The organism is Bradyrhizobium nivariense, from assembly GCF_029846695.2.
Taxonomy (GTDB): domain Bacteria; phylum Pseudomonadota; class Alphaproteobacteria; order Rhizobiales; family Xanthobacteraceae; genus Bradyrhizobium.
This window is the reverse complement of the sequence record NZ_JARWCR020000021.1, coordinates 1-111808: the sequence shown is the minus strand read 5'-3', so window position 1 is coordinate 111808 and position 111808 is coordinate 1. Positions and strand designations below refer to the sequence as shown.

General features: G+C 64.4%; 108 protein-coding genes and 1 pseudogene (1 of these 109 cut by a window edge). 64 read left to right on the top strand and 45 right to left on the bottom strand.

Annotated elements, in window-relative coordinates; translation table 11 throughout:
* Positions 1-848 carry the 5' portion of a 2-hydroxyacid dehydrogenase gene (locus QCM77_RS19395; RefSeq protein WP_279684328.1) on the bottom strand. Its footprint begins 118 nt before the window's first position, so 848 of the gene's 966 nt are visible here — the first part of the coding sequence; the start codon lies at positions 846-848; its stop codon lies beyond the left edge, outside the window.
* Between the two features lie 144 nt (positions 849-992).
* Between QCM77_RS19395 and QCM77_RS19390 the strand changes: the two genes are divergently transcribed.
* From QCM77_RS19390 to QCM77_RS19375, 4 genes are all read left to right on the top strand, one after another.
* Complete coding sequence (locus QCM77_RS19390; RefSeq protein WP_211394665.1) at positions 993-1361, top strand: YciI family protein; 369 nt, start codon at positions 993-995, stop codon at positions 1359-1361.
* On the top strand, positions 1358-2659 hold the full coding sequence (locus QCM77_RS19385; protein ID WP_279666589.1) for an RNA polymerase sigma factor: 1302 nt from the start codon (positions 1358-1360) through the stop codon (positions 2657-2659). Before QCM77_RS19390 ends, QCM77_RS19385 begins: the two co-directional genes overlap by 4 nt.
* Positions 2660-2754: 95 nt before the next feature.
* Positions 2755-3291, top strand: coding sequence for an SRPBCC family protein (locus tag QCM77_RS19380; protein ID WP_279684327.1), 537 nt, complete (start codon positions 2755-2757; stop codon positions 3289-3291).
* Between the two features lie 48 nt (positions 3292-3339).
* Positions 3340-3753 (top strand): VOC family protein, encoded by a 414-nt coding sequence (locus QCM77_RS19375; RefSeq protein WP_279684326.1) that lies wholly within the window; start codon positions 3340-3342, stop codon positions 3751-3753.
* A 109-nt stretch (positions 3754-3862) separates the two neighbouring features.
* Here QCM77_RS19375 and QCM77_RS19370 read toward each other — a convergent pair whose 3' ends face one another.
* The 4 genes from QCM77_RS19370 to QCM77_RS19355 form a co-directional block, all read right to left on the bottom strand.
* Complete coding sequence (locus QCM77_RS19370) at positions 3863-4216, bottom strand: hypothetical protein (protein ID WP_279666584.1); 354 nt, start codon at positions 4214-4216, stop codon at positions 3863-3865.
* A gap of 427 nt (positions 4217-4643) precedes the next feature.
* Entirely contained in the window at positions 4644-4979 is a 336-nt protein-coding gene (locus tag QCM77_RS19365) for a hypothetical protein (RefSeq protein WP_279684325.1), read from the bottom strand.
* Between the two features lie 269 nt (positions 4980-5248).
* A complete protein-coding gene (locus tag QCM77_RS19360) occupies positions 5249-5686 on the bottom strand; it encodes a hypothetical protein (protein ID WP_279666581.1) in 438 nt (145 codons plus the stop codon).
* A gap of 128 nt (positions 5687-5814) precedes the next feature.
* Positions 5815-6603: an SDR family NAD(P)-dependent oxidoreductase gene (locus QCM77_RS19355; RefSeq protein WP_279684324.1), complete on the bottom strand. Its 789-nt coding sequence runs from the start codon at positions 6601-6603 to the stop codon at positions 5815-5817.
* Positions 6604-6876: 273 nt separating this feature from the next.
* On the opposite strand from QCM77_RS19355, the gene QCM77_RS19350 reads away from it, so the two are divergent.
* The 5 genes from QCM77_RS19350 to QCM77_RS19330 all read left to right on the top strand — a co-directional run bounded on the left by QCM77_RS19350 (position 6877) and on the right by QCM77_RS19330 (position 9676).
* Entirely contained in the window at positions 6877-7239 is a 363-nt protein-coding gene (locus QCM77_RS19350) for a nuclear transport factor 2 family protein (RefSeq protein WP_279666579.1), read from the top strand.
* A gap of 163 nt (positions 7240-7402) precedes the next feature.
* A complete protein-coding gene (locus tag QCM77_RS19345) occupies positions 7403-7807 on the top strand; it encodes a YciI family protein (RefSeq protein ID WP_279666578.1) in 405 nt (134 codons plus the stop codon).
* A 58-nt stretch (positions 7808-7865) separates the two neighbouring features.
* The gene (locus QCM77_RS19340; protein ID WP_279666577.1) at positions 7866-8228 is read left to right on the top strand and encodes a hypothetical protein; all 363 of its coding nucleotides are present in this window, start codon (positions 7866-7868) and stop codon (positions 8226-8228) included.
* Positions 8229-8323: 95 nt separating this feature from the next.
* Positions 8324-9064, top strand: a complete 741-nt coding sequence (locus QCM77_RS19335) for a TetR/AcrR family transcriptional regulator (protein WP_279666576.1) — start codon at positions 8324-8326, stop codon at positions 9062-9064.
* A 120-nt stretch (positions 9065-9184) separates the two neighbouring features.
* Positions 9185-9676 carry a DUF2852 domain-containing protein gene (locus tag QCM77_RS19330; RefSeq protein WP_279666575.1) on the top strand — a complete coding sequence of 164 codons (492 nt, stop codon included), beginning with the start codon at positions 9185-9187 and terminating at the stop codon, positions 9674-9676.
* Between the two features lie 196 nt (positions 9677-9872).
* Here the strand turns inward: QCM77_RS19330 and QCM77_RS19325 are convergent, their stop codons facing one another.
* Positions 9873-11036 carry an acyl-CoA desaturase gene (locus tag QCM77_RS19325; protein ID WP_279684323.1) on the bottom strand — a complete coding sequence of 388 codons (1164 nt, stop codon included), beginning with the start codon at positions 11034-11036 and terminating at the stop codon, positions 9873-9875.
* Between the two features lie 324 nt (positions 11037-11360).
* Between QCM77_RS19325 and QCM77_RS19320 the strand changes: the two genes are divergently transcribed.
* Positions 11361-12128: a serine acetyltransferase domain-containing protein gene (locus tag QCM77_RS19320; protein ID WP_279684341.1), complete on the top strand. Its 768-nt coding sequence runs from the start codon at positions 11361-11363 to the stop codon at positions 12126-12128.
* Between the two features lie 121 nt (positions 12129-12249).
* On the opposite strand, the gene QCM77_RS19315 is transcribed toward QCM77_RS19320, so the two are convergent.
* Positions 12250-12768 carry a DUF2231 domain-containing protein gene (locus QCM77_RS19315; RefSeq protein ID WP_279684322.1) on the bottom strand — a complete coding sequence of 173 codons (519 nt, stop codon included), beginning with the start codon at positions 12766-12768 and terminating at the stop codon, positions 12250-12252.
* A 527-nt stretch (positions 12769-13295) separates the two neighbouring features.
* On the opposite strand from QCM77_RS19315, the gene tolQ reads away from it, so the two are divergent.
* From tolQ to QCM77_RS19260, 11 genes are all read left to right on the top strand, one after another.
* Positions 13296-14012, top strand: coding sequence for a protein TolQ (tolQ, locus tag QCM77_RS19310; protein ID WP_279684321.1), 717 nt, complete (start codon positions 13296-13298; stop codon positions 14010-14012).
* Between the two features lie 43 nt (positions 14013-14055).
* The gene (gene tolR / locus QCM77_RS19305) at positions 14056-14505 is read left to right on the top strand and encodes a protein TolR (protein ID WP_028173005.1); all 450 of its coding nucleotides are present in this window, start codon (positions 14056-14058) and stop codon (positions 14503-14505) included.
* A 3-nt stretch (positions 14506-14508) separates the two neighbouring features.
* Positions 14509-15468, top strand: a complete 960-nt coding sequence (gene tolA / locus QCM77_RS19300) for a cell envelope integrity protein TolA (RefSeq protein ID WP_279684320.1) — start codon at positions 14509-14511, stop codon at positions 15466-15468.
* Positions 15469-15509: 41 nt separating this feature from the next.
* On the top strand, positions 15510-16853 hold the full coding sequence (gene tolB / locus QCM77_RS19295; RefSeq protein WP_279684340.1) for a Tol-Pal system beta propeller repeat protein TolB: 1344 nt from the start codon (positions 15510-15512) through the stop codon (positions 16851-16853).
* Positions 16854-17097: 244 nt separating this feature from the next.
* The gene (locus QCM77_RS19290) at positions 17098-19428 is read left to right on the top strand and encodes a putative bifunctional diguanylate cyclase/phosphodiesterase (RefSeq protein WP_279684319.1); all 2331 of its coding nucleotides are present in this window, start codon (positions 17098-17100) and stop codon (positions 19426-19428) included.
* Positions 19429-19589: 161 nt separating this feature from the next.
* Entirely contained in the window at positions 19590-20354 is a 765-nt protein-coding gene (locus QCM77_RS19285; protein WP_279666567.1) for an N-acyl amino acid synthase FeeM domain-containing protein, read from the top strand.
* A 244-nt stretch (positions 20355-20598) separates the two neighbouring features.
* Positions 20599-21087 carry a peptidoglycan-associated lipoprotein Pal gene (pal, locus tag QCM77_RS19280; protein WP_026232595.1) on the top strand — a complete coding sequence of 163 codons (489 nt, stop codon included), beginning with the start codon at positions 20599-20601 and terminating at the stop codon, positions 21085-21087.
* Between the two features lie 201 nt (positions 21088-21288).
* Positions 21289-22335, top strand: coding sequence for a tol-pal system protein YbgF (gene ybgF / locus QCM77_RS19275; RefSeq protein ID WP_279684318.1), 1047 nt, complete (start codon positions 21289-21291; stop codon positions 22333-22335).
* 177 nt (positions 22336-22512) lie between these two features.
* Positions 22513-23583 carry a tRNA lysidine(34) synthetase TilS gene (gene tilS, locus QCM77_RS19270; RefSeq protein ID WP_279684317.1) on the top strand — a complete coding sequence of 357 codons (1071 nt, stop codon included), beginning with the start codon at positions 22513-22515 and terminating at the stop codon, positions 23581-23583.
* A gap of 267 nt (positions 23584-23850) precedes the next feature.
* Complete coding sequence (gene ftsH, locus QCM77_RS19265) at positions 23851-25773, top strand: ATP-dependent zinc metalloprotease FtsH (RefSeq protein ID WP_279659186.1); 1923 nt, start codon at positions 23851-23853, stop codon at positions 25771-25773.
* Positions 25774-25785: 12 nt separating this feature from the next.
* On the top strand, positions 25786-26202 hold the full coding sequence (locus tag QCM77_RS19260) for a DUF3052 domain-containing protein (RefSeq protein ID WP_279684316.1): 417 nt from the start codon (positions 25786-25788) through the stop codon (positions 26200-26202).
* Positions 26203-26482: 280 nt separating this feature from the next.
* Here the strand turns inward: QCM77_RS19260 and QCM77_RS19255 are convergent, their stop codons facing one another.
* From QCM77_RS19255 to QCM77_RS19245, 3 genes are all read right to left on the bottom strand, one after another.
* Positions 26483-27640, bottom strand: coding sequence for an acyltransferase family protein (locus tag QCM77_RS19255; protein ID WP_279684315.1), 1158 nt, complete (start codon positions 27638-27640; stop codon positions 26483-26485).
* A 74-nt stretch (positions 27641-27714) separates the two neighbouring features.
* Positions 27715-28965 (bottom strand): glycosyltransferase 87 family protein, encoded by a 1251-nt coding sequence (locus QCM77_RS19250; RefSeq protein WP_279659189.1) that lies wholly within the window; start codon positions 28963-28965, stop codon positions 27715-27717.
* Positions 28962-30476: a hypothetical protein gene (locus tag QCM77_RS19245; RefSeq protein WP_279684314.1), complete on the bottom strand. Its 1515-nt coding sequence runs from the start codon at positions 30474-30476 to the stop codon at positions 28962-28964. Before QCM77_RS19245 ends, QCM77_RS19250 begins: the two co-directional genes overlap by 4 nt.
* A 298-nt stretch (positions 30477-30774) precedes the next feature.
* Here QCM77_RS19245 and QCM77_RS19240 point away from each other — a divergent pair, with 298 nt between their 5' ends.
* A complete protein-coding gene (locus QCM77_RS19240; RefSeq protein WP_279659191.1) occupies positions 30775-30939 on the top strand; it encodes a Flp family type IVb pilin in 165 nt (54 codons plus the stop codon).
* Between the two features lie 237 nt (positions 30940-31176).
* Here QCM77_RS19240 and QCM77_RS19235 read toward each other — a convergent pair whose 3' ends face one another.
* Positions 31177-32160 carry a phosphatase PAP2 family protein gene (locus QCM77_RS19235; protein ID WP_279684313.1) on the bottom strand — a complete coding sequence of 328 codons (984 nt, stop codon included), beginning with the start codon at positions 32158-32160 and terminating at the stop codon, positions 31177-31179.
* Positions 32161-32428: 268 nt separating this feature from the next.
* On the opposite strand from QCM77_RS19235, the gene QCM77_RS19230 reads away from it, so the two are divergent.
* Positions 32429-33109, top strand: coding sequence for a TetR family transcriptional regulator (locus tag QCM77_RS19230; RefSeq protein WP_279659193.1), 681 nt, complete (start codon positions 32429-32431; stop codon positions 33107-33109).
* A gap of 150 nt (positions 33110-33259) precedes the next feature.
* Here the strand turns inward: QCM77_RS19230 and pyk are convergent, their stop codons facing one another.
* Positions 33260-34696 (bottom strand): pyruvate kinase, encoded by a 1437-nt coding sequence (gene pyk / locus QCM77_RS19225; protein ID WP_279659194.1) that lies wholly within the window; start codon positions 34694-34696, stop codon positions 33260-33262.
* Positions 34693-35286, bottom strand: a complete 594-nt coding sequence (locus tag QCM77_RS19220) for a DUF1036 domain-containing protein (RefSeq protein WP_279659195.1) — start codon at positions 35284-35286, stop codon at positions 34693-34695. Before QCM77_RS19220 ends, pyk begins: the two co-directional genes overlap by 4 nt.
* Before the next feature lie 178 nt (positions 35287-35464).
* On the opposite strand from QCM77_RS19220, the gene QCM77_RS19215 reads away from it, so the two are divergent.
* From QCM77_RS19215 to QCM77_RS19205, 3 genes are all read left to right on the top strand, one after another.
* The gene (locus tag QCM77_RS19215) at positions 35465-35767 is read left to right on the top strand and encodes a DUF1244 domain-containing protein (protein WP_279659196.1); all 303 of its coding nucleotides are present in this window, start codon (positions 35465-35467) and stop codon (positions 35765-35767) included.
* A gap of 208 nt (positions 35768-35975) precedes the next feature.
* On the top strand, positions 35976-36248 hold the full coding sequence (locus tag QCM77_RS19210; RefSeq protein ID WP_007596286.1) for a DUF2312 domain-containing protein: 273 nt from the start codon (positions 35976-35978) through the stop codon (positions 36246-36248).
* Positions 36249-36315: 67 nt separating this feature from the next.
* Positions 36316-36729, top strand: a complete 414-nt coding sequence (locus QCM77_RS19205; protein WP_279684312.1) for a DUF1801 domain-containing protein — start codon at positions 36316-36318, stop codon at positions 36727-36729.
* Between the two features lie 60 nt (positions 36730-36789).
* Here the strand turns inward: QCM77_RS19205 and QCM77_RS19200 are convergent, their stop codons facing one another.
* From QCM77_RS19200 to QCM77_RS19190, 3 genes are all read right to left on the bottom strand, one after another.
* Positions 36790-38403: a peptidoglycan L,D-endopeptidase MepK gene (locus QCM77_RS19200; RefSeq protein ID WP_279684311.1), complete on the bottom strand. Its 1614-nt coding sequence runs from the start codon at positions 38401-38403 to the stop codon at positions 36790-36792.
* Between the two features lie 283 nt (positions 38404-38686).
* On the bottom strand, positions 38687-40912 hold the full coding sequence (locus tag QCM77_RS19195; RefSeq protein ID WP_279684310.1) for a L,D-transpeptidase family protein: 2226 nt from the start codon (positions 40910-40912) through the stop codon (positions 38687-38689).
* Positions 40913-41259: 347 nt separating this feature from the next.
* Positions 41260-42756, bottom strand: a complete 1497-nt coding sequence (locus QCM77_RS19190) for a sigma-54-dependent transcriptional regulator (protein WP_279659200.1) — start codon at positions 42754-42756, stop codon at positions 41260-41262.
* 127 nt (positions 42757-42883) lie between these two features.
* On the opposite strand from QCM77_RS19190, the gene QCM77_RS19185 reads away from it, so the two are divergent.
* The 11 genes from QCM77_RS19185 (at position 42884) to QCM77_RS19135 (ending at position 56325) form a co-directional block, all read left to right on the top strand.
* On the top strand, positions 42884-44821 hold the full coding sequence (locus QCM77_RS19185; RefSeq protein WP_279659201.1) for a M3 family oligoendopeptidase: 1938 nt from the start codon (positions 42884-42886) through the stop codon (positions 44819-44821).
* Positions 44822-45050: 229 nt separating this feature from the next.
* A complete protein-coding gene (locus QCM77_RS19180; protein ID WP_279684309.1) occupies positions 45051-48017 on the top strand; it encodes a patatin-like phospholipase domain-containing protein in 2967 nt (988 codons plus the stop codon).
* A gap of 126 nt (positions 48018-48143) precedes the next feature.
* The gene (locus QCM77_RS19175) at positions 48144-48296 is read left to right on the top strand and encodes an aa3-type cytochrome c oxidase subunit IV (protein WP_279659204.1); all 153 of its coding nucleotides are present in this window, start codon (positions 48144-48146) and stop codon (positions 48294-48296) included.
* A gap of 139 nt (positions 48297-48435) precedes the next feature.
* A complete protein-coding gene (locus tag QCM77_RS19170; protein WP_279659205.1) occupies positions 48436-49563 on the top strand; it encodes a Re/Si-specific NAD(P)(+) transhydrogenase subunit alpha in 1128 nt (375 codons plus the stop codon).
* Positions 49564-49574: 11 nt separating this feature from the next.
* Positions 49575-49892: a proton-translocating transhydrogenase family protein gene (locus QCM77_RS19165; protein WP_018453812.1), complete on the top strand. Its 318-nt coding sequence runs from the start codon at positions 49575-49577 to the stop codon at positions 49890-49892.
* 42 nt (positions 49893-49934) lie between these two features.
* The gene (locus QCM77_RS19160; protein WP_279683433.1) at positions 49935-51332 is read left to right on the top strand and encodes an NAD(P)(+) transhydrogenase (Re/Si-specific) subunit beta; all 1398 of its coding nucleotides are present in this window, start codon (positions 49935-49937) and stop codon (positions 51330-51332) included.
* Between the two features lie 211 nt (positions 51333-51543).
* Positions 51544-52341: an alpha/beta hydrolase gene (locus QCM77_RS19155; protein ID WP_279684308.1), complete on the top strand. Its 798-nt coding sequence runs from the start codon at positions 51544-51546 to the stop codon at positions 52339-52341.
* The gene (locus QCM77_RS19150; protein WP_279684307.1) at positions 52295-53776 is read left to right on the top strand and encodes a sodium:proton antiporter; all 1482 of its coding nucleotides are present in this window, start codon (positions 52295-52297) and stop codon (positions 53774-53776) included. Before QCM77_RS19155 ends, QCM77_RS19150 begins: the two co-directional genes overlap by 47 nt.
* A 50-nt stretch (positions 53777-53826) precedes the next feature.
* Positions 53827-54924 (top strand): calcium:cation antiporter, encoded by a 1098-nt coding sequence (locus tag QCM77_RS19145; protein ID WP_279659209.1) that lies wholly within the window; start codon positions 53827-53829, stop codon positions 54922-54924.
* A gap of 34 nt (positions 54925-54958) precedes the next feature.
* A complete protein-coding gene (locus QCM77_RS19140; RefSeq protein WP_247447506.1) occupies positions 54959-55243 on the top strand; it encodes a cupin domain-containing protein in 285 nt (94 codons plus the stop codon).
* Between the two features lie 92 nt (positions 55244-55335).
* The gene (locus tag QCM77_RS19135; RefSeq protein WP_279684306.1) at positions 55336-56325 is read left to right on the top strand and encodes a hypothetical protein; all 990 of its coding nucleotides are present in this window, start codon (positions 55336-55338) and stop codon (positions 56323-56325) included.
* A gap of 27 nt (positions 56326-56352) precedes the next feature.
* Here QCM77_RS19135 and QCM77_RS19130 read toward each other — a convergent pair whose 3' ends face one another.
* A complete protein-coding gene (locus QCM77_RS19130) occupies positions 56353-57000 on the bottom strand; it encodes a tetratricopeptide repeat protein (protein ID WP_279659211.1) in 648 nt (215 codons plus the stop codon).
* A gap of 127 nt (positions 57001-57127) precedes the next feature.
* Positions 57128-57442, bottom strand: coding sequence for a 30S ribosomal protein S21 (rpsU, locus tag QCM77_RS19125; protein WP_092034617.1), 315 nt, complete (start codon positions 57440-57442; stop codon positions 57128-57130).
* A 261-nt stretch (positions 57443-57703) separates the two neighbouring features.
* On the opposite strand from rpsU, the gene aqpZ reads away from it, so the two are divergent.
* Positions 57704-58426 carry an aquaporin Z gene (aqpZ, locus tag QCM77_RS19120; RefSeq protein WP_279659212.1) on the top strand — a complete coding sequence of 241 codons (723 nt, stop codon included), beginning with the start codon at positions 57704-57706 and terminating at the stop codon, positions 58424-58426.
* Positions 58427-58568: 142 nt separating this feature from the next.
* Here aqpZ and QCM77_RS19115 read toward each other — a convergent pair whose 3' ends face one another.
* Both QCM77_RS19115 and purE read right to left on the bottom strand, forming a co-directional pair.
* Positions 58569-59675 (bottom strand): 5-(carboxyamino)imidazole ribonucleotide synthase, encoded by a 1107-nt coding sequence (locus QCM77_RS19115; RefSeq protein WP_279659213.1) that lies wholly within the window; start codon positions 59673-59675, stop codon positions 58569-58571.
* Positions 59672-60160, bottom strand: coding sequence for a 5-(carboxyamino)imidazole ribonucleotide mutase (gene purE / locus QCM77_RS19110; RefSeq protein WP_106941995.1), 489 nt, complete (start codon positions 60158-60160; stop codon positions 59672-59674). The genes QCM77_RS19115 and purE overlap by 4 nt, the downstream gene beginning before the upstream one ends.
* A gap of 141 nt (positions 60161-60301) precedes the next feature.
* Here purE and QCM77_RS19105 point away from each other — a divergent pair, with 141 nt between their 5' ends.
* Positions 60302-61033, top strand: a complete 732-nt coding sequence (locus QCM77_RS19105; protein ID WP_279659214.1) for a GGDEF domain-containing protein — start codon at positions 60302-60304, stop codon at positions 61031-61033.
* Between the two features lie 2 nt (positions 61034-61035).
* Here QCM77_RS19105 and QCM77_RS19100 read toward each other — a convergent pair whose 3' ends face one another.
* The 3 genes from QCM77_RS19100 to QCM77_RS19090 form a co-directional block, all read right to left on the bottom strand.
* Positions 61036-61287, bottom strand: a complete 252-nt coding sequence (locus QCM77_RS19100) for a hypothetical protein (RefSeq protein WP_279659215.1) — start codon at positions 61285-61287, stop codon at positions 61036-61038.
* Positions 61288-61310: 23 nt separating this feature from the next.
* Positions 61311-61529, bottom strand: coding sequence for a hypothetical protein (locus QCM77_RS19095; RefSeq protein WP_007596256.1), 219 nt, complete (start codon positions 61527-61529; stop codon positions 61311-61313).
* Positions 61530-61647: 118 nt separating this feature from the next.
* Positions 61648-61854 carry a YdcH family protein gene (locus tag QCM77_RS19090; RefSeq protein WP_247319678.1) on the bottom strand — a complete coding sequence of 69 codons (207 nt, stop codon included), beginning with the start codon at positions 61852-61854 and terminating at the stop codon, positions 61648-61650.
* Positions 61855-62183: 329 nt separating this feature from the next.
* Here QCM77_RS19090 and QCM77_RS19085 point away from each other — a divergent pair, with 329 nt between their 5' ends.
* Positions 62184-62363 (top strand): YdcH family protein, encoded by a 180-nt coding sequence (locus tag QCM77_RS19085; RefSeq protein WP_094976903.1) that lies wholly within the window; start codon positions 62184-62186, stop codon positions 62361-62363.
* Between the two features lie 61 nt (positions 62364-62424).
* On the opposite strand, the gene QCM77_RS19080 is transcribed toward QCM77_RS19085, so the two are convergent.
* Positions 62425-63576, bottom strand: a complete 1152-nt coding sequence (locus tag QCM77_RS19080; protein ID WP_279659216.1) for an NAD(P)/FAD-dependent oxidoreductase — start codon at positions 63574-63576, stop codon at positions 62425-62427.
* A gap of 202 nt (positions 63577-63778) precedes the next feature.
* On the opposite strand from QCM77_RS19080, the gene QCM77_RS19075 reads away from it, so the two are divergent.
* The 5 genes from QCM77_RS19075 (at position 63779) to QCM77_RS19055 (ending at position 71038) form a co-directional block, all read left to right on the top strand.
* Positions 63779-66466, top strand: a complete 2688-nt coding sequence (locus tag QCM77_RS19075) for a sensor domain-containing protein (protein ID WP_279684305.1) — start codon at positions 63779-63781, stop codon at positions 66464-66466.
* A gap of 138 nt (positions 66467-66604) precedes the next feature.
* Positions 66605-68065 (top strand): glycerol-3-phosphate dehydrogenase, encoded by a 1461-nt coding sequence (locus tag QCM77_RS19070; RefSeq protein ID WP_279659586.1) that lies wholly within the window; start codon positions 66605-66607, stop codon positions 68063-68065.
* Between the two features lie 75 nt (positions 68066-68140).
* On the top strand, positions 68141-69310 hold the full coding sequence (locus QCM77_RS19065) for an ABC transporter ATP-binding protein (protein ID WP_279684304.1): 1170 nt from the start codon (positions 68141-68143) through the stop codon (positions 69308-69310).
* Positions 69307-70221, top strand: a complete 915-nt coding sequence (locus QCM77_RS19060) for an ABC transporter permease (RefSeq protein WP_279684303.1) — start codon at positions 69307-69309, stop codon at positions 70219-70221. The genes QCM77_RS19065 and QCM77_RS19060 overlap by 4 nt, the downstream gene beginning before the upstream one ends.
* 4 nt (positions 70222-70225) lie before the next feature.
* Positions 70226-71038, top strand: coding sequence for an ABC transporter permease (locus tag QCM77_RS19055; protein WP_279684302.1), 813 nt, complete (start codon positions 70226-70228; stop codon positions 71036-71038).
* Here QCM77_RS19055 and QCM77_RS19050 read toward each other — a convergent pair.
* The 5 genes from QCM77_RS19050 to QCM77_RS19030 all read right to left on the bottom strand — a co-directional run bounded on the left by QCM77_RS19050 (position 70971) and on the right by QCM77_RS19030 (position 76655).
* On the bottom strand, positions 70971-71963 hold the full coding sequence (locus QCM77_RS19050; protein WP_279684301.1) for a hypothetical protein: 993 nt from the start codon (positions 71961-71963) through the stop codon (positions 70971-70973). The genes QCM77_RS19055 and QCM77_RS19050 overlap by 68 nt on opposite strands.
* Before the next feature lie 113 nt (positions 71964-72076).
* Complete coding sequence (locus QCM77_RS19045) at positions 72077-72928, bottom strand: carbohydrate ABC transporter permease (RefSeq protein WP_279659222.1); 852 nt, start codon at positions 72926-72928, stop codon at positions 72077-72079.
* Complete coding sequence (locus QCM77_RS19040; RefSeq protein ID WP_279684300.1) at positions 72925-73797, bottom strand: carbohydrate ABC transporter permease; 873 nt, start codon at positions 73795-73797, stop codon at positions 72925-72927. The genes QCM77_RS19045 and QCM77_RS19040 overlap by 4 nt, the downstream gene beginning before the upstream one ends.
* A 95-nt stretch (positions 73798-73892) precedes the next feature.
* The gene (locus tag QCM77_RS19035) at positions 73893-75278 is read right to left on the bottom strand and encodes an ABC transporter substrate-binding protein (protein ID WP_279684299.1); all 1386 of its coding nucleotides are present in this window, start codon (positions 75276-75278) and stop codon (positions 73893-73895) included.
* A gap of 396 nt (positions 75279-75674) precedes the next feature.
* Complete coding sequence (locus tag QCM77_RS19030) at positions 75675-76655, bottom strand: LysR family transcriptional regulator (RefSeq protein WP_279684298.1); 981 nt, start codon at positions 76653-76655, stop codon at positions 75675-75677.
* A gap of 117 nt (positions 76656-76772) precedes the next feature.
* Here QCM77_RS19030 and QCM77_RS19025 point away from each other — a divergent pair, with 117 nt between their 5' ends.
* Together QCM77_RS19025 and dctA are read left to right on the top strand one after the other, a co-directional pair.
* Positions 76773-77846, top strand: a complete 1074-nt coding sequence (locus QCM77_RS19025) for a 4-oxalomesaconate tautomerase (protein ID WP_279659226.1) — start codon at positions 76773-76775, stop codon at positions 77844-77846.
* Between the two features lie 54 nt (positions 77847-77900).
* Positions 77901-79286 carry a C4-dicarboxylate transporter DctA gene (gene dctA, locus QCM77_RS19020; protein ID WP_279659227.1) on the top strand — a complete coding sequence of 462 codons (1386 nt, stop codon included), beginning with the start codon at positions 77901-77903 and terminating at the stop codon, positions 79284-79286.
* A 100-nt stretch (positions 79287-79386) separates the two neighbouring features.
* On the opposite strand, the gene QCM77_RS19015 is transcribed toward dctA, so the two are convergent.
* On the bottom strand, positions 79387-81315 hold the full coding sequence (locus tag QCM77_RS19015; RefSeq protein ID WP_279659587.1) for an AsmA family protein: 1929 nt from the start codon (positions 81313-81315) through the stop codon (positions 79387-79389).
* A gap of 289 nt (positions 81316-81604) precedes the next feature.
* Here QCM77_RS19015 and QCM77_RS19010 point away from each other — a divergent pair, with 289 nt between their 5' ends.
* The 3 genes from QCM77_RS19010 to QCM77_RS19000 all read left to right on the top strand — a co-directional run bounded on the left by QCM77_RS19010 (position 81605) and on the right by QCM77_RS19000 (position 83695).
* Positions 81605-82312, top strand: a complete 708-nt coding sequence (locus tag QCM77_RS19010) for a CoA transferase subunit A (RefSeq protein ID WP_279659228.1) — start codon at positions 81605-81607, stop codon at positions 82310-82312.
* Positions 82313-82385: 73 nt separating this feature from the next.
* A complete protein-coding gene (locus QCM77_RS19005; RefSeq protein ID WP_279659229.1) occupies positions 82386-83036 on the top strand; it encodes a CoA transferase subunit B in 651 nt (216 codons plus the stop codon).
* A gap of 23 nt (positions 83037-83059) precedes the next feature.
* Entirely contained in the window at positions 83060-83695 is a 636-nt protein-coding gene (locus QCM77_RS19000; RefSeq protein ID WP_279684297.1) for a GNAT family N-acetyltransferase, read from the top strand.
* Between the two features lie 13 nt (positions 83696-83708).
* Here QCM77_RS19000 and QCM77_RS18995 read toward each other — a convergent pair whose 3' ends face one another.
* The gene (locus tag QCM77_RS18995) at positions 83709-84725 is read right to left on the bottom strand and encodes an AraC family transcriptional regulator (protein ID WP_279684296.1); all 1017 of its coding nucleotides are present in this window, start codon (positions 84723-84725) and stop codon (positions 83709-83711) included.
* Between the two features lie 204 nt (positions 84726-84929).
* Between QCM77_RS18995 and QCM77_RS18990 the strand changes: the two genes are divergently transcribed.
* Positions 84930-85550, top strand: coding sequence for a response regulator transcription factor (locus QCM77_RS18990; protein WP_279684295.1), 621 nt, complete (start codon positions 84930-84932; stop codon positions 85548-85550).
* Positions 85551-85733: 183 nt separating this feature from the next.
* On the top strand, positions 85734-87416 hold the full coding sequence (locus tag QCM77_RS18985) for a mucoidy inhibitor MuiA family protein (RefSeq protein WP_279684294.1): 1683 nt from the start codon (positions 85734-85736) through the stop codon (positions 87414-87416).
* Here the strand turns inward: QCM77_RS18985 and QCM77_RS18980 are convergent.
* From QCM77_RS18980 to QCM77_RS18965, 4 genes are read right to left on the bottom strand one after another with little or no spacing between them, the layout of a single operon-like run.
* Positions 87413-88222: a heme ABC transporter ATP-binding protein gene (locus QCM77_RS18980; protein WP_279659234.1), complete on the bottom strand. Its 810-nt coding sequence runs from the start codon at positions 88220-88222 to the stop codon at positions 87413-87415. The genes QCM77_RS18985 and QCM77_RS18980 overlap by 4 nt on opposite strands.
* Positions 88219-89316 (bottom strand): FecCD family ABC transporter permease, encoded by a 1098-nt coding sequence (locus tag QCM77_RS18975; protein ID WP_279684293.1) that lies wholly within the window; start codon positions 89314-89316, stop codon positions 88219-88221. Before QCM77_RS18975 ends, QCM77_RS18980 begins: the two co-directional genes overlap by 4 nt.
* On the bottom strand, positions 89313-90266 hold the full coding sequence (locus QCM77_RS18970) for a heme/hemin ABC transporter substrate-binding protein (RefSeq protein ID WP_279684292.1): 954 nt from the start codon (positions 90264-90266) through the stop codon (positions 89313-89315). Before QCM77_RS18970 ends, QCM77_RS18975 begins: the two co-directional genes overlap by 4 nt.
* A 6-nt stretch (positions 90267-90272) precedes the next feature.
* A complete protein-coding gene (locus tag QCM77_RS18965; RefSeq protein ID WP_462804329.1) occupies positions 90273-90479 on the bottom strand; it encodes a hemin uptake protein HemP in 207 nt (68 codons plus the stop codon).
* A gap of 258 nt (positions 90480-90737) precedes the next feature.
* On the opposite strand from QCM77_RS18965, the gene QCM77_RS18960 reads away from it, so the two are divergent.
* The 6 genes from QCM77_RS18960 to QCM77_RS18935 all read left to right on the top strand — a co-directional run bounded on the left by QCM77_RS18960 (position 90738) and on the right by QCM77_RS18935 (position 96146).
* On the top strand, positions 90738-93083 hold the full coding sequence (locus QCM77_RS18960; protein ID WP_279684291.1) for a TonB-dependent receptor, heme/hemoglobin family: 2346 nt from the start codon (positions 90738-90740) through the stop codon (positions 93081-93083).
* Positions 93084-93183: 100 nt separating this feature from the next.
* Entirely contained in the window at positions 93184-93516 is a 333-nt protein-coding gene (hmuQ, locus tag QCM77_RS18955; protein WP_045002782.1) for a heme-degrading protein HmuQ, read from the top strand.
* 27 nt (positions 93517-93543) lie between these two features.
* Positions 93544-94059: a heme utilization cystosolic carrier protein HutX gene (gene hutX, locus QCM77_RS18950; protein ID WP_279659240.1), complete on the top strand. Its 516-nt coding sequence runs from the start codon at positions 93544-93546 to the stop codon at positions 94057-94059.
* 27 nt (positions 94060-94086) lie between these two features.
* Positions 94087-94866 carry a tonB-system energizer ExbB gene (gene exbB, locus QCM77_RS18945; RefSeq protein ID WP_279659241.1) on the top strand — a complete coding sequence of 260 codons (780 nt, stop codon included), beginning with the start codon at positions 94087-94089 and terminating at the stop codon, positions 94864-94866.
* A gap of 3 nt (positions 94867-94869) precedes the next feature.
* Complete coding sequence (gene exbD / locus QCM77_RS18940) at positions 94870-95316, top strand: TonB system transport protein ExbD (protein ID WP_279659242.1); 447 nt, start codon at positions 94870-94872, stop codon at positions 95314-95316.
* Positions 95316-96146, top strand: a complete 831-nt coding sequence (locus tag QCM77_RS18935; protein ID WP_279659243.1) for a TonB family protein — start codon at positions 95316-95318, stop codon at positions 96144-96146. Before exbD ends, QCM77_RS18935 begins: the two co-directional genes overlap by 1 nt.
* Positions 96147-96275: 129 nt before the next feature.
* Here the strand turns inward: QCM77_RS18935 and QCM77_RS18930 are convergent, their stop codons facing one another.
* The 6 genes from QCM77_RS18930 to QCM77_RS18905 all read right to left on the bottom strand — a co-directional run bounded on the left by QCM77_RS18930 (position 96276) and on the right by QCM77_RS18905 (position 102471).
* Positions 96276-97631, bottom strand: a complete 1356-nt coding sequence (locus tag QCM77_RS18930; protein WP_279684290.1) for an esterase-like activity of phytase family protein — start codon at positions 97629-97631, stop codon at positions 96276-96278.
* A gap of 125 nt (positions 97632-97756) precedes the next feature.
* Positions 97757-97939 carry a hypothetical protein gene (locus QCM77_RS18925; RefSeq protein WP_279659245.1) on the bottom strand — a complete coding sequence of 61 codons (183 nt, stop codon included), beginning with the start codon at positions 97937-97939 and terminating at the stop codon, positions 97757-97759.
* 78 nt (positions 97940-98017) lie between these two features.
* On the bottom strand, positions 98018-98911 hold the full coding sequence (locus QCM77_RS18920; RefSeq protein ID WP_462676289.1) for a carbohydrate ABC transporter permease: 894 nt from the start codon (positions 98909-98911) through the stop codon (positions 98018-98020).
* Positions 98904-99860, bottom strand: coding sequence for a carbohydrate ABC transporter permease (locus QCM77_RS18915; protein ID WP_279659246.1), 957 nt, complete (start codon positions 99858-99860; stop codon positions 98904-98906). The genes QCM77_RS18920 and QCM77_RS18915 overlap by 8 nt, the downstream gene beginning before the upstream one ends.
* 137 nt (positions 99861-99997) lie before the next feature.
* Positions 99998-101341 carry an ABC transporter substrate-binding protein gene (locus QCM77_RS18910; protein ID WP_279659247.1) on the bottom strand — a complete coding sequence of 448 codons (1344 nt, stop codon included), beginning with the start codon at positions 101339-101341 and terminating at the stop codon, positions 99998-100000.
* A gap of 86 nt (positions 101342-101427) precedes the next feature.
* Positions 101428-102471 (bottom strand): C-terminal binding protein, encoded by a 1044-nt coding sequence (locus tag QCM77_RS18905; protein WP_279684289.1) that lies wholly within the window; start codon positions 102469-102471, stop codon positions 101428-101430.
* Positions 102472-102732: 261 nt separating this feature from the next.
* Here QCM77_RS18905 and QCM77_RS18900 point away from each other — a divergent pair, with 261 nt between their 5' ends.
* Positions 102733-104418 carry a methyl-accepting chemotaxis protein gene (locus QCM77_RS18900; RefSeq protein WP_279684288.1) on the top strand — a complete coding sequence of 562 codons (1686 nt, stop codon included), beginning with the start codon at positions 102733-102735 and terminating at the stop codon, positions 104416-104418.
* Positions 104419-104550: 132 nt separating this feature from the next.
* Here QCM77_RS18900 and QCM77_RS18895 read toward each other — a convergent pair whose 3' ends face one another.
* Together QCM77_RS18895 and QCM77_RS18890 are read right to left on the bottom strand one after the other, a co-directional pair.
* Positions 104551-105528, bottom strand: a complete 978-nt coding sequence (locus QCM77_RS18895) for a Bug family tripartite tricarboxylate transporter substrate binding protein (protein WP_279684287.1) — start codon at positions 105526-105528, stop codon at positions 104551-104553.
* Between the two features lie 97 nt (positions 105529-105625).
* Complete coding sequence (locus tag QCM77_RS18890) at positions 105626-106561, bottom strand: DMT family transporter (RefSeq protein ID WP_279659251.1); 936 nt, start codon at positions 106559-106561, stop codon at positions 105626-105628.
* Positions 106562-106666: 105 nt separating this feature from the next.
* Between QCM77_RS18890 and QCM77_RS18885 the strand changes: the two genes are divergently transcribed.
* Positions 106667-107056 (top strand): DUF1330 domain-containing protein, encoded by a 390-nt coding sequence (locus tag QCM77_RS18885; protein ID WP_462804328.1) that lies wholly within the window; start codon positions 106667-106669, stop codon positions 107054-107056.
* A 70-nt stretch (positions 107057-107126) separates the two neighbouring features.
* Here the strand turns inward: QCM77_RS18885 and QCM77_RS18880 are convergent, their stop codons facing one another.
* Positions 107127-107750: a TetR/AcrR family transcriptional regulator gene (locus QCM77_RS18880; RefSeq protein WP_279684285.1), complete on the bottom strand. Its 624-nt coding sequence runs from the start codon at positions 107748-107750 to the stop codon at positions 107127-107129.
* Between the two features lie 73 nt (positions 107751-107823).
* Here QCM77_RS18880 and QCM77_RS18875 point away from each other — a divergent pair, with 73 nt between their 5' ends.
* Both QCM77_RS18875 and QCM77_RS18870 read left to right on the top strand, forming a co-directional pair.
* Complete coding sequence (locus QCM77_RS18875) at positions 107824-108228, top strand: hypothetical protein (RefSeq protein ID WP_279684284.1); 405 nt, start codon at positions 107824-107826, stop codon at positions 108226-108228.
* 86 nt (positions 108229-108314) lie between these two features.
* A complete protein-coding gene (locus QCM77_RS18870; RefSeq protein ID WP_279659255.1) occupies positions 108315-108719 on the top strand; it encodes a VOC family protein in 405 nt (134 codons plus the stop codon).
* A gap of 74 nt (positions 108720-108793) precedes the next feature.
* Here QCM77_RS18870 and QCM77_RS18865 read toward each other — a convergent pair whose 3' ends face one another.
* Positions 108794-109726: a DMT family transporter gene (locus QCM77_RS18865; protein ID WP_279684283.1), complete on the bottom strand. Its 933-nt coding sequence runs from the start codon at positions 109724-109726 to the stop codon at positions 108794-108796.
* 426 nt (positions 109727-110152) lie between these two features.
* On the opposite strand from QCM77_RS18865, the gene QCM77_RS18860 reads away from it, so the two are divergent.
* Together QCM77_RS18860 and QCM77_RS18855 are read left to right on the top strand one after the other, a co-directional pair.
* Complete coding sequence (locus tag QCM77_RS18860; RefSeq protein ID WP_279684282.1) at positions 110153-111445, top strand: adenylosuccinate synthase; 1293 nt, start codon at positions 110153-110155, stop codon at positions 111443-111445.
* 37 nt (positions 111446-111482) lie between these two features.
* Positions 111483-111808, top strand: a pseudogene (locus tag QCM77_RS18855) (hypothetical protein); the annotation flags it as partial.

Sequence of the window (111808 nt, the reverse complement as noted above, 5' to 3'; positions counted from 1 at the left end):
GGGGTCAGCAGCACCTTGGGGTGGGTCCAGAACCGGCTGTCCTTTGGCTGTGGCTCCTGCACGAAGACGTCGAGCGAGACGGCGCCCAGCGTGCCGTCGTCGAGGCAGGCCAGGATATCGGCCTCGTTCTGGAGGCCGCCGCGGCCGGCGTTGATCAGCACGGGCGCGCCGAATGGGCCCTTGCGGTTGAGCTTTGTGAAGACGTCGCGGTTGAGGATGCCATGCGTGTCCGGCGTCAGCGGCAACAGGCTGACAAGGATGTCGGTTGTGCGCAGGAACGCGTCGATCTGCGCCGTGCCATGGAAGCATTCGACGCCGTCGATCGTGCGCGGGCTGCGGCTCCAGCCGATGACACGGAAGCCGAGGCGACGCAGCACATCGGCCGCATCCGCGCCGAGCGTGCCAAGCCCCATCATGCCTACCGTGACCGCGCTCGCCGGCCACTGATATGTCGGCTCCCAGCGCTTCTCGCGCTGCGACTGCCGCAGATAGAGTTCCTGGCGGTGGTGCATCAAAACGTGCAGAACGACATATTCGGTCATGCGGTTGGTGAGGTCAGGCACGGCGACGCGCACCAGCGGCACGCCGGGCAGGCTCTTGTCTGCCATCAGGGCGTCGACGCCGGCGCCAAGATTGAAGATCGCGCGCAGGTTCGGGAACGCCTTGAGATCGCCCGGCACCGGCTTCCACACCGCCGCATAGTGCACCTCGGCCGGATCGAGCCCGGCATCGGGCAGCAGCACCACGCGGCGGCCGCCGCAGACCGCCTCGAACCGGGCCTTCCAGCGCTCTGGCAGCCAGTTCTGCTGCGTGCTGTTGATCAGGACGGCCAGTGTGCCTTTGGTCATACGAAGTGCCTCGTCGGGTTCCGCTCAAGAAGGCCCTCCTTGGCACGATCTGCCGGATTTTTCTTGCAATTTTTTTCCGCGGCCATGTCGGGGCGTTGCATAGTGGATCGTCTTCAAAACAAGCGTTCAGAGAAGGTACTGCCCATGCTTTATGCGATCCTCTGCTATCACGACGAGGACTTCGTCGGCTCCTGGAGCAAGGACCAGGACGAGGCCGTGATGAAGAAGCTCGCCGTGGTGCAGGAAGATCTCGCGAAGCAGGGCAGGCTCGGCCCCGTGGCGCGGCTGCTGCCGACCACTGCGGCAGCGACGCTGCGCAAGGAAGACCCGCCTTTGGTGCTCGACGGCCCCTATGCCGAGACCAAGGAGCAGTTGCTCGGCTTCTACATCGTCGATTGCAAGAACCTCGACGAGGCGCTCGACGTTGCGCGCGACCTCGGATCGGCCAATCCCGGCGGCGCCTATGAGGTGCGTCCGGTCGGCGTGTTCAGGCCCGGAGGGAATCTGACGTGAGCGAGGCCGATACCGCCTGGATCGAGACCGCGCTGACCTCGGCGCGCCCCCAGGCGGTCGGCGCGCTCCTGCGCTATTTCCGCGATCTCGACACCGCCGAGGAGGCCTTCCAGAACGCCTGCCTGCGCGCGCTGAAGACCTGGCCGCAGAACGGGCCGCCGCGCGATCCCGCGGCCTGGCTGATCATGGTCGGGCGTAACGTCGCGATCGACGAAGTGCGCCGCACCCGCAAGCAGCAGCCGCTGCCGGAGGACGACCACGCGATCTCCGATCTCGACGACGCCGAGGGCGCGCTCGCCGAGCGGCTCGACGGCTCGCACTACCGCGACGATATTCTGCGGCTGATGTTCATCTGCTGCCATCCAGGGCTGCCGGCGACGCAGCAGATCGCGCTCGCGCTCCGCATCGTCTCCGGTCTCACCGTGAAGCAGATCGCGCGCGCCTTCCTGGTTTCGGATGCGGCGATGGAGCAGCGCATCACGCGCGCCAAGGCCAAGGTCGCCGAGGCCGGGACGCCGTTCGAAACGCCGGGCCCGGTCGAGCGCTCGGAGCGGCTCGCCGGTGTTGCCGCGATGATTTATCTGATCTTCAACGAGGGTTATTCGGCGAGCGGCGACGCCGCCGAAATCAGAAAGCCGCTGTGCGAGGAGGCAATCCGGCTCGCACGGCTGCTGTTGCGGTTGTTCCAGAGCGAGCCGGAGATCATGGGGCTCACGGCGCTCATCTTGTTGCAGCATGCGCGCACTGCCTCGCGCTTTGCCGCGGATGGCTCGCTGATCCTGCTGGACGACCAGGACCGTTCGCTGTGGAACGGCACCATGATCGCGGAAGGCCTCGCGCTGATCGACAAGGCGATGCGCCATCGCCGCAGCGGGCCCTACCAGATTCAGGCCGCGATCGCCGCGCTGCATGCCCGCGCGTCAGCGCCCGAGGAGACCGACTGGGCCCAGATCGACCTGCTCTATGGTGCGCTGGAGGTGGTGCAGCCCTCGCCGGTGGTGACGCTCAACCGCGCTGTCGCGGTTTCCAAGGTGCGCGGACCGCAAGCCGCGCTCGACCTGATCGAACCTCTGGCGCCGAAGCTTTCCAACTACTTCCATTTCTACGGCGTGCGCGGCGCCTTCCTCATGCAACTCGGCCGCAATGACGAAGCCCGCGTCGCCTTCGACCGCGCCATCGCCCTCGCCAACACGTCCGCAGAAGCCGCCCACATCCGCATGCATCTCGATCGCCTGATCCGGGACAGCCGGCCGAAGGGCGCCAATGGCGGCGCCAGGCAGGGCGCCAAGGTGAAGTAGGGAGGGCCTGCCTCGGGCGTACCAAAAATTTCTGCTTCGCCTTGTCGGCTCCGATCCCCTCCCTTCGTCCTAAGGCCGTATCCAGGGAGCCATTCATGCTGAAAGCCATTGCCGCCATCGCCATCCTGCTCGCGGTCGGAATCGTGGGCGTCCTCGTCTTCGCCCTGACGAAGCCCGACACATTCCGCGTCGAACGCAGCCTCGCCGTGAAGGCGCCGGCCAATGCAATCTATCCCTTGGTCGCCGATTTCCATCGCTGGACTGTCTGGTCACCCTACGAGGGCCGCGATCCGGCCATGAAGCGCAGCTTCGGCGGAACTGCGGTAGGAAGGGGCGCGACCTATGCCTGGGACGGCAACAACGATGTCGGCGCCGGCCATATGGAGATTCTCGAGGCAAATGCGTCGTCAAAACTCCGCATCAAGCTCGATTTCGAGCGTCCCTTCGAAGGCCACAACACTGCCGAGTTCACCTTTGTGCCGCAAGGCGATGCCACACTGGTCACATGGGCGATGTCCGGGCCGGCCCCGTTCCTGTCCAAGGTCATGCAGGTGTTCATCAACATGGACAGCATGATCGGCAAGGATTTCGAGGCCGGCCTCGCCAGCCTGAAGAAGCTCACGGAGAAATAACGGCGCCCTCGCCCAGGGAACGGTCAAGTCAACGAAGAGGAGTGAAACATGCTCAATGCCTATCTGTTCTATCAGGACACCTGCGAAGCGGCGTTCAACTATTACGCCAAGGTTCTCGGCGGCAAGATCGACACCATGATGCGTTCATCGGACGCACCGGCGGACATGGCCGCCGCGCCCGGCCGGGAGAAGACGATCATGCATGCGCGGATGTCGCTGCCCGACGGCAGCGTGTTGATGGCCTCCGACGCACCGGGCGAGCATTTTCACAAGCCGCAGGGCTTTTCGATTTCGTTCACGGTCGCGGACCCCGCGGAGGGCGAGCGCAAGTTCAACGCGCTCGCCGACGGCGGCAGCGTTACCATGCCCTTCGGCAAGACGTTCTGGGCCAAGGGCTTTGGCATGTGCGTCGACAAGTTCGGCATTCCCTGGATGGTGAACTGCCCGGCCGAGGGAATGTGACAGGCGCGATCGCCTGACGCGCCAGCCGGCGATCCCCTCTCCCCGCCGATGCGGGAGAGGGGACACGCATAAGGGCGTCACGTCATAGGCCGATCGGCTGCCTGCCCTCTCAGCGGATCGATCCGGTCACGTCGCTGCTCGGTGGTTGGGACGACGGAACGCAGCGCGGGCAGATCACCAGCCTCGTGCCGAGCTGCCGGTCATTCTCCGCTTCGATTTCGTCATGGACGGCCCACCATGCTGCGGAGTACGGGCGCAACGTGCCGAGCACTCTTTCCCGCTCCTGGTTCGGATCACTCGCCGCGGGAGCTTGGTTCGCCACACGACGCTTCATGATAGAGGGACGGTTCGGATCCTGACCGAGGCCGTCCCATGCGATCGGACGGCGTTCCTGCGCAGGCGCGACTGCGCATCCCATGAGCGTTGCGCAAAAAGTGAGCAAGACAAAGCCGTGGCGCATCATGCCGAACCCTCGGTGTCGTACGCGACGCGCAGGCTCCGCCTGCGGAAGCCTGCATCACGCCGCTCAAATGGAACCTAAGGGAAACACGTGGCCGGCATCGCCGAATATGGATTCTTGCTCTCGCATCACATTGCGAGAGCAGTGAGGCCGCTTCGTGAAATGATGCGGACCGCATCGCACAACAACTGGCGCAATATTAGGCTGTGAACTCCGTGACAGAATCGCTAACTATTCCTTCATAAATTCTACAAACTGGGACGGGGCGGACTTGGAAGGGGAGCGACCGATGGCGGCGGCGCTACAGATCAACTTTGCACTTTGGGGTATGCTCATCTGCGCGAGCATGGAATTGACCCAGATGATCCAGAGGTTTTTTTAGGCCTCGCGAAGCGCGTGACCGGCGCAATTTTGCCCGCGCGCCTGTTTGCTAGTTCACGAGCAACGCGATGAGCGTGAAGCTGACGCTCGCGATCACGATCATCGAGACGATGTAGTTGCGCGGCCCTGCGGTGCGTGCCGGCGGTCTTCGCCGTCGCGGCGGCTCGTTTACCTGCCGGCTGGGCTCCGTCGGCGCACCCGCAGCCTCCGCGCCCGCGTACTTCACATAAAGCTCGAGCAGCCGCAGCTCGGACGGCAGGTCCATCAGGCCCTCGCACTCGCGCCGCGACAGCAGCTCGAATTCGACGGTCTCTTCGGAGCTCAGTGGGCCAAGGACGATGCGTCCCCGGTCCGACAAGCGGTAGCGAAAATCGATGGGCTGCACAGCCTGCCACCCGTTTGAAAATGAGTAATCCTGAAAAAGCGGAACCATCCTAGTCTGTGACCACCGCTGAGAATATGACGGCGCCGCGGCCTCAGTCTGGCCGGCACCATCATAGACGGTCGGGAGAAGCCGGAAACCGCGTAAATTGGGCAGGCATTGCGAAGCGCTTGAGCGGATTTCGTGTCCGGCCAGTCGGAATTTTGCAAAATTGCCTAATCGCCGGACAGCGACGGATCAACTTGCTCACAACGCTGTCGATCGCCAAAGCCTCACCGGCAGCGTGGGTAGATCGCCGCGAGATCGCGCCCCTTCAGCAACAGCAGCCGCGACGTGAGGCCACCGTGGCGGCTAATCCAGTCGTGCACCGGGCCGGGATAGGCTTGGAGCACCGCTTCAGATGCTTCCGGCTCGGCTGAGAAGCGCCCGCGCCGGTCGACCGAGCGCGCCCCATGGAAGCCGAGCACGGCACGTCTGGTGACGCAGATGCGCTCGCCCGGCACGATGCTCAGCACCAGCGTGCAGGCGGACAGGCAGGGACCGTCGATCACCACGCGCTCGCCGCTCTCGCGCACCTTCTCGAACAAATCGAGGAATGGTCCGACCTGTCCGCCCGGCGACTGGATGATGCGGATTTCGGCCGCGGCGGGTGCGGACGCGAGCAGGCTTGCGGCGAGCATCAAGGTTTGGACGAAAGCAAGGCGTTGCATGGTGCTTTCTCCGTACGGTTGACATCGTAAGGCGGGTCAAGCGTAGCCTGCCCGCCATGGCGCGCCGCGAGTCGGGGACGATGGTGGGCACGGCGCTTGCGCCTTTGCCCGCCCTACAAATTTCGTTCCTACCCGTTCCGCCGTTCGCCGCGCAGCGTCGGCAGGCCGATGCCCGCCGCATCGAAGCCGCCATCGACGGCCAAAATTTGGCCGGTGATGTAGCTCGATCGTTCCGAGCACAGGAAGTAGACCGCCTCGGCGAGTTCCTCTTCCAGGCCGTAGCGGTTGAGCGGGATGGCGTCGTGATAGTCGGCGCGGATCTCCCTGGTATGCACCAGCTTCGCCATCGCGGTGTCGACCGGCCCCGGCGCGACGGCGTTGACACGAATGTCGAGCGAGGCGAGCTCGACCGCGAGTTGCTTGGTGAGATGCGCGAGGCCCGCCTTGCTGGTGCCGTAGGCCGAGCGCAGCGTCGAGGCGCGCACCGCCGAGATCGAGGTGATGTTGACGATGGCGCCGCCATTGCCGTCGCGCATCAGCGGCACCGCCGCCTTGGTGCAGAGGAACGGGCCGGTGAGGTTGACCTCGAGCACGCGCCGCCAATCGGCCTCCGACGTCTCCATCAGCGGCGCGAACACGGCAATGCCGGCATTGTTGACGAGCGCGTCGAGCCGGCCGAACCGCCGCTCGACCGTCGTCATCGCGGCGGCAACCGCGGCCGCGTCCGAGACATCGCAGGTCAGCGCCAGCGTCGCCTCGTCCCGGCCGATCTCGGCGACCGCGCGGCCGAGCAGCTCGCCCTCGATGTCGAGCAGCGCCACGCGCCAGCCCTCGGCAAGAAATTTCTTCGCCGTCGCAAGGCCGATGCCGCGCGCGGCTCCAGTGACCAGGGCGACTTTTTGCGGGGCTTGCGGCATTGGCGGCAGCGTCCTTCTGTCGAAAACGTGAGCCGCACGGGCGGCCAACGTCTTCTACTTCGCTTTCGTTCCGACAAGAAGAGCGACCGACAGTCCATTTCCGTCCCCCTGAGGCGCTCGATCTGCGGCGCAAAGCGACACGGCGCGCGAATGGGCCGTATTTGTACGCGTCCCCCAGCGCATTTATTTTTTCGCGTGGTTGCTGTCGCGCGCGATGTCGGCGCGGCCGCGCGTCAATCGTCTTCAAGACGATGCTGACTATGGAACCGTTCGATGACTGACCGCGAGCACCTGATTCGAGACCTTTTCGCAGCCTATCTCGGCAACGATCGGCAATTGGTCGCCGACGCATTGGCCGACGACTTCCGCTTCACCAGCCCGTTCGACGACGACCTCGACAAGGCGGCCTATTTCGAACGCTGCTGGAAGGACACCGGCTGGATCGCGCGGCACGACATCGAGCGGATTTTCGTCCGGGGCGACGAGGCCTTCGTCACCTATCTCTGCGTGGCGACAGATGGCAGGAGCTTTCGCAACACGGAGTTCTTCACCTTCGCCGGCGGCAAGGTTCGCCGCATCGAGGTCTATTTCGGCGCAACCTGGCAGGACGGGCGTTTCCTGCCGCAGCCACGCTAGAGGCCAGCGCAATCACCTCCAGAATAATTGTCGACGTCCTGTCGGTTCCGTCAGGGTTCGTTCGTCTTGAAGGTGAGGGGGGCGGACCGGGCCGTCGCTCCCCGTCCTTCCGGAGTGGCGTCTCGCCGCGCGACCCGGATGACAAAGCAAGCAAGGAATGCTCATGCGATTCATGATGCTGATGATCCCGCTCGGCTACGAGACCGCGCCGCCCGACGTTCAACTCGATCCCGAGCGGGTCGCGGCGATGATGCGCTACAACGAGGCGCTGAAGGATGCGGGCGTGCTGATCACGCTCGACGGCCTGCATCCGCCGTCGATCGGCGCGCGCGTCTCGTTTGCGACCGGCGAGCCCGTCGTGACCGATGGTCCCTTCGCCGAGGCCAAGGAGGTCCTGGGCGGTTACTGGATGATCGAGGTCGCCTCGCGAGCCGAGGCGATCGCCTGGGCCAAGCGGTGTCCGGCCTCGCCGAACGAAATTATCGAGATCCGTCAGGTGCAGGAGATGAGCGACTTTCCGCCTGACGTGCAGGAGGCGGCCGCCGGTTTCGGCGATCTGAAGAAGTAACCGCAGCGGTCGCGACAAAATCGCGGCGTCGTCAACCGATCAACAAGGGAGAGAACCGATGAGCACTGACACCTATCTCGCCGTTTTCCTCGGCAGCAAGACCAGCTCCAAATGGGCCGCATGGAATGCGATGTCCGAGGCCGAGCGCAAGGCGAAGGAACAGGAGGGCATGGCGGGCTGGAAGGGCTGGGTCGAAAAGCACCAAAGCGCGATCCAGGCCATGGGCGGCCCGCTCGGCAAGACCAAGAAAGTCGACGGCAAGGGCATCGGCGACATCGCCAACGAGATGGGCGCCTTCACCGTGGTGCGCGCAGCGTCCCATGAAGCCGCGGCGAAGATGTTCGAGAACCACCCGCACTTCACGATCTTCCCCGGCGAACGCGTCGAGATCATGCCGGTGCTGCCGATCCCGGGCGGCTAGGACTTCGGCCGCCGCCCTGGACCGGGAAGAATACGGTCGATCAACCCGGCCGCCGCTAGTGACCTTCACGCCCAGCTCATGTAAAGCTCGTTCACATGAGCTGGCGCAAGGAGACGCGCCGCGCCGAGCGCGGCTATCACCACGGCAATCTGAAGGAAGCCCTGTTGCAGGCCGCCCTCGGGTTGATCGCCGAGAAGGGCGCCGCCGGCTTCACCTTCGCCGATGCAGCGCGCATGGCCGGCGTCAGTGCGGCGGCACCGTACCGGCATTTTCGCGACCGTGACGAACTGCTGTCCTCGATCGCGCAGCGCGGCTTCGAGCAGTTCGAGGCCCGCCTGACCGCGGCCTGGGACGACGGACGGCCCGATACCGTCACGGCGTTCGAGCGTGTCGGCAAGGCCTATCTCGCCTTCGCCCGCGAGGAGCCCGCGTTCTACAACGCGATGTTCGAATCGGGCGTGCCGGTGGATGCCAATCCGGCGCTCCAGGCCGCCAGCGAGCGCGCTTTCAACATCATTCGCGCCGCGGCCGAGCGGCTTGCCGCGCTCGCGCCGCCTGGCACGCCGCGGCCGCCGGCGATGATGATGGCGCTGCACATCTGGTCGATGGCGCATGGCGTGGCCTCGCTGTTCTCCCGCGGCGACGCCGCGCGTCGAAAGCTGCCGATGTCACCGGACGAGCTGCTCGAAGCCGAGGTGCTGATCTATCTGCGCGGTCTCGGCTTCCCGACCGATCGCCGCCCTCCGGCGAAAAGCGCCGAGCCGCCGCCGGTGCCGCCGGAGGCATCCTCCGGTTCCGGCCTGCCGCCCGGTGGTCCCTGGGGCAAGCCGAAATAAAATTGCGCAAATAATTCGCCCGCCCTGTTGGGTGGCTAGCTTGACAAAATCCCGGGATGGTCTAGCTATGTAAATGTTATTTACATTCACAACGGCACTGATGCCGTCATGGAGAGGGAAATGGCCTACACCGCTGATGTCAATCGATGGCGCGGCCCTTCGGACCAACAGCAACAGTACGAGCGTCCCCGCATGCTCGAGACGCCCTGGCATCCCGGCTGGATCGCCGTGACCATTCTCGGCTTCATCATCTGGTGGCCGATCGGACTTGCCCTTCTCTTTTTCACACTCGGGAGCAGAAGAATGTCGTGCTGGAGCAACCAGGATCGCTGGCAGAACAAGATGGAGCGGATGCAGTACAAGATGGACCGTATGCGCGGCCGTATGGAGCGCCGCGGTTTCGGTTTCGGCTTCGGCCCGCCCACGAGCGGCAACCGCGCCTTCGACGAGTACCGCACCGAGACGCTGCAGCGGCTTGAGGAGGAGCAGGTCGAGTTCAAGAACTTCCTCGACCGTCTGCGTCACGCCAAGGACAAGGAAGAGTTCGACCAGTTCATGGCGCAGCACAAGACGCGCCCGACCCCGCCGCCGACCGACCAGCAGCAAGGCTGATCTCGGGCAAGGTTGATCTTGACCCGACGCCTCTCAAAGCCTTCAGGCGCATGCCCCCAAAGTCCTGATGGCCCCGAGCCGCCCGCCTGCGCAACCCGCAGGCGGGCGGTTTGGTTTTTGGAAATGCGTGGCTGGCAGCAGCGACGTCTGGATTGCCGAGACTTGGTCCGGAGAGTCTTGGTCTGGAAAGTCTTGGTCAGCGCGCCGTGGCGAGTTGCGCGCGAACCGACTCCAGGAAGTGTTCGTAGGCGTAGTCCACGATCTCGTTGAGCGATCGCGTTCGCGCGAACATTGCCCTGGCCTCGGCGAGAAACTCGTCGCGGGTCGGAATCTTCGGCAAATGCAGATGCGTCAGCGCATCGACGCCTTCATGCGCGCGATTCAGGATGTCGTGCAGCGTTGGCAGTTGCAGCTGGGCCAAATCGGATCGGCGTAGCGCCGACGAGATCGCATGCGCCAGGGTCTGTGCGTCGAACCGTCCGGCAAGCTCGCGGGCCGCCCGATGGATGACCCGCGCGCCGAGCTGCTGTTCGTTGCGCAGCACCTGTTCGGGCGGCGTCTTCATGTTCCAGACCACGCTGAACCACGACAGCGTCTTCAGGATGTAATAAGTCACGTCGATTTCCCACCAGCGAAAGCCTTGTCGCACGCTGCTTTGGTAGGCGTGGTGATTGTTGTGCCAGCCCTCACCGAGGGTGAACAGCGCCAGCAGCCAGTTGTTGCGGGAATCATCGCCGGTCACGTAGCGCTTGCGTCCATGCACATGGGCGAGGGAGTTGATGCAGAAGGTCGCGTGATAGACCAGCACGGTGCTCCACAGGAAGCCGACGATGAGGCCGGACCATCCGGCAACCAGGAAGCAGAGCGCAGCCAGCGTAACGGCCGGCAGGAGTTCCAGCCGATGCAGCCACATCAGCTCAGGATAGGCGGCGAAATCGCCGACTTTCACGAGGTCGGTCCCATCGTGCTGCCGGTCAAAAATCCAGCCGAGATGACTGTAGAGGAAGCCTCGGTGACGCGGTGAATGCACATCGTTTTCGGTATCGGAATGCAGATGATGGTGTCGATGCTTGGCCGCCCACCACAAAACGCTTTTCTGCGCGGTGCTTTGCGCGAGGCAGGCCAGGATGAACTGAAACACCCGGCCGGTCGCAAAAGCCCGGTGGGAGAAATAGCGGTGATAGCCTGCCCCGATTGCAAACATGCGCACGCCATACAGTGAGGCGCAGATCGCGAGGGCCTGCCAGGTAACGCCTGACCAGATGGCCGCAAAGCAGCCGAGATGGACCAGCAGGAACGGCAGGGCGGACGGATACATGATGTCGTCGTGTCGATCGTCGGCGGGGGCGTTGGGCGACATGTATTGGCGTGACCTTGGATGACGGGGATTCGGGATTCGCTTCGGCAGCACTGCGGGCCGCTGTGTACGAAAAACCCGCGGATGGCTGACCACCGCGGGGGCCTTGAACGAGATGCTTTGCCTGGACAACCCTGGCCCAAGGCGGCAGTACGCGGCGAGGCCAACTGAGGCCATAGCTTCGGCCGGGAACTCGACTGGCTATATATGATCGCGGCTTGCCTGCCATGCAAGCTCGTAGCCTCACGGGGGAGCGTGGCGCGAGGACTGCCGATGGCCTATATCCGACAGTGAGAAGGAAGCGTCAAAACACCGCAGGCGGCAATGATGGCGGAAGTTGCGATCATGGCGAGCGAGAGCCTCTGGCAGGGGATCCGCCGCGAGGCGCAGCGCGCAGCGGCGGCCGATCCCCTATTCGGCAAGGCTCTTGTCGGCCCCATCCTCGCCCACGACGATTTTACCGCCGCCTTGGCCGACCTGATCGGGCGCCGGCTTGGCGGCCGCGCGGCCGAACGCGAGCGCTTCACGACATTTTCCCGCGACGCCTTTCGCGGTCAGCCGGATCTGGTCGAGGCGGCCGGCCGCGACTTGCAGGCCATCGTGCGCAGCGATCCCGCCATCGCCGGCTTGCTGCCGCCGCTGCTGCATTTCAAGGGCTACGTCGCGCTGCAAGCCTGGCGCGTCTCGAACTGGCTGTGGCATCATGACCATCGCGACGCGGCGCTGCTGTTTCAGAACGAGGCGTCGAACGTCCTGCAGGTCAGCATTCATCCGGCGGCGAGCGTCGGATCCTCGGTATATCTCGACCACGCCACCGGCATCGTGATCGGTGCCAATGCGGTGATCGGCGACGAGGCCACCATCCTTCAGAACGTCAGCATCGGCCGCAGCAGCGAACTGCCGACACGTTCGCCTCGCATCGGTCGCGGCGTGTTCATCGGCTCCGATGCGACAATTCTCGGCGACGTCAGGATCGGCGATTTTGCAAAGATCGGAGCCGGCACGGTCGTGACCAGTGACGTGCCCGGCGGCTGCACCGCAATCGGCAATCCGGCGCGGCTGACCAATTGCCCTGAACCTGCCTCCGCAGCCTGAAGGCGGTCGGCGTGGCCCATGCGGCGGGCGGCTGGCTCTACACGCTCAGCCTGCGCCAGCGGGTTCGAACCGTAGAGCACGCATCCTCGGCGAGGTCGATCTCCGGCGACGCGTCGTTCGCTCAGGCGGCGCGGCGGTGGCTCTCGCCGCCATGATGCGGGGTGACCGGCTCCGAGCTGGTCTGGCCCGGCGCGTCCAGCACCGCGACGTGATGCCGGTAGACCATCTCCCAGCCCTTCCATCCCGTGAACAGGAGGATGCCGACCACGATCAGAGAAAGCGCCACGCCCCACGGCTTGACCGCGGCCTCCGCGCCTTGCGCGTAGCGGAGGCAGAAATTGATCACGGCCAGCACGACCACCGCGAGATTGCCGATCATGTGATACCAGGCATCGTTGAGGCGGCGGATACGAGGCTCGCTGAAGAAATCCGTAACGCCGGCCGCCGCAGCAACGAGTGCCATGACGATCCCGGCGCCGAGCAGCCAGATCGCGGCCCTGGCCCAGAAGCCGTCGCCGGTTCCGATGAAGGCGAGATCGGCGATGGGCGCGGCGACCAGGAAGGCAACGGGGAACGGGATGATCATGGGGTGGAGCGGATGGTCGCCGATGGCGGCGGTCGTCTTTGGGTTGATGCTCATGGCCAAACCTCGCGAGAAGGTGATTTTCGGGACAATTTTCTGGATGGGGGGCGGTTCCTCGGCCGGCACATCGGTAGCGCGGAACTCTGGTGCCCCCGACGCAGCGCAGCGTCCCTTCGACGATGCGCTGCAGAGCCGTGGCCATTTCACCGCTGGGACGTTGCGGTGCGTCCGGGACACGGATCCGCCCGCCGCGCCACCCATCCCCCTGCGCTACCTCTCTTTCCAGCAGCCAAATTCGCCTGCGGTAACCCAGCATTAACCATCGCCGGGCTCTGGTAATTGCGGACAATCGCGCCCAAAGCCCGACGTCAAGGCCGTGGTCAGGACCTTGGGCCGAGGCCCATAGTTTTGACATCTTGGCAGGGAATGCAGGCGGCCGGCTTTGGATGAGCCCTGCACCCCAGAAAGACAATGGCTTTGAGCGGTCTTGCCGGCCGCGCCGGTTCTAGCGCGGCTATTGGGGAACCGGCGGCCATTTGCTGGCCGGGACATGAGGTAACGATCGCCTTGAGAGGATACTGCTTATGAATCCGGCCGACGTGGCTCAGTCAGCCCTTCCGGTTGCCGCTTCCGCCGACGTGTCGCTGATCGCGCTGTTCTGGCAGGCTCACTGGATCGTGAAAGGGGTCATGCTGGGACTTCTGTCCTGCTCGGTCTGGGTCTGGGCAATCGCCATCGACAAGATATTCCTGTTTGCCCGCACGCGGCGCTCGATGGACCGTTTCGAGCAGGCCTTCTGGTCCGGCGAGTCGATCGAGGACCTCTATCGCACGCTCTCCGCCAAGCCGACGCATTCCATGGCGGCCTGTTTCGTCGCGGCGATGCGCGAGTGGAAGCGTTCATTCGAGAGCCAGGCGCGCTCGGTCGCGGGCCTTCAGATACGCATCGACAAGGTCATGAACGTCTCGATCTCGCGCGAGATCGAGCGGTTGGAGCGCCGGCTGCTGGTGCTCGCGACCGTCGGCTCCGCCGGCCCCTTCGTCGGCCTGTTCGGCACGGTCTGGGGCATCATGTCGAGCTTCCAGTCGATCGCGGCGTCGAAAAATACCTCCCTGGCGGTGGTGGCTCCTGGTATCGCGGAGGCGCTGTTTGCGACCGCTGTCGGCCTTATCGCCGCCATTCCTGCCACTATTTTCTACAATAAGTTCACTTCCGAGGTGAACCGGCAGGCCCAGCGGCTCGAGGGCTTCGCCGATGAATTTTCAGCCATCCTGTCGCGCCAGATCGACGAGCGGGGCTGATAGACGGCATGTATAGTGTGAAGGGCAATTTGGGCACCAGACCATGGGCATGAACGTCGCGAGTTCGTCCGGAGGCGGCGGCCGTCGCAGCCGGCGCAAGCCGGTCATGGCCGAGATCAACGTCACGCCGATGGTCGACGTGATGCTGGTGCTGCTCATCATCTTCATGGTGTCGGCGCCGCTGCTCACCGTCGGCGTGCCGCTCGACCTGCCGCAGACCCAGGCCAAGAGCCTCGAGCAGAACGACCAGAAGCCGATCCAGATGTCGGTCGACATCAAGGGCAAGGTGTTCATCAACGACGCGGAGATCGCGATCAACGAGCTGGTGCCGAAGCTGAAGGCGATCACGGACGCGCGCGGCGGGCTGGAGGAGCGCATCTATCTGCGCGCCGACAAGAAAGCTGATTACGGCACGGTGGCCAGGGTCATGGGCCTGTTGTCCGGTGCAGGCTTCAAGAAGCTGGCCCTCGTCACGGAAGCGGATCAGGGGTAGGCCGTGAAGGTGAAGGTCGACAAGACACTCGTTGCGTCGATTGCCCTCCATGTCCTCGTGCTTGGATGGGGGCTGGTCACCTTTAGCAGCAGGGCCTTCGTCGCGCCGGAGGAGTCGCTTCCGATCGACATCATCTCCACCGACCAGCTCGCGCAGATGACCAACGGGCAGAAGACCGGCGACAAGAAAGAGCCGAAGCCCAAGGTCGAGAAGATCGCCGAGGCCAAGCCCGAGGAAGACGCCGTCGGCAAGGTCACCGAGAAGAAAGAGCTGATCAAGACCAGCTCGACGCCCGAGCCGCCGCCGAAACCCGTTGAGAAGCCGGTCGAGAAGAAGCCCGAGCCGCCCAAGCCCGTGGCCGAGGCCAAGCCCAAGGAAGAACCGAAGCCGCAGGAAAAGAAGCCTGATCCGGCCAAGGAAGATCCGATCGCCGAGCTCCAGAAAAAGCTGGAGACCAAGAAGCCGCCGCCCAAGCCCGTGGAGCAGAAGGTCGCGGCGGTGCAGCCGCAGCAGCAGCCGAAGCCCAAGGAGCGCTCGTTCGATCCCGCGCAGATCCAGCGCGACCTCGACAAGCGCGCCGCGACCCGGCACGAACTCGCCGGCTCGACGCTGAATGCTTCGGCCTCGCTGGGATCGACGACCGGGACTGCCGCCAACAACGTTGCGACCTGGCGAGGTGCGTTCCAGGGCGCGGTGAAGCGCTGCTTCACGCCGACCTATAACGGGCAGGATGCAGATCAGTACGAAGCCGACATCGACATTCCCATGAAGATCGATGGATCGCTCGCATCCGAGCCCATCGTCGTCGCGGTAAGGGGACCGTCGCGGTCAATCGCCCAGGCGGTGGCCGAGAGCGCCAAGCGCGCCATCGTGCAGTGTCAGGTCTATTCGTTCATGCCGAAGCCACAGTACGAGAGCTGGAAGCTCATTCCGATGACTTTCGGCCTGAAAGATATGTTGTGACATCCGAACAAAAGAATTTTGCGATGAATGACGTCCGATCGATGAACCGCCGCCGCTTCATGACCCTGACCGGATCGACGCTTGCGATGCTCGGCGGCGGACACGCCTTCGCCCAGGGCCAGCCGCGGCTTCGCATCGATCCCAACGAATTCCAGCCGGTTCCGATCGCGATCACCAATTTCCTGCCGGGCTCGCCGGCCGACGGCGACGTCGGCAACGGCGTCACGCAGGTCATCACCAACAATCTGAAGCGCTCGGGCCTGTTCGCGCCGATCGACCAGGCCGCCTTCATCGAGCGCATCAGCAACATCGACGTCGCGCCGCAATTCCAGAACTGGAAGACCATCAACGCGCAGGCGCTGGTCACCGGCCGCATGACGCGGCAGCCGGACGGAAGGCTCAAGGCAGAATTCCGCCTCTGGGACGTGGTCTCCGGCCAGCAGCTCGCCGGCCAGCAATATTTCACCTCGCCGGAATATTGGCGCCGCATCGCCCACATCATCTCCGACCAGATCTACGAGCGGATGACCGGCGAGAAAGGCTATTTCGACAGCCGCGTGGTGTTCGTGGACGAGACCGGGCCGAAGGAGCGCCGCGTCAAGCGGCTCGCGATGATGGACCAGGACGGCGCCAATGTGCGCTATTTGACGCGCGGCTCCGACCTCGTGCTGACGCCGCGCTTCTCGCCGAACTCGCAAGAGATCACCTACATGGAGTTCGGCCAGGGCGATCCGAAGGTCTATTTGTTCAACATCGAGACCGGCCAGCGCGAGATCGTCGGCAACTTCCCGGGCATGACCTTTGCGCCGCGATTCTCGCCGGATGGCCAGCGCGTCATCATGAGCTTGCAGCAGGGCGGCAATTCCAACCTGTTCGTGATGGATCTGCGCTCGCGCTCGACCACGCGCCTCACCGACACACCGGCGATCGACACGTCTCCTTCTTATTCGCCGGATGGCGCCCGCATCTGCTTCGAGTCCGATCGCGGCGGCAGGTCGCAGATCTATGTCATGGCCGCAGGCGGGGGAGCTGCGCAGCGCATCTCCTTCTCCAAGGACGATACCAACGCCACCTATTCGACGCCGGTGTGGTCGCCGCGCGGCGACTACATCGCCTTCACCAGGCAGGGCGGCGGACAGTTCTCGATCGGCGTCATGAAGCCGGACGGCTCCGGCGAACGGCTGCTCACCTCCGGCTATCACAACGAAGGCCCGACCTTCTCGCCGAACGGCCGCGTGCTGATGTTCTTCCGCGATCCCGGCGGCAGCGGCGGACCGTCGCTGTTCTCCGTCGACATCTCGGGCCGCAACGAGCTGAAGGTGCCGACGCCGGGCTTTGCCTCCGACCCGGCGTGGTCGCCGCTATTGTCCTCGACTTCGGGTTAGCAGCCCGTCCTCGGTGCGCGATGATTTTGACCGCGCGCCTTTTTCGAAAACTTTGCGAGATGTTTCTCCGCGACAATTGTTCTTTAAGGTTGTGCTCGGCAAATTTTTCCCATCGTTTTGTTTCTATTGATGTATTTCGAGTATCTGTCGCTCAAAACAACTCGACTTTAACGATGTTCCCTCAGAAAGACTTCATACCGGATCGGTAAAACTGCGCCCCAGACAGGACGCGCGTACAGATCAGATGCAGTTTGCAAGTCAGAGCGGAGAGCCGGAACAGCGGCCGCCGAAATCTTCGGCGGCGCAAATCGATTCGCTGTTCGAAGCGCCTGGTCCGCTGCTGGCAGGACTCATTTTCGTGTCGATTGGTGCGGCCCTGACCGCGATGAGGACGGGCGAGCCGCTGATCTGGGCGTGCGTCGCGCTTCTTGTCCTGGCAGGTACCGCGCGGGCGATCGACCTGCGCCTCTATCAGGCACGTCAGGCGGTCATGACCGCCGAGGCGGCCGCACGCTGGCAGAGGCGCTATCAGATCGGAGCGAAGATCCAGGCGGCTGCGATCGGCATCTGGTGCTCCACCGCCCTGTTGGCCACAGACGACGCCGTGGCCCACATGATAGCCTTGTCGGTCACCACCGGAATCGCGGCGGGCGGCGCCGGCAGGGCCTATGGCCGGCCGGCGATCTTCCATCTGCAGGCCGTGCTGATTTTCGGCCCGGCCGTGCTTGCCTTGGCGCTGCGTGGAACGCCCTACTACATCGCGATGGCGGTGGTCAGCGCCGCGTTCCTGATGGCGATCATGCAGCTCTCGGTGAATCTGCACCGAATCTTCATGGGAGCGGTCGTGGCACGGGAGCGTGAAGCCGCGCTCGCCGGGCAGTTCGATACGGCGCTGAACAACATGCCGCACGGCCTCTGCATGTTCCGCGTCGACGGACAGCTGGCGGTCATGAACCACCGCTTCGGCGCAATGATGAACCTGCCGGAAGGTCTCGCGCAGCGCGGCACCAACGCGCGTGACATTGTCGCGGCGTGCGTCGGCGCCGGATCCATCTCGGTTGGGAGCGGCGAGCGGATCGTCGCGGACATCGAGAGTTCGCAGGCCAAAGAGATCATCACCACCGATCCCGACACGCAGCGAAACCGGTCGCTGTCCTGGACTGTCCAGCCGATGGCTGATGGTGGCGCTGTGGTGCTGCTCGAGGACATTACCGAGCGGCGCAGCGCCGAGGCCAAGATTACGCATCTGGCGCGCTACGACGACCTCACCGCGCTCCCCAACCGCGTTCATTTCCGCGACGAGATCGAAAGGCTGCTGGCGATCTCGCACGACGCCGAGCGCCTCTCCGCGCTGCTGTTCGTCGACCTCGACCAGTTCAAGCAGGTCAACGACACACTCGGCCATCCCTGCGGCGACCAGCTCCTGTGCGCAGTCGCCAACCGCCTTCGCGAGATGCTGCGCCCCGAAGATTTCGTCGCCCGCTTCGGCGGTGACGAATTCGTCGTGTTCCAGCAGAACATCAGTGCGGCCGAGGACGCCGCGAGCCTCGCCCGCCGCATCGTCGAGCGGCTGAGCGAGCGTTACCGCATCGACAATCATCTGGTCGAGATCGGCGCCAGCGTCGGCATCGCGCTGACCTCGCCGGAAGGCGTCAGCGCCGATACGCTGCTCAAGAACGCCGACATGGCGCTGTACCGGGCCAAGGCCGACGGTCGCGGCACCTTCTGCTTCTTCCGCGACGAGATGGCGGCGACCGTCGAGGCCCGCCGCATCCTCGAGCTCGATCTGCGCAAGGCGCTCGCCAACGAGGAGTTCGAGCTGTTCTATCAGCCGCTGGTCAATCTGAAGTTCGGCAGGATCACCACCTGCGAGGCACTGCTGCGCTGGAATCATCCGGTGCGCGGCACGGTCTCGCCGGTCGACATCATCCCGGTCGCCGAGGACATGGGGCTGATCGTCGATCTCGGCCGCTGGATCCTGCGCCGCGCCTGCATGGAATGCATGAAATGGCCGGAGGGCGTCAGCGTCGCCGTCAACTTCTCGCCGCAGCAATTCCACCAGCGCGACGTGCTGAGTGAGATCCGCTACGCACTGGAAGTCTCGGGCCTCCCGGCGCATCGGCTGGAGATCGAGATCACCGAATCCTCGCTGTTGCGTAACACCCAGCTCACGCACGACATCCTGTCGCAATTGCATGCGCTTGGCGTGCGCATTTCGCTGGATGATTTCGGCACCGGCTATTCGAGCCTCAGCTATTTGCACAATTTCCCGATGCAGAAGGTGAAGATCGACCGCTCCTTCCTCGAAGGCATCGACGCCGACCGGCCGCTGACGCTGCTGCGCGGCGTGGCGCGGCTGTCCGCCGACCTCGGCATGGCGGTCGTGGTCGAGGGCATCGAGACCAACGAGCAGCTCGAGCTGATCAGCGCCGACGGCACCGTGACCGAGGGGCAGGGCTATCTGTTCAGCCGTCCGGTTCCGGCAGTCCGGATTCGCCAGTTGCTCAGTGCCTCGCATGGCCGTCGCGGGATTGAGGATCAGATCGTCATGGTGTCCTCGCGATCCATCGCCTGATCTTTCTCTTTCAACTTCTTCAACGCCTCTGCTCTGTTCGCCCCGTGTTTTTGCGGGCTGCAAAGGTTAACCCTAACGTTTCTAAGCCTTTGCAATTCCGTTAACGAACCATTAATCTCGACCCACTCGCGGAAGTTGCTTGGAGTGGTAGGGGTTATTGGATGACGTCTGGAGCCGAACCGCAAACGGTGCTCCTTCCGCGGGGAGCCGCTCTGTTTGACCGCATCGATTACCGCCTCATCGAAACTCCAGAGGACAGAGACAACCTCTATTTGATGCGGTACCGGGCCTATCTGCACGCTGGACTGATCGTGCCGTCGGAGTCGCTGCGCGTGACCGATCGCTTCGACGATGCGCCCAACACCTGGAATTTCGGCGTCTATGTCGATGGAGAGCTTTGCAGCTCCGTTCGCATTCACGTCCTGACGTCGGACTGGCGGATGTCCTATACGACCGAAGTGTTTGGCGACGTCCTGCATCCACGCCTCGACCGCGGCGAAGTTCTCGTCGATCCATGTCGGTTTGTTGCTGATCCCGAAAAGCACCAGCGTTTTCCGGAGCTGCCCTATCTGACGGTGCGGCTGGCTTTTGTCGCTTGCGATCATTTCAACGCCGACACCGGGCTTGCCATGATCCGGACCGACCATCAGGCGTTTTATCGTCGCATATTCCTGCACGAGACCATCTCACCGGAGCCGCGCGGGTTTCCGGGCTGGCCCACCAAGAAGGCCGTGCTGATGGCGTCTGATTTCCGGAACCAGCGGGAAAAGGTTCTGACGCGCTTTCCGATCATGCGCTCCAGCGCGTTTGAGCGGCGCATGTTGTTTGAACGCAGCAGCCCGCGCCAGGCGGCCCCGCGGCCGGTGTTGCTGGCCACGCAGCGGACGCCGGACGCGGCGGCCTCGGCAATCGGTTCTGCCCGCTAGGCCCCAGGGTCTCCACGCGACGAGCCTAAAATTCCAGCAAAAGCCGGCATTTTGCCGGTTGGCGCGGCTTGCCTTCACCCTCGTGCCACATTTACAACCCATTAACCATGACGGTTGCTTTTCGCTGGTTGGGGGCATTTGACCGGCTGCGGCAAGGTTCCATCAAGGTTGACGGAACGTTCGCTTAACCAACCCCCTGTAGACCGGACAGCAGTGGACGAAACGTGAGCGTGGAGGCTCCGGAATGAAACATCCTATGCGTATCCTCCAGGGATTGAAGCTGGCCGCGGTGCTTGCCGTCGCGTTGTCGATGGGCGCCTGCGCCAACAAGAACTCTGCCACGGATGCGATGGCCAATGCGGCGACGCCGGGCAGCCAGCAGGACTTCGTCGTCAATGTCGGCGACCGCGTGTTCTTCGAAAGCGACCAGACCGATCTGACCCCGCAGGCGATCGTGACCCTGGAGAAGCAGGCGCAGTGGCTGCAGAGCTATCCGCGCTACAGCTTCACCGTCGAAGGTCATGCCGACGAACGCGGCACCCGCGAATACAACATCGCGCTCGGCGCCCGCCGCGCCCAGTCGGTGCGCTCGTTCCTCGCCTCGCGCGGCATCGATCCGAACCGCATGCGCACGATCTCCTACGGCAAGGAGCGGCCGGTCGCCGTCTGTAACGACATCTCGTGCTGGTCGCAGAACCGCCGCGCCGTCACCGTGCTGAACGCGAGCTCCTGACGATCAGTCAGGCGCCGTTCATCTTCAGAAACCGATTATGAGAAACCGATTATGCCGGCGCCCTCTCGGGCGCCGGTTTCGTTTCAGCGATCTGTGACCGAAACCCGTTTGTTACAGTCACAGTTTTGGCGTACTCCCCTTCAATGTGTGGCGCGTCGAGTGTTCGGTCGCAGGCCATTTCGCTTTCGTCGTCAGGGCAAGATGTCATCCAGATCTAAGGTCTTTACCGGCACCGTGGCGATCGCCGCGCTGCTCTCTTTGTGCTCGCCCGCCCTCGCGCAATCGGACGATGCCGACCCCGAGATGCGGATCGAGCGACTGGAGAACCAGCTGCGCCAGCTCACCGGCCAGAACGAAGAGCTGCAATATCGCAACCGCCAGCTCGAAGAGCGGCTGCGAGCGCTCGAGGGCGGCGCGCAAGCTGCGCCCGGCCAGGCGCCGGTCCAGCCCAATGTCGCGGCCATGCCGCCCGCGCAAGCCGCGCCGGCCTATCGCCAGCAGCAGCCGCAACAGCAACCGGCCCAGCCGAATTACGAGCAGCCGCAGATCGCTTCTCCCGCGCCGATCGTTCAGGAGCAGCCTGCGCTCGGCGCGCCGGGCACGCGCCGCCGCGGCGATGCCTTCGACCCGAACCAGAGCCCGAATGCGCCGGGTGCGCCGCGCGCGCTCGGCGGCGGGCAGCAGCCGATGCCGGCAGGCGCGCCCGGTGGCCGCGGCGCCGGCGAACCGCTCGATCTTGCCAACAACGGCACCCGCTATCCGCAAGCGGCCGCGCCCCAGGCCGCGCAGCCCGGCTATCCGCCGGCCCAATCCGGCTCTCCCGCGCCGTCAGGCGGGACGGGCCTTGCGACCCTGCCGCCCTCGGCAACGCCGCGCGACGAGTTCGACCTCGGCATCGGCTACATGCAGCGCAAGGACTATGCGCTGGCCGAGCAGACCATGAAGAATTTCTCGCAGAAATATCCGAGCGACCCGCTGCTCGGCGACGCGCAATACTGGCTCGGCGAGAGCTACTTCCAGCGCCAGCAATATCGCGACTCCGCGGAAGCCTTCCTCGCCGTCACCACCAAATACGACAAGTCCGCCAAGGCCCCGGATGCCCTGCTGCGGCTCGGCCAGTCGCTGGCCGCGCTCAAGGAGAAGGAGGCCGCCTGCGCCGCCTTCGGCGAAATCGGCCGCAAATATCCGCGCGCCTCCGCCGGCGTCAAAGCCGCCGTGGACCGCGAACAGAAGCGGGTGAAGTGCTGATCCGCGGCGTTGATCGCTGACAAAGCGGATGGCGCTGCGCTAGAGCATTATCGGTTCTGATTGAATCAGGACCGAAGCTCTAGATTCTTGTTTTGACGCGTTTTCTTGACGCGACGGTATCCACTTCGCTCGAAAACGCTCTAAACAGTCGGTCCATCCGCGGACGATTGCAGCGCCATGTCAGACGACGACAATTCTCCGATCTCGGCGCGCGAGGCGAAGCGGTTCTTCGCCGGCCTGAAAAGCGCGCCCGCGCTGGTGCTCGCGGTCTCCGGCGGGCCCGACTCGGTCGCGCTGATGTGGCTTGCGGCGCGCTGGCAGCGCAGCCTTGTGCGCGGCCCGCTTCTCACCGTCGTCACCATCGACCATGGCCTGCGGCCGGAGGCGGCGCGCGAGGCGCGCGAGGTCAAGCGGCTGGCCGCCGGGCTTGGCTTGCCGCACCGGACCCTGCGCTGGCGCGGCGCCAAGCCGAAAACGGGATTGCCGGCCGCTGCGCGCGAAGCCCGCTATCGCCTGCTTGCGCGGGCCGCGCGTGCCGCCGGTGCGAGCCATGTGCTGACCGCCCACACCCGCGACGACCAGGCCGAGACCCTGTTGATGCGTCTTGTCCGCGGCAGCGGACTTGCCGGGCTGTCGGCGATGGCCCGTCTCACGGAGCGCGACGGCGTCGTCCTTGCGCGTCCGCTGCTCGATGTCCCGAAGTCGCAGCTGATCGCGACCTTGAAGCGGGCGAAGATCGGCTTTGCCGACGATCCCACCAACCGCAACACCGATTTTACCCGGCCGCGGCTGCGCGCGCTGCTGCCACAGCTTGCGGCCGAGGGCGGCGATGTCCGCACTCTGGTGCGGCTCGCAGCGCGGCTGGCGCGGGCCAATGCGGCGGTCGAGGTGATGGTCGACGGTGCCGAACGCTTCCTTCAACTCCGGGCGCGCGGCGATGCGCCGCAGGCGGGCGGTCGAAGCTTCGAAGCATCGAGCTTTGCCGTCCTGCCGGAGGAGGTCCGGCTGCGGCTCCTGCTGCGGGCCGTCAATGCGTTCGGCCATGAAGGGCCGGCGGAACTCGGCAAGGTCGAATCCCTCTTGGCCGCGCTCGATCAGGCCATGGTTGCAAGGAGTATGGCTGCAGGGCGTGCGGCTGCAAATGGCCGGCCGGTGCTGAGGCAGACCCTTGCGGGAGCCTTGATCAGCCTTGCCGGGGGGCGTATCCACATCGCACCGGCGCCGGCCCGGCGACGCAAGGGGGGCTGAGCCGCGGACCATGACACCGTCCGTTTCGGCCGCGCAGCGTCAGGTCACCTTAACCAGGCAGGAAAAACCCGTGTCCGGCGCCATTATTTCAGCGGGAATCGCTCTAAGATGGGATAAATAGTCCCATCTCGTTCCCTTGGCAGCGACCGGGGCGGCACCTAAATTGTATGCTTCTAACCGAGAGGATTCCTTGGGGATTTCCTCGTACGGCTCAAAATAACTGCCCGAGGATCAGGTCGCGATCCGCGCGACCACGAAGGAAGATCGATGAACGCCAATCTGCGCAATTTCGCCCTCTGGGTCATCATTGTCTTGCTGCTGTTGGCGTTGTTCACGCTCTTCCAGAATCCGGGTCAGCGCGCCTCCTCGCAGGACATCGCCTTCTCCCAGCTCTTGAGCGAGGTTGACCGCGGCAATGTGCGCGACGTCGTGATCCAGGGGCCGGACATTCACGGCACCTTCACCAACGGCTCGAGCTTCCAGACCTATGCGCCGAGCGATCCGACCCTGGTGAAGCGCCTCTATGACAGCAAGGTGCAGATCACCGCGAAGCCGCCCGGCGACAACGTGCCGTGGTTCGTCTCGCTGCTGGTCTCCTGGCTGCCCTTCATCGCGCTGATCGGCGTGTGGATCTTCCTGTCGCGGCAGATGCAGGGCGGCGCCGGCAAGGCGATGGGCTTCGGCAAGTCGCGCGCAAAGATGCTGACGGAAGCGCATGGCCGCGTCACCTTCGAGGACGTCGCCGGCGTCGACGAAGCCAAGCAGGACCTGCAGGAGATCGTCGAATTCCTGCGCGACCCCGGCAAATTCCAGCGCCTCGGCGGCCGCATTCCGCGCGGCGTGCTGCTGGTCGGCCCTCCCGGCACCGGCAAAACCCTGATCGCGCGTGCGGTCGCAGGCGAAGCCAACGTGCCGTTCTTCACCATTTCGGGTTCTGACTTCGTCGAGATGTTCGTCGGCGTCGGCGCAAGCCGCGTCCGCGACATGTTCGAGCAGGCCAAGAAGAACGCGCCCTGCATCATCTTCATCGACGAAATCGACGCCGTCGGTCGTCACCGTGGCGCCGGCCTCGGCGGCGGCAATGACGAGCGCGAGCAGACGCTGAACCAGTTGCTGGTCGAGATGGACGGCTTCGAGGCGAACGAGGGCGTGATCCTGATCGCCGCGACCAACCGTCCCGACGTGCTCGATCCCGCGCTGCTGCGTCCCGGCCGCTTCGACCGCCAGGTCGTGGTGCCCAATCCGGACGTCGTCGGCCGCGAGCAGATCCTCAAGGTTCACGTCCGCAAGGTGCCGCTGGCGCCGGATATCAACCTCAAGACCATCGCGCGCGGCACCCCGGGCTTCTCCGGCGCCGACCTGATGAACCTCGTCAACGAAGCCGCGCTCACCGCCGCCCGCCGCAACAAGCGGATGGTGACCCAGGCCGAGTTCGAGGAAGCCAAGGACAAGGTGATGATGGGCGCCGAGCGCAAGTCGCTCGTCATGACCGAGGAAGAGAAGCTCTTGACGGCCTATCACGAGGGCGGCCACGCCATCGTCGGCCTCAACGTCGTCGCGACCGACCCGATCCACAAGGCGACCATCATTCCGCGCGGTCGTGCGCTGGGTATGGTCATGCAGCTGCCCGAGCGCGACAAGCTGTCGATGTCGCTGGAGCAGATGACCTCGCGCCTCGCCATCATGATGGGCGGCCGCGTCGCCGAAGAGCTGATCTTCGGCCGCGAGAAGGTGACGTCGGGTGCGTCGTCCGACATCGAGCAGGCGACGCGTCTGGCGCGCATGATGGTGACGCGCTGGGGCCTGTCCGAGGCGCTGGGCACCGTGTCCTACGGCGAGAACCAGGACGAGGTTTTCCTCGGCATGTCGGTGTCGCGCACCCAGAACGCATCGGAAGCGACGGTTCAGAAGATCGACACCGAGATCCGGCGTTTCGTCGAAGAGGGCTACAACGAAGCGACGCGTATTCTCACCGAGAAGCGCGCCGATCTCGAAGCTCTCGCCAAGGGCCTGCTCGAGTTCGAGACGCTAAGCGGCGATGAGATCATCGACCTCCTCAAGGGCAAGAAGCCGAATCGCGAGTCGGTGCTCGAGCCGAGCACGCCGCGCGCCTCGGCCGTGCCGCCGGCGGGCAAGCCCCGCCCGCGGCCCGATCCGGATCCCGGCCTGGAGCCGCAGCCGCAGGCGTAAAGCCCGCGCGCCATGGCCGGTTATTCCGGCAAACCGTTAGTGCAAAAGCTCGGCATCAAGCCGGGCTTTTGTGTTTTTGTGGATGGCCTCTCCGTTGCCTATGCCGATGTCGTCGGTGAATTGCCTGACGATGTGAGGATCGCCAACACCGCCAGGGCGCCGCTCGACATGGTGCATGTCTTCGCGACCGAAGCCAAAGGCCTTGCCGCCAGGCTGCGCTTCTATCGCAAGGCGATCACGCCGGACGGGATGATCTGGGCGTCGTGGCCGAAGAAGGCATCGGGTGTCGCAACGGACGTGACGGAAACCGTGGTACGCGCGACTGCGCTCGCCAATGGCCTCGTCGATATCAAGGTCTGCGCGGTCGACGAGGTCTGGTCGGGCCTGAAGCTCGTGATCCCCGTGAAAGACCGCGCAAAGAAAAAGTAGGGCAGGCAAAGGCGGCTAAGCCGCCGCGCCCGCCATCTCTCGGCAATCACGCGCAAGCACGATCCGGAAAAGTGCGAAGCGGTTTTCCGAAAAGATCATGCTCAAACAACAACCTAAAGCGCGATGATGATTCATCCTCATCTCATCGCGCTTTAGAAGTGGTGGGCACACGCTCTGGAGCTTTCGTCCTCACTTCGGCGTCGTCGCAGCCGCACCGTCCGCATCGACCCGCACATGGATCACCGCGTCGAGGCGGTTGACGTGAACAGGCACCGGCTCGCTAATCGGCACCGGGCGCGGACCACCGGGCAGGTGCCCGCATGTCACCAACGACAGGTCTCAGCCGGCGGCGCTCGCGCTCTGATGACTGGTCGCCCGAGTAGCATTCCTTGCCGGAGATATAACCCCGCCGAAACCGCAAAAAGAAGGTTTCATAATAGCGATAGCTGATCCACGCGATGGGCGCGAAAGCACAGAACGCTAACGTCGCCGCTGCCGTCGCAACATAGAAGTTCGTCAGAGGGACGACATGTGCCATCATGGTGTGCATGCCAATGACGACGAAGAAATGCAGCAAGTAGGTCGAGTATGAACATGTACCGATCTTTGCCAGCAGTCCGGAGACGCCGACATCGCGAAACTTGAATGTGCCGTCGTAGTACGCAATCAGAAGACAAAAGAACAGACCGTCCACCGTCGGCATGACGATCCAGATGGGTGACGGTGACGGATACGACGTCATCAGATAGAAGCCGCCGGCCGCATTGAAGGCATGATAGAAGAGGGAATAGGCGGCAACTGCCGCGAACATTGCGACATGCTGGCCTTTGATCAAGTCACGCAGATTGAACGCGGCTATACCGAGGACGAACTGATCGATCCGTCCGAATATCGTATAGGAAGCCAGCAACTCCGTCTCGCCGGTGCGCCAGAGCACTGCGGCCCTTATTGCAATTGCAATGAAAATAATGAGCGGAACATAGGCAGGAGACCGCCGCAGGAGGAATAGCAACAATGGCAAGAGCAGATAAAAATGCGCTTCGACAGCGATGGACCATTGCCCATTTGGCAGGAGTGGCAGGACGAGACCCAGCGTGATGATCTTCAGATAATTGACGAGATCGTCATGGTAGTTGATCGCCCCGTTGATGATGATGACGGCGATCAGAAGCGGCGCCAGCCGCAGCATCCGGTTCCAGAAGAACCATTTGTAGATGACCTGATGCCCATCGAGCAGCTTGGCGAATAAGTAACCGCTTAGAGTCATGAATAGCGCGACGCCACAATGGCCTTCCTCCAAAATTGAGAGAGGCCAGAATGCGGGGACATTGTCGTAGGGAACCGACAAGTGGATAAAGTGCCACTCGAACACAAGGAATGCGGCGAGCCCGCGAAGATGGTCAAGTCCAACATAATGGACGCCACTACTTGATCGCATTTGCCGCCCACGGAACAATATTAAGTTGCTGCCGACGTTAGCCCGAGATGGTTGCGTAAAACCTAAGGCTTGATTCAGGAATGCGGCGAAATTGCCGGCTCGCCAGATCTTGCCGGACAGCGCAACGCGCCGAAGACGAAGCCAATGAGAGCGACGATGAGGAGCGGCGATAGCCGTCCCGCCGGAACATACACGGCCGGGCTGAGCAACGGCACCATCCAGATGCCAAGCCCGATCAGCCAGTCGCGAAAGCGTGGAGCATCGATCGACGCGGCAAGCCACAGCACGACGGCGACCGCCAGCAGCGTCGCGTCATAAGGGCCCCAATGCGGGGCCGCCAGCACGGTTGCCGCAAGCAGCACGATCAGCTTGTTGTTGGTACTGAGCGAAGAGCGAAACGCCGCGAACGTCGCTGCCGCGCTCGAGAGGACCGCGGCCAGCTGCAGGATGGAGGCCAGCCGCTCCGGCAGGCCCAGCAGCACCGCACAGGCCCACACGCTGTGACCCCAGATGCGGCCATAGGCCAGCCATTTCGCATCGGGGCTGACCAGATTGTTGTACGCCTGCGGTATCCAGCACAGCCACAATTCCACGCCGAAAATCATGGCACTTGCAGCCGCCAATGCGAATGCCGAGCATACAGCAGCGCACAGGCTGCCATAACGGCGCGAACCCGCCAGCGCAAGCGGGACGAGCAGGAAGAATTGCGGCTTGAAACTCAGGAGTCCGAGCATTGCCCCGGCAAGGAGCGGTCGCGGTCCGAGCAGCCTGACGCCCGCGACCAGCAGTGCGGCAACGAGAAAGGCGCATTGTCCATCGGCCAGGTTGAGACAGGCCGATGGCGAGACCAGCACGGCCGCGATGATGTAGGGCGTCAGTTGCGGTTGATCGGCCCGGTTGCGAAGCGCCCAGGCCAGGAAGCCTGCGGTCGCGGCCTGGAATGCGACATAGGAGCCGATGAAGCCAAGCGGCGCGACCGGCAGCAGCAGAACGAGGAAGCTGGGCGGATAGAACCATGGACGGAACTCCAGAGGCACCGTGAGCCATGATGCGAACGACTGGTTGAGATAGGCGGTGAACGCGTCGCCATCGATGACCAGCGCAAGATTGCCGGCGAGCAACGATCTGACAGCGCTGTAAAACACCATCCAGTCGGTGCCGGGGGCGATGTGGTTCAGCCCGATCCAGCCGGGATGGACGAAGGTGGAGATCAGGATGCCCCAGCCGAAGAGCGTTGCGATCGAAAACGCCGGTAGGAACACGAGGGGAATTCCGATCCAGCGGCGCGATGGACCGGATATCGGCTGTTGAGCGGACACGCTCACTTGAAGGCTTCCTTCGAGGTCTCCGCTTCCGGCGCCGCGCCGGCTTGTGCGCTACCGGTTCGCACATGGATCACCGCGATATTGTCCGCATAGAGCCGCTTCCAGCCCTTGATGTGATCGAGCACTTGCGCCGCGGGCGAGTCCGCGGTCAGCAGCGTGGCGTCGATCTTGTAGTCCTCCAGTAGCCGCGTCAGGTTGTCGAGCTTCTTGACCTCCACGGCCTTAAAGACGTCCATGGCGAAGGTTTCGCCGTACAGCTCGGCGCGGCCGTCGATGAAGACCGGGATGTCGCGCGAGATCAGATAGCCGCCGAACGGGTAGGCGTTAAAGATGCGCCGGGCTTTTCGTTTCTCGAGCAGGTCGACGGCGGCAACCGGTGTCTGGTCCATCGTGAAGGTGAAGCGGTGATGCGACATGTAAAGTGACGTCGAGGTCCAGCCGGCGGCGACGATCATCAGCGCGCCCGTTGCGGTGACGTAGCGGGCGGCCCAGCTCTCGCTGCCCTGCGTGCCAGGCTGCGGCGGCACCGACCGTTCGCCGAGCGGCTTGGCCAGCACCAGCGGCACCAGGAAGGCAAAGGCCTCGATGCTCCTGACATGGGTGAGCGCCATCCAGGTCAGAAGCAGGATCAGAAGAATACGCGGCGGCGAGAGCGTCAGGCCGCGATACAGCCCGATCGCGATCAGGCCGAACAGCGCGCCCTCGAATGCGTTGAAGGATGCGAAGTTCGCGGGCGACCATTCGGAGATGACCGTCAGCAGCTCGCCGAGATTGAGGATGTTGGTCGCAGCCAGCAATGTGCGCCAGCCATAGGGGGTGACGCAGCTTGCAGCGAGTGCCGCAACACCGAACAGGAACCAGCGCGACAGCAGCCGGACCTGCTTGCTGGACTCCATGCCCCAGAGCGCCACGAACGATATCGGGCCGATCAGCGCCAGGCCCAGCACGAAGCCGCCATGCAGGTTCGACCACAGTGACATCAGCGGCAGCCAGTACCATGACGGGGCGCCCTTGCGGTCGGCCGCGGCCATCAGCATGCCGACCCACGCGATCATCACGGGCAGCGCCAGAATGTGCGGCCGCGCCAGAATGTGGTGCAGCGACAGCAAGACCGCGAACATCGCGAACAGGACCGCGCGCGGAATTTCCAGATGGGCCTCGAGCAGGTCGACCAGGATCGCCGCCGACAATGCGACCGCAAGCGCGGTGAGGATTACCGGGCCGGCCCAGTCCCATTGCGCATGGGAGAGGGCGAACAGCACCTGCGACAGCCATGAGGTCGAAACCCAGGGCGCCCCCGGCCGGGTGAAGGAATAGAAGTCCGTGTAGGGAAGCGCGTGGTGATCGAGGATCCATTGTCCGATCTTGATCTGCCAGAACGAGTCGGAGTCCTGAAGCAGCGTGTCGCCGACATACACGAAGAAGAGATAGGCGCCCGCACCGACGCACAGCGGCACCAGGGCTCGCGCACGACTCTGCACCGCGATGCTGTTGGCAAAGGAAAGGGACATGCCGCCTCGTCGTGCTGTTGTTTTTGTCGGGTTGCCGAGCTGGCGGCATTCTACCACGGCGGTCATAACTTCGGGTAAACCGGCGGCGCCGGCCGATTTGATGTCTCGATAATTTAACGGATCGTTTTAGATTTCGGTTTACCATCGGCGAATACACGCAAACCGTTCGGTGTTTCCGCAGTCGAATTAACTGCGGCGCAATTCTTTGCCACTACGTTCGGTTCCATGGTCGGGCGGCGCTGGGAAGCCGAAAAGACCAGATCAGTTGTAGCCTCGTGTACTTTTTTTGGAGCTGTCTATGAAGAACCTCGTTGCGCGTTTCCTGAAGGATGAATCCGGCGCCACCGCTATCGAATACGGCCTGATCGCCGCCGGCATCGCGCTGGCGATCATCACTGTCGTCAATAGCCTGGGCGTCACATTGAACGGCAAGTTCACCTCGATATCGAGCAGCCTCAAGTAAGGCCGGACGAATCGCGAATTCAGAGAGCCCCGTCCTTAACGGGGCTCTTTTCTTTTGATCGACGGTTTTCGCGTCTTGAAGGTCGTGACGCTGCAGCAAGCTTGTAGGGTGGGCGACGCCTCCGCCGCAGCTCGAAGAGCGCAGGCGGAAGCGAGCCCACCGTCGAGACTATTGGACATTGAAAGTTGCTGGTGGGGCTCGGCGCTACGCCCCCACCCTGGGGCAACTTGCCGCCTGTCATTCCGCGAGGCTGGGCTGCCAGACCGGCGACGGAGCAGGCGCGGCAGACATTCGCGACGCGCGGCCGTGCCATTGCAGATAGCATTCCGCCGCCCAGATCGACGCTGCGGCGACTGCGATGCCGCCGGCGACGTCGATGATGTAATGCGCGCCGATCACCGGCGTCGCCGCGATCATCAGGAGATTGAGCGCGGCCGCGATACCGCCGATGCCGCGCACCGGCCACAGCGCCCACATGTAGAGCACGGCGGATGCGGCGTGGAAGCTCGGAAACGAGACGATGCCGGAGAGGAAGAACAGCCGGAGCTCGTGCAGGCTGCCGTCGCGAAGCGCGAGGATGTCGCGCAACTGCCCGGCATAGACCGCGGTGTTGATCTCGGGAAAATGTGCGGCGGACAGTTGCAGCGCCCAGTAGGTGCCGATCGCGGGCACGACGGCGGAGATCGCGATGGTGACCGCGAGCGCGAGGCTCGTCGCGAGCATGAACAATTGCAGGCGGACATAGCGCGCCGTCAGCGCCAGCACGACGGGGATACCGAGCAGCGGCAATTTGATCAGACCGTATCCGCGAGCGAGACAGTCCGCGAGCCAGGGATGGTCGTTGACGTATCGCGCGATCGGTTCGGGCTCGAGGCCGAGCGCTCGGTCAATCGCAAGCAGCGCCTGGTCCTGAAGCGGCCAGTTCAGCTTGCCCGCGACATAGCTGAGCGGTCCGACGATGGCGCAGGTGAGAATGATCTGTCCGATCGTGCCGAGCGAAAACACCAGCTTGGGATCGGCAAGCTCGCCTTTGACGATGCGGTGGCCATAGGCCAGCGCGAGCAGGACTGCCGCGATCGCCAGCGTCACGCCATAGGCGACCGGTTCAAGGCTCAGGCCGGTCAAAAGGAGGCCGAGCGCCAGCAGGCTGCCCATGGCTGCGATGAGAAGCCAGTTCAGGTGGAAGAGCTGCCAGGCGGTCCGGGCGTCCGTGTCGACCATGCTGCACCGAGGGGGGATCGCAATATCGCAGTACAGTCGCCGAGCAGGTTTAAGATGGCGGTAACGATCGTGGTTACCCCTTCACCAAACAAGTTCGCGACGCTTTTAGCTGTTTGAAGTCGCGCCTTCCTGGCGTGACGCTTCATGCATTTGCACCTTGTCATCCACTCTGAATAGTTGTTCAGTCCTTGCGGGGCGATTTGCGGCATCAGTGACGAAGCGTTCGGCCGCAGGGCGTGCGGCTGGCGTGTGGGACAGGAAGCGCGCCATGGTTTATCGGCGGACGCATCAAGTGGTGAAGCGCCTTGCGGCAAGGCGCAGTGCGATACTGGCGGCGGCGCGGGAGGCGGCGGCGGAAGGCGGGATGGCGGCGGTGCAGATTGCGCCGGTCGCGATTCGCGCCAGCGTCGCTGCGGGTACGGTCTACCGCTACTTCCCCTCCAAGGCCGAGCTGATCTCCGAATTGATCGCCGAGGTCTCCCGCGACGAGCTCGCGGCGATCCGCCGAGCGGCCGATGCCGCGCCGGGGCCGTCCTCGGCGCTGGCGGCGGCGGTGACCACCGTGGCGGTCCATACCCTGTCGCAGCGCAGGCTGGCCTGGGGCATCCTGGCCGAGCCGGTCGATGTCGATGTCAGCGCCTCGCGCCTTGCCAGCCGGCGCGAGATCGCGGGCGAGATGGCCTCGCGGATCGACGCCGCCGTGCGTGCGGGCCACCTGCCGGCGCAGGACACCGCGCTCGCCGCCACCGCGCTGCTCGGCGCGCTGCACGAGGCCCTGGTCGGACCGCTCGCGCCGGATAATCTCGAAGATCCCGCCAGGATGCGCGATGCCGTGCAGACCGTGACATTGCTGGCGCTGCGCGCGGTCGGCGTCATGGACGCCCGCGCCAGGGGGCTCGTCGTGCAGCAGACGCTGCTACCGACGGCGAAAGCGCTGGTTGGGGCTTAAAACGCCCGCGAGATCGACGTGGAGACCTGATCGCGCCCAAGTCATTGTCCGGGCGCGTCTTTTCGCAAGACTCCAGCACATTCGCCGGACCGGCCGGCTACTGTGCATGGGGTTGTTTTCGACTTTTTTGTTCGCCGCGTGCTGGCGGACCTAGATATCAGCTTCGCCCTCGGGGCCGACCGAGGCGATGCGCACCATGTTGGTGGTGCCGGGGATGCCGAGCGGCACGCCGGCGACGATGATCACGCGCTGGCCGGCGCGGACGAAGCCGTCCCGGAACGCGATCTGGCCGGCCCGGCTCACCATGTCGTCCTGGTCGCGCGCATCTTCCGCCACCACGCAATGCACGCCCCAGACGACCGACAGCCGGCGTCCCGCGGTGACATTCGGCGTGATCGCCACGATCGGCGGCTTCGGCCGCTCGCGCGCTACGCGCACGGCGGTCGAGCCCGAGCTGGTCCAGCAGATCAACGCCGGCAGGTCGAGCGTCTCGGCGATCTGCCGCGCGGCGTCCGCGATGGCATCGCCGGCGGTGGATTCCGGGGCGGGGCGCTGTGCCGTGATGACGGAGCGATAGATCGGGTCGCGCTCGACCTCCTCGCCGATGCGGTTCATGGTCGAGACGGCCTCGACCGGGAATTTGCCGGCCGCCGATTCTGCCGACAGCATGATGGCGTCGGCGCCTTCGTAGACGGCGGTGGCGACGTCGGAGACTTCGGCGCGGGTCGGCACCGGCGACTGGATCATCGATTCCAGCATCTGGGTCGCGATCACCACCGGCTTGCCGGCGCGCCGCGCCATGCGCGTCATCTGCTTCTGCAGGCTCGGCACGCGCTCCAGCGGCAGTTCGACGCCGAGGTCGCCCCGCGCCACCATCAGGGCGTCGGAGGCGTCGATGATGTCGGCGAGGCGGTCGATCGCCTGCGGCTTCTCGATCTTGGCCATCACCGCGGCGCGGCCGCGGATCATCTTCTTGGCCTCGATCACGTCGTCGGCGCGCTGCACGAAGGACAGCGCGATCCAGTCGACGCCGGTGACCAGCGCCGCCTCGAGGTCGGCGCGGTCCTTCGGCGTCATCGCAGAGACCGGCAGATCGGTGTCGGGAAGGCTGACGCCCTTGCGGTCGGACATCCGGCCGCCGACCACGACGCGGGTCACTGCGTGGTCTTTCGAGGTCTCCTCGGCGATCAGCCGTACCTTGCCGTCGTCGAGCAGCAGCGAATGACCCGGTCGCAGCGCGGCCAGGATCTCCGGATGCGGGAGTTGGACGCGGGTGGAGTCGCCCGGCGCCTTGTCGGAATCCAGCGTGAAGGTCTGGCCGTTCTGGAGCTGGACCGCGCCTTCGGCGAAGGCGCCGAGCCGGAGCTTCGGGCCCTGGAGGTCGACCAGAATGCCGATCGGCCGGCCATAGCTGCTCTCGACGTTGCGGATCGTCGCCACCAGCTCCCGCATCTTGTCATGCGGGGTGTGGCTCATGTTGATGCGGAACAGGTCGGCGCCGGCCTCGAACAGGCGGCGGATCATCGCGAGGTCCGAAGACGCGGGTCCCAGGGTCGCGAGTATCTTGATACGGCGAAGACGCCTCATGGCTTATTTCCAGACGGGGGCGAGGGAGCTGGCGGGAGGCCAGGCGCGGCGGGGGGCGTACCACCGGGCGGGCCATTGGGCAAACCGGGAACCCCCGGACCGACCGGGCCGGGCATGCCAGGCACGCGCTGCTGCTTTGACGGCTGTTCGTTGGCGTCGGTGAGCTGCACCGTCCAGGCCCGCTGCTCGCCGGTATCGACCTCGAAATAGCCGGTCCGGTCATAGCCGCGCGCGAGGCAATCCTCGGTGCCGCGGATGGTGAATTCCTTGTCGCGCGAGCACATGAAGGCCTGGCCCGACCATTCGCCGCCGCGGTCGTAGTCGATGGCGTAGATGTAGTAGAAGCGGGCGACCAGCGTTCCCCGCAGCAGCGTCTCGCAGGAGCGGGACGAGATGTTCCACCAGCCCTCGGTGGTCCAGCCCTCGGCATCCTTGTAGCCCAGCGCAATGCCGACCCGGCTCGACGTGTTGTTGCAGAGGCGGAAATCGGCGGAAGCGGGGCTGGCCCAGAGGCACAGCAGGGCAACCACCAGCACCGGGACCAACCGGGCGAGCAGGCGAAGGGGGGAGCGGGGAGATTCGGCGATCATTGTCGCGGAAGCTATATCAGATCATTGACGATTTGGCGCAGGGCCCCGGGAACTGCCCCAAAGCCGGCTTCGCCCGTTTGCGCCGCGATATGGCAAAATCTGTGACAGGACCCACCTGATCTCGTAAGGGTGACCCCATCCGGGTCAGAGCCAATTTCGCCAGCCGAGGGATCCAGCCATGGCAATCGACGACAAAACCAGAACGGAGCTCGAGGCCGCCGCTTTCCGGCGCCTGGTCGATCATTTGAAGACGCGGACGGACGTCCAGAACATCGACCTGATGAATCTCGCCGGCTTCTGCCGCAACTGTCTGTCCAACTGGCTCAAGGACGCCGCCGACGCCCAAGGCGTCGCCTTGAGCAAGGACGAGAGCCGGGAGGCCGTTTACGGCATGCCCTACGAGACCTGGAAGTCGAAACACCAGGGCACGGCCACGCCCGAGCAGGTCGAGGCCATGAAGAAGGTTCATCCCGGGCACTGAACGGCCGCGCCCGCAATTGCCGTGCGGTGCCCTTGAGTCGCATCACACCACAGCTTTCTTGGGCTCGCTGCAGGAAGGTGTGGGTGCGCTGTGGACGAGCGCGATGCTGCCTTGAACGCGAGAGGTCCGAACCCTAAGGGTCTAACCAGCACGCGCGGTGAGGATGCCGGCGTCACCTCGTTTTGCCAGTTCCATTGGGAGTACCAAGATGGCCACCTCCGCCGCCGTTCGCGACGACGAGCCCGCGACGAAATTTGCCAAGGACCAGCTCAAATCCATCATCGAGCGCATTGAGCGGCTGGAGGAGGAGAAGAAGGCGATTTCCGACGACATCCGCGACGTCTTCGCCGAGGCCAAGGGTAACGGCTACGACGTCAAGGCGCTGCGCACCATCGTGCGGATGCGCAAGCAGGATCCGAACGAGCGCGCCGAGGCCGAGACGATCCTCGAGACCTACATGCAAGCACTGGGAATGATCTGAGGTATCGCGGTCGTCCTGGCTTTCGCCAGGACGACCGCGATGTTGTCGGTCCATCGAGGGAGGCGTCGTGACTGCGCCGCCGCTACCGCGCGAGGTGAGCCGTGTTTTCGACGCTCTTGCGGCGCCGATCGGCAGGCGATTGCTTCAGGTGCGTGCGTTGATCTTCGCGACGGCTGCGGCGCATGAGCAGGTCGGCCGGCTGACTGAAACGCTGAAATGGGGCGAGCCCGCCTATCTGACCGAGGCGACCGGCAGCGGCAGCACCATCCGCCTCGGGCGCGTCAGGGACTCTGAGCACGCCGCCGTCCTGTTCAACTGCAAGACGACGCTAATCGATACGTTCCGTGAGCGCTTTCCCGATCAGTTCGAATATCGGCAGACCAGGGCCGTGCTGTTGCCGACATCCGGCGCGCTGCCGAAGCAGCAGCTCACGGTCTGCTTGTCGCTGGCGTTGACCTATCATCTGGATCGGCGAGCGTGAAAATAGCATCGTCGCCCTGGCTTTCGCCAGGACGACGGCGGAGTCTTGGAGGCCGGTGTCTCAGCGCAACGCGGCGGTGCGCACGACGAAGGACGTCGTCTCGAGCTTTGCGGTCGCGGTGCCCGAGAAACTGTCGCAGGACAGGCCCTGCATCGGATCGTCGGCAAACCCCATGGCGATCACGGCCTGCGGCTTGACGAAGTAGGCGCGCATTGCGGCCATGTCGAGCTCGCCCATCAGCGTGACCGACATCGCACGGCTGGCGCTCGGCGACAGCATCACGATCTTGAGCCAGACGCTTTCGCCCTTGGCCGCGGAGAGCCGGGTTGCGGTCGCGACAATGCCGTCGATGCGCTTGCCGACCACCGTGTTGATCTCGGTTGCGGGCGCAAGATTGCGCGACGCGGAGGCAGGACGGGCGGAGCGCGGGATCGGTGCGGAGGCGGCGACGACGTTGGCGCGGTCGACCGGGGACGCGGACGCCGGCGCATAGGCCAGTGCTTGATAGGCGGCGCTGGAAACGCTTGCGGTTGGTTGCGGATCGGTGGCGGCCGCAAGCGCCTGGCGGGCCTTCAGCGCAGCCACTTGAGCAGGCGTCGCCTGTTGCGGCGTGGCCGGGGCGTCCCAGAAGCCGCGGGCATTGATGATGTCGGCCGGGGTCTCGGGCTTTGCGTCAGCAGATTTGCCGGCCGGCTTGTCAGCCACGGGCTTCGACTTTGGCGGCGCGACGATCTGCGCATCGGCCGAGGCGAGCTGGATCGTCGCCGCGACTGACGGCTTGGCGCGCGGCGTCGGTACCGGATCGGCCGGCTTGGTCGCCGCGGCGACCATGGTCGGCGCGGCGGGCTTCGCGGCCGGGGCGGGCGCGCCCTCGTCATCCTCGTCGCTGCTCGTGGCGGCCGGAGCCGTCTTGCCCTTGAACAGGGCGGCAAAGAAATTCGGCTTGCTGCCGGCGTCCTCGCCGCTGCCGCGCCGCTCGATGTCGGCCTTGGCGAGCTCATAGCCCTTCAGCGGCGCGCCATCGGTCGGGACATGGACGGTGCGTCCGTCCGGGAAGACCCGGGCAAGCTGGTCATGCGTCATGCGCGGCCAGTGCCGGATGCTGCCGGTGTCCAGATGCACGAAGGGCGAGCCGGAGGTCGGATAGAAGCCGACGCCGCCGCGCTGGAGGCGCAGGCCGGCGAAGCGGATCTGCTCCAGCGGCACGTTCGGGATGTAGAAGTCCATCGCGTGCCCCAGCATGTGCTGGCTGAAGCGCGCCACACCCGAGGAGCGGCGGCGGAGCATGGCGTTGGTGGCGGGCGAGCGGTAGGAGGAGATGATCTGGATCGGCTGCTTGCCGTCGACGTCGCGGTAGACTTCCCAGAGAATGTCGAAGAGGTGACGATCCATGACCGTCTCGTCCTGGGTGCGCCAGTCGCGCAGGAAGTGGTTGAGCTGCTTCAGCGCCGCTTCGTCGTAGCGCCCGTCGCGCTTGAAGGTAACGGTGAGGTCTTCGCCGGAATGGGTGTGGTGGAAGGAGAGCGTCTTGGTCTCGTTCAGCGCGGCGGCGTTGTGAACTGAACCTGCGGCAGCAAGCAGCAATACAGCAGCGAGGCCGATCCGGGATCCGGCCTTCACTCCCGCATGGGACAACGACAGCACAGCGAATTGGCGTGCGATACCAGTCAGCACGTTAGAGCCCACCCAGTCGACCAGCGTTCAAAATGGACTCTCCCGCCAACCCCGCTAGCGCGCGAAAGAGGATGAACGCTTTGTTAAAGCGAGAAGGTTAATTTGAGGTTGACCTTCCCGCCCACAAACCCAAGTCAGATTGCCGACCTAAGCGGCCGAGTGTGGCGAAAAAACGCCCGCTGCCCGAGCGCGGGTGGAGAATGGTTAACGTTAAGCGACCCCATCCGGAGAATGAGGTCGCTGTTTCTATTGAAGAATTTCAGAAAGGCCGGTCAAGAAGACCTCAGCGGGTGAACACCCGCTGCTGCGTACGGCGGCCGACCGGAGCCGGCGGCGGGGTCGTCGGAGCCCCGAACAGCCGCTCGAAGAAGTTCGGGCCGGACGAGCCGAAGCCGCCCCCATTGTTGGCCACCGCCACGCCGGGCGGCAGCGTCGTCGACGGACGCGAATAGCTCGGCTGGGAGTGCGCCACAACGTTCTCGAGGTCCTTGCCGCGGCCGTTCTTCAGGATGTTGATCATGGTCGCGTCGCGGCCATAGACGTCCTTGCGGAATTGCAGCTTGCCGCCATCGTCCACGAATGCGGTCTGATAGGTGATGTTGACCGGGATCGGGGTCGGGAATTTCAGGTCGATCTCGCTCTTGCCGTACATGCTGCGCACGCGCTCGGGCGTGTACTTCTCGTTCGGCTGCGCGATGTTGAGCAGGATGGAGGCGTACTGATCCGGGTTCTGCACGCGCATGCAGCCATGGCTGAAGGCGCGCTCGTCCCTGGCGAACAGGTTCTTGTCCGGCGTATCGTGCTGATAGACCAGGAACTTGTTCGGGAAGTTGAAGCGGATGCGGCCGAGCGCGTTGGCTTCACCCGGCGGCTGCGAGATGTGCACCGAGCCATCGCGGTTCTGTTCGAGCTTGAGGCCCATGCGCTGGAGCACGGTCGGGTCCTGCTGCAGCGCCGGCAGGTATTCGTTGTAGACGATCGACGGCGGCACGTTCCAGGTCGGATTGACCGTGATGTACTTCATCGTCTCGGTGAGCAGCGGGGTCGCATGCGTGCCCGGCTTGCCGGTGACGACGCGGGTGGTCCAGACCTGCTGGCCGCGCTGCATCACCTTCAGGGTGTAGTCGGGAATATTGAGGATGACATAGGCATCGCCCAGCGAGGGGACGCCGAGGTCGCGCGGCAGCCAGCGCCAGCGCTCCATGTTCACCAGCACCACGTCGATCTGCTTGTCGCGCTTCGGGGTGTTGATCGCCTTGACCGTCTTGTCGTCGAGGATGCCGGTCGCCTTGATCTCGGCACTGTTCTGGAATTTGCGTACGGCTTCGGCGACCGCCGCGTCATATCGGGTGTCGCTGGCGTTCTCGGTGATGCCGAGCTTGGTGCGCAGCTGCGGCACGCGCGGATCTTCAACGACGATTTCGGCCTGCTTCTTGCCGGCCGGGGTGTATTTCAGCGCCGGACCGTCTGCGATCTCGATCACCGGGCCGTTGCCCTGGCCGCGGAGTTCCGCGAGCTTCGCCTTCAGCTCCTTGTAGAGCTTCTGCGGCGGATTGTAGCTGTCGAGCGCCGCGGAGGCGTCCGCCGCGGTCGTGACCTTGGCGAGCACCTCGCTCGGATCGACCGGATGCTCGGGATAGAGGATGTCGCCACTGACCTGCGACCAGTGCATGCGGCCGCTCTGGGCCTGGCGCGCATAGTCGAACACGCTGGCGGTGAGCTTGAGCTCGGCATCGGCGAATGCATCGGGTGTCGTGGCGGCGGCGAAGTCCGGCAGCGGGTAATCGGCGGGATTGAGACCATCGGACGCCGCATCCTTCAGCCGTGCGATCACGCCCTTGGCCGCAGCGGTCAGGCTGCCGCCCTGGGTCCAGACCGGCGCGAAGTCGCGTGCACCGTAAAACTTCTCGATCGCCGCGCGCTCGTTCTTGCGGTCGAGATAGCGCGAGGTCTTGGTGCCGATGATATCCTTGAGCTTGTCGGCGACCGGCTGGTCGGCGGCGGGAACGTTGCTCGCGGCCTTCACCGGCTCTGAGGCCGGCTGCTCCTTGGCGACGTCCTTCGGCGGCTCAGCCGCGGGCGCTGCGGCGGGGGCAGTTGCGGTGTCAGCCTTGGACGGCTCGGACTTGGCAGGCTCGGACTTGGCAGGCTCCGTCTTGGCGGTCTCGCTCTTCGGCGCCGCAGTGGCGACGTCGGAAGGCTTGGTCTCGACCTTGTCGGGAGCCGGCGCTGCTTCGGCCTTCGCTGGCTCCTCTGCAGCTTGCTTTGGAGCTTCCTTGGCGGGTTCCTGAATCGTGGCGGTGGTATCCAGCTTGATGTCGGATGCGGTCGGGGGCGGGACGTTTGCGGGCTCCGGGCGCGGGATCGCGGCTTCGATCGCAAGCTCGGCAGCGCTGCTGCGCGCCTGATCCTGCGCCAAGGCCGAGCTGGCCGATACCGTGAGGAAGGTCGCCGCGACCGTCATCAAGACACGGTCAAAGCCCGCACGGTAGTTCAAACAGTCACGCATTGTGTCGCACCCCTCGGGTGAACTGTCCCCCGTGGAACAGCTTCGTTATCGCCTATTGAGCTTCGGCTAAACCGCGCCGGCCTCTCGAAAGTCGCACGCCTGCACGCAACGATTCCTACGCAGACGATATACAGGCCCCGATTTCGCGGCCAGCGCTACCCGGGACAACTCACGACAAACTGACTTCAAGGAAGCCTCTTGGCAACGGATTGTGCGCTTCTGCCACGCGCTTTTCCCTGTGTCTGTCACTTCCAAGTCACGGTCCACATCGCAGTCGAATTCTGTCGTCATGCGAACGGCTTACAGTGGTCTCGCACCGCCCGCACGAACCTCCGTTCGCATGAGGCTCAGTGCGTCTCCTCACCGCTTTTGCCGCCATGGCCGGGAACCCCGGCTTCGTCGAGTTTGCGGTAGAGGGTGGACCGGCCGATTTTGAGGCGGCGGGCGACCTCGGACATCTGCCCGCGGTAATGCGAGATCGCGAAACGGATGATCTCGTTCTCAATGTCCTCCAGCGGTCGGACGTCGCCGGTCGCGGTCAGCATGGAGAGGGCACCCGCCAAGGGCAGCGGCGCGATCGGTATTTCGTTACCCGATACGACGGAGGGGACCGCGATCGGCTCCAGCATCAGCGGCGCGGTCGGAATGTCTGTTCCCGGATGCGGCTGCGAGGCGATCAGGGGGAAGTCGTCAAGGCCAAGCTGGTCGCCGTCGCTCATCACCACGGCGCGGTAGACCGCGTTTTCGAGCTGGCGGATGTTGCCGGGCCAATCGAGCTGGGCGAGGTGCGCGACGGCGTCGCCACTGATGCCGGTGATGGGGCGGTTCTCCTCGGCGGCAAAGCGCGCCAGGAAATGCCTGAGCAGATGCGGGATGTCCTCGCGCCGGGCGCGCAGCGAGGGGATCGTCAGCGGCAGCACGTGCAGGCGATAGAACAAATCTTCCCGGAAGTGGCCCTGCTTCACCCGCTCAAGCAGCCTGCGGTTGGTCGCCGAGATGATGCGGACGTCGACCTTCACGGGTTTGCGGCCGCCGACCGCCTCGACCGCGCCTTCCTGGAGCGCGCGGAGCAGCTTGACCTGCGCGGTCAGCGGCAGCTCGCTGACCTCGTCCAGAAACAGCGTGCCGCCATGAGCTTCGACGAACTTGCCGGTGTGGCGTTCGGTGGCGCCGGTGAAGGCACCCTTCTCGTGACCGAACAGGATGGACTCGACGAGGTTGTCGGGGATCGCGCCGCAATTGACCGCGACGAACGGTTTTGCCTTGCGCTCGCCGCTGCCATGGATGGCGCGCGCGAACATCTCCTTGCCGACACCGGATTCGCCCTCGATCAGCACGGGGATCGAGGAGTTTGTTGCTTTCTGCGCTGCGCGCATCACGGCCGCCATCGCCTCGGCGCGGGTGATGATGTCGGAGAAGGTCAGCCGGCCCTCACGGCTGTGACGGATGCGCTGCAATTCGCCCTTGAGCGCGGACGAATTGAGCGCGTTGCGAAGAGAGACCTGGAGCCGCTCGAGGCCGACCGGCTTGACCACGAAATCGGCCGCGCCCGCGCGCATCGCCGAGATCACATTGTCAATGCCGCCATGGGCGGTCTGCACGATGACGGGGATGCTGAGGCCCGCTTCGCGGATTTTCGCCAGCACGCCCATGCCGTCGAGGCCGGGCATCACGAGATCGAGGATGACGCCGTCGATGGCCGGCGCGTCAGGGGCGGTGAGGGCGGCGATCGCGGCGTCGCCGGAGTCCACCACGATCGTCTCATAGCCGCATTTCTGCACCATGTTCTCGACCAGCCGGCGGGCTACAGCGTCATCGTCGGCGATCAAAATACTGGCAGCCATGGTGTTCCCCGCACGCTACTACTATCTGTCTCGAATCGGGGCACTCTGGCCGAAGCCGATTAACGCACTCTTAAACCTTGATGCCCCCGCCCGTCGCCGCGATTGTTGAACACAGGTTTCCCACACAATGAATTCGCGCTCCAAGTCTGCTCTTAAAAAGTCTGCTCTCAAAAAGAAGTCTGCACCTAAAAAGTCTGCTTCCAGCTCACCCGCTCTCCGCAAGCCGAGCACCAAGAAATCCGCCAAGGCAAAGTCCTCCAAGACTTCACTCGCAAAGCCTGCGAGCAAGACCGGCAAGCTTCCGGAGTGGAACCTCGCCGACCTCTATTCCGGGATCGATGCGCCGGAAGTGGCGCGCGACCTCGAGAAGATGGATGCCGATTGCGTCGCGTTCGAGACCGACTACAAGGGCAAGCTCGCAACAGGGACAGCAAAGGAAGATGGCGGAAAATGGCTCACTGAAGCCGTGCGACGCTATGAGGCGATCGACGACCTCGCCGGCCGGCTCGGCTCGTACGCCGGCCTCGTTCATGCCGGCGACAGCGTGGACCCTGCGATTTCAAAGTTTTACGGCGACGTTTCCGAGCGGCTGACGGCTGCATCGACGCATCTGCTGTTCTTCGCGCTCGAGCTCAACCGTGTCGATGACGAAATCTTGAACCGCGCGATGCAGGCCGCCGAACTCGCGCACTATCGTCCCTGGATCGAAGATCTGCGCAAGGAGAAGCCGTACCAGCTCGACGACAAGCTCGAGCAGCTCTTCCTGGAGAAAGCGCAGACCGGCTATTCCGCCTTCAACCGGCTGTTCGACCAGACCATCTCGGGCCTGCGCTTCAAGGTCGGGCCCAAGGAGCTCGCGATCGAGCCGACGCTCAATCTGTTGCAGGACCGCGACGGCGCCAAGCGCAAGGCCGCGGCAGAGGCGCTCGCAAAGACCTTCAAGGCCAATGAGCGCACCTTTGCGCTGATCACCAACACGCTGGCCAAGGACAAGGACATCTCCGACAGCTGGCGCGGCTTCAAGGACGTCGCGGATTCCCGCCATCTGAACAACCGCGTCGAGCGCGAGGTGGTGGATGCGCTGGTTGCTTCCGTGCGCGCGGCCTATCCAAAATTGTCGCATCGTTATTACGCGCTGAAGGCACGCTGGTTCGGCAGGAAGCGCCTGGCCTATTGGGACCGCAACGCGCCGCTACCTTTTGCGGCGACCGACGTCATCGGCTGGCCTGACGCGCGGAACATGGTGCTGACAGCCTATCGCGGCTTCTCGCCCCATATGGCCGATATCGCCGAGCGCTTCTTCGCCGACCGCTGGATCGATGCGCCGGTACGCCCGGGCAAAGCGCCGGGCGCGTTCTCGCATCCGACCACACCGTCGGCGCACCCCTACGTGCTGATGAACTACCAGGGCAAGCCGCGCGACGTGATGACGCTCGCCCACGAGCTCGGCCATGGCGTGCACCAGGTGCTGGCCGCCAAGAACGGCGCGTTGATGGCGCCGACGCCGCTGACGTTGGCGGAGACCGCGAGCGTGTTCGGCGAGATGCTGACCTTCCGGCGGCTGCTCGCGCAGACCAGGAGCGCGAAGCAGCGCCAGGCGCTGCTCGCCGGCAAGGTCGAGGACATGATCAACACCGTGGTGCGGCAGATCGCGTTCTATTCCTTCGAGCGCGCGGTCCACACCGAACGCAAGAACGGCGAGCTCACCGCGGCGCGGCTCGGCGAGATCTGGATGTCGGTGCAGGGCGAGAGCCTGGGGCCGGCAATCGAGATCAAGGCGGGCTACGAGAATTACTGGATGTACATCCCGCACTTCATCCATTCGCCGTTCTACGTCTACGCCTATGCGTTCGGCGATTGTCTCGTGAACTCGCTCTACGCCGTCTACGAGAACGCGGCCGAGGGCTTTGCCGAGCGGTATCTCGACATGCTCGCCGCCGGCGGCACCAAGCATTATTCCGAGCTGCTGCGGCCGTTCGGGCTCGATGCCAAGGATCCAAAGTTCTGGGACGGCGGGCTTAGCGTCATCGCGGGGATGATCGACGAGCTGGAAGCGATGGGCTGAGCCGACGCTGCGAGTTCCCTGAAGCGCGCCTCGACACATTTTCGCGAAATGCGGCGCCGGCGCAAGTTCCAGCCGTCGCGGCGCCTTGCGACCTTCGCACGGGTCACGCGCGTCTACGATGCAGGATTGAACGTTCGCATCCCCCGCGCGACTAAATTTCATAAGGCTATTTTTTTGTTCATTTTACAACCATTGATTGCCGGTGCTCCACCACCCAGGGGAGGCACGCATGCTCGATCAGTTACAGCCCACCCATCCTGTTGAAGCCCGGACTCCTCGATCCGCCGATGAAATGCCCTGGTGCGAGAAGCATCATCAGATCGTCCGCGACGAAATCGAGGCGATCAACACCCGCCGCGAGGAGACGCGTCAGCTCCGCACCGATGGTCTGCAATCCTGCCAGATGCTCGAGGTCACCGGGCTCGCATTGTCCGGCGGCGGCATTCGCTCCTCGGCGCTCTGCCTCGGCGTTCTTCAGGCCTTGAACCACCACGATTTGTTCCGGCGGATCGACTATCTCTCGACCGTCTCGGGCGGCGGCTATATCGGCAGCTCGCTCAGTGCGACCATGACGGTCGCGGGGCGTTTCGTCTTCGGGGAGAGGCCGTCGGGTGGCACCGCGACCGCGAACGAGATCAGCGATACGCCCTCCGTCGGGCACATCAGGAACTACTCCAACTATCTGATCCCCGCCGGCGTGCGCGATCTCCTCACCGGAATTGCCATCGTGGTGCGCGGGCTGATCGCCAATATCGGGATCACCCTTCCGGTCGTCCTGATGCTGGCGGCCGTCACCATCTGGTCGACGCCGACCCGGACATGCCTGACGGTTGCGAATCTGTTCGGCATGAGCTTCGTCGATTCGAAGGCGTGTGAACTGCACGACTTCACCTTCGTGAATCAGTACGGATTCGCGGCGGTCGGCGCCATCACTGCCTTGATCCTGCTCGCTTGCGGCGTGCTGGCTTACATCGGCTCGCGATCCGAAAGGGGCAGCGGCCCCGCCATCGTGTGCATCTACGCGGCCGGCATCGTCGTCGTGATCGGCATCGCCTGCGATTTCGCGCGCCTGCTCCAGGTGAAGAACTTCGCGCTCACCCTGGCGACGGCGATCATCGGCGTCGTTCTGTTCTTCCTGTGGGCGATTGTCCGGTCCTTTGCCGGCCCGGACAAGCGCCAGGAATTCCGCTCGCACGTCCCGACCGCGGGCGCGACCTTCCTGGTTCTGCTGTCAGCCATCGCGTTCTTCGAATTTCAGCCGTTCATGTTGGGGCAGATGTTCGACGTTGCCGACAGCAGCGTGATCGGCGGGCCGGTCGGCGGCGTCGCGGTGGCGTGGATCCAGTCGATTGCCGCGGTCGCGGCGCCTGTCGCGGTCTTCGTCACCGCGTTCCGGCAGCAGTTCCTCGAGTTGTTGAAGGGCAACAGCGTCTCCTCGCAGTGGGGATCGATGCTCCTTGCGGTCGTTGCCAAGGCCGCGCTCTGGATCGCAGGCCTCGCTTTGCCGCTGATCATCTGGGTTGCCTACCTCTATTTGTCGTATTGGGGCATCTCCAACGATCTGTTCAGGACGTGCTCGGCCGCAACCGAGCAGTGGGACTGTATTGCAAAGGCAAAATTGAACGCATCGCTCCCGGGCGGTCTCGCAGGCAAGATCCAGCTGGACCGGAACGCCGCCGTCGAAACAGCCGGGCCGAAGCCTGCGCCGTTCACCGAGCCGCGCGTCGAGATGGACTCGGATCGGCTGGCGACCTGGCACGCGCCGGCGTGGCTCCAATCGGCAGCTCAGTGGGTCGCACGCAAGGTGCAGCCGCACTTTCCGCAACTGTTTCAGGGGTCCGGGTCCGACGCGGGCTACTCCTTCAGCCTGCCGGTGATCGTCCTGTACGCGCTGACGGGCATCTTGCTGTTCCTGGTCTCCTGGCTTTTGACGCCGAATGCCAACTCGCTTCACAGGCTGTACCGCGACAGGTTGAGCAAGGCCTTCCTCTTCGATCCGACCCGGCCGGCCGAGAGCGACATCGCGCGCGCCGAGGCCAGCCTCGACCAGGGCCGCGATTTCAGGCCGCTCGATCGCATGAAGTTGAGCGACCTCTTTGGTGCCGCGAACCCGGACGATGCCGCTGACAGTCAACATGTCGGGGCCCGGTTGCGGGCGCCTTATCACCTCATCAACACGGCCCTGAACATCCAAGGGTCGGATTTTGCCAACCGGCGCGGCCGCAACGCCGACTTCTTCGTGTTTTCACCGCGCAATGTCGGGAGTGAGGCGACCGGATACGCGGCGACATTGGCGGTCGAGAGGGCCGAGCAAAGTCTCGACCTTGCGACCGCCATGGCGATCTCCGGAGCCGCGGCATCGTCGAACATGGGCTCGAACTCGATCAAGGCGTTGACGCCGACGCTCGCCCTCCTCAACGTTCGGCTGGGCTATTGGCTGCGAAATCCGCGCTACGTGAACGCGCGCTCGTTCCGCCGCTTCTCGCCGCTCTATTTCTGGTCCGAAATCTCCGGACGTCTCTATGAGAACAGCGACGGTGTCTATCTCACCGACGGCGGCCATATCGAAAATCTCGGCGTCTACGAGCTGCTGCGCCGGCGTTGCAGGGTCATCATCGCGGTGGATGCCGAAGCGGACACGCCGATGAACTTCGCCTCGCTGATGACGCTGCAACGCTATGCCCGCATCGATCTCGGCGTACGGATCGACCTGCCCTGGGCGCCCATCCGCGAACGCACGCGTGCGTTGATGGCGTGCAATGCGCAGCCGCCGACGTCCCGATGCCGGCGCGATGACGAGCCGATGGATCACGTCCATGTCGCCATCGGCACCATCGACTATGGGGCCGGCGACACTGGTTATCTCGTCTACCTCAAGTCGTCCCTGACCGGTGACGAGAACGACTACATCCGCGACTATGGGCGGCGGCATGCCACGTTCCCGCACGAAACCACGGGTGACCAGTTCTTCTCCGAGGAACAGTTCGAGGTCTACCGGGCGCTGGGCTTCCACATGGCCCACGGTTTCCTGTCCGGTGACAATCCGGTGGTGGTCGGATGCGGCGTCAATCCGCGCACGGCCAGGTTCACAGAAGCGGGCGAGCCGGCCATCGACGCGGTCCGCGAGGCGCTCGACCTTCCGGCGCCCCAGCGGCGGACCGCGAGCGTCACCTCCACGATGATCGATCAGGGCTAGCCGGATCCCGGCAATCGGAATTCCAAATGAGCTGATTTGCGGGAAAACCGCGCCTCCGTGCCGTTGCCCTGCCCGAAAGTTTGCGGTATCCCAGCGATGAAATTCGACTTCGACTGGGGACAATTGATGGCTGATCATAGCGAAGTGGCGTACAGCACCGCCGACGGCAACGACTACGTTGCCCACGAGCACACCTATGAAGGCTTCATCAAGCTGGTGAAGTACGGCACGGTCTCGGTCGCTCTCATCGTGATCCTGATGGCGATCTTCCTGACCTGACTATCGCCGGTTGCATCCGCCAGCGCCGGCGGCTGCTCATAGAATTTGCATACAAGCCGGTTCCAAAACCGGTATCCAACGTTACGGGAGTAACGCTAAGTTCGCGTGCGCGCTTTTTTCCCGCGTCGCCGGAGGGCCTATGAAGATCGCCGTTGCCAAGGAAATCGATCCGTCGGAGCCGCGCGTTGCCGCTTCGCCTGATACGGTGAAGAAGTTCAAGGCGTTGGGCGCCGAGATCGCCGTCGAGCCGGGCGCCGGCCTCAAGTCGGGCCTGCCGGATTCCGAATTCACCGCCGTGGGCGCCACCGTCAGCGCCGATGCGCTGAAGGACGCCGATATCATCATCAAGGTGAAGCGCCCTGAAGCCTCCGAGCTGGCGCAGTACAAGCGCGGCGCGCTCGTCATCGCCATCATGGACCCCTACGGCAACGAGGCCGCGCTGAAGACGATGGCCGATGCCGGCGTCTCCGCCTTCGCGATGGAATTGATGCCGCGCATCACGCGCGCGCAGGTGATGGACGTGCTGTCGTCGCAGGCCAACCTCGCCGGCTACCGTGCCGTGATCGAGGGCGCCGAAGCCTTCGGCCGCGCCTTCCCGATGATGATGACCGCGGCGGGCACCATTCCGGCCGCAAAGGTGTTCGTGATGGGCGTCGGCGTGGCCGGCCTGCAGGCGATCGCGACCGCGCGCCGGCTCGGCGCCGTCGTCACCGCGACCGACGTGCGGCCCGCGACGAAAGAGCAGGTGGAATCGCTCGGCGCAAAGTTCCTCGCCGTCGAAGACGAGGAATTCAAGAACGCGCAGACCGCCGGCGGCTACGCCAAGGAAATGTCGAAAGAGTACCAGGCCAAGCAGGCCGCGCTCACCGCCGAGCACATCAAGAAGCAGGACATCGTGATCACGACCGCGCTGATCCCGGGGCGGCCGGCGCCGAAGCTGGTCTCTGCCGAGATGGTCAAGTCGATGAAGCCGGGTTCGGTGCTGGTCGATCTCGCCGTCGAGCGCGGCGGCAATGTCGAGGGGGCAAGGCCGGGCGAGGTCGCCGATCTCGATGGCATCAAGATCGTCGGCTACACCAATGTCGCCGGCCGCGTCGCGGCGTCGGCCTCCAGCCTCTACGCGCGCAATTTGTTCAATTTCATCGAGACCATGGTCGACAAGGGTAGCAAATCCCTCGCGGTGAACTGGGAGGACGAGCTGGTCAAGGCCACCGCGCTGACCAAGGACGGCGCCGTCATCCATCCGAACTTCCAGCCGAAGGTTTAAGGAGAGCCGTCATGGAGCATGTTGCACAAGTCGTCGATCCCTTCGTCTTCCGGCTGTCGATCTTCGTTCTCGCCGTCTTCGTCGGTTATTTCGTGGTGTGGTCGGTGACGCCGGCGCTGCATACGCCGCTGATGAGCGTGACCAACGCGATCTCCTCGGTGATCGTGGTCGGCGCGCTGCTCGCGGTCGGCGTCGGCATGATCTCGAGCGGCTCGGGCTGGGCGCGCGGCTTCGGCTTCATCGCGCTCATTTTCGCCTGCGTGAATATCTTCGGCGGCTTCCTTGTCACCCAGCGCATGCTGGCGATGTACAAGAAGAAGGTGAAGTGAGCGGCGTGCACCTCGGGGTGACGAAGACAAAGGGGACCTGAGATGAACGCCAATCTGGCTGCAGTTCTGTATCTCGTGGCGGGTGTGCTGTTCATCCTGTCACTGCGCGGGCTGTCCAGCCCCGCCTCATCCCGGCAGGGCAATTTCTTCGGCATGATCGGTATGGCGATCGCGGTCGCCACCACGCTGGCCAGCCATCCGCCGGCGGACGGCCTTGCCTGGATCCTCGTGATCCTTGGCATAGCGATCGGCGGCAGCGTCGGCGCGGTGATTGCGCGCAGGGTGCCGATGACCTCGATGCCGGAGCTGGTTGCGGCCTTCCACTCGCTGGTCGGCATGGCCGCGGTGCTGGTCGCCGCCGGTGCGTTCTACGCACCTGAGGCCTTCGACATCGGCTCCCCCGGCAACATCCATCCGCAGAGCCTGGTCGAGATGTCGCTCGGCGTCGCCATCGGCGCGCTGACCTTCACGGGCTCCGTGATCGCGTTCCTGAAGCTGTCCGCGCGGATGAGCGGCGCGCCGATCATCCTGCCGTTCCGCCATATCATCAACATCGCGCTCGCGATCGCGCTCGTCGTCTTCATCGTCGGGCTGGTGATGTCGGGCAGCGCGCTCGACTTCTGGCTGATCGTCATCATCGCGCTGGCGCTCGGCGTGCTCATGATCATCCCGATCGGCGGCGCCGACATGCCGGTCGTGATTTCGATGCTGAACTCCTACTCCGGCTGGGCCGCGGCCGGCATCGGCTTCACCCTCGGCAATTCCGCGCTGATCATCACCGGCGCGCTGGTGGGATCAAGCGGCGCGATCCTGTCCTACATCATGTGCCACGCGATGAACCGGTCCTTCATCTCGGTCATCCTCGGCGGCTTCGGCGGCGAGACCGCCGCTGCGGGCGGTGGCGGCGGCGAGCAGAAGCCGGCCAAGCTCGGCTCGGCGGACGATGCCGCCTTCATCATGAAGAACGCCTCCAAGGTCATCATCGTGCCAGGCTACGGCATGGCGGTGGCGCAGGCCCAGCACGCGCTGCGTGAAATGGGCGACATCCTGAAGAAGGAAGGCGTCGAGGTGAAGTACGCCATTCACCCGGTCGCCGGCCGCATGCCCGGCCACATGAACGTGCTGCTGGCCGAGGCCAACGTGCCCTATGACGAGGTGTTCGAGCTCGAGGACATCAACTCCGAGTTCGCGCAGGCCGACATCGCCTTCGTGATCGGTGCCAACGACGTCACCAACCCGGCGGCCGAAGAGGACAAGACCTCGCCGATCTACGGCATGCCGGTGCTCCAGGTCTGGAAGGCCGGCACCGTGATGTTCATCAAGCGCTCGCTCGCTTCGGGCTATGCCGGCATCGACAATCCGCTGTTCTACCGCGACAACACCATGATGCTGCTCGGCGACGCCAAGAAGGTCACTGAAAGCATCGTCAAGGCGATGTAGCGCGGAAGGGAGCGGACCGTGGCTCTGAACAGGGAGCGGCAACGGTCCGATCGCATGCCACTGAAGGCGACGCGCGAGTAGCGTGTCGCATGGCACGCCGCCCATGTGGCGGCGTGCGGCCGCCGCGACGTTCCGGCGGGCCTCCAGCCCGATGTCATGAAATTGCTGCGGAGCCGTCGCAAGCCCTGAGCCGGAGACCGGCTGCGTCATCATGACCATCGTCAAATGGATCGCCATCCTGCTCGCGGCCGTTTATCTCGGCGGTCTCGTCGTGCTGTATGTCAGGCAGCGCGAGATGCTGTTTCCGATCCCGCCCGCTGGTCGCGCCGCGCCGGATGCCGCAGGCCTCCCCGAGGCCGAAGAGCATGTCCTGCCCACGTCGGATGGCGAGAAGGTCATCGTCTGGCACGTGCCGGCGAGGCCCGGCCGCCCCGTGATCCTGTATTTCCCGGGCAATGGCGATTTTCTCGCTGGCCGTGTCAGCCGCTTCAAGGCCATGACGACGGACGGCACCGGCCTCGTCGCGCTGTCCTATCGCGGCTATGCCGGCTCGAGCGGCGCGCCGAGCGAGAAGGGCCTGCTGCGCGATGCCGCGGCCGCCTACGCCTTCACCACTGCGCGCTACGCGGCGGAACGAATTGTCACCTGGGGCTTTTCGCTCGGGACGGGCGTCGCGGTCGCGACCGCCTCGGAGCATCGTGTTGGAAAACTCATCCTGGAAGCCCCCTATACGTCGACGGTCGACGTTGCGGCTTCATCGTTCTGGTTCGTTCCGGTGCGCCTGCTGATGCGGGATCCGTTTCATTCCGATGAGCGCATCCCGCGCGTCACTGTGCCGCTATTGGTGATGCACGGCACCAATGACCTTGCCATTTCGATCGTGTTCGGAGAGCGTCTGTTCGCGCTCGCGCATGAACCGAAGCAGTTCGTTCGCTTTGCGGGCGGCGGACACGACAATCTCGATGCTTTCGGTGCGATCGAAACGGCGAGGCGCTTCATTGCTTACTAGACCGCTTGTTGTTCGGCGCGGGAGCGGGTTCATCGCCGCGATCCTCGTCGTGCTGTTGCCGCAGCACGCATGGGCTGCGACCGGGCTCGACGGCGCGGCGATGCGCTGGCCCTATGCGCTGCCCTTTGCCGGCCTACTGCTGTCGATCGCGCTCGGGCCGCTGCTGTTTGCAAAAGTCTGGCACCATCATTACGGCAAGATCGCCGCGGCCTGGTCGCTGCTGGCGCTGGCCTCGCTCGTCATCCTTGCCGGGAGCACGGCGACGCTGGCCGCGCTCGTTCACGCCATGCTCGCCGAATATCTCGGCTTCATCGTGCTGCTGTTCTCGCTCTATGTCGTGGCCGGGGGCATTCTCGTCACGGGTGACATCAAGGCGACGCCGGCGGCGAATGCGGGTATCCTCGCACTCGGCACGCTGATGGCGAGCATCGTCGGCACCACGGGGGCGGCCATGATCCTGATCCGCCCTTTGATCCGCGCCAACCGGCCGCGGCGCCACAACGCCCATGTCGTCGTCTTCTTCATCATCCTGGTCGCCAATGTCGGCGGCGCGCTGAGCCCGCTCGGCGATCCTCCGCTGTTCGTCGGCTTTCTGCACGGCGTCGACTTCTTCTGGACCACGCGGACCATTTGGCTACAGACGGCGATCGTCGCCGGACTGCTGCTCGCGATCTTCGTCGCCGTCGACCTCTGGCGCTTCCGCAGCGAGCCGCTGCCACCCGATGCAGGTCCCGCGAAGCCGGTCCGCATCCGCGGCCTCGTCAACCTGGTGCTGATCGCAGCCATCGTGGCGAGCCTGCTGGCCTCGGCGATGTGGAAGTCCGGTATCGCCTTCGACATTCTCGGAACCAGGCTGGAGCTGGAAGACATCGCCCGCAACGCGGTGCTGCTGGCCATTGCGGCCCTGTCGGTGTGGTTGACGCCGGAGGAGCACAGGCAGGCCAACGGCTTCACCTGGGAGCCGATCCGCGAAGTCGCGAAACTGTTCGCCGGCATCTTTGTCGCGATCATCCCGGTCATTGCCATGCTCGATGCCGGCCATCATGGCGCGTTTGCCTGGCTGTTGTCGGCCGTGACCGCGCCGGACGGCACGCCGCGCGAGGTTGCCTATTTCTGGTTCACCGGCCTGATGTCGGCGTTCCTCGACAATGCGCCGACCTATCTGTTGTTTTTCGAGCTCGCCGGAGGCGACCCGCAAGTGCTGATGCATGAGCTTTCGGGCACGCTCGCCTCCATCTCCATGGGCGCGGTCTACATGGGCGCGCTCACCTATATCGGCAATGCTCCGAACTTCATGGTGAGCAGCATCGCCAGCGAGAACGGCATCGAGATGCCGAGCTTCTTCGGTTATTTCGTGCGTGCCAGCGCGGTGCTGATCCCGCTGTTCGTGCTGCTGACGCTGCTGCCGGTCTCGCCGATCCTGCACGGGCATTGAATCTGCCGGCCGATTTGCTACTGCTCGGATCTGATAATTGGAGCCGATGGATGAGCGCGCATAATCCGATGCCTCGGTCGGCCTGGGTCTTTCCGGCGCTGGCCGTGCTGTTGTTCGCAGCCGTCAGCGTGACGGGCTACGTGTTCACGCTGTCGTTCGGCGGGCTCGTCTTCGCCCTCGTGCTCCTGGTCATCCTGTTCGGCACGGTGTTCGCCGCGGTTCATCATGCCGAAGTGATCGCCGAACGGGTCGGCGAACCCTATGGCACGCTGGTGCTGACGCTCTCGGTGACCATCATCGAGGTGGCGCTGATCACCACGATCATGCTGGGCGACAAGCCTGCCCCGGCACTGGCGCGCGACACCGTGTTCGCCGTGGTCATGATCGTCTGCAATGGCCTCGTCGGGCTCTGCATCTTCATCGGCGGCCTGCGCTATCGCGAGCAGGGCTTTCAGCTCTCGGGGGCCAACGTCTATCTCAGCGTGCTGTTCGCGCTCGCGACCATCACCCTGATCATGCCGAACTACACGACCACCACGCCGGGCCCGGTCTATTCGGCGGTTCAGCTCGGCTTCGTCGACGTGGTCACGCTCGCGCTGTACGGGGTGTTTCTCTACACCCAGACCGTCCTGCACAAGGATTACTTCGTCCACGAACGGGCGGACGGCGGGAGCGGCGAGGCGCATCTGTCGGGCCGGACCTTGGTGCTCAGCGTCGTGCTGCTGCTGATTGCGCTGCTGGCGGTCGTGCTGCTGTCCAAGAAATTCTCGCTGGTGGTCGATGCCGTTGCGGCCAGGATCGGCGCGCCGCCTGCCTTTGCCGGACTTCTGGTCGCGCTCCTGATCCTGCTGCCGGAAGGCGTCGCAGCGGTCTCGGCGGCCCGCAAGAACGACCTCCAGAAGAGCATCAATCTCGCGCTCGGATCGTCGCTGGCGACGATCGGGCTGACCATCCCGGCCGTCGGCGTCGCCACCTACGCGCTCGACAAGGAGCTCGAGCTCGGCCTCAGCGGCCAGGGCAGCGTGCTTTTGCTTCTGACCTTCTTCCTGAGCATGCTGACCTTCGGTACAGGTAGGACCAATGTCCTGTTCGGGCTGGTCCATATGGTGGTATTTGCCGTCTACGTGTTCATGGTTTTCGTGCCCTGAACCGGTTTTCCGAATGATGCCCAGGAGAGTTCCGATGCTTGCCGCCAAGTCCGAGGTTCAGGTCGACAATGAGCAGGTTCGGGTGACCGAGTGGCGGCTCGCTCCAAACAGCGCCACCGGGCATCACACTCACGGCATGGACTACGTCATTGTTCCCGTCGTCGCGGGGGAAATGACCATCGTGGCGCCCAATGGCGAGCGGTCCAAGGCCCAGCTTGCGGCCGGAAAATCCTACTTTCGCAAGGCCGGCGTCCAGCACGACGTGCTTAACGAAACCGCAACCGAGATCGTGTTCCTTGAGATCGAGCTGAAGCCGTAAGTCCGGCGTTACCCTTTGCCATTGATCCGTCGCAGTTGATCCCTCACTATGCCTCAAAGTTCCCGCATCAGATCGCGCGGGGAGTGGCCGGAATGCTGAAATACATCGCTAAAATCTCGATGGACATCTTCCCCTCGGTGCTCGCAACGATCATCGGGGCGTACATTGTTAATCATTACATCAACGCCAAGCCGGCGGCGGATGCGCCCGCGGCCGTGATGGCGCCTGCCCAGGCTGGCAAGAACGGCAAGCCCGCCGATGTGGCCAACCTCCCCGTGCCCGGCGTCAAGGCCAAGGGCATCTCCGAGAAGAGCGTGACGGACAAGCCGGCGGCCGAGAAGACTGCCGATCAGCCGAGCGCTGAGCCCAAGACTTCCGACAAGACTTCCGACAAGACTTCTGACAAGGCGACTGCGGACGTGGCACCGGCCGAGGCCGCCCCACGCGGCAAGCCGTCCGCGCGCGAGAAGGCGGTCGCCAAGTCCACCCCGGCCGTCACTGCGCCCACTCCCGCCCCGGTGGTGGAGGCCAATTCGGCGCCAGCTGCCGCTCCGGCCGCAACCCCCGACGCCAACGATCTCGTGCGCGCCGCGATAGAGCGCCTGCGCAAGTCGCCTGAGGGCAAAGCGGCTGAGGCCAAATCGGCCGACACCAAGTCTTCCGACACCAAGTCTTCCGACACCAAGTCTTCCGAGAGCAAGTCGCCCGAGAGGACCCAGGAGCCTTCGGTGCGCGAAGCCGCCCGCACCCCGGAGGCCCCGCGTATCGTCCCCGTGGATCCTTCAACGGTGCGTCCGTTGCCGCCGCCGATCACGGTCTCGACGCCTGCATCCGAGGCCTATGGCAATGGCGGCTCGTCGCAGGTGAGCCCGCCCTACACGGCCTCGGTCGGCAACGAGAACCCGAATCGGCTGACGCCGCCGGCTGACATACCGGTCCCCGTGATCGCACCCCCGCTCGATCTGCGCGCCGATGCCGGCGCATCCATGCCGCGGCCGAAGACCAATGTCGCCGACGACATGCTGTCGGGCGTCAAGTCCATGTTCCATTCCGTTCTGCCGAAGAGCGTCACCCCGGATTAAGACTGCGCCCGTGCTGCGCCGGGATCGTCAGCCGCCGACCCGGGCGAGGCCGCTGCGGGCGGCGTCGTCGCGTGGACGAAGCGAGACCGCCTTGGTGTACGACGCCGCCGCCTTGGTCCTGTCGCCCAGCCGTTCATAGGCTTGTCCGCGCGTGGTCCAGACTTGGGCATTGTGCGGATCGGCTTCGGAAGCCTCATCCAGATCGGCCGCGGCCTCCTTGACCTTGCCGAGGGCGAGATAGCTGATGGCGCGGCCGAGCAGCGGCTCGACCTTCTGCGGGTTGAGTCCGCTCGCGGCGCTGAAATCGGCGATCGCAAAGTCGTGCTGGTTCTTGCCCTGGTAGATCAGGGCGCGGCCATAGAGCGCCTGCGCATTGTAGGGATCGAGCCCGACCGCGTGGTTGAACTCATCGAGCGCAGCCGCCGTCTCGCCGGACTTTGCCAGGGCCTGTGCCTTTGCCGTATGGGCCTGGGCTTCGCTGACGTTGCCGGCGCTGACCGCGCTCTCCGTGGCGGCGGCCGCCTTGGGCGCCTCCTGCGGCTTCTCCTTCTCCGGCATCAGCGAGCCCAGATCGAAGGAGCAGCCGCACAGCGCAATCCCCATCAAAGCCAGCACGAGCAGCTGCCAGATCTGGCTTAGCCGCGCCACGCCGCGCTCGGGGAAAGGGGAGGCCATCTACGGTTCGCTCGCGCGTTGGTGCCGCATCTGTAGTGCCCCGTCCCAGAAAAGGCACCGCTACAAACTAATAACGCGGGCCCGGGGCCCGCGTCATTGAAAACTCAGTCGTGCAATTCCAGCAAAATCAGCGCGGTCCGCGCGGACCAGCACCTGCACCGGCGCCAGCACCCGGGCCGCCACGACCGCCACGATCTCCGCCGGGGCCAGCCCCGAACACCGGCTTCGGCTTCATCGGCAGCAGGCCTTCGCGCTGGAGCTTCTTGCGGGCCAGCTTGCGCGCGCGGCGCACGGCTTCAGCCTTTTCGCGGGCCTTCTTCTCGGAGGGCTTCTCGTAATGACCGCGGAGCTTCATCTCGCGGAAAATACCCTCGCGCTGCATCTTCTTCTTCAGCGCCTTGAGGGCTTGATCGACATTATTATCGCGAACGAGAACCTGCACGCGGCATCCTCTTCAGTGGATCGGATTTGAATTCTGGTAAGTCAAAGGGGATGGCGAAACGCACAAGCCCTTAACCTTGAGGGCGCGGATGTATCAGACAAAACCGGGGATGTCCACCGGCCAACCGGATTTTCGGGCCAAGTTCAGCCATTAAATGAGGCAGAATACCATTGTGCGGCCCCGATTTGGGAGATTTGACGCCCAGGGTGGGGCCGTTTCCGGAGCTTTGCTCCGGAATCTTTTGAAAGTAGGGGACGACACATGGATACAAAAAAATACGCGGCCGAGGCTATCGGTACCTTTTGGCTCACATTCGCAGGTTGCGGGAGTGCGGTGATCGCAGCCGGCTTTCCGCAGGTTGGTATCGGTCTGGTCGGTGTTTCCCTGGCATTCGGGTTGAGCGTGGTCACGATGGCCTATGCGATCGGCCACATCTCCGGCTGCCATCTCAACCCGGCTGTCACCGTCGGTCTTGCTGCCGGCGGGCGTTTTCCGGCCGGACAGATCCTGCCCTATGTGATCGCGCAGGTGGCCGGCGCGATCGTGGCCGCGGGGCTTCTCTACGTCATCGCAAGTGGAGCTCCCGGCTTCGACGTCAGCAAAGGCTTCGCGTCCAACGGTTACGACGCCCATTCGCCCGGCCAGTACGGCATGATCGTGTGCTTCCTCACCGAGGTGGTGATGACCATGATGTTCCTGTTCATCATCATGGGCGCCACCCATGGCCGTGCGCCCGCGGGCTTTGCGCCGCTGGCGATCGGGCTCGCGCTGGTGATGATCCATCTCGTCAGCATCCCCGTCACCAACACCTCGGTGAACCCGGCGCGCAGCACGGGCCCCGCGCTGTTCGTCGGCGGCTGGGCAACAGCGCAGCTCTGGCTGTTCTGGGTCGCGCCATTGATCGGCGGCGCGCTGGGCGGGGTGATCTATCGTTGGCTCAGCGAGGAGCCCACCGGCGTCGTCGCGGGCGCGAAGACGGCCTAATTTAGCGCGTTTTCGAGCGAAGTGGAGACCGGTTCGCGTCAAGAAAACGCGTCAAAAGAAAAATCTGGAGCCCGTCCCGATTCCATCGGAACGGAAACGGCTCGGGTCGCAAAGCAGGATCGCAGCATTTGCTGCGGTCCCGTCACTTGTCTTTCGTCGGCCTGACTTCGGTGACGTGGCCCATCTTGCGGCCGGGGCGCGGTGCGCCCTTGCCGTAGATGTGCACGGTCGCGCCCGGCACGCTCAGCCACTTGTCAAAGTCATTGATCTCGTCGCCAATCAGATTGGTCATGGTGACGACCTCGCCGTGGCGCACGGGTTTGCCGAGAGGCCAGCCGGCAATGGCGCGGATGTGCTGCTCGAACTGCGAGACGGACGCACCGTCGAGCGTCCAGTGTCCGGAATTGTGCACACGCGGAGCGATCTCGTTGACTAGCACCTTCGGTCCGGTGCCGTTGGCAAGCACGAACATCTCGACGGCGAGCACGCCGACATAATCAAGTGCGCTCGCGATCTTGCCGGCGATGCTGCGCGCTTCCTCGGCGAGCATGTCCGGGATTTGGGCGGGCGCACGAGATATTTTCAGGATGTGGTCGCGGTGCTCGTTTTCGGTGACGTCGAAACACTCGACCTGGCCTGTGGCCGAGCGGGCGGCGATCACGGAAATCTCGCGCTCGTACGACACGAAGGCTTCCAGGATCGCCGATTTGGTGGCGAGACTGGTCCACACTTTCGCGATGTCGTCGCCCTCGCGGATGATGGCCTGGCCCTTGCCGTCATAGCCGAAGCGGCGGGTCTTCAGCACCGCCGGAAGGCCGATCCTGGCGATTGCCTCGCGCAACGACGAGACCGAGGTGACGTCGGCATAGGCTGCGGTGCCGATGCCGAGCCGCATCACGAAATCCTTCTCGGCGAGCCGGTCCTGGGTGGTCTCGAGGATCTTGCGGTTGGGCAGCACGGGGCGGCGGGCATCCAGCACCATCGCGGCCGCGGACGGCACGTTCTCGAATTCGTAGGTGATGACGTCGACGTCGTTGGCGAACAGCTCGAGCGCTTCGACGTCGGCATATTCGGCGCAGGTCGCATTCAGGACGACGTCGAAGGCCGGCGAATCCGGATCGGGCGAGAACACCTGGCAGCGCAGACCGAGCCGTGCCGCCGCCATGGCCAGCATCCGCCCTAATTGTCCGCCGCCGAGGATTCCGATGGTGTCGCCGGGCTTCAGCTTCACCTGCTTTGCGTCAGTCACGCCTTATCCTCCGGGCGCTCGGCAACCGCCTCGGTCTGCGCTTTGCGCCAGGCGGCCAAGCGATCGGACAAGGCCGGGTCGGACAAGGCCAGCACGGCAGCCGCCAGCAGCGCCGCGTTGATCGCGCCGGCCTTGCCGATGGCGAGGGTGCCGACCGGGATGCCCGCGGGCATCTGGACGATCGAATAGAGCGAATCGATGCCCTTGAGCGTCCTGGATTCGACGGGGACACCGAACACCGGCAGTTCCGTCAGCGCCGCCGCCATGCCAGGCAGGTGCGCAGCGCCACCCGCGCCGGCGATGATGACCTTGTAACCGGCCGTCTTGGCGCCCTTGGCGAACGTAAACAGCCGGTCGGGGGTGCGGTGTGCCGAAACGATGCGGGTGTCCGCGGCAACGCCGAGCGCTGCAAGCGTGTCGGCGGCATGCCGCATCGTGTCCCAGTCCGACTGGCTTCCCATAATGATGGCGATCGGCGCGGTCATGACGTCAATTGTGCTCGAAAAACAGAAAGATAGGCCAGATTAATGGTTCCGGCCGGCGGCTCGCAAGGCGGTGGCAAGGAGAAGGGAATGCACTATCCTGTCTTGGTGAATCCCCGCAAGCCTTCATTGAGCAGGATGCCTATGAAGAAACCAAAAAGGGCGAGCGATGCGAAGGCCAAAAAGGGCCCGAAGACCAGCGCCAGCCGCTCCAAAGCTGCCCCCAAGCGACCGGCCAGGCGTCCGACCGGACCGTCGCGGCGCGAAGCGTCAGCCGATGCCGCCGCCAACGCGACCGTCAAGGTCACCACCACCATCCGCGACCTGCGGAACAAGCTCAAGGGGGCGCTGCGGCGCGTCGCGGAACTCGAGGCGGCCGCCGACACCGACTTCCTGCTCGAGATTCCGAACCGGCGCGGTTTCGAACGCGAGCTCGCGCGCGCCGTCGCCTACATGAAGCGCTACCGCGCCAGCGGCGCGCTGATCGTGCTCGATGTCGACCGGCTGAAGCCGATCAACGATTCCTTCGGCCATGCCGCCGGCGACGAGGTGCTGAAGGCGATTGCCACCACGCTGGCGCGGCAGGTCCGCGCCTCGGACGTGGTCGGCCGGCTCGGCGGCGACGAGTTCGCGCTGCTGCTCTGGAATCTCAGCGAGACCGACGCCAAGGCGAAGGCCGCGGCCTTCGAGCAGGCCATCGACGAACTGTCCTTCGTGTTTCTCGGCCAGCACGTGAGCGCGGGCGCCTCCGCCGGCGTCGCACTGCTGGGGGCGCAGTCCGACGCCGCTCGCGCCCTGGAGGAGGCCGATGCCGCCATGTATGTGCGCAAGGCGCACCGGCGGCACGAGCCGCGCATCAGGCTCGTCAGCAGCTGATTTTAAAGCGTGCCGAGGTCTTCCGGTACATTGCCGAAGCTGCGCAGCAGTTTGGCGTCACCGAATTCGCCGGTCATGGGATCGCCGCTGCGGCTGAACGCGACCGCGCCGATGTGGCCGGCGCCGTGCGACATAATCTCGGCGCGCCGTAACGCGGCCGCCGAGGTCTGGCATTCCTCGGCCGCACCTGCGACCGGCGATCCGTCGTCGTCGGTCAGGAAGGGTAATGCAACGTAATAGGTGACATCGGACATGGTCGGCTCCGATAGCTGATAGCTCAGGCGGCGCTGCTCTTGCTCCGCATCTTGCTGCGCGAGGTCTCCGGAATGCAGCCTGCGGAAATCGCCGCCTGCAATTCCTCGAGCTCGGCCTCCAGATACTCATTGGCCATGATCAGCGCCTTGATGGTGCTGCGCAGATTGCCGTCGCACATCGCGATTGCCTGATCGCAGGCTTGTTCATAATGGCTGTTGTCGAGAAGGGCGGTTGCCGACATCTGCGTTTTCCTTGGGCGTTTTCCCGGGGGCGTGGGGTGCCCAAATGTTCTTATTTTGTTCCTTTCGAGTCAAGCGGATTCATGCGCGGCGGACCGCCGTAAAGCTCTCCCCTGTGGATCAGGCGATGATGTCGGGCGTGATCTGGTCTTCGATGAACGCGATACGGTCACGCAACAACAGCTTGCGTTTCTTCAACCGCTGTAACCGCAATAGGTCGGGGGCTGGCGATTGATGCAGTGCATCGATCGCCGCATCGAGATCTCGGTGTTCCTGCTGCAACCGGGCGAGCTCGGATTCGAGTTCGCGCTCGTCTTCATTGGTCATGTTTGCGGTGGCCGAAAAACCGATAGGCGTGACATTAAGGCTGTGGATGCCCTGTGGAAATTATCGTCCTTGCGCGGCGTGATCGCAAGCGATCTGCGACCGTCGCTCGCCGATCTCCCGCGACATATTTTCTGCGGCTCGACGGCACTGCGCAAGCGCGTTGATATCATGGATTTTTCCCGCGTGGTTCCCTTACTCACGCTTCGTTACATATGAATTTTCAAAAATGACGCTGCGACGACGGATACCCATCGACAGAACGAATCGGTGATGTAGACTTCCTTGTCCGGATCGAATCCTGAGGTTCAGCCCTACCGAGGAGGTTTCGAATGACAATTCAGGCACATCTGGTTGAATTGGAGCGGAAGCACAAAATTCTGGAAAACGAATTGCACGACGCTCTCGTGCACCTTTCAACAGACGACCTGCAAATTGTTGAGTTGAAGCGCCGGAAGTTGATGGTCAAGGACCAGATCGAGCGTCTGAGGCACGGCGACACGCTCCACTAGTAACCCCCGTAACAGCGTAGAGTTGATTGTACCCTTTCCGCAGGGACAGGAGCCTTTGCGCTCATCCTTGCGGCAAGGTGCGCGCCGCGGAATCATCATTGCGCGGGACCTGGAGCCCTGCGAGCTCGGCGACGTGATCCGCGATTGCGAGCGATGACGTCAGTCCGGGCGACTCGATGCCGAACAGATTGATCAGGCCTTCGACGCCGTGATCACGCGGGCCCTGCATCAAAAAATCCTGTGTGGCCACCGCCGGCGGCACGATCTTCGGGCGGATGCCCGAATAGCTCGGCATGAGCGCGCCGTCAGGCAGCGTCGGCCAGTATTTGCGGATCGCCGGGTAGAATCGCTCGGCGCGTGACGGGTCGACCTCGTAGTCGATCGTCTCGATCCACTCGACGTCAGGGCCGAAACGTGCCTGCCCTGCCATGTCCAGCGTCAGATGCACCCCTAGCCCGCCGGGCTCGGGCACCGGATAGATCAGGCGCGAGAACGGCGCCCTGGCATTGCAGCTGAAGTAGTTTCCCTTGGCGAGGTAGGCCGGCGGAATCCGGTCCAGCGGCATGCCGTCGATGTTGCGCGCCACCGTCGTCGCCGAGAGCCCCGCGGCGTTGACGAGGAGGCTGCATTGCAGCGTCATCGGCGCTTCGCCGCCGGCCTCGATCTCGATGACGCCGGCGGTCGCCTTGGCGCGGATCAGCGGGGTGTGAAACGCGAAAGCCGCACCCGCTTCCTCGGCTTCACCGCGCAGCGAGAGCATGTAGGCATGGCTGTCGATGATACCGGTCGACGGCGACAGCAGCGCGGCGTCGCAGGCGAGCGCCGGCTCCAGCGCACATGCCGCCTCGCCCGTGAGCAGCCGCATGTCGAGCACGCCATTGGCCTCGGCATGCGACTTGATCGATTGCAGCTTCTCGGTCTCTTTCGGATTGGTCGCGACGATCAGCTTGCCGCAATTCCTGTGCGGGATGCCGCGCTCGGAACAGTAGCGGTAGAGTGCATGCTTGCCGTCGACGCACATGCGCGCCATCCAGCTCCCGGCGCGGTAGTAGATTCCGGCATGGATCACCTCGCTGTTGCGCGAGGAGGTGATGGTGCCGATGGCCCCGGCTTCCTCGAGCACGATCACCTCGCGCCCGGACTGCGCCAGCTTTCGAGCCACCGCGAGCCCGACCACGCCGGCTCCGATGACGACGCAGTCGACCCTATCCATGGTTGTGCGAGATATTCGCCGGAAGCGATAGTTGCATCAGGCCTGGGAACGACGGCGCGGGGGCATTTTCCGTTAAGGAAGCATTTATCATGTCAGGGCAATTGCCGTATTCGACGTCACATTTTTCCGTTGTGCGTACAGGCGTTTACCCGATCCAAACCCGCGAGGCCAGACAATCCGACGTTGAAATCGCGGGTGGCTGATGGCTGAGAATAATTGGCACGTGGGCAGCACGCTTCCGATTGCGGTGCAGGCCGTCGTGTGCCTGGCCGCAGCGGTCGCGCCTGCGCGCGCCTTTGCCCTCTCTGACAGCCTCGCCCCTCCAAGCTATCTCGGCGAGCTCAATCCCAACGTGATCTGGGAAGCCCTGATCGCGGGCGTCGTCATCTGCTCGTTCCTCGCCGCGATTGCGCTGTGGATCCATTCCTCGCTGCGCCGGACCAGGCGCCTGCAGTTGCGGCGCAATGCCTTCGTCTCCTCCGCCATGAACAATCTCAACCAGGGCGTGGTGATGACGGATGTGCAGCGGCGCATCATCTTCTGCAACGACCGCTATATCGAGATTTACGGCCTGGCGCGGTCGGATCTCTGGGCCAACATGAACGGCTACGAGCTCCTCGAGCTGCGACGCAAGCGCGGGGTGCTTGGCGGCGCCTCCAACGATGAGTTCTACGAGAAGGCGGCAAGCCCCAACGGTTTGATCACCGAACTGCCGGACGGGCGGGCCATCCTGGTGAAATATTTCGTGCTGCCCAACGGCGGCTCGGTGGCGACGCATCTGGACGTCAGCGAGCAGCGCAGACTGTCGCGACAGCTCGCCTCCACCAAGCAGTTCCTGGAAACGGTGCTGGACAACGTGCCGGCCTGCGTGGCCGCGAAGAACATCGAGGATGGCCGCTACATCTTCGCCAACAGCGCCTATGAGCGCTTCTGGGGCTTCTCGCGCGACCATGTCGTCGGCAAGAACGCGCGCGAGCTGTTTGCGCCCGTCTCGGCGGACAGCATCGAGGCGACCGACCGGGCGGCGCTCAATTCGCCGGACGGCCAGTTCCGCAATGAATTCGAGGTCGAGCGCGCCGGTGAGCGGCGCATGGTCGCCTCGATCCGGATCGTGGTCCGCGACGAGAGCAACAAGCCCGAATTCCTGATGCTCGTGTTCGAGGACATCACCGACCGTCGCTCGCTGTCGAAGGAGCTGGAGAGCACCAAGAAATTCCTCGAGCTTGTGGTCGACAACATCCCGGTGGCCCTGATCGTCGAGCAGGTCAAGGACGGCCGCTATCTGCTCGCCAACCGCAGCGCGGAGACGATCCTCAACCGCAGGCGCGAGGAAGCCACGGGCCTGACCGCGTCCGACATCTTCAATCCCAAGGAAGCCAAGCTGATCATCGCGCGCGACGAGGCCGCGATCAAGAAGCGTGGGATGATCACCGAAGAGCATCCGATCTCGACCAAAGACGGCCTGCGACTGTTCCTCACCCGCCGCGCCACCGTGCTGAGCGATGCCGGCGAGCCGCAATATCTGATCAAGACCCACGAGGACGTCACCGACCGCCGGCAGACCGAGTCGCGCATGGCGCACATGGCCTATCACGACGGCCTCACAGATTTGCCGAACCGTGCCGCTTTCCTGCAGGCGTTGACCCAGATGATCGAGGCCTGCGAAGGCACCCGCGAGGAGTTCGCGGTTCTGTGCGTCGACCTCGACGGCCTCAAGGAGGTCAACGACGTCTTCGGCCATGCGCTCGGCGACAAGCTCCTGGTCGAGGTGGCCCAGCGGCTCCAGGACTCCGCGCGCGGCGGCGTGGTGGCGCGCCTGTCCGGCGACGAGTTCGGCCTGATCATCGATGGCAAACAGCCGGAGACAGGTCTCGCGCTGGCGCAGCAAATCGGTGATGCCGTCGCCGAGGAATTCCAGATCGACGGCCGACCGGTCCGAGCCGGTGTCACCACCGGCATGTCGATCTTCCCGCACAACGGCGCCGACGGCGCCTCGCTGCTCGCCAACGCCGGCGCGGCGCTGTTTCGCGCCAAGCAGAAATCGCGCGGAACGATCAGCCTGTTCCAGCCGGAGATGGACCAGCAGATCCGCGATCGCCGCGTGCTGCATCAGGACCTCTCGATGGCGATCAAGAACGGCGAGCTTTCGCTCGCCTTTCAGCCGCAGGGGGCCACGGGCCACAGCGTTGCCGAGAGCGAGATCATCGGCTTCGAGGCACTGGCGCGCTGGCAGCATCCGGTGCGCGGCCAGGTCTCCCCGGCCGAATTCATCCCGATCGCGGAGGAAAGCGGCCTGATCGTCGAGATGGGCGAGTGGATCCTGCGCGAAGCGTGCCGCGAGGCGGCGTCCTGGCCGAAGCCGCTCCAGGTCGCGGTCAATCTGTCGCCGGCGCAGTTCATGCACGGCGACGTGGTCGGCCTCGTCCATTCCATCCTGATCGAGACGGGCCTCGCACCCGGCCGGCTCGAGCTCGAGATCACCGAGGGCGTGCTGATCGAGGACTTTGATCGCGGTCTCGCGCTGCTGCGCCGGCTGAAGGCGCTCGGCGTACGCATCTCCATGGACGATTTTGGCAGCGGTTATTCCTCGCTGAGCTATCTCCAGGCGTTCCCGTTCGACAAGATCAAGATCGACCGCGCCTTCATCATCAATCTCGGTCGCAACCCGCAATCGGCGGCGATCGTGCGCGCGGTGATCGATCTCGGCCATGGCCTGGAAATGTCGATCGTCGCCGAGGGCGTCGAGACGCTCGAGCAGCTCGCCTTCCTCGCCGAGGAAGGCTGTGACGGCGTGCAGGGCTATCTGCTCGGCAAGCCCCTGCCGATCGGGAAATATGCCGGCCTCGTCGGCCGCGCCGAAGTCATAGAGCTTGCGCTCAAGACCGGCTAGAGAGCGTTTTCGAGCGAAGTGGATGCCGGTTCGCGTCAAGAAAACGCGCCAAACTGGAATCCAGAGCCCCGTTCCGATTTCATCGGAACGGAAATGGCTCTAGAGATGGCGAGCGTTTCGCTCCCATTCGACGGCTTCATGGCGGATTACGATCTTGCGATCATCGGCGGCGGTCTGAACGGTGTCAGCCTCGCGCGCGATGCGGCCGGCCGCGGCCTGCGGGTCATCCTGTTGGAGCAGGGCGATCTCGGCGCCGCGGCGTCGTCGGCGACGCCGCGGCTGATCCACGGCGATCTGACCGTGCTGGAACGGCGCGGCTTCCGGCGGGTGCGCCGGGCGCTCGCCGAGCGCCGGACCTGGCTCCGGATCGCGCCGCATCTGGTCCGGCCGATGCGCTTCGTGATCCCGGCGCATTCCGACGAGCGGCCGCCATGGCTGCTGCGCGCCGGCCTGTTCCTTTACGACAGCCTCGCCAGCCAGAGCGGCCTGCCTGCAACGGTGACCCTCGACATCACGCATCATCCGGTCGGCAACGCCCTGAAACGACCGTTCGGCACGGCCTTCGAATATTCGGATTGCGTCGTCGACGATTCCCGCCTGGTGGCGCTCACGGCACTGGATGCGGCCGAGCGCGGCGCCGCGATTCGGACTGGAGCGCGCTGCGTGCGCGCCGATCGAACCGACACGTGGCGGCTCGCGGTGGTCGACCGCGGCCATCGCCGCACAATCACCGCTCGAGCGCTGGCCAACGCCACCGGCGGCTGGACCTCGATGGTCGCGGAGACCGTGCTGCGGCAGCCGCAACCCGCCATGGCGGCGATGCAGATGAGCCAGATCATCGTCCCGCGGCTGTTCTATTCCGATAACGTCTACGTCTTCCAGAACAGCGATGGCCGGCTGATCTTCGCGAGCCCCTTCGAGCGCGACTTCACGCTGATCGGCACGATCACGCGCGATTTCATCGGCGATCCCGCGATCGTCGCGATGCCGGGGGCCGACGTCGGCTATCTCTGCGAAGCGGCCAGCCGCTATTTCCGCGAGCGTGTCGCCCCCACCGACGTGGTGCGCGCGGTCTCCGGCGTCAACCTGACGCTGGCGTCCGCGCGCCGGCGCGACGGCACGACGCTGTTCCACGCGCGCCGCCGCAAGGCGCCGCTGATCACGATGTTCGGCGGCGACGTCACCACCTCGCGCCTGCGCGCGGAGCGTGCGGTGACGAAGTTGACGCCGTTCTATCCGATGTCGCCGCCCTGGACCGCAGGTGCGGCGCTGCCGGGCGGAGATTTTGCCTGGGATCGTTTCGATACCGAGGTGGATCTCGCGCGCGACCGCTGGCGCTTTCTCGGGGAGACGCAGGCCCAGCGCCTCGTCGCGGCCTATGGCTCACGGCTGCCATCGGTGCTCGGAGAAGCGAAGAGCCGCGACGAACTCGGCCCCGCCTTCGGCCCCGAGCTGACAGGTGCCGAGGTGCGCTATCTCATGACCCACGAATGGGCGCGTTTTCCCGAGGACATCCTGTGGCGCCGCTCCAAGCTCGGCCTGACGATGCCTGCGGCGGAGCGTGATGCGCTGGCTGCGTTCATGGCCAATGCGATGTGAACGAACCGCCTCGAGCCGGTTGAGCTAGGGGCGTTCGGCCGCTAGCGTGCGGCGGGATTGGGGTTGGCAGGGACCATGACTGACGAGTTGCCCGGAACAGACGCTGCTGCGGATGCGGTCGGAGAGACGCAGTCCGCGGCCGGCGTGCCGCTGCTGCGCATCGAGGGCGTCGCCAAGACGTTCGGGACGTTCCGGGCCGTGGACGGCGTCTCGCTCGACATCAAGGCCGGCGAGTTTTTTGCGCTGCTCGGGCCCAGCGGCTGCGGCAAGACCACGCTGCTGCGCATGCTCGCCGGTTTCGAAGCGCCCGATGAAGGGCGCATCCTGCTCGGCGGCAAGGACATCGCGCAGGCGCTACCGCATGAGCGGCCGATCAACATGATGTTCCAGAACTACGCGCTGTTTCCGCATCTGTCTGTGCGCGACAACATCGCCTTCGGCCTGAAGCGCGCCGGCATGGCGCGCGCCGACATCGCCACGCGTGTGGCGGAGATGGTCGCGCTGGTGAAGCTCGACGGACTCGAGAAGCGCAAGCCCGATCAGCTCTCGGGCGGTCAGCGCCAGCGCGTGGCGCTGGCGCGCGCACTGGCGCGACGCCCGCAGCTCCTCCTGCTCGATGAGCCGCTCGCGGCGCTGGACAAGAAGCTGCGCGAAAGCACCCAAGGCGAGCTGATGGAGCTTCAGCGCCGGCTCGGCATGACCTTCATCATCGTCACCCACGACCAGGAAGAGGCCATGACGATGGCGAGCCGGATCGGCGTGATGAGGGACGGCAAGCTCGCGCAGGTCGCGAGTCCCCGCGAGCTCTACGAGGCGCCACGCTCGCGCTGGATCGCGGAGTTCGTCGGCGACGTCAATGTGTTCGACGGCGAGTTCAAGCTGCGCGACGGTCATCGCCTGGTGATCGCCACGCATGGTGCGGGCACGCTGGTGGTCGCCGAGCCGCGGGAACGGGTCGGCGAGGGCCGTTTGTCGGTGGCCATTCGCCCCGAAAAGGTGAAGCTGTCCCGCCGCGGCCCGGTGGGCGAGATCGGCCCTGTGGTGGCGATCAACAGTCTGGACGGCGTGATCGCGGACATCTGCTATCTCGGCGGCACCACCACTTACAAGGTGAAGCTCGACGCCGGCGGGATGATGCAGGCTGCAGTCGCCAACAGCGCGCGCCTCGACGTCGATGCCTACAGCCTGAACCAGCATGTCGTCGCCTGGTTCACGCCCGATGACTGCGTGGTGCTGTCGTCATGAGCGCGCGCCGCATTTTTGCGCGACCGGCTCGCCTTGCCGCCATCGCGCCCTATGTCTGGATGGTGCTGTTCTTCCTGGTGCCGTTCGGCTTCGTGCTGAAGATCAGCCTGTCGCAGACGGCGATCGCGCAGCCGCCTTACGAGCCGGTGTTCGATCCGACGGCAGGATGGGAGGCGCTGAAAGCCGCCTTTGCCGCGCTCTCGCTCGACAATTTCAGGCTGCTCGCCTCCGACGACATCTACGTGTTCGCCTATGTGCGTAGCCTCACCGTCGCCGCCACCGCGACCGCGCTGTTGCTCCTGATCGGCTATCCCATCGCCTACGGCATGGCGCGGCTGCCGGCGCGCTGGCAGGCGGTGGCGATGGTGCTGGTGATCGTGCCGTTCTGGACCTCGTTCCTGATCCGGATCTATGCCTGGATCAACATCCTCCAGCATGACGGTCTGCTCAACCAATTCCTGCTGGCGCTGCATCTGGTCAGCCAGCCGGTGGTGTGGCTCTCCACCGACAGCGCGATGTATATCGGCATCGTCTATTCCTATCTGCCGTTCATGATCCTGCCGCTCTTCGCCACGCTCGCGAAAATGGAGCCGGTACTGGAGGAGGCCGCCTCAGATCTCGGTGCGCCGCCGTGGCAGGTGTTCTGGCTCGTCACCTTCCCGCTGTCGCTCCCCGGCGTCGGTGCCGGCGTGCTGCTGTGCTTCATCCCCATCGTCGGCGAGTTCGTCATTCCGGATCTCCTGGCCGGCTCCAATTCGCTGATGGTCGGCCAGACGCTGTGGCTCGAATTCTTCACCAACAAGGACTGGCCGGTCGCCTCCGCCGCGGCCATCGTGCTGCTGGTGGTGCTGCTGGTGCCGCTGCTGCTGTACGAACGGCTTCAGAAGCGGCAGCTGGAACAGGGGCGGTGAGACGATGCGCAAGGTCTCCCGCCTGTCCCGCTTCAACATCGCCTCGCTCGCGCTGGGTCTGGCGTTCCTCTATCTGCCGATCCTGATCCTCGTCATCTATTCCTTCAACGCCTCGCGGCTGGTGACGGTGTGGGGCGGCTGGTCGTTGCGCTGGTATCACGAGTTCTTTGGCGACCGCGCCATGATCGAGGCGGCCTGGATGAGCCTGCGGGTCGCGGTCTCCTCGGCGACCATTGCGACCTTGCTCGGCACGCTCGCCGCGGTGGCGCTGTCGCGCGGCGAGAAGTTCCGCGGCCGCACCCTGTTCTCCGGCATGCTCTATGCGCCGCTGGTGATGCCGGAGGTGATCACCGGATTGTCGCTGCTGTTGTTGTTCGTGGCGCTGAACGCCGAGCGCGGCTTCTGGACCGTGACGATCGCGCACACCACGCTGACGATGTGTTTCGTCGCGGTCGTCGTGCAGTCCCGCCTCGGCTCGCTCGATCGCTCGCTGGAGGAGGCGGCGATGGACCTCGGCTGCAATCCGGTGCGCGCGTTCGTCGCCGTGACGCTGCCGCTGATCGCGCCCGCGATCGTCGCGGGCTGGATGCTCGCCTTCACGCTGTCGCTGGACGATCTCGTTATCGCGAGCTTCACCACCGGCCCGGGCTCGGCGACGCTGCCGATCCGGATCTATTCAGAGGTGCGGCTTGGTGTGAAGCCCGAGATCAACGCCATCTGCACGCTGGTGATCGGGGTCATTGCAGTCATCATCGTGATCGCCTCGCTCGCCTCGAAACTGTCGAGCTCGCAGGGCGAGAGCGCAGCGCCGCTGTAGGCGCTCGTTCGCCGTGCCGCGCGCGCAATCCGCCCTGAACGGCTGCGCCAAGCTGACGTAGCGCAAGGCTGTCGAGCGGGAATTCGAGCAGGATATGGATCAGGCTCAGCGCCAGCAGAAAGGTGAAGCCGAAGGCGTAATCGTAGAAGTATAGCGCGGTCGAAGCGGCACTGGCGGCGGCCATTGCGGCGAGCCGGGCCTTCGGCACCGCGGTCCAGCGGATCACGTCGGCTTTGATGAACCAGTTGAGGTAGTGGTAGGTGTAGACGAAGGCGAGCAGGCTCGTCAGCCTGGTGTCGAGCACGAGGCCGGGCACACCGAACAACCGGCTCAGGGCGGGGCCGACATTGCCGAAATAGTCCTGTCCGACTCGGGCAAAGCTCGCGACCCGGATTTCGGCAGTCGGCGGCAGCAGCAGGATCGTGACGATCGCGACGAGGTAGACAGCCACCAGCGCGGCCTGCACGCGGCTGCCGGATCGGTAGGCGCCGAGCACCATGAAGATCAGCGTGAACAGGCAGACGTGAATGAGCGTCGGGATCAGGATGCCGATCACGGCGAGCGACGACCCGCTCGAATACATGATCGCGGACAATGCGATCGCCACCATGAACAGCAGCATGCTCTCGATCGCCGAGGTGGTCGCAGCCAGCATGGCGCAGACGACCAGCGCGCCCCACATCGCGAAGCCGAACCAGGACGCGTTATCGATCAGGGCCGCGACCACCGCCACGATCGTGAGCGCGGCCGCGATCCCGCGGTGAGGGAGATAGTAGCTGCGATCATGCAGCCACGAAATCTCGGTGAAATAGTGCGCCGGGCCGAGCACGACATAGGCCAGCAGCAACAGCTCGAACGGCACCAGATAGGACGCGGCGAGCGCGCCGAGCATCAGGCTGAGATGGAGTGCGTCGTTGCTGCGCATGAGCGGCCCGCTGGCTTTGCGGGCCGCAGGTTAAAGCAGGCACGGACAACTGACAATTGTCCGCGGGCCTGCTCGATCGCTGTGCTTGTGGCGTCCCGATCCGTCCTGTTGCGTCAGGACTTCACCGCACCCGCGGTGAGCCCGCCCACCATGTAGCGGCGGAAGGCGTAGTAGATCGCGGCCGGCGGCAGCGCGTAGATGAAGCCGGTCGTCATCAACAGCTCCCACGGCGAATCGTCGGCGGCGAGGAAGTTGCCGAGCGCGACGGGGAGGGTGATCTCGCGGTCGTTCGAGAGCAGCAGGAATGCGTAGAGATATTCGTTCCAGGCGAGCAGCACCGCATAGGTGCCGATCGCGACCAGCGACGGCATCATCAGCGGCAAATAGACCAGCCGGAAGATCTGGAGGGTCGTCGCGCCGTCCATCACCGCGGCCTCGTCCAGCTCGACCGGCAGCTTGTCGGAGGCCTGCTTGAGTACCCAGATCGCGTAAGGGCTGGCGATCGTCACCATCGCCAGGATCAGCGACCAATGATTGTTGAGCAGGCCGTAATTGCCCATGGTGCGGTACATCGGCACCGCGAGGAACGCCGCCGGGATGAAGTAAGTGAACAGCGCGAGGTTCATCACGATGCGCCCGCCTGGCACGCGCAGCCGCGAGATCGAGAACGCCGCCGCGGTCGCGATGACCAGTGTCAGCACGCCGACGGCCGCCGCGATCACCAGCGAATTCCAGAACTGCACGTAGAAGTCGCGCAGGAAATAATGCTGCTGCTTGAACACGATTTCGAAGTTGTGCAGCGTCGGATGATCCGGCCACAGCTTGCCCGAGAACGCGTCCTCCTTCGGCGAGATCGCGAACAGGAACATGTGATAGATCGGTATCATCGTCCAGAGGAGGACGGGAATGCCGATCAGGAGCAGCCGCGTCTCGGTCGCGACGTCACGGAGAGAGGGAAGCTTCATCGCGACAACCGTTTCATCATGAAGTACATCAGAGGCAGGACGAACGGTATCGCGCAGACGATGGAGGCCATCGCGAGCGAGAGCTGGTCGAGCCGGAGATAGCGGATGCCGAGCGTCGACAGCACGTGCGTGAGGTCGGCCGGGCCGCCGCCGGTGAGCAGATAGACGCTGTTGAAGTCGCCGAGCGTCCAGATCATCGAGAGCAGCGTGCAGGTGATGTAGAGCGTCTGCAGCGACGGCCAGGTGATGTAACGGAACTTCTGCCACCAGCTCGCGCCGTCGACCTCGGCGGCCTCGAACAGATCGTGCGCGATCGCAAGGCGTCCGGTCATCAGGATCAGCGTCCAGAACGGCAGCGATTTCCAGATGTGGACGCCGATCGCCATGGTCAGGGCGACCGTCGGGTCGTTCAGCCAGTTCGGGCCGTCATCGCCGGTCAAGGAGAAGATGAGGTGGTTGACCATGCCCCATTCGGGGTTGAACATGAAGCGCACCGACAGGATGGTCGGAATTGACGGCACCGCCCAGGGCAGGATGAAGATCACCGAGAGCCATTTGATCCAGGTGCGCTGCTGGGCGAAGAAGCCGGACAGGAACAGCGCGATCACCATCTTGATGTTGATGCCGATGACCAGGAAGATCAGCGTGTTGACTGCGGCGCGCGCGAAGATCGGGTCGTTATAGAGCGCGACGTAATTCGACGGGGCTCGCGCCAGCCATAGCCCGTAACCGACGGGGTAGACGACGAAGGCGAGGAAAACGAGCAAATAGGGCGCGAGCAGCACGATGCCCCAGATTTGCGCCGGGGTCAGCCGCGACGACAAGGGCGGAGCGGGGATTGCCTGATCGCCAGAGAGCGTAATCGCCATTCTTTTCGGACTCTTCAAAGAGTTGCCGGCCGCGAAACGCGGCCGGTGTTGTTCTTATACCTTCCCCCGCAGAGCGGGGAGAGGGGTGGAATGAATTAACCCGCGACCTGCTTGATGCGGGCGATCAGTTCGTCGACGGCCTTGTCGACCGGAACCTTCTCGCTCACCACCCGGTTCATCGCCTTGGCCCACACGTTCTCGTTGTTGAGGATCGTGAACTTCCAGTTCTTGGTGAAGTCGAACGGCGCGGTGCCGCCCGTGAACTGGGCGTAGACCGCCTTGCGGTGCTTGTCGGCCTGCCAGAACGGGCTGGCCTGGCTTTCCTTCGTCACCGGGAACCAGCGGCCGAGCGCGCCCTCGATGTAGGGGCGGACGTTCTCTTCCTGAAGCAGGAAGCTGATGAACTGCTTGGCCTCGGCCTTGTTCTTGGCCGCGGTGAAGACCAGCCCGGTCTTGACGTCGGAGCGGTAGCGGATGGTCGAACCATCCGGCGCCTTGGGGAAGGACGCCGTCACGATGTCCTGTTCATAGGCCTTCTTGCCGGCCTCGCGCTGTTCGGGCGTGAGTGCCTGGTTCTGGGAATCCTCGAACCATTTCGCCGCGATCGAGATCGTGAAGTTGTGGGTCATCACGATCGTCTTGTTGTGGAAGGCGACGTTGTTGTCCGGATCCTTCCAGGTCGTGGAGGATGGCGGCGTGCAGCCCTTGATATAGGTGTCGGTGTAGTCCTTCAGCGCCTTGATCAGGTTCTCGCGGACCTTGGGATCATCGACCGTGAGCTTGCCGTCGTCGTCGACCAGCTTGACGTGGTAGGCGTCCATGAAGGTGTAGAACGACTGGAAGGCGTCGGTGGATTCCACGCCCATCGGCTGGCCGACGCCGTAGATGCGCTGGCTGGTGGCCTTACGAATCCCCGGTTGCACCTTGTCGCACCAGAACGTCCAGTAGCCTTCCCAGTCGGTCGGGATGTCGGCGAGCTTGAAGCCGGCCTTCTCCAGCATGTCGCTCCAGATCTCGACATGCATGCTCTGCTGCTTCAGCGGGAAGCCGTAATAGGCCTTCTTCTTGGTGACGTCGTTATAGAGGATCGAGGCATCCAGCGTGTTCTGCACGAACCGGCCCTTGATCGGCTCCATGACATCCGTGAGGTCCTCGAGCTTGCCCTCATAGGCCCACTTGCCCTGCGCCTGCACGTCATAGGAATCGGAATAGGCGACATCGGGCACGGTGCCGGCATCGAGCGCGGCGACCGTCTTCGGAATCATGTCCTGGATCGCGTACTGCGACAATTCGACCTTGATGCCGGTCTTGGCTTCGAACTTCTTGATCGTTTCGAGCAGCGCGTCGTCTTCGGAGCGGTAGAAGCCCTTGCCCCACCAGACCGTAATCGTCTTCTGCTGCGCAAATGCGGGTGCAGCGGCTGCGAACAGCCCGGCCGCAGCGACCGCCAGTGATACTGCGCAAATAACCTTGGATTTCACGTTTTTCTCCCTCAAGCGGCCGGTGTTTTTAACCGGTCGTATAAAACACTAGCGCATGGCCGCTATCCGATCTAGCGGCTTCTTGTCAGACATAGGTCGTGGGGTGGAGGGCTGTGAAAGGTGCCTAATCCGCGCATCGATCCAAACGCCGCATCAATTCGCGGCAATCAATTCGCCTTGTGCGTGCTGGCTTCGCCAGACCATCCGCCACGCCACACCGGATCGCCGGAACATCCGGCTGTTGTAGGCGGTGCGAGGACCGAACGCAACGCAACCGGCTGGCCGCGCCACGGTGCTCCGGCGGATCCAAAACGCCTTTGAGAACAAGACAGGTGTCGACCCGGGGGCTCCGGTTTGACAGGGGGAACAGTCTGGCACCGCTCCGCGGGTGATGTGTCAGCGTTTCCGCTTCGGGCCCGTCGAAGCAGCATTCGAACTTGCCTCAGCGGATCGGGGCCGCGACCTGCCTTGCCCGCCCGTCCGTAAAGGAGAGCGCCATGCCTCGAGGAGCATTTTGAGAAACTGGCTGGCATGCGGAGATAGCGTCGCCCCGCGCCTGCGCACGATTCCGATCGTCCGCGACACCTCCGGCTCGATCAACCGAATGGTGTGAATGATCGGATGGCCGGCGGCTGGCGTCGCGAGCCTCGGTAGCACAGCGACGCCCAGTCCCGCTTCGACCAGGCCAAGCGAACCGGAGAGGTGAGCGACTTCGTAGGTCCAGTTGAGCTGTAAGCCGTGCCGCGCCATCGCATTGTCGATCAACGCGCGATTGCCGCTGTTGCGACCCACGGTGATGACACGGTGTGGCACAATCTCCGACCAACTCACCTGTTTGCGCGATGCCAATGGATGGTCATGGCGGCAGGCCAGGACGAAAGGGTCTTCAACTAGTTTCTCGAATTCAATTTCGGCATGCGAAGCGCCAATGAAATTGATGCCGAAGTCGGCTTCCCCGCGCGCTACCGCTTCCAATCCTTCATTGGCGCCGATGTCCAGAATCCGGATGCGAATGCGGGGATATGCTTCGGCGAACCGGCCGATCGCTCGCGGCAGGAAATAGTATACCGCTGTTGGCACCGCAGCCACCGAGACCAAACCCGAACTTCGCGCGCCAATATCGTGGATGGCGAGCACCGAGGTTTCAAACTCGTCGATGAGGCGGCGCACCTTCGGCAGGAAGTCGCGGCCCGTCATGGTGAGATTGACGTGGCGCGTGGACCGTTCGAGCAACGGGGCGCCGAGGCTTTCTTCCAGCTTCTGAATGCGTCGGCTGAGCGCCGGTTGCGACAGGTTCAGCGCCTTGGCAGTCCGGACGAAGCTTCCCAACTCCGCGACGGTGATGAACGCCTTGAGGTCGAGCAGTTCGGCATTCATGGCTGGGCTCCTTTATGTTGATAAACGGAATAATACATCAAATCTTTGCATTTCACAAAAGAGTGGGATCGCGGGATCGTGGGGCCGAGCGAAGATGTCGCCCGAAGGAAGAGCCCCATGAACGATCAGATCGCTATTCCCTGTGTGGTGATGCGCGGGGGAACCTCGCGCGGGCCGTTCTTTCTGGCCAGCGATCTTCCAGCCGAACCCAGGCTGCGCGATGCGATCCTGCTGTCTGTCATGGGAGGGGGACACGATCTTGGGATCGACGGCATTGGTGGTGGCAACGCCGTTATCAACAAGGTCGCGATCGTCGGACCGGCATCGGTAGCGGGTGCCGATGTCGACTACCTGTTCGCCCAGGTGCGGGTTCGTGAAGGGAGCGTCGATACCTCGCCGAACTGCGGGAATATGCTGGCGGCGGTGGGGCCGTTCGCAATCGAAGCCGGCTTGGTCGCCGCTGCCGCAGATCGCACCCACGTGCGCATCCATAATGTCAACACCGGCAAACTGATTGACGCGACGGTTGCCACTCCCGGAGGACGGGTGACCTATGAGGGCGAAGCGCGGATCGACGGTGTACCGGGAACGGCCGCGCCCATCGAACTGTCGTTCCCCGACGCGGCCGGCGCACGCACCGGTCGCCTGCTGCCGACAGGACGTCCGGTCGACCGCATCGAAGGGATCGATGTGACCTGCATCGACGCCGCCATGCCCGTCATGCTGGTCCGCGCGGCGGATCTGGGATGGACCGGCCGCGAGGCACCCTCGGCCTTCGCCGACGGCGGCTTCCGCGCGCGGCTCGAAAACTTGCGCATCGAGGCTGGACGCCGGATGGGTTTTCCAGATTCCGCGTCAATGGTGATTCCGAAACCGGTTCTGATTGCGTCCGCGGTCGAGGCGACGTTGAACACCCGGTACTTCATGCCGCACGACTGCCATAGCGCGCTGGCGGTGACCGGCGCTGTCGCGATCGCGACTGCGTGTGTGACGCCCGGAACGATCGCCGCAGAGATGGTCGGACTGCTGGCGCCGCCGGTGACGATCACACTTGCCCATCCCTCCGGCCAACTCGTGGTTCGGCTGGCGCCCGGCCCGGTTGCCATGGTGCAGCGGACAGCCCGGCGAATCTTCGAGGGCCACGTCTTCGCCCGCCGGTCGCACGTGCCTCATGCAGTCATGGCGGCCTGAAGCCGGCCGCCTCCGAAGCCATCAAGAAAAATCAGAGCCATGGGAGAAACGGGAATGCAGAAGGAAGCGCTGGTTGGGCACCCGAACACTGAGGTGCAAAAGCCATTCTACCGGATTCTCTACGTCCAGGTGCTGATTGGCCTCATGCTGGGTGTCCTCACCGGCCATTTCTGGCCTGAATGTGGCGCCGCGCTGAAGCCACTCGGAGACGGCTTCGTCAAACTGGTCAAGATGATGATCGCGCCGATCGTGTTCTGCACCATCGTGAGCGGCATCAACAGCATCAGCGATTCCCGCGATGTCGCCCGCACGCTGGTGAAATCCATGGCGCTGTTTTACCTGCTGACCGTGCTCGCGCTGTTGGCTGGCCTGATCGCTGTATCGTTGATCCAGCCGGGCGTGGGCATGCATGTTTCCCTCAGCACGCTGGATCCGTCGGTGGCCGCGAAATTCACCAAGCAAGCGGGGGTGTCCGGATTCGCGGACTTCGTGCTGCACATTATCCCGCATTCGTTCTTCGGAGCGTTCGCCGATGGTGAAGTGCTGCCGGTGCTGCTGGTCTCCGTCCTGATCGCCTTTGGCCTAAGCCGCGCCGGCGACGGCGGTGCCGTGGTGACAAAGGCAATCGACTCGTTCTCACGGGTGCTGTTTGTGTCCTTCGGCTTCATCATGAAGCTCGCTCCGCTCGGCGCCTTTGGCGCCATGGCGTTCACGGTGGGCCGCTACGGTGTCCGTTCGATCGGCTCGCTCGGACTGCTGATCCTGACATTCTATGTCGCCTGCTCCCTCTTCGTGGTCGTCGTGCTCGGTACGTTGGCGCGGCTGAACGGCTTCAGCCTGTGGAAGACCATCCGCTACTTCAAGGAAGAACTGCTGATCGTGCTCGGCACGTCATCGTCGGAGCCGGCGCTGCCCGGGGCGCTGCGCAAGCTCGAGCAGCTCGGATGCCGCAAAGGGGTGTCCGGGCTGGTGTTGCCGATGGGCTACTCTTTCAACCTGGACGGCAGCGCCATTTATCTCACGTTGGCTTCCATCTTCATTGCGCAGGCCTGCGACATTCACCTGTCCTGGGGGCAGATTGCGGCGATGCTCGGACTGATGCTGCTGACTTCCAAAGGGGCCGCTGGTGTCACCGGAAGCGGCTTTGTCGCGCTCGTCGCGACGCTCTCCGTGATGCCGGATCTGCCCGTGACCGGCGTGGCGCTGCTTGTCGGCATCGACCGTTTCATGTCGGAAGCGCGGGCGCTGACCAGCATGATCAGCAACTGTGTCGCAGCCATTACCGTTTCGCTGTGGGAGGATGCTTGTGACCGCGAGGTGTTGGCCCGCGAACTGGGACAGAGTGGCACTCTCAAGGTCGCGGCCGGATCGAAGTTCGGCGGGGAAGCAGTGGTGCAGGAGGACAAGACCTGGATTTCGACGACGCAATCGGCCGCCTAACTCCACCTTTGCGATGAAATCGACTGCAGTATTCAATTTGGCAGGTGGTGGCCCATGGAGCGTAGGCTACTGAAACATGAGAGAGCGACGTCTGTCGCCCTCAGTTCGACTTCGCGCCTTCCTTGCCGTTCTCCGCCGTCGGCGATTCGGCCGGCGCGGGACGTTTTCCGGTGCCGGTGATGCGCTCGATCGCGGAGCGCACCGCGTCGCTCGCCTTGCGGTCCTTCAGCATGTCGAGCAGGGGCGCGGAGGCCGGCGAGCGGCGGATCAGGCTTTCCGGATCGGGGAAGACCAGAGGATCGTCCCAGGGGCCCTGCACCACGAAGGGCAATTCGAAGCCCGACGCGCTGTTGAGGCTGGCCACGCCCTTCATGTCATATTCGCGCGTCGGCACAGAGGCGGTGCCGGTCATCGTGATCTTCGCCGCAGGTCCTTCGACGCGGATGTCCTCGGCGGTGGCTACTCCGTCGGAGAATTTCACCGCGATGGTGAGGTTGTCGTAGGGGGTGGAGCCGTTGCGGAAATTGCCGCCGCCGGACAGCGGCCGCCGCTCTAGCCGCTTCAGGAGCTGTTCGGCATTGAAGCCCGAGATCGCGCCGTCATGCCCGGTCACGGTGGCGCTGCCGTCGAGCGACTGCACGAGGCCGAACGGGCTCGAGCCGGAAGCGAGGAGCGAGACGTTGATGTTGCCGCGGCCGGACAGCTTGTTGAGGCCGAACAGCTCCGAGGCGCAGGCCTGAAGGTCGACGTCGGTGAACTGGAATTGCGCCTTGATGTCGGCGACGGTGTCGGAGCGCGCGATGCCGAACGAGCCCTTGGCGATGCCGCCATAGACCTGGGCCTCGCCGACCGAGAGCGCCAGCGTACCGTTGCGCAGATTCGCGCCGATCGCGGTGCGGCCGAGTTTCGACGCCCCGACCGTCAGCTTGGCTGCCGACAGGCGCATGTCGAGGTCGGTGGTCGACAGGGCGTTGAGATCGAACAGCTGCCTGTTCCAGTCGCGCGCGCCGCTCGCGAGCAGGCGGAAGGTCGAGATATAAGGTGTGAAGTCGAGCGCGTCGGCTGCGAGCGTCGCCTGCAGCGTCTGCCGGCCGTTATTGGCGTAGGTCATCACGCCCTCGGCGGTGTTGCCGTCGAGCTCGACATTGACGTTGGTGAGCGCGATCGAGGCGCCGACGACATTGGCGCGCGCCTTTAGCGCGAAGCGGCCGAAACCGCCGCTGCCGGGCTGCGGCTGGCCGGTCCAGCGCAGCGCGTTGCGCAAGGACGGGCTGTCGATGGTGAGTGTGCCCTCCATCATCGGGCTGGTGCGGTTGGCGACGCTGCCGTCGAAGGCGAGCTTGAGCGGGGCGCTCGCGATCCGCGCCTTCAACCCCGAGCGCTCGCCGGAGAGGGCGGCGACGAGATCGGAAAAGCTGATCGAGCCGTCGACCCGTTCGCCGCGCCAGTCGAACTGTCCGGTCGCAGCGAAGGAGCGCGAGATCGAGGGCCAGGCCAGCGACAGGTCGATGTCCTCGAACTTCTCGGTGCCGTGCGTGGCAGCGTCCTCGTAATTGAGCACGCCGTCCTGGATACGGATCTCGGAGAACGACACCTGATTCTCGGCGCCGGGCTTCATGGTGCGCGCGATGGTCTGGATGAAGGGCGTCCAGTTGCTTTCGCCATCCGGCTTCAGGCTGACATGGATGCGCGGCCGCAGCAGCGTCAGGTCGGCGATCTCGAACCGTTGCAGCAGCAGCGGCAGCAGCCGCAGGTTCGCGGTGAGCACGTCGACATGGAGCGCGGGATCGCTGGTGCCGCCGCCCTTCAGGCCGACGTCATGGAAGGAGATGTAGCTTGCCGGCAGCACCGAAATGTCGATCGCGCCTGCGACATTGACCTCGAGCCCGGTGACGTCGCGGATCTGCGTTTCCACCGCCTTGCGCAGCGCGTCGCGGTTGATGAGCCATGAGGTCGCGATCAGGGCCATCAGCGCCACGCCGAGCAGCGCCGCGATCGGCGTCCCGAGGCGCTTCATTCCTTGGGCCATGGTCAATGGCGTGTCCTGATCGGGTTGGTCGCTGGAGCCAGAAGGGCGGGCCGGAAAACCTGCGCGCCCCACGCCCAAGACCTATTGTGTTAAGTGCCGCAACTTGATGGGTTTTCTTGTCGCTTTCAAGGCCGTGGGAACGGTTGCGCCCACGGCCTGGGCAGCTTCTATCACCCAGGGGCGGAGCGGAGAACCCCGTATCATTGACGGCTTCGGACGATTTCGCCTAATAATCGCCGCCAATAAGGCACGACGCCTGCAAGCCGAAGGTTCAGTCGAGGTTTTTTGCATGAACAAGGTCTATCCCGACGCGAAGTCGGCTCTCGAGGGCGTTCTCAAAGACGGCATGATGATCATGTCGGGCGGCTTCGGCCTCTGCGGCATCGCCGAGGCGCTGTCGGATGCGATCCGCGAGTCCGGCGTCAAGGGCCTGACGGTGGTCTCCAACAATGCCGGCGTCGACGGCATCGGGCTCAGCCGCCTGCTGGAAACCCGGCAGATCAAGAAGATGATCTCGTCCTATGTCGGCGAGAACAAGCTGTTCGCCCAGCAATTCCTCGCCGGCGAGCTGGAGCTCGAATTCAATCCGCAGGGAACGCTTGCGGAGCGCATCCGCGCCGGCGGCGCCGGCATTCCGGCCTTCTACACCAAGACCGGCGTCGGCACGCTGATCGCCGAGGGCAAGGAAGTGAAGGAATTCGACGGACAGAAATACCTGATGGAGCGCGGCCTGTTCGCCGACCTCGCCATCGTGCACGCCTGGAAGGGCGACACCGCCGGCAACCTCGTCTACCGCAAGACCGCGCGCAATTTTAATCCGATGATGGCGACCGCCGCCAAGGTCACGGTGGCCGAGGTCGAGCATCTGGTTCCGGCCGGCGAACTCAATCCCGACCACATTCACACGCCCGGTCTTTTCGTAAAGCGCATCGTCGAGGTCGGAACGGCCAAGAAGCGCATTGAATTCCGCAACACCCGGCCGCGCACGGCAGCTTGAGCGCATGATCCGGAAAAGTGGACACCGGTTTTCCGACAAGATCATGCGCAACTAAGGACTACAGGAGAGCGATATGGCCTGGACCCGTGAACAGATGGCTGCGCGCGCCGCGAAGGAACTGCGTGACGGCTATTACGTCAATCTCGGCATCGGCATCCCGACGCTGGTCTCGAACTACATCCCGGACGGCATGGACGTCAGCCTCCAGAGCGAGAACGGCATGCTCGGCATGGGCCCGTTCCCCTATGAGGGTGAAGAGGACGCCGATCTCATCAACGCCGGCAAGCAGACCGTGAGCGAGCTGCCGTCGACCTCGTATTTCTCGAGCGCGGATTCGTTTGGCATGATCCGCGGCGGCCACATGGATCTATCGATCCTCGGCGCCATGCAGGTGGCCCAGAACGGCGATCTCGCCAACTGGATGATCCCCGGCAAGATGGTCAAGGGCATGGGCGGTGCGATGGATCTCGTCGCCGGCGTCAAGCGCGTCGTCGTGGTGATGGAGCATTCCGCCAAGGACGGCGCCAAGCTGCTGAAGCAGTGCAATTTGCCGCTGACCGGCGAGCGCGTGGTCGACATGGTGGTGACTGACTTGGCCGTCTTCACCATCGACAAGCACGGCGACGGCGGCATGGCGCTGATCGAGCTCGCCGACGGCGTCTCGCTCGACGAGGTCAAGGCCAAGACCGAAGCCGAATTCCGCGTCGCGCTGAAGAACACGTAGGGTCTTCGCAAAAGGGGGCGCGCATGACGATACGGTCTGCGCGTCCCGAAGACGCCGGTTTCATCGCACAAACCATCGTGTCATCGCAGCGCGGCCACCGGCCGCGCGGCTGGTTCGACGTTGCGCTCGGTTGGCCTGAAACACAGTGCCGCGATTTCATCGCGCGCGTCGGAGCCGCCCGCGCGGTGTCGATGTGGCACGTCTCGCAATTTCTGGTCGCCGAGATCGATGGCAAGCCTGCTGCCGCCTTGTGTGCGCTACCGGCGGCCGGCACGGGGCTCGCGGCCTGGCGTGCGATCGAGGAAGTCGCAGCCGCGGCCGGGCTCGCCGCGACAGAGCTGGAGGCCATCCGTCAACGCGGCGCCTACGCGCGCGCCTGCTGGGTTCAGGGCGGCGAGGGCGATTGGATGATCGAGTATGTCGCGACGGATCCCGCCTATCGCGGCCGCGGCCTGGTGCAGTCGTTGATCGCGCATGCGCTGGAGAAGGGGCGGGCGGCTGGATTTGCCCGGGCGACAATATCGTTCCTGATCGGCAACGATGCCGCCGAGCGCGCCTACGCCAAGGCCGGTTTTGTCTTTTCGGAAGAGAAGCGTGATCCCGCGTTCGAGGCGATCATCGGCGCACCGGGCTTTCGCATGTTTGTGCGGGCGATGTGATCGGCCTTGAAATTCAGGCTGCGGCCGCCGCCGGTGGCCGCACGCCTTTGCGCCATGAGGTGATGGTGCAGCCGAAGCGGCCGCGGAACCAGCGCGCCATGGCGCTCTGCGCGGAGAATCCGAGCTGCACGGCGATGTCAGCCAGCGGCCGGCCGGGGTCGTCGATCAACTGGATCACGAGATCGGCTCGCTGCGCGTCGAGAATGGCCGAGAAACTGGTGCTGGCTTCGGCGAGGTGCCGGTGGACGGTGCGGCGGGTGCAGGCGAGGTGCTCGGCGACGCGCTCGACCGTGCAGTCGCCGCTGGCGAGCAGGAGACGCACGACCTCGTCGACCTTCTGCTCCCAGCTTGCCGGCCGCGTCTCGATCGCCTCGATCCGCTTGCGCAGATAGCTCGCGATCAGCGGATGCGCGCTCGGGATCCGGCGCTCCATGTCGTGTGCCGACAACAGGATCGCATCGTCCTCCGCGTTGAAGGTCACACGGCAGCCGTAGAACTCGCGGTAGCGCTTGCGGTCGTGCGGCGGTGGATAATGCAGGTGCACTTCCTGTGGCCGCCAATCGCTGCCGAACAGCGACTGGATGATGCGGTGGACGCTGCCGAGCGCCATGTCGATCGACTGCCGCGGCGCTGTCGGTTGCCGGCCGCGCAGATGCAGCGTGACGGTTACGGTCTGCTTATTGCGGGTGACGTCCAGCTTCATGCCGTCGTGATGGATAGGGATGAAGCGTGAGAATGCTTCGATCGCCTCGCCGACCGTCGCCTGTTCGCGCACGATCAAGCCGACCGCGCCGAAATTGGTCAGCCCGCCACGCTCGGCAAGCCGCAAGCCGAAATCTTCGGCCCCGGACGCCTCTGCCGACAATTCGAGCAGACGGCGCAGGCCTGTGACGGCAATGGGAGTATCGGGCTCGTCGAGGCAGGCCAGCGGTAGCCTGACCTTGCGCATCATCTGCTTGGGGTCGAGCCCGACCGACCGGGCAACCTCGGGGTAATAGCTCAAGCCTGCGCTGCGAACGAGGTCGGTCATGCAAACCGGTCCTGCCAGCCATTCCTGCAGATGTCCCGCAATGTAAAGTTTCTGTCCCGATCCGTCAAATCCGGGAACGGCATGGAACATACATAAGTGAAACCGAAGCACTGGCGTGAATGCCGTGCGCACGATGGCGCAGCAGGGCGATGAGGCCCGCGGCCGTCTCGGATCATTTGACCTAGACATTATTGGATCGGAATTATGCCGGGGAACACGCTTTCCAAGGGTGAGGTATTCGTCATCGACACCGACGCCGCCTTCCGCGAACAACTTTCCACCGCGCTCCAACAGAGCGCCTATGACGTGATCTGCTTCGCAGATGGTGCGTCTCTGCTCTCGGAAGCCAGGGCGCGGATGCCGGCCTGCGTGCTGCTGGAGATGCCGCCCGATCGCTCCGGCCTCGACGTGCTCAAGCGCCTGCGCGAGGAAAACTGCATGGCGCCGGTGCTGGTGACCGCGGCGAACGGCAGCATCGCCATGGCGGTTGACGCCATCAAGAGCGGCGCGGCCGACTTCATCGAGAAGCCGTTCCGCACCCGCGACATCGTCGACCGGATCGATGCCGCCATCGACGAGTTCGCACAGCCCGGCTCTAACCGGCAGCGCTGGTTGCACGGCTGCGAACCCCTGACCGCACGTGAAGGCGACGTGCTCGAACATCTCGCCGCCGGCCTGACCAACAAGGAGATCGCCCGGCGCATGCATCTGAGCGCACGGACGGTCGAGGGCTATCGCGCCGGCATCCTGAAGAAGGCCGGCGCCAAGAACGTAACCGATCTGCTCCGCCGCATCTTCGGCCAGGGTTCGCCCACCCAAATGTAAGGCCTGAATGTAAGGCTTGGCCGTGGGACTCCGATGCGTTCCGCGGCCATGGTGCCGCCGCAACGGCGCCCCACGGAAACCCCAATCGAACCAGTTCCTTTCCTGCCGCGTCTCATCACGATGGCGAGGCATCTTTTCGCGCGTCCGGCTGGCGGCGCGGCGATACCGGCAGGGAGGAAATTTATGCGCACCATCGCAAAATATCTGGCGACGACGAGTCTGGTCCTGGTGACCAATGCGGCCGCGTTGCCGTCATGGGCCGCCGATGTCGACGCCACATCGGCCATCGACACCGTCACCGTCTATCCGGATGGCGCGACCGTCACCCGCATCATTGCGCTGGAACTCGCCTCCGGTGACAGCACGCTGGTCGCCAGGGATTTTCCGCTCTCGCTTGATCCGTCCTCCCTCCGTGTCGAAGGCGAGGCGGGCGCAAAACTCACCATCGGTACGATCGATGCGCGGCCGCCGCGTGCGACGCCGCCGGTCAACCTGTCCGAAATCGACAAGCGTATCGAAACGCTCAAGGACGAGCGCTCCGATTTGCAAGGAGCGATCGATGCGGCAGTCGCGCGGCGCAAATTCGCCCAGCGGTTTGCCGAAGCGTCCCCTGCCGGCCTCGGCGACAAGGGTGAGGCCCGTCCGATCACGGAATGGCGGGCGGCCTTTAGCGCGGTCGGTGAGGAGATCGCGACCGCCGACACTGCGATCCGGGAGGCCACTCGAAAACAGCGCGAGATCGATCGCCAGATCGCGCAGCTCGACGCCGAGCGCGCCGCCAAGCCGCCGAGCAAGCTCGAAGTGCGGATCGACGTCGCCTCGGCAGCCGCGACAAAGGCGACGCTGCGGGTCACCTACGCGGTGCGCAATGCCCGCTGGATGCCGCTCTATGACGCCCGGCTCGACACCGGCGCCAAGGACCGCAAGCCGCAAGTCGAGCTGGTCCGCCGCGCCGAGGTCACGCAATCGACCGGCGAGGACTGGTCGAACGTCGCGCTCGGTGTTTCCACGGTGCGGATCGGTCGCGGCGGCAGCGCGCCGGAGCTGAATTCGCTGGTTGCACAATATCCGCAAGTCCCGAAGCCGCGCGCGCTGGGTTCAGTCTCCGATACGGCAATGCCTGCCCCGGCGCAGATGCAGCGAAAGGTGGAAGCCCCCGCCTACGCCAGCAGATCCAGGGAAGATCTTGCGGAACGCGCCGAAGAACAGCAGGCGGTTGCCGAAATCGGCGATTTCCAGGCCACCTTCAGGATTCCCGGCCGCGTCAGCCTCGGCGCCGCCGAGGGCGCCAGGAGCCTGCGCATCACGTCGATGAACGTGCCCGCCGATCTCATGGTGCGCGCGGCACCGGTGACGGATCCGACCGCCTTCCTCGAAGCGAGCTTCAAGCAGACCGATGACGCGACGCTGCTGCCGGGCAAGGTCGCGATCTATCGCGACGGCGTCTTCGTCGGCCGCGGCAAGCTCTCGGCCTCGGCCAAGGACGACATCGTGCGGCTCGGCTTCGGCGCCGACGACAAGGTCAAGATCGAGCGCGCCGTGCTCAAGCGCAACGAAGGTTCGGCAGGGCTCCTGGTGACAACGTCGAAGACCGACGAGCGCGCATTCAAGACCACCGTCCGCAATGGTCACGACTTCCCGATCAAGGTCGCGATCGAGGATCAGCTGCCGGTCAGCGAGAACGAGGACATCCTGGTCGAGATGCTGCCCGCGACCACGCCGCCGACCGCGAGCAACATCCGCGACAAGCGCGGCGTGCTGGAATGGTCGTTCGACGCCAGGCCCGGCGAGGTCAAGGACATCAACTTCGCCTGGCGCATCCGCTGGCCGAAGGACAAGAGCATGGTGATCGTGCCGGCTGGCTAAATTCCCGCCACACGCGGGGCCGCCCGCATCGATTGCGGCAGCACGTAAGGTACGCCGTCGTCAGCCTGATGGACGACGGCGTCGATCTCGAAGATGTCGCGGATGGTCTCGCGTGTGACGACATCGGCGCGCGGGCCGTCGGCGGCGAGCTGGCCACGGTTCAGCACGACCAGCCGGTCGGCAAATCGGATCGCGAGGTTGAGGTCGTGCAGGATCGCGATGACGGCGGTGCCATCCGCCGCGCGACGGCGCGCCGCTTCGACGAGGTCAATCTGGTGACGCAGGTCGAGGCTCGAAGTCGGCTCGTCCAGCAGCAATAGCCCCGGTCCATGCTCGGCCTCGCCGCAGGCGAGCTGCACCAGCACGCGGGCGAAATGGGCGCGCTGCTGCTCGCCGCCTGATAATGTCGGCAATTGCCGTTCGCGGAAATGCGCAAGGCCGACCTCGTCCAGTGCGGCCTCGACGAGCGAACCGGCGTCGCGCAAGCTGCGGTCGCCCGCGCCCATCAGCACGATCTCCTCGACGGTGAAAGGGAAGGCGACGTTGATGTGCTGGGACAGCATCGCGCGGCGCGCGGCGAGCTCGCGCGGCGTATAGCTGCTTATATCGCGCTGCTTCAGCCGCACCTCGCCTTCGCTCGGGCGCAGATCGCCCGAGAGCAGCCGCAGCAGCGTCGATTTACCGGCGCCGTTCGGACCGATGATGGCGACCATCTCGCCGGCCCCCACATTCAGGCCGATGCCATCGAGCAGCGTCGCGCGGCCGGCGCGCTTGCTTAAAGCCCGCGCCTCGATCACGGCGCTCATAGCGAGGCGAGCCCGCGCTGCCGCAGCAGAATCCCTAAGAAGACCGGGGCGCCGACCGCGGCGGTCAAAATGCCGATCGGCATTTCCGCCGGCGCCACGATGGTGCGCGCCAGCGTGTCGGCGCCGACCATCAGGATCGCGCCGAGCAGCACCGAAGCCGGAAGCAGCAGGCGGTGCGCGGGGCCGATGACGAGGCGCAAGAGATGCGGCACGACGATGCCGACGAAGCCGATGACGCCGCTGATCGACACCGCGACGCCGGTCATGGCCGAGACCATGACGATCGAGGTCCGCTTGAGGCGCTCGACGTCGACACCGCCGTGAAAGGCGTCGGCTTCGCCGAGCACCAATAGATCGAGACCGCGCGCAATATAGGCGCAGGCCGCGAGCCCGATGACCAGGATGGGCGCGAGCACGGCGGCCTTGGTCCAGGTTGCGCCGCTCATCGAGCCCAGCAGCCAGAACGTGATGTCGCGGAGCTGGCGATCGTCGGCGACGAACACCAGCAGGCCGATGCCGGCATTGGTGATCGCGGTGATGGCGACGCCGGCGAGCAGGAAGATCGCGATCGAGGTTCGCCCGGCGCGGCTGGAGATGCCGTAGAGGATCGCGGTCGTGACCAGCGATCCCGCGAAAGCCGCCAGCGGCAACAGCTCGGTCTGGAGGAAACGCAGCGTCTCGCCGAAGCGTGAATCGGTGAAGACGATCGCACTTGCGGCCGCGAGCGCGCCGCCGCTGGAGACGCCGACCAGCGCGGGATCGGCGAGCGGATTGCGAAACAGGCCCTGCATGATCGCGCCGGCCGCGGCGAGCAGGCCGCCGACCATCGCGGTCGCCGCGATCCGGGGGATGCGGATCGACCACAGCACGAGATGGTCGCGGGCGGTCATGGCATCGGCGGCTGTGTTGCCGGCAAAACCGAGCGCGGCAGGCAGCCGCGAGAGGGGAATGCCGGCCGCGCCGACGGTCAGCGCAACGATCGCGGTGACTGCCAGCGCTGCGAGGAGCAGCGGAAGCGCAACCGACGCGAATTTGCGTCCCCTGCCGGCGCGCTGCCCAGTGCCATGCGCCCCGGTTCCGATCGCGATACTCATTGCCGGCAGTTCGCCCCCGACAAGGCCGAGGTGAATATGCCACCGCCATCGGCCAATGCCGGATAGAGCTTGACGGAGAGATCACGCGCCGCCGCCGCGGTGCGCGGCCCGAATCCGAGCAGATAGAGCCCGTCCATCGTGATAAAACTCTTGTTGGCCGCGACCGGCGTCAACGCAAAGCCCGGATGGGCATAGATCGCGTCGGCCTGGAGCGAGTCCTTGCCGCGCTCGATCGATAGCAAGACGTCGGGTCTCGCCGCCACGATCGCTTCGTCGCCGATGATCTTGTAGCCGTCGTAGTCGTCGACGGCGTTGGCGGCGCCCGCGAGCTGGATGATCTCATCGGCGGCGGTCTTGTGACCGGCGACCATGGCGCGTCCGTTCTGGAGCGACATCACGAACATCACGCGGACCGGCTTCGTCACCTTGGCACGCAGTGCGCGGAGCTGCGCGAGATCGGCGCCGACCGCGGCGCTCAGGCATTCGGCGCGCGCGTCGACGCCCATGGCATGCCCGACCAGTCTTATTTTCTCGATCAGGCCATCCTCGGAGAAGGTCTCCGGCACCAGCACCAGCGGCACCTTTGCCGTCTCCAGCAGGTCCATGGTCTCGCGCGGGCCCGACCCCTGGATCGCCAGGATCAGCGTGGGGTTGAGGCCGAGCACGCCTTCGGCGGAAATCTGGCGCATGTAGCCGACATTGGGTTTGTCGTGCAGCGCCGCTGCCGGATAAAGGCTCGTGGTGTCGACACCGACCAGCCGGCTCTCGAGCCCAAGCGCATAGAGAATCTCGGTGATGGCGCCGCCGATCGAGACCGTCCGCGCGAAGTCGGCGACGGCGACATCGCGGTTGCGCGCGTCATGCACGGTGACACCGGCGGCGTGCGCGCTGGACGCGAGCGCGATCGTGCCGGAGAGCAGGAGATGCGTGAGGGTGCGACAAAATGTCATTGCAGTTTACTTCGTCAGGATCAGCTTGTTCTGCGAGGTCAAACGGAGGCGATAATTGTCTTCGCCATGCGCGATGATGATCTCGCGCTCGGCCGCAAACAGCTCGCGGCTGTCGATCCGGCTCCCTCGCATGGTGAGGGTTCTCATTGTTGCGGAAGGGCTTTGTGTCGGCCCTGCCGCGTCGCCGCCGCTGTCTCCGGACGTTGCTGACATGGTGAGTGTGATGCGCTTTCGAAATTTCAGATGCGTCTTGCTTGTATAAGCGGCGTGAAGCGCATTCCAACGGCGACAATTTACAATCGATATAAACTGCAACCTGATGTCATTGACCGTCGAAGTGTTGCCACGTAACCAATTATGGCAGCGGACAGCTTGTCCGCGCCTTGAGAAAATCAGCCAGCCAGTCGTTCGCTTTGCGAACGCACGCCAGCCAAACGACTCCAAAAGAGCAAAGTGCAGGCTGGGGCTGATATGGCTGACGGGGCTAGGTATTCGCGCGTCCTTATTTTGGGCGCGTCGGTGGTTTCAATTGCGGCATTGGTGACGGAGAGCGGTCTTGCGCAGACTGCTCAGCCGCAAGCGGAAAGTGCGTCACCGGCACGGCCGAAGCAGGCCAAGAGCAAGCAGCCCAAGCCGCCGGTCGCGCAGCAGGCAACGCCTGATGTCATGAACGCCCGTGCCCAGGCCGGCGGCCCCGCACCGGTGCAGACGCTCGACACCATCACGGTCGCCGCAACCAAGACGCCGGAGCGCGCGATCGACGCGCTCGCGCCCGTCAGCTCTGTTTCGCTCGACAAGATCCAGGGTCTCCAGCCGAACCGGCTGTCGGATATCTTCTATGCCGTGCCCGGGGTGTCGTTCCAGGAGCGCGGCGACGATCCCGCGACCGTCATCAACATCCGCGGCCTGCAGGATTTCGGGCGCGTCGCCGTGGTCGTCGACGGGGCGCGGCAGAACTATCAGCGCACCGGCCACAACGCCAACGGCTCCTTCTTCCTCGATCCCGAATTGATCGGGGGCGTCGACGTCGTCCGCGGCCCCACCGCCAACATCTATGGCTCCGGCGCGATCGGCGGCCTCGTCTCGTTCCGCACCAAGGACATCAACGACGTGCTGCGTCCCGGCGAGCGCTGGGGCGTCGATCTCTCGGGCTCGTACGGCTCCAACAACAATCGCGGTCTCGGCTCGGTGTTCGGTGGCGTACGCGCTACGCCCGACGTCGATATCTTTGGCGGCGCGGTCTACCGCACGCAGGGAAACTACAAGGACGGCAACGGCACCGAGATCGGCAATACCGGCAACCAGGTCGAGAGCGGCCTGATGAAGCTCACGGTACGTCCCGCCCTTGGTCACGAGGTCAAGTTCGGCGCCGTCTTCCAGGACTATCAGTACGATATCGGCCAGTTCAATCGCGGTCTGACAACCACGCCGGCGTTAATTGCGTTGAATCGCGGTTCATCAGTCTATGCGTCCGATGCCAGGAACTACACCGGCACGATCACCTGGAACTATGCACTGCCGAGCGACAATCTGTTCGACTGGCACATGTCGGTCTACGGCAATCGCACTGACAACGACCAGACCAAGACCTATCACTACGGCACGACCACGTCGGCCTATTGCAATGGCGGCTTCGGCAACAACGTCTCGGGCTGCGTCGGCGACAAGCGCGGCTATGTCCTCAATACGTACGGCGTTGATGCCAACAACACCACGCGTTTCAACGTCGGCGACTGGCGCAATGCGCTGACTTACGGCGTTGACGCGTTCCAGGACGACGTTGTCACGACAGACAGCCGCGGTAACTCCAACATCACCACGCCGAGCGGCATCCGTACCGTGTCGGGCGGCTTCCTCCAGTTGAAGCAGAATTACAGCACATGGTTCGAGGCGGTGAGCGCAATCCGTTATGACCGCTATAATCTGCAGTCAGGAAATACGAACACCGGCGGCGACCGCTTTTCGCCGAAGATCACCCTCGGCGTCACGCCGGTGGCCGGCTTCCAGCCCTATGTCAGCTATGCCGAAGGCTATCGCGCACCCTCGATCACAGAGACCGTGATCTCCGGCGCACATGCAACCGGCGGCGGACCGGCTTTCTTTCCCTGTCCTGATGGGACCAGCGGCCTGTTCTGCTTCCTGCCCAACCCGAACCTTCGTCCTGAAGTCGGCAAGAACAAGGAAGTGGGCGTCAATCTGAAATATGACGGCATCTTCGCCGCGTCTGACTCGTTCCGCGGCAAGATCAACCTGTTCCGCAATGACGTCAGCGACTACATCGACCTTGTTCCTTCGACGCCGGTTGCGACGCCGTTCGGTCCGCTCAGCCAGTACTACCAGTACCAGAACATCGCCAATGCACGGATCGAGGGCTTCGAAGCCGAGACGATGTACGACGCCGGCGGCTGGTTCGTCGGCGTCGCCGGCCACTACATCCAGGGCAAGAACGTCGCGACCAATGTCGGGCTCGCGACCATCACCCCGCGCAAGGTCGTCACGACCGGCGGCGTCCGCCTGCTCGATCGTACCCTGATCCTGACGGCGCAGTGGGCCTCGTTCGGTCCCAACAACGACGTGCCCGCCGGTTATCTGCCTGCGACCGGGTACGAACTGGTCAACCTTTACCTGACCTACAACGCGACCAGGGACATCGTGTTCTCGGCCTCGATCGACAACCTCTTGAACCAGTACTACCGGCCCTATGCCATTCCCGGCAGCTCGACCGACGGCACCACGCAGAACGACGTGCTGTGGTCGAGCCCGGGGCCGGGCAGGGTCTACAAGGCCGGTCTGAAGATCCACTTTGGAGGTGCGTAAGCCGCAGGGCGTCGCAACACCCGCAAATATCCGCCGGGCCGCGCTGATACTCCAGCGCGGCTTCGGCGCGTTTTCGCTTTAATGAGAAGGAGAGACTCTTATGTTCATCGCCATGAATCGCTTCCAGGTGAAGAAGGGCGCGGAGACCGCGTTCGAAACAGTCTGGGCCACCCGCGAATCCTATCTCGGCAGCATGCCCGGCTTCGTCGAGTTTCATCTGTTGAAGGGTCCGGAGGCCGAGGACCACACGCTCTATTCCTCGCATACCACCTGGGTCGACAAGGCAGCGTTCGAGGCATGGACGCGCTCGGATCAATTTCGCCGTGCCCATGCCCGCGCCGACAATCCGACTGGCGAGAGCCTCTATCTCGGGCACCCCAAGTTCGAGGGCTTCGAGGTGATCCAGAGCGAGCGCAAGGCCGCGGCTGCCTGAGGCGGCCGAACACGAAAGGAGCCGGACATGCTGAGCACCGATCTCGCCGATCTCAAGGCGTATATGGCCGACAATCCCGGCGCGGTGATCGAGGACGTCGCCCGCGAGCGCAAGGTCACGCCGCGCGCGGTGATCGAGGCGCTGCCGTCGTCGATGGTTCGGATAGGTGGCGGCGAGCATTTCGCCGCCGCCATGCAGGACATCGCACAATGGGGCGAGGTGACGCTGATCGTGCACACCGATGACGCGATCTTCGAATTCACGGGCGCAATTCCTGCGGGCGAGATCGGCCGCGGCTATTTCAACCTGATGCAGCCGAAGGGATTGCACGGCCATCTCCGTCACGAGCGCTGCGCTGCCGTTGCTTTCGTCGAGCGCCCGTTCATGGGCAAGGCTTCCGCCTTCGTCGCCTTCGTCAATGCCGACGGCGGCGTTATGTTCAAGGTCTTCGTCGGCCGCGACGAGACCCGGGCGCTGCGTGCGGACCAGCTTGTGCGGTTCCGGCAGCTCGCGGACCGCACAGCCGCGCAGCCGGCCGCGTAGCTTTCTCTGTCGGTCGGGAGATCAGGAATGCAAGGCATTTCCAGGCTTCGGCACGTGATCGGATCCATTCTGCTGGCGGTGCTCGTGCCGACGCCGGCCTTCGCGATCGACGAAGCGCTGTTACCGCGCAATTTGTCGCCCTGGGGCATGTTCCTCGGTGCCGACATCATCGTGAAGACGGTGATGGTGGGGCTCGCCACAGCCTCGCTGGTGACGTGGACGGTGTGGCTCGCCAAGACCATCGAGCTACGGCGCAAGGGGGCACTCGCCTTGCAGCGGACGCGCGCGCTCGAAGGCAACATCAAGCTGACGGAGGCGGCAGAGCGGGCCGGCGACGCGCACGACGCGGTCGCCCAGCTTATTCAGTCCTGCGCTAAGGAAGCAGAGCTCTCCGGCGGCGTCCTCGACGACGGCCTTCAGGAGCGCGTGGCGTTGCGGCTGGAGCGGGTCGAAGCCGCGATGTCGCGGCAGATCGCGCGGGGCACCGGCGTGCTGGCGACCATCGGCGCCACCGCGCCGTTCGTCGGCCTGTTCGGCACGGTCTGGGGCATCATGAATTCCTTCATAGGCATCTCCGAGAGCCACACCACGAGCCTCGCGGTGGTCGCGCCCGGTATCGCGGAAGCGCTGCTCGCGACCGCGCTCGGCCTCGTCGCCGCGATCCCGGCGGTCGTGATCTACAATCACCTCGTCCGCGGCATTGCCAATTACCGGGCGATGCTGGGCGATGCCTCGGCGCAGCTCATGCTGCTGGTGAGCCGGCAGCGCGACCACAGAGAGTTCCGCATGGCGCGGGCGGCGGAGTAGGCCATGGCCGCGAAGCTCGGCGCACGGTCGGGATCGCCGCTCAAGCGCGGCGATCCCGGTGATCTCGACGTCACCCATGAGATCAACGTCACGCCGTTCATCGACGTGATGCTGGTGCTGCTGATCATCTTCATGGTGGCCGCCCCGCTTGCCACCGTCGATATCGGCGTCGAGCTGCCGGCGACCGCGGCGGAGCCGGCGCCGCGGCCGGACAAGCCGGTCTTCCTCACCGTGAAGCCGGATCTCTCGATCGCGGTCGGCGAGGACGTCGTCGCCCGTGATGCGCTCAGCACCTCGCTCGATGCCGCCACCAAGGGCCACAAGGACGAGCGCATTTATCTCCGCGCCGACAAGGCCGTCTCCTACGGCGACCTGATGGAGGTGATGAACACCTTGCGCAACGCCGGCTATTTGAAGGTCGCGCTGGTCGGCCTCGACGGACGCAGCTGATGGCGGCGAACGCCTTTGCCCTGCACGAGCCGCTCGGCGAGCGCGAGGGCACACGATGGGGCGTATCGGCGGCGGTGATCGTGGCACTGCATATTGCGGCCGCGCTTCTTGCGATGAGCTGGCTCAGGTCGCAGCCCGAGCAGGGCGTCAGCCTGCCGGCGATCATGATCGACATGACGCCGGTGACGTCGGCACCGCAGTCGGTGCAGGACGACGTCGCGCCGGGACCGGTGATGCAGGAGGCCGACGCCTCGCCGCCGGAGCCGGCGCAGCAGCAGGCCGTCGAGGAGACCATCGCGCCAACGCCGCCGCAGGAGAAGCCGGACGTCGTCGCGCCGCCGGAGCAGAAGCTCGAGCCGACACCCGCGAAGCCCGAGCCGGCGGAGATCGTGCCGGTCGAAAAGCCTGCGCCGGCGAAGCCGAAGCTGGTCCGTCGCGAGGCCAAGAAGCCGTTGGAGGCGATGCCTGCACCGCGCACCAGCGCTCCGCCGCGCGCCGAGCGCGAGGCGCCGATGGCATCCGCGATGAGTGCCGGCGCGGTGGCCTCCGTGATCGCATCCTATAATCAGCGTGTCCGCGCGCATTTGATGCGCTTCCACCAATATCCGTCCGGTGGCGGCGGTCAGCGCGGCGTTGCGAGGCTCAGCTTTACGGTCAGCCGTAGCGGGCAGGTCACATCCAGCCGGCTCAGTGGCTCGTCCGGCGTTGCCGCGTTTGACGCCCAGGCCATGTCGATGGTTCGTCAGGCCTCGCCGTTTCCGCCGATCCCGGACGAGATCAAGAACGGCGCGATGAGCTTTTCGATTCCGGTGGAGTTTACGGTGAGGTAAGCCCTCCGCTGTCATGCCCCGGCTTGACCGGGGCATCCAGTACTCCGCGGCCTTTCAGTATTAAAGAGGCGCCGCGGCGTACTGGATCGCCCGGTCAAGCCGGGCGATGACCGTGTTGAGAGTCCGGCCTTACTTCGCCTTCAGGAAGTCGGCGACGTCGAGCAGCATGAACTCGTCGTCGTCGGCCTTGTTGGGGTCGCGGCTGGACGAGAATGGCAGGTTGTTGTCGTTGCCGACGATGATGTGGGTCTCGTCGACGCGATCGACGTTCTCGATGGTGAAGAACGGGAAGGTGTAGACGCCATCATTGAGAGCCTTCTTCGCCTTCTTGTCGGGGTCCTGGATCTTCAGGAGGTCGATGTAGCCGATCTTGCGCACGGGCTTGCCGACATTGGCCTCCGAGAGCTCGATCTTGTAGACGCGCTTGAACTTGGCCACGTCAGGGAAGCAGTTCTCGCCGCGGGTGCCTTGCGGGCAGGCCTTGTCAGGCGTGCCTTCACCGTTGTCGCGCTCGATGATCAGGCCAGCGCTCGGGTCGATCATGTTGAAGTCGCCGATGGCATTGCCGTTCTGCTCGAACACATATTGCCAGTAGCGACCAGTGAACTTCTCCGCGGCGACGTCGAATTCGAGGATGCGCGAGGCTTCCTTGCCGTCGACCTTCTCCCAGTCCTTCTTGTCGGCATCCCACAGCGGGCCCTCGAGCAGGCCGTAGAGGAATTTGCCGTCCTTCGAGGAGGCGAAGCCCTCATAACCCTTGGAGCGTCGGAGGTTGACGTTGGTGTAGGTCGCGCCCGGGGCGCCGGGGGTCGCCACCGCCCAATGATCCGGCGAGCGCACCGGCTTGCCGTCGGCGACCGTCTCGAACAGCCCGAGGATCTTGCCGGTCTTGTCGGCCTTCAGGATGTAGGGGCCGAACTCGTCGCCGATCCAGAAGACGTCGCCGATGATCTGAAAACCTTCGGTGTCGAAGTCGGAGCCGGTGAGGTAGCGCTTCTGGGTGTCTTCATGCACGATGCGGAACGGCACGCGTCTGTCGGGATCGTGCAGGAACACGGTCTCCAGCCGCTCGATCTTGCCGCTGGCCCAATCCATCTTGTAGCGGTTCAGATACAGCATCGAATCCGGCGAGTTGGCGCGTGCGCCCATGCCGTTGTCGGTGATCACCCAGTAGGTGCCGTCGGGCATGTGCTTGATGCCGGAATGGCCCTGCAGCGGCTGCCCCTTGAACGGCAGCGACACGCCGGTCGGACGCTCATAGGACTTGCCCATCACGGTGCCGAGCGCGTCGACGCGCTTACCAGTGGTGTATTTGCCGGATGTCTTGAGATCGGCGGGGGCGTCAGTCGGCGCGTCGACGAAGGTCGCGGCCGGCATCACCACGTGGCCGGCGAGCTTGGCCGGGAATTCGCCTTCGCTCTGCGCGAGCGCCGTGCTCGCGGTGAGAATGATCGTTGCGACGGTGCTAAGAAAAGTCGCGCGCATGTGCGTCTCCTGTTCGTGGACGCACGCCTTATGCGGATCGCGTGTTGCAGTTTTGTGAAACCGGGCCAAACGCCACAGCCAAAGTCACGGCGCGATGCCGGAGCTCTGTCACCTCTTGCTCGGCGTCATCCGCCGTAACACGGCTTGCCGGCCATCTGCATTGCGCGGCTGCACCGCGGCAGATTTTTGGCCTGTGGTTGCTTGCTGCTCTTCTTGGTTGCAGTCGAGCTTCCGGTTTGGGCCTGCGCGCTGGATGCAGCGGGGACGAGAAACAGAACAGCGATGACGGTCAACGCCAACGTCTTCATGTCAAATGCTCCAGAAAATCAAAAAACAATGCTCTGGAGCCTATGCAGGTGATCGTCGTCTGTAAAGATGCCTGCTGACTACTCCTTCACCGCGCCGGTCAGCGACGACACGTAGTAATCCACGAACAGCGAGTAGAAGATCGCAACCGGCAGCGAGCCGAGCAGCGATCCCGCCATCAGCGCGCCCCACTGGTAGACGTCGCCGGTGACGAGCTCGGTCAGGATCGCGACCGGCACAGTCTTGTTGGCGCCGCTCTGGATGAAGGCGAGCGCGTAGATGAACTCGTTCCAGGACAGCGTGAAAGAGAAGATGCCGGCCGAGATCAGGCCGGGCACCGCCAGTGGTAGCGTGATCCGGCGCAGGATCTGGAGCCTTGTGGCGCCGTCCACCAGCGCGCATTCCTCGAGCTCGTAGGGGATCGACTTGAAATAGCCGATCAGGAGCCAGGTGCAGAACGGCACCAGGAAGGTCGGATAGACCAGGATCAGGGCAAGCGGGCTGTCGAACAGGCCAAACTGCACGACCACGGTTGCCAGGGGAATGAACAGGATCGACGGCGGCACGAGATAGGCGAGATAAATGCCGAGACCGACATAGGGGCTGCCACGGAAGCGCAGGCGTTCGATCGCATAGGCGGCAAGCGTGCTCGCGATCAGCGACAGCGTGGTCGAGCCGATCGCGACCAGCATCGTCGTCCACAGCCAGCGTGGATAGGCGGTATCGAACAAGAGATGTTTGATATGGGCAAGCGTCGGCGAGGAGATCCAGAACGGATTGTGCTCCTTGTAGTTCATCAGCTCTGCGTTCGGCTTGAACGACGTGATCGCCATCCAGTAGAACGGAAACAGGAGGATCAGCACGAAGCAGCCGAGCGGCAGGTAGATCATCATCAGCCGCCGCAGCCCGGAATCCCAGGCCATGGTGTCGGGCGCGGCCTTCGCGACGGCGGCCGGTTGGGCGGTATCAGTCATTGCTCTCTCCCTGCTGCCATTTGCGGCGCGCCAGGCCGAAATAGGAGAACAGTGTCGCGAACACCAGGAACGGGATCATCGACACCGCGATCGCCGCACCTTCGCCGAGTTCGCCGCCGGCAATGCCGCGCTGGAAGGCCAGCGTGGCCAGCAAATGGGTTGAGTTGCCGGGGCCGCCACGGGTGATGGCGTAGACGAGCTGGAAGTCGGTGAAGGTGAAGATGATCGAGAAGGTCATGACGATGGCGAGGATCGGCATCATCATCGGGAAGGTGATGTAGCGGAAGCGCTGCCAGGCGCTGGCGCCATCGAGCATCGCCGCTTCGTAGAGTGAGGGCGAAATGGTCTGCAGGCCCGCCAGCAGCGAGATCGCGACGAAGGGAATGCCGCGCCAGATGTTGGCGGCGATCAGCGAGAAGCGCGCCGGCCAGGGCGAGCCGAGGAAGTCGATATTGCTCGACCGCCAATGCAGCACGTCGACCAGAAGGTAGGAGATGATCGAGAACTGCGGATCGTAGATCCACCAGAACGCCAGCGCCGAGAGCACCGTCGGCACGATCCAGGGCATCAGGATGATCGCGCGCAACAGGCTCTTGAACGGAAAATGGTTATTGAGCAGCAGCGCGAGCCAGAAGCCCAGCGCGAACTTCCCGAAGGTCGCGACCGCCGTGTAGACCACGCTGTAGAACACCGCGTTCCACCACAGGGAATCGGTGAGCAGATACTGGAAGTTCTCCAGACCCACGAAGACGCCTTTTCTGCCGATCGTGGTATCGGTGAAGGCGAGCCAGATGCCGAGGCCCAGCGGATAGGTCAGGAACACCGCGAGCAGCCCGATCGCAGGCGCGAGACACATCACGATCAGGAACGGCTTGTAGTCGAACAGGCGCACCAGCCAGGACGGCTGCCTGTGGGCCAGGGCGAGAGGAGGAAGTGTGGTCACGGACATCGTGTCGGCGTCCTGTTCTGAGCTATCACCACATCGTCATTGCGAGCGAAGCGAAGCAATCCAGTCTGTTTCCGCGGATGCAGTCTGGATTGCTTCGTCGCAAGTGCTCCGCGCAATGACGGCCGCGCTGTCGGTCGTTACTTCTGCCGCCTGAAATACCGCTTGCAGCGCTGCTCGGCTTCCGCGGCCGCGGCTTCCGGTGTGGCGGCGCCGGTCGCGACTGACGCGCACATCTGAATCAGCACGTAGTCGGCGCTGACGGCACCGGTTGCCGTCGAGATCGGACCCGCATAGCCGTCGTAATAGGTGCTGTTCATGGTGTCCTTGAAGATCGCGACCTTGGGATCACCTTTCCACACGGCGGCCTCCGCATAGGCCGCAAGCGGCTGCGCCCAGTAGCCGGAGTTGGCGTTGAGCCACGGCTCGTACTGGTCCTTCTCCAGCATGTATTGCAGGAAGGCCTTTGCGGCGTTGGGGTACTGGCTGTGCTTGAACACCATGGCATTCAGCGTCAGGCCCGCCATCGGCGAGACCTTGGCGACACCCTTCGGCAGCAGCTGATGCTCGCTGTCGTCGGCGATCGCCTTGGTGGCGGGATCGTTCTTCAGCGAGAAGTACAGCGAGACGCCGTTGGCGGTCAGCGCGATCTCCTGCGCGGCGTAGGCGCGGTTGTTGCTGACGTCGTTCCACGAGGTCGTGCCGGGGATGAAGGTCGGGTAGAGCTGCTTGACCCAGTTCAGCGCGGCGATCGTTTCCTTGCTGTTGATGACGACGTTGCCCTCTTCATCGAGCAGGGCGGCATTGTGCGACCATAGCGCCCAGTTCGCGAAGCCGTTGCCGTCGCCCTTGGCGTTGCCGAGCGCGAAGCCCGCCGGTTTGCCGGCCTTGTGGAGCTTCTGGCAGAGGTCGACGATTCCGGCGTGGTCCTCCGGCACCTTGTCGAAGCCGACCGATTGCAGGATCGACTTGCGGTAGATCAGGGGACCCGCGGTGGCGCCGAACGGCAGTCCGATCCAGGCGTCGCTCTTGTTCTTCTTGCCGTAGCGCTGCGCCAGCGGCAGCCAACCGCCATAGCGTTTGCCGACATAGTCGGCGACGTCGGTCAGCTCGATCAGCTTGTCGATATAGATGTGCGGCGCATCGGAGAAGCCGATGATGATGTCGGGGCCGGCGCCGGAATTGGCTGTCACCGCGGTCTGCTGATTGATGTCTTCCCAGCCGACGAAGTCGACCTTGACCTCGACGCCGGTGTCCTTGGTGAACTTGGCCGCATTGGCGCGGAACACGTCCTCGTCGGCCTGGACGAAGCGCACCGGCCGCAGCATGCGCAGGGTTGCGCCCTTCTCGATCGGCAGTTTCGGGGCGGGGACGTCAGCGGCCTTGATCGCGGATTGAGCGTGCGCTGCAACACCGGTTGCCGCAAGCGCGGTAGCGGACAGGCCCAGCACCAAGGCATCACGACGCGTGATGTCGTTCCTCATCGGTTCCTCCCTATATGTTTCCCTTCCCGGCGTTGATCGCCGGTGAAGGGTCGTTCCGGTTTCCGGCGCGCCTGGCGGCCGGCCGCCTAGCTGTTCGGGCCGCGGTCCATGCTGACGGGCTGCCAGCGGCGGAGCGCGGTGTCTTGCAGCACCGACGGATTGACGCAGCTTACCGGCCACATGCCCTGAAGCACCAGTGACAATTCGTAGCCCACGCGCCGCTTGCGCGCCTCGTCGAACCGTGCCGAGGCCGAGGCGACATGGGCGGTCAGGGTGACGTTCTCCATGCCGAGCAGGGGATTGTTGTGCGAGGGCGGTTCCTTCTCCAGCACGTCGAGCGCGGCGTGCGCGATCCAGCCCTCCTGCAGCGCCTTGATCAGGCTTTCCTCGTCCACGGTGGCGCCACGGCCGGTGTTGATGAAGACCGAGCCCTTCTTCATCTGCCGGAAGTGCTTCTCGGTGAGCATGTGATGCACCTCTGGCCGGGCGGGGGCGTGCATCGAGACGAAGTCGGATTGCGACAGCACCTCGTTCAGCGTCGCGGGAATCACGCCGTGGTCGGACATCAGCGTTTCCTGGATGAAGGGATCGTAGGCCATCATGCGCAGGCCGAACGGCGCCGCGCGTTTCGCAACTGCACGCGCCACGCGGCCGAACGAGATGAAGCCGAGCGTCTGGCCCATCAGCCGCGGAATCTTCGACAGCGCCGGCCGGCCCTCGGCCCAGCGCCCGCCGCGCACCATCCGGTCCTGCTCGACCAGCCGGCGGAAGCCCGCGAGCAGCAGCATCATGGCATGGTCGGCGACCTCCTCGATGAAGGTGTCGGGGATGTTGGTGACGGGAATGCCGCGCGCGGTCGCGGCCTTGATGTCGACGCTGTCGACGCCGACCGAGCCGAGCGTGATGACCTTGCAGGTCTCCAGCGCGTCGATGATGGTCTTGGTGATCGGGATGCCCTTGGCGTAGATGGCGTCGGCGGTCTTCGCGGCGGCGATGAACCCGGCCTCGTCGGTGGGCGCCTCGACGATCTCGGCCTCGATCGGGTCGAGCGCCTCGCGCTCGTAGGAATAATCGCTGCTCGCGACCGTGAAGCTCGCGCCTTTCGGCGTCACCACCCTGTATTTCGGCATGTTCTGCTCCCGATTTGGCTTGTCGGTTCTTGTTGTGGACCCGGCCTTCGTGGCGGGCCTTTGCGTCTTTTACGCGAAAGCGAGGCGAGCGCGTACAATTCACGGTTGTCCGGCGCGACGATTATTTGCCGTTTTCCCGGCATTGTCGGGCCTTCTACGGAGGCATGTAAGTAACTTGCTAAGGGGTCTCACACTAAGAGTTGATTTAATTTCGATCGATTCACTCGCGCGCCCGCATCCCTTTATCTCCGGAGCCATCCCGTGAAGTTGAGCAATATGAAGATCGCCCCCAAGCTTGGCATCCTTGTCGGCGTCACCTTGTTCGGCCTGTGCATCTCCGGAGTTCTCGCCGGTTACCTGATGAAGCGCGAGATGGTGGGTGCGCGCATCGATCAGACCAAGGCGATCGTCGATTTGGCGCGCAACTACGCGGCCACCTTGATGAAGCGGGTCAGCGCCGGCGAGATGACGAAGGATGCCGCGCTCGGGGAACTCCGCCGCTACGGCAACGCGATGACGTATGACAAGAATTCCGGCTATCTGTTCGGCACCACCTATGACGGCATCACGCAGCTCGCGCCCGATCCGAAGCAGATCGGCCAGAACCGCATGGATGTGGAGACGAACGGCCGCAAGCTGTCTCGCGAGATCATGGACGGGGTCAAGGCCAACGGCGAAACCCTGCTCTTCTATGAATACGTGAAGCCCGGCCAGGAGAAGCCGATCCGCAAGCTCGGCTACTCAGTCGCCATTCCCGGCTTCGACATGTATCTCGGCACCGGCGCCTATCTCGACGACATCGACGCCAAGATGGGCCCGGTCTACTGGCTGCTCGGCCTCGCCATGCTCGGCATCGTCATCGTTGCCGGCAGCGTTGCCTGGCTGATCGGTCGCAGCATCAGCCGTCCGCTGGCGCTGCTCGGCACCCGCATGAAGGATCTCGCCGACGGCAAGCTCGAGGGTGACATTCCCGGCGTCGGCCGCGGTGACGAGATCGGTGCGATGGCCTCGACCGTGAAGATCTTCAAGGACAACGCACTACGCATTCGTGAGATCGAGAAGAGCGAAGCCGATGCCAAGGATCGCGCCGCGGCGGAACGTCGCAGCGCGATGGAGGGCATCGCCAGCGACTTCGAACGCAGCGTCAACGGCATCGTCCGCTCGGTCTCCTCGGCCGCGACGGGCATGCAAGCCACGGCGCAGTCGATGACTGCGACCGCCAGCGACGCCTCTTCGCGTGCTGCGACTGTCGGCGCGGCCTCGCAGAGAGCGTCGGGCAATGTCGGCACGGTTGCTGCGGCTGCCGAGGAGCTGTCGAGCTCGGTTGCGGAAATCTCCCGCCAGGTGACGCGCTCGACCGAAGTGGCGAGCCGCGCCGTCAACGATGCCGAGCGCACCAACGCCACGGTGCAGGAGCTCTCCACCGGCGCCGAGAAGATCGGCGAGGTGGTCAAGCTGATCCACTCGATCGCGGCGCAGACCAATTTGCTCGCCCTCAACGCCACCATCGAGGCGGCCCGTGCCGGTGAATCCGGTCGCGGCTTCGCCGTCGTCGCCTCTGAGGTCAAGGCGCTTGCCAACCAGACCGCGAAGGCGACCGAGGAAATCTCCGCCCAGGTCGCGGCGATGCAGACCTCGACCAGCGATGCGGTCGCGGCCATCGGCGGCATCACCCAGACCATCGCCGAGATGAGCGAGATCACCGCGGGCATTTCCGCGTCGATCGAGCAGCAGGGCGAGGCCACCCGTGAGATCGCCCGCAACATCCAGTCGGTCGCGGCCGGCTCGAGCGAGATCAACACCCATATCGGTGGCGTCACCTCGGCCGCGGAAGCGACCGGCAGCGCCGCCACCGACGTGCTCACCAACGCCCGCGAGCTCGACAACCAGTCCGGCGCGCTGCGCAGCGCAGTCGACGGCTTCCTGGCCAAGGTGCGCGCGGCGTAAGGCTTGCTGACATGCCCCGCGAAAGAAGGCGGGGCATCCAGTACGCCGCGGCCTCTCGGCTCAAGTACAGCCGCCTCTGGAATACTGGATCGTCCGCCTTCGCGGACGATGACAGTATTGCTATGGCCTCTCTCACTGCTTCTCGATCCCCGCCTCCCGGATCAGCTTCTCCCACAACACGAGCTGCTCGTTCACGAACGTGCCGAGCTGCTCCGGCGTGCCGGAAAACGCGTCCATGCCGAGGGTGCCGAGCTGGGCCTTGATCTCCGGCTTCTCGACGATCTTCCGGATCTCGGCGTTGAGTCGCGTCACGATCTCCTTGGGCATGCCGGCGGGGCCGAAATAGCCTTGCCACGACGAGATGTCGAAGTCCGGCACGCCGGCCTCCTGCATCGAGGGCAGGGTCGGCACCAGCGATGAGCGGTCCTTCGTCGTGACGGCGAGCGCACGTAGCGCGTTGCCCTGGACGTGGGGCAGGCCGGTCAGGATGTCCACAAACATCATCGAGACGCGGCCGCCCATGACGTCGTTGAGCGCCGGCGGCGAGCTTTTGTAGGGCACGTGCAGGAGGTCGAGCCCGGCATTGTGCGCAAAGGTCGCGCCCGAGACGATCGCCGAGGACGAGCCGGAGGCGTAGCTCAGCTTGCCCGGATTGGCCTTGCCGTAGGCGACGAGCTCGCCGACGGTCTTGGCCGGCACCTCCGGGTGGATTACCAGCATGAAGGGCAGGTCGCCGGTGCGCGCGATCGGGGTGAAGTCCTTGACCGGGTCGTAGGTCAGGCTTTTGAGCAGATAGAGATTGGCCGAATGCGTGGTGTTGGTGGTCACCAGCAGCGTGTAGCCGTCGGGCGCGGCGCGCGCGACGTAGGTCGCGGCGATCATGCCGTTGGCGCCCGCCTTGTTCTCGATTACGATGCCGACGCCGAGTGCCTGCGACAAATGCTGCGAGATCAGCCGCGTCGTGGTGTCGGTGCCGCTGCCGGCCGCGAACGGCAGCACCAGCGTAATGTTGCGGCTGGGCCAGCTGTCGGCCTGCGCAGTCGATGCGGCGGCGAGACAAAGGGTGGCCGTGCCGATGGCACGCAGGTTTCGGATCAACGCTGAAAGCATGTCTGGTCGTTCCCTCTTTTTCGTTGGCGGGGAACCTAGCGTCTCCTCGTCGAAATCGGAAGGCGCGAGTTTGTCGCCTGGTCTCCGCGTCGCGGAATTACTTCACCGCTGAGCCCTGGCGCGAGGCGATCACGACGCCGGCGAGCACGAGCGCGTAGCCGATCAAATGGAACGGTTGGAGCTTTTCGCCGAGCAGCAGGATCGCCATCGCCGAGCCGAACACCGGCACCAGATGAAAGAACGGTGCGGCGCGGTTCGGGCCGATCAGCGCCACGCCGCGGTTGAAGAACAGATAGGCCAGCGTCGAGGGAAAGATCAGGATGTAACCCAGCGTCGCCAGCGTCACCCCGTCGAGTTGCAGGACCCGGCCGCTCCAGGCCTCCCAGATCGCGGTCGGCAGCAGCATCGTCGCTCCGCAGCAGGTGGTGAAGGAGAGAAAGGAGAGTTGATGAACCTTTGGCCGGCGCGGGATGAAGGCGGAGTAGAGGCCGAACGCCACCAGCGAGGAGGCGAACATGATGTCGCCCCTGTTGAAGCTGATGCTCGCCAGCGCCGCGAGATCGCCGCGCAGGATAATGATCAGCACGCCGAGAAGCGAGATCGCGACGCCGGCGAGCTGCGCACCGGTCAGCCGCACGCCGAACAGCACCAGCGACCACAGCGCCACGAACAGCGGTCCGGCCGACTGGATCAGCAGCGCGTTCAGCGCTTCCGTGTATTGCATCGCCCAGTACGAGATCGCATTGTTGAAGGCAAAGCCCACCAGCGACAGGAACAGCATCAGCGGCAGGCTCTTGCGTAGATTCGGCCAGTCGCGCTTCAGATGCGGCCAGGCGAAGGGCAGGAGGATCAGGAACACGCCGAACCAGCGGATCGTGGTCACCGTCAGCGGCGGCACATGCGCGCCGACATGGCGCGCGAGCACGATGTTGCCGGCCCAGAACAGCGAGCTCAGGCTGAGCAGCAAGTAAGGCTGGTTGTTGAGCCAACTGGCCGCATTGGGGGCCGGTGGCGCGGGCGAAGCGGTCGTCATTGGCGTTGGACGCAAGCTTGTGCCCGATTTGCGTGGTGACACAAGTCACGCGACCGCAATGCTACAATGCAGCCATGACCAGAGGAGGCGGCATTGGCGGTTAATATGTTGAACATCGACGGCCTGGAGCGGCTCGATCAGCATGCACCGGTGGTGATGTTGAACCTGATGCGCTTCCACGCGCGTTCGGGCGACGGCGAAGGTTCCGGCTGGGACGCCTATTTGCGCTACAGTGCGGTCACGGTGCCCATGATCAAGGCGCGCGGCGGCACGTTGCTCTGGACCGGCGACGCCAAGGCGGTCGCGCTCGGCCCGCAGCAGGGCAACGCCTGGGATTTCGTCGCGCTGGTCTACTATCCCACAGTCGCGGCCTTCCTCGACATGATGACGTCGGAGGCCTACGAGCGGGAGGCCGACCCGCATCGCGTCAACGGCTGCGCCGAGCACGTCATCATTGCGACCAGCGAAGCGTACAGCAAGGTCAAGACGAAATAGCGCGCTCTCTCGTGCGGCGCGCTGCTTTTCATTCCCACAAGGGGAGAAGGAAGAGGAAGTGCCGCGACGCTCACTTCTTTCGCTCATTTTGAGCCGTCTTATCGACGGCAGCGTGGCAAGCCCTCTGCAACAGGCGGCAGACCTCCTCAGTCGACCGCTCTGGGCTCAGCGCTGCAAAGGTCGGATAGCTCGTCAGCACGAAGATCAGATCGACCGTGTCCCGCAACGCACGCTTTGCGGCGCGCTTCCCGACGACGCGCTGCACGATCGCGGTGAGCAGCTCGCGCCGTCGCTCGTTGCGTTCGATCAGCGCCTCGCCGAATTCGGGATCGGTCGCGATGGCCTGGTTGAGCCCGCCGATGGCGGGATCGTGCCCCCAGAACGTACAGAAGATTTCGACGACGCGGTCGAGCGCGGCGCGCGGATCTGCCATCGCCATCACCTCGGCCAGTTCGAACAGTCCGCCCTGACGCGCGATGTCGTCGAACACGGCCTCCAGCAATCCGCGCCGCGACCCGAACTGGTTGTAGACGGTCAGCCGCGTGACGCCGGCCGCCTTCGCGACGACGTCGAGGGAGAAGTTCGCAATGCTCGCGTCCTTGCGCAATAGCCGCGCGCCGGCCGCGATGATGCGCTCGCGCGTCTCCGCCGCCGCGGAAGCCCGCGCGGAGCTCACGTAATTGCGCTTCGGCATCGCCTTGCCATTCTGTTGACGTATTGACTATACATGATGTATATCTAATTTAGAAGCCGGTTCGGAGCTTGCCATGCAGACTGCCCTCGTGATCGCCCTGTCGCTTCATGTGTTGTCGTCCGTGTTCTGGGCGGGATCAAGCTTTGCGCTGGCCCGTATCGGCGGTGTCGGCGCTGAGCAACTGGTCTTTCCACAACTCGGCGCGGCGACGATAGCCATCCTGACCGGCGGCTATCTCGGGCATCTCGTTCATTCCGGCAGTTTCGGCACGACCGAGCAGGTCCTCGCGGTCGGTGCGGCCTGCGCACTGATCGCGGCCGGTGTTCAGGCGGTCATCGGTCCCCGTGCGCTCATGGCCTTGCGTCGTGGCGCCGGCAAGCCGGAGGACCTCCGTTCACGTATCGCCGCCGCCCAACGCGTGGCGGCGGGCCTGCTGGGCATCGCCGCGCTCTGCATGGGCGCTGCGCGCTACATTTGAATGCGGTTCAGGGTGGAGCGTTGAGAGTTTCCTGTTCCTGATTTCAGACCATAGCGCGGCTTCCAGCCGCTTTTGAAGGAAAAGCAATGTCCAAGATGATTCTGGTCAACCTGCCTGTACGCGACCTCGCCGCATCGACGGCGTTCTACGTGGCGCTAGGCGGCGCAGTAAATCCCCAGTTCTCCGGTGCGAATTCGACCTCGCTCATGTTTACGGACGCGATCGGGGTGATGCTGCTGACCCACGACAGCTACCGCGAATTCACCCAACGCGAGATCGGCGACGCGCGGCGCGACAGCCAGGCTATGTTCGCTCTGACGGTCGACGACCGCGATGCCGTCGATGCAACGCTGGCTCGCGCGGTGGCTGCGGGCGGTCGCGCCGATCCCAATCCGGCGCAGGATCTCGGCTTCATGTACAACCGACACATTGAAGACCCAGATGGCTATGTTTGGGAAATGGTATGGATGAACCCGTCAGCGAACGCTTGATCGCAGACGATCAGACAGTAAGCGCGACCAAGGTCAGGCTCGGCTCGACATGTGCAACTTGAGGGGTTCCGAGCCTAGCTCGCCTGCTTCCGCGACGCCACGAACACGCCCGAGAGCACCAGCGCGAAGCCGATGAAGTGGAACGCCTGCGGGTGTTCGCCTAGAAACGCCATCGCCATGATCGAGCCGAACACCGGCACGACGTGGAAGAACGGCGCGGCGCGGTTGGCGCCGATCAGGCGGACGCCACGGTTGAAGCAGAGATAGGCCAGCGTCGAGGGGAACACCGCGACATAGAACAGGGTCAGGAGGTTCGGCCCGTCGAGCTTCATCACGGGACGCGCGGACAGCTCCCAGATCTCCAGCGGAATGAGACAGGCAGCACCGCAGCCGAAGGTGAAGGCGAGGAACGACAGGCCGTGCATCGGCGGCCGCTTCAAGGTCAGCACCGAATAGAGCGCGAAGAAGATCAGCGCGACGAGGAAGATGAGATCGCCCTTGTTGAAATCGATGTTCGACAGCGTGGTGAAATCGCCATGCAGCAAAATCGTGAGCACGCCGCACATCGACAGCAGCACGCCAAAAGCCTGCGCCGCGGTGAGCCGGACGCCGAGGATGGCGAGCGACCACAACGCCACGACCAGCGGCGCGGCCGACTGGAGCAGCAGCGTGTTGAGCGCCTGCGTATGCTCCAGCGCCCAATATTGCAGCGTGTTGAAGGCGCCGATGCCGGTGATCGAGAGCGTGACCATCAGGCCGAGCTTGCCGCGGATTGCCGGCCAGTCCTGCGCAAGATGTTTCCAGGCGAACGGCAGCACCAGCAGAAAAGCGAAGAACCAGCGCAGGAACGACAGCGTGACCGGCGGGATATGGCCGGCGGCGAGCCGCCCGACGATGGCATTGCCCGCCCAGCACAACGCGGTGATGCTGAGCAGCAGGTAAGGCTGGTTGGCGATCCAGTTGTGACCGGATGTTTCCGCGCTCGTGGTCTGGCCGGTGGCGGACATTGTGATTGTTATGGCCCCGCGTCATGCGCCAAGCCTCCGGGCCCGGGGGTGTCCGGGCCGGCTCGTAGCCCGGCTCCCCTCAAAGACACGGAAATCGAGGTTGCATCAACGGGGGACGGATGCATCGCGACCATGCAGCGGCAGATGTAGTGTCCTACGCTTTGGTCGAAGCTATCGCGCCGCCTCGGAGTATTTCTGGATTTTCAGGGGATATCAAAGGCTTGGAGTGCGATCCAGGCCCCGAAAAAAGCCCGGTTCTTGCTTGCCTAGAGAGGCTGCTTCCTTTATCCGGTTGGGCTGCCTCGCGTGCGAACGGCCTCTGGCCGGGAAGCGGGCTGGGCGCAGGCATGATCCCGGAAAAGTGGGTACCGGTTTTCCGTTTGGATCATACCGCTTACAGAGAAATCTTCGAAGGATTACCCGCGAATGGCCAATGTTGTCGTCGTCGGCGCCCAGTGGGGCGACGAAGGAAAGGGCAAGATCGTCGACTGGTTGTCGGAGCAGGCCGATATCGTCGTCCGTTTCCAGGGCGGCCATAACGCCGGCCACACGCTGGTGATCAATGGCGAGACCTACAAGCTCGCGCTGCTGCCCTCTGGCGTGCTGCGCCCGTCGAAACTGGCGGTGATCGGCAACGGTGTTGTGTTCGATCCGCAGGCTTTCCTCGACGAGGTTGCCAAGCTGCGCGGGCAGGGCGTGACGGTCGGCCCGGAGAATCTGCGCGTCGCGGAGAACGTCACACTGATCCTGCCGTTGCATCGCGAGCTCGACGCCTTGCGCGAGTCCTCCAACGCCGCGACCGCGATCGGCACCACGCGCCGCGGCATCGGCCCGGCCTATGAGGACAAGGTCGGCCGTCGTGCCATCCGTCTGATGGACCTCGCCGATCTCGACACCCTGCCGCACAAGATCGACCGGCTCCTCGCTCACCACAATGCATTACGCCGCGGCCTCAATCTGCCGGAGTTCGACGACAAGGAGATCCTGGCAGAGCTGAGCGCGTTCGCGCCGCAGCTGCTGCCCTATGCCGAGACGGTATGGCGGCTGCTCGACATCGAGCGGCGCGCGGGCAAACGGATCCTGTTCGAGGGTGCACAGGGCGCGCTGCTCGACGTTGACCACGGCACCTATCCCTATGTGACGTCGTCCAACACGGTGGCGGCGCAGGCGGCGACCGGCACCGGCATGGGTCCGGGCGCGGTCGGCTATGTGCTTGGCATCTGCAAGGCCTATACGACGCGCGTCGGCCAAGGCCCGTTCCCGACCGAACTCAACAACGAGATCGGCGAGGAGATTGGCCGGCGCGGCAAGGAATTCGGCGTCAACACCGGCCGCAAGCGCCGCTGCGGCTGGTTCGATGCCGTCTTGGTGCGGCAGACCGTCCGCACCTGCGGCATCACCGGTCTGGCCCTGACCAAGCTCGACATCCTCGACGGCTTCGACACGATCGACGTCTGCACCGGTTACATGCTGGACGGCAAGGAAATCGACCATCTGCCGGCGGGCGAGGGCGCCCAGGCCCGGGTCGAGCCGATCTACGAGACCATCGAGGGCTGGAAGGAGCCGACCGCAAACGCCCGTTCCTGGGCCGACCTGCCGGCCCAGGCCATCAAATATGTCCGCCGGATCGAGGAATTGGTGGGGTGCTCGGTCGCGCTGCTTTCCACCAGCCCTGAACGCGAGGATACTATCCTGGTGCAAAATCCGTTTGAGGCTTAACGATATCTTACCGGGACGTGCGCATAGTTGAGTTGAAATGGCTGATTACTATCCGCTGATTGCCCGCGCTATTGCCGCCCTGGACCCCAATGCTCCCGGCGAGAGCCGTCGCGCGCTCTACGAGCGGGCGCGCACGGCGCTGATCGCGCAGCTCCGCAGCGTGCAGCCGCCGCTCTCCGAATCCGAGATCACCCGCGAACGGTTGTCGCTGGAAGAGGCCGTCCGCAAGGTCGAATCCGAGGCCGCCCAGCGTGCTCGCGAGGCCTCGCGCCCCGGTGGCGGCGCCCGCAACAGCGGCAGTGGCGATGCCTTCCGCCGCGCCAGCACCCGCGCCACCGAGGGCAACGCGCCCGCCCCCCAAAC

Bases quoted from the DNA above. Each gene is read 5' to 3' on its own strand.
- QCM77_RS19390 (WP_211394665.1), top strand. From the start codon at position 993: ATGCTTTATGCGATCCTCTGCTATCACGACGAGGACTTCGTCGGCTCC.
- QCM77_RS19380 (WP_279684327.1), top strand. From the start codon at position 2,755: ATGCTGAAAGCCATTGCCGCCATCGCCATCCTGCTCGCGGTCGGAATC.
- QCM77_RS19375 (WP_279684326.1), top strand. From the start codon at position 3,340: ATGCTCAATGCCTATCTGTTCTATCAGGACACCTGCGAAGCGGCGTTC.
- QCM77_RS19370 (WP_279666584.1), bottom strand. From the start codon at position 4,216: ATGATGCGCCACGGCTTTGTCTTGCTCACTTTTTGCGCAACGCTCATG.
- QCM77_RS19360 (WP_279666581.1), bottom strand. From the start codon at position 5,686: ATGCAACGCCTTGCTTTCGTCCAAACCTTGATGCTCGCCGCAAGCCTG.
- QCM77_RS19355 (WP_279684324.1), bottom strand. From the start codon at position 6,603: ATGCCGCAAGCCCCGCAAAAAGTCGCCCTGGTCACTGGAGCCGCGCGC.
- QCM77_RS19350 (WP_279666579.1), top strand. From the start codon at position 6,877: ATGACTGACCGCGAGCACCTGATTCGAGACCTTTTCGCAGCCTATCTC.
- QCM77_RS19345 (WP_279666578.1), top strand. From the start codon at position 7,403: ATGCGATTCATGATGCTGATGATCCCGCTCGGCTACGAGACCGCGCCG.
- QCM77_RS19340 (WP_279666577.1), top strand. From the start codon at position 7,866: ATGAGCACTGACACCTATCTCGCCGTTTTCCTCGGCAGCAAGACCAGC.
- QCM77_RS19335 (WP_279666576.1), top strand. From the start codon at position 8,324: ATGAGCTGGCGCAAGGAGACGCGCCGCGCCGAGCGCGGCTATCACCAC.
- QCM77_RS19330 (WP_279666575.1), top strand. From the start codon at position 9,185: ATGGCCTACACCGCTGATGTCAATCGATGGCGCGGCCCTTCGGACCAA.
- QCM77_RS19325 (WP_279684323.1), bottom strand. From the start codon at position 11,036: ATGTCGCCCAACGCCCCCGCCGACGATCGACACGACGACATCATGTAT.
- QCM77_RS19320 (WP_279684341.1), top strand. From the start codon at position 11,361: ATGGCGGAAGTTGCGATCATGGCGAGCGAGAGCCTCTGGCAGGGGATC.
- QCM77_RS19315 (WP_279684322.1), bottom strand. From the start codon at position 12,768: ATGAGCATCAACCCAAAGACGACCGCCGCCATCGGCGACCATCCGCTC.
- tolQ (WP_279684321.1), top strand. From the start codon at position 13,296: ATGAATCCGGCCGACGTGGCTCAGTCAGCCCTTCCGGTTGCCGCTTCC.
- tolR (WP_028173005.1), top strand. From the start codon at position 14,056: ATGGGCATGAACGTCGCGAGTTCGTCCGGAGGCGGCGGCCGTCGCAGC.
- tolB (WP_279684340.1), top strand. From the start codon at position 15,510: ATGAACCGCCGCCGCTTCATGACCCTGACCGGATCGACGCTTGCGATG.
- QCM77_RS19290 (WP_279684319.1), top strand. From the start codon at position 17,098: ATGCAGTTTGCAAGTCAGAGCGGAGAGCCGGAACAGCGGCCGCCGAAA.
- QCM77_RS19285 (WP_279666567.1), top strand. From the start codon at position 19,590: ATGACGTCTGGAGCCGAACCGCAAACGGTGCTCCTTCCGCGGGGAGCC.
- pal (WP_026232595.1), top strand. From the start codon at position 20,599: ATGAAACATCCTATGCGTATCCTCCAGGGATTGAAGCTGGCCGCGGTG.
- ybgF (WP_279684318.1), top strand. From the start codon at position 21,289: ATGTCATCCAGATCTAAGGTCTTTACCGGCACCGTGGCGATCGCCGCG.
- tilS (WP_279684317.1), top strand. From the start codon at position 22,513: ATGTCAGACGACGACAATTCTCCGATCTCGGCGCGCGAGGCGAAGCGG.
- ftsH (WP_279659186.1), top strand. From the start codon at position 23,851: ATGAACGCCAATCTGCGCAATTTCGCCCTCTGGGTCATCATTGTCTTG.
- QCM77_RS19260 (WP_279684316.1), top strand. From the start codon at position 25,786: ATGGCCGGTTATTCCGGCAAACCGTTAGTGCAAAAGCTCGGCATCAAG.
- QCM77_RS19255 (WP_279684315.1), bottom strand. From the start codon at position 27,640: ATGCGATCAAGTAGTGGCGTCCATTATGTTGGACTTGACCATCTTCGC.
- QCM77_RS19245 (WP_279684314.1), bottom strand. From the start codon at position 30,476: ATGTCCCTTTCCTTTGCCAACAGCATCGCGGTGCAGAGTCGTGCGCGA.
- QCM77_RS19240 (WP_279659191.1), top strand. From the start codon at position 30,775: ATGAAGAACCTCGTTGCGCGTTTCCTGAAGGATGAATCCGGCGCCACC.
- QCM77_RS19235 (WP_279684313.1), bottom strand. From the start codon at position 32,160: ATGGTCGACACGGACGCCCGGACCGCCTGGCAGCTCTTCCACCTGAAC.
- QCM77_RS19230 (WP_279659193.1), top strand. From the start codon at position 32,429: ATGGTTTATCGGCGGACGCATCAAGTGGTGAAGCGCCTTGCGGCAAGG.
- pyk (WP_279659194.1), bottom strand. From the start codon at position 34,696: ATGAGGCGTCTTCGCCGTATCAAGATACTCGCGACCCTGGGACCCGCG.
- QCM77_RS19220 (WP_279659195.1), bottom strand. From the start codon at position 35,286: ATGATCGCCGAATCTCCCCGCTCCCCCCTTCGCCTGCTCGCCCGGTTG.
- QCM77_RS19215 (WP_279659196.1), top strand. From the start codon at position 35,465: ATGGCAATCGACGACAAAACCAGAACGGAGCTCGAGGCCGCCGCTTTC.
- QCM77_RS19210 (WP_007596286.1), top strand. From the start codon at position 35,976: ATGGCCACCTCCGCCGCCGTTCGCGACGACGAGCCCGCGACGAAATTT.
- QCM77_RS19195 (WP_279684310.1), bottom strand. From the start codon at position 40,912: ATGCGTGACTGTTTGAACTACCGTGCGGGCTTTGACCGTGTCTTGATG.
- QCM77_RS19190 (WP_279659200.1), bottom strand. From the start codon at position 42,756: ATGGCTGCCAGTATTTTGATCGCCGACGATGACGCTGTAGCCCGCCGG.
- QCM77_RS19185 (WP_279659201.1), top strand. From the start codon at position 42,884: ATGAATTCGCGCTCCAAGTCTGCTCTTAAAAAGTCTGCTCTCAAAAAG.
- QCM77_RS19180 (WP_279684309.1), top strand. From the start codon at position 45,051: ATGCTCGATCAGTTACAGCCCACCCATCCTGTTGAAGCCCGGACTCCT.
- QCM77_RS19175 (WP_279659204.1), top strand. From the start codon at position 48,144: ATGGCTGATCATAGCGAAGTGGCGTACAGCACCGCCGACGGCAACGAC.
- QCM77_RS19170 (WP_279659205.1), top strand. From the start codon at position 48,436: ATGAAGATCGCCGTTGCCAAGGAAATCGATCCGTCGGAGCCGCGCGTT.
- QCM77_RS19165 (WP_018453812.1), top strand. From the start codon at position 49,575: ATGGAGCATGTTGCACAAGTCGTCGATCCCTTCGTCTTCCGGCTGTCG.
- QCM77_RS19160 (WP_279683433.1), top strand. From the start codon at position 49,935: ATGAACGCCAATCTGGCTGCAGTTCTGTATCTCGTGGCGGGTGTGCTG.
- QCM77_RS19155 (WP_279684308.1), top strand. From the start codon at position 51,544: ATGACCATCGTCAAATGGATCGCCATCCTGCTCGCGGCCGTTTATCTC.
- QCM77_RS19150 (WP_279684307.1), top strand. From the start codon at position 52,295: ATGCTTTCGGTGCGATCGAAACGGCGAGGCGCTTCATTGCTTACTAGA.
- QCM77_RS19145 (WP_279659209.1), top strand. From the start codon at position 53,827: ATGAGCGCGCATAATCCGATGCCTCGGTCGGCCTGGGTCTTTCCGGCG.
- QCM77_RS19140 (WP_247447506.1), top strand. From the start codon at position 54,959: ATGCTTGCCGCCAAGTCCGAGGTTCAGGTCGACAATGAGCAGGTTCGG.
- QCM77_RS19135 (WP_279684306.1), top strand. From the start codon at position 55,336: ATGCTGAAATACATCGCTAAAATCTCGATGGACATCTTCCCCTCGGTG.
- QCM77_RS19130 (WP_279659211.1), bottom strand. From the start codon at position 57,000: ATGGCCTCCCCTTTCCCCGAGCGCGGCGTGGCGCGGCTAAGCCAGATC.
- aqpZ (WP_279659212.1), top strand. From the start codon at position 57,704: ATGGATACAAAAAAATACGCGGCCGAGGCTATCGGTACCTTTTGGCTC.
- purE (WP_106941995.1), bottom strand. From the start codon at position 60,160: ATGACCGCGCCGATCGCCATCATTATGGGAAGCCAGTCGGACTGGGAC.
- QCM77_RS19105 (WP_279659214.1), top strand. From the start codon at position 60,302: ATGAAGAAACCAAAAAGGGCGAGCGATGCGAAGGCCAAAAAGGGCCCG.
- QCM77_RS19100 (WP_279659215.1), bottom strand. From the start codon at position 61,287: ATGTCCGATGTCACCTATTACGTTGCATTACCCTTCCTGACCGACGAC.
- QCM77_RS19095 (WP_007596256.1), bottom strand. From the start codon at position 61,529: ATGTCGGCAACCGCCCTTCTCGACAACAGCCATTATGAACAAGCCTGC.
- QCM77_RS19090 (WP_247319678.1), bottom strand. From the start codon at position 61,854: ATGACCAATGAAGACGAGCGCGAACTCGAATCCGAGCTCGCCCGGTTG.
- QCM77_RS19085 (WP_094976903.1), top strand. From the start codon at position 62,184: ATGACAATTCAGGCACATCTGGTTGAATTGGAGCGGAAGCACAAAATT.
- QCM77_RS19080 (WP_279659216.1), bottom strand. From the start codon at position 63,576: ATGGATAGGGTCGACTGCGTCGTCATCGGAGCCGGCGTGGTCGGGCTC.
- QCM77_RS19075 (WP_279684305.1), top strand. From the start codon at position 63,779: ATGGCTGAGAATAATTGGCACGTGGGCAGCACGCTTCCGATTGCGGTG.
- QCM77_RS19070 (WP_279659586.1), top strand. From the start codon at position 66,605: ATGGCGGATTACGATCTTGCGATCATCGGCGGCGGTCTGAACGGTGTC.
- QCM77_RS19065 (WP_279684304.1), top strand. From the start codon at position 68,141: ATGACTGACGAGTTGCCCGGAACAGACGCTGCTGCGGATGCGGTCGGA.
- QCM77_RS19060 (WP_279684303.1), top strand. From the start codon at position 69,307: ATGAGCGCGCGCCGCATTTTTGCGCGACCGGCTCGCCTTGCCGCCATC.
- QCM77_RS19055 (WP_279684302.1), top strand. From the start codon at position 70,226: ATGCGCAAGGTCTCCCGCCTGTCCCGCTTCAACATCGCCTCGCTCGCG.
- QCM77_RS19050 (WP_279684301.1), bottom strand. From the start codon at position 71,963: ATGCGCAGCAACGACGCACTCCATCTCAGCCTGATGCTCGGCGCGCTC.
- QCM77_RS19045 (WP_279659222.1), bottom strand. From the start codon at position 72,928: ATGAAGCTTCCCTCTCTCCGTGACGTCGCGACCGAGACGCGGCTGCTC.
- QCM77_RS19040 (WP_279684300.1), bottom strand. From the start codon at position 73,797: ATGGCGATTACGCTCTCTGGCGATCAGGCAATCCCCGCTCCGCCCTTG.
- QCM77_RS19030 (WP_279684298.1), bottom strand. From the start codon at position 76,655: ATGAATGCCGAACTGCTCGACCTCAAGGCGTTCATCACCGTCGCGGAG.
- QCM77_RS19025 (WP_279659226.1), top strand. From the start codon at position 76,773: ATGAACGATCAGATCGCTATTCCCTGTGTGGTGATGCGCGGGGGAACC.
- dctA (WP_279659227.1), top strand. From the start codon at position 77,901: ATGCAGAAGGAAGCGCTGGTTGGGCACCCGAACACTGAGGTGCAAAAG.
- QCM77_RS19015 (WP_279659587.1), bottom strand. From the start codon at position 81,315: ATGGCCCAAGGAATGAAGCGCCTCGGGACGCCGATCGCGGCGCTGCTC.
- QCM77_RS19010 (WP_279659228.1), top strand. From the start codon at position 81,605: ATGAACAAGGTCTATCCCGACGCGAAGTCGGCTCTCGAGGGCGTTCTC.
- QCM77_RS19005 (WP_279659229.1), top strand. From the start codon at position 82,386: ATGGCCTGGACCCGTGAACAGATGGCTGCGCGCGCCGCGAAGGAACTG.
- QCM77_RS19000 (WP_279684297.1), top strand. From the start codon at position 83,060: ATGACGATACGGTCTGCGCGTCCCGAAGACGCCGGTTTCATCGCACAA.
- QCM77_RS18995 (WP_279684296.1), bottom strand. From the start codon at position 84,725: ATGACCGACCTCGTTCGCAGCGCAGGCTTGAGCTATTACCCCGAGGTT.
- QCM77_RS18990 (WP_279684295.1), top strand. From the start codon at position 84,930: ATGCCGGGGAACACGCTTTCCAAGGGTGAGGTATTCGTCATCGACACC.
- QCM77_RS18985 (WP_279684294.1), top strand. From the start codon at position 85,734: ATGCGCACCATCGCAAAATATCTGGCGACGACGAGTCTGGTCCTGGTG.
- QCM77_RS18980 (WP_279659234.1), bottom strand. From the start codon at position 88,222: ATGAGCGCCGTGATCGAGGCGCGGGCTTTAAGCAAGCGCGCCGGCCGC.
- QCM77_RS18975 (WP_279684293.1), bottom strand. From the start codon at position 89,316: ATGAGTATCGCGATCGGAACCGGGGCGCATGGCACTGGGCAGCGCGCC.
- QCM77_RS18970 (WP_279684292.1), bottom strand. From the start codon at position 90,266: ATGACATTTTGTCGCACCCTCACGCATCTCCTGCTCTCCGGCACGATC.
- QCM77_RS18965 (WP_462804329.1), bottom strand. From the start codon at position 90,479: ATGTCAGCAACGTCCGGAGACAGCGGCGGCGACGCGGCAGGGCCGACA.
- QCM77_RS18960 (WP_279684291.1), top strand. From the start codon at position 90,738: ATGGCTGACGGGGCTAGGTATTCGCGCGTCCTTATTTTGGGCGCGTCG.
- hmuQ (WP_045002782.1), top strand. From the start codon at position 93,184: ATGTTCATCGCCATGAATCGCTTCCAGGTGAAGAAGGGCGCGGAGACC.
- hutX (WP_279659240.1), top strand. From the start codon at position 93,544: ATGCTGAGCACCGATCTCGCCGATCTCAAGGCGTATATGGCCGACAAT.
- exbB (WP_279659241.1), top strand. From the start codon at position 94,087: ATGCAAGGCATTTCCAGGCTTCGGCACGTGATCGGATCCATTCTGCTG.
- exbD (WP_279659242.1), top strand. From the start codon at position 94,870: ATGGCCGCGAAGCTCGGCGCACGGTCGGGATCGCCGCTCAAGCGCGGC.
- QCM77_RS18935 (WP_279659243.1), top strand. From the start codon at position 95,316: ATGGCGGCGAACGCCTTTGCCCTGCACGAGCCGCTCGGCGAGCGCGAG.
- QCM77_RS18930 (WP_279684290.1), bottom strand. From the start codon at position 97,631: ATGCGCGCGACTTTTCTTAGCACCGTCGCAACGATCATTCTCACCGCG.
- QCM77_RS18925 (WP_279659245.1), bottom strand. From the start codon at position 97,939: ATGAAGACGTTGGCGTTGACCGTCATCGCTGTTCTGTTTCTCGTCCCC.
- QCM77_RS18920 (WP_462676289.1), bottom strand. From the start codon at position 98,911: ATGACTGATACCGCCCAACCGGCCGCCGTCGCGAAGGCCGCGCCCGAC.
- QCM77_RS18915 (WP_279659246.1), bottom strand. From the start codon at position 99,860: ATGTCCGTGACCACACTTCCTCCTCTCGCCCTGGCCCACAGGCAGCCG.
- QCM77_RS18910 (WP_279659247.1), bottom strand. From the start codon at position 101,341: ATGAGGAACGACATCACGCGTCGTGATGCCTTGGTGCTGGGCCTGTCC.
- QCM77_RS18905 (WP_279684289.1), bottom strand. From the start codon at position 102,471: ATGCCGAAATACAGGGTGGTGACGCCGAAAGGCGCGAGCTTCACGGTC.
- QCM77_RS18895 (WP_279684287.1), bottom strand. From the start codon at position 105,528: ATGCTTTCAGCGTTGATCCGAAACCTGCGTGCCATCGGCACGGCCACC.
- QCM77_RS18890 (WP_279659251.1), bottom strand. From the start codon at position 106,561: ATGACGACCGCTTCGCCCGCGCCACCGGCCCCCAATGCGGCCAGTTGG.
- QCM77_RS18885 (WP_462804328.1), top strand. From the start codon at position 106,667: ATGTTGAACATCGACGGCCTGGAGCGGCTCGATCAGCATGCACCGGTG.
- QCM77_RS18880 (WP_279684285.1), bottom strand. From the start codon at position 107,750: ATGCCGAAGCGCAATTACGTGAGCTCCGCGCGGGCTTCCGCGGCGGCG.
- QCM77_RS18875 (WP_279684284.1), top strand. From the start codon at position 107,824: ATGCAGACTGCCCTCGTGATCGCCCTGTCGCTTCATGTGTTGTCGTCC.
- QCM77_RS18870 (WP_279659255.1), top strand. From the start codon at position 108,315: ATGTCCAAGATGATTCTGGTCAACCTGCCTGTACGCGACCTCGCCGCA.
- QCM77_RS18865 (WP_279684283.1), bottom strand. From the start codon at position 109,726: ATGTCCGCCACCGGCCAGACCACGAGCGCGGAAACATCCGGTCACAAC.
- QCM77_RS18860 (WP_279684282.1), top strand. From the start codon at position 110,153: ATGGCCAATGTTGTCGTCGTCGGCGCCCAGTGGGGCGACGAAGGAAAG.